The sequence below is a fragment of the Streptomyces caeruleatus genome, from assembly GCF_001514235.1.
Lineage (GTDB): Bacteria > Actinomycetota > Actinomycetes > Streptomycetales > Streptomycetaceae > Streptomyces > Streptomyces caeruleatus.
This window is the reverse complement of sequence record NZ_KQ948936.1, coordinates 1-115343: the sequence shown is the minus strand read 5'-3', so window position 1 is coordinate 115343 and position 115343 is coordinate 1. Positions and strand designations below refer to the sequence as shown.

At 70.4% G+C, this 115343-nt stretch carries 96 protein-coding genes and 2 pseudogenes (1 of these 98 running past the window's edge); 69 read left to right on the top strand and 29 right to left on the bottom strand.

The genetic code is table 11. From position 1 onward, the window contains the following. The 3 genes in view from AQJ67_RS33455 to AQJ67_RS33445 are tightly spaced (at most 25 nt apart) and all read left to right on the top strand, a layout consistent with a single transcriptional unit that may run on beyond the window. A protein-coding gene (locus AQJ67_RS33455; protein WP_079056308.1) for an ABC transporter permease crosses the window boundary here: on the top strand, positions 1–1124 show its 3' portion. 565 nt of this gene lie to the left of the window's left edge; only the last 1124 of its 1689 coding nucleotides appear in the window; the start codon falls outside the window, past its left edge; the stop codon is at positions 1122–1124. Then, positions 1125–2144 (top strand): ABC transporter ATP-binding protein, encoded by a 1020-nt coding sequence (locus AQJ67_RS33450; RefSeq protein WP_062723110.1) that lies wholly within the window; start codon positions 1125–1127, stop codon positions 2142–2144. Positions 2145–2169: 25 nt separating this feature from the next. Beyond that, positions 2170–2967 carry a maleylpyruvate isomerase family mycothiol-dependent enzyme gene (locus AQJ67_RS33445; RefSeq protein ID WP_062723109.1) on the top strand — a complete coding sequence of 266 codons (798 nt, stop codon included), beginning with the start codon at positions 2170–2172 and terminating at the stop codon, positions 2965–2967. Positions 2968–3029: 62 nt separating this feature from the next. Here the strand turns inward: AQJ67_RS33445 and AQJ67_RS33440 are convergent, their stop codons facing one another. The 7 genes from AQJ67_RS33440 to AQJ67_RS33410 all read right to left on the bottom strand — a co-directional run bounded on the left by AQJ67_RS33440 (position 3030) and on the right by AQJ67_RS33410 (position 9805). Then, positions 3030–3746 (bottom strand): LAETG motif-containing sortase-dependent surface protein, encoded by a 717-nt coding sequence (locus AQJ67_RS33440; RefSeq protein ID WP_062723108.1) that lies wholly within the window; start codon positions 3744–3746, stop codon positions 3030–3032. 126 nt (positions 3747–3872) lie between these two features. Beyond that, positions 3873–5003 carry an LOG family protein gene (locus AQJ67_RS33435; protein WP_062723107.1) on the bottom strand — a complete coding sequence of 377 codons (1131 nt, stop codon included), beginning with the start codon at positions 5001–5003 and terminating at the stop codon, positions 3873–3875. Between the two features lie 37 nt (positions 5004–5040). Next, positions 5041–5460 carry a VOC family protein gene (locus AQJ67_RS33430; RefSeq protein WP_062723106.1) on the bottom strand — a complete coding sequence of 140 codons (420 nt, stop codon included), beginning with the start codon at positions 5458–5460 and terminating at the stop codon, positions 5041–5043. A 128-nt stretch (positions 5461–5588) separates the two neighbouring features. Continuing rightward, complete coding sequence (locus AQJ67_RS33425) at positions 5589–6986, bottom strand: hypothetical protein (RefSeq protein ID WP_062723105.1); 1398 nt, start codon at positions 6984–6986, stop codon at positions 5589–5591. After that, the gene (locus tag AQJ67_RS33420) at positions 6968–7708 is read right to left on the bottom strand and encodes an ABC transporter ATP-binding protein (protein WP_062723104.1); all 741 of its coding nucleotides are present in this window, start codon (positions 7706–7708) and stop codon (positions 6968–6970) included. Before AQJ67_RS33420 ends, AQJ67_RS33425 begins: the two co-directional genes overlap by 19 nt. Positions 7709–7893: 185 nt before the next feature. Next, positions 7894–9267: an aspartate aminotransferase family protein gene (locus AQJ67_RS33415; RefSeq protein ID WP_062723103.1), complete on the bottom strand. Its 1374-nt coding sequence runs from the start codon at positions 9265–9267 to the stop codon at positions 7894–7896. A gap of 19 nt (positions 9268–9286) precedes the next feature. Beyond that, positions 9287–9805, bottom strand: coding sequence for an Lrp/AsnC family transcriptional regulator (locus AQJ67_RS33410; RefSeq protein ID WP_048580694.1), 519 nt, complete (start codon positions 9803–9805; stop codon positions 9287–9289). Between the two features lie 194 nt (positions 9806–9999). On the opposite strand from AQJ67_RS33410, the gene AQJ67_RS33405 reads away from it, so the two are divergent. Continuing rightward, positions 10000–11439 carry a gamma-aminobutyraldehyde dehydrogenase gene (locus AQJ67_RS33405; RefSeq protein WP_062723102.1) on the top strand — a complete coding sequence of 480 codons (1440 nt, stop codon included), beginning with the start codon at positions 10000–10002 and terminating at the stop codon, positions 11437–11439. Between the two features lie 169 nt (positions 11440–11608). After that, positions 11609–12409: pseudogene (locus AQJ67_RS33400) on the top strand (type 2 periplasmic-binding domain-containing protein). A gap of 33 nt (positions 12410–12442) precedes the next feature. On the opposite strand, the gene AQJ67_RS33395 reads toward AQJ67_RS33400, so the two are convergent. Then, positions 12443–13312: a PucR family transcriptional regulator gene (locus AQJ67_RS33395; RefSeq protein ID WP_062723101.1), complete on the bottom strand. Its 870-nt coding sequence runs from the start codon at positions 13310–13312 to the stop codon at positions 12443–12445. A 432-nt stretch (positions 13313–13744) separates the two neighbouring features. Further along, on the bottom strand, positions 13745–15091 hold the full coding sequence (locus AQJ67_RS33390) for a diacylglycerol/lipid kinase family protein (protein WP_062723100.1): 1347 nt from the start codon (positions 15089–15091) through the stop codon (positions 13745–13747). Between the two features lie 90 nt (positions 15092–15181). On the opposite strand from AQJ67_RS33390, the gene AQJ67_RS33385 reads away from it, so the two are divergent. Next, complete coding sequence (locus AQJ67_RS33385) at positions 15182–15715, top strand: hypothetical protein (protein ID WP_062723099.1); 534 nt, start codon at positions 15182–15184, stop codon at positions 15713–15715. On the opposite strand, the gene AQJ67_RS33380 is transcribed toward AQJ67_RS33385, so the two are convergent. Continuing rightward, the gene (locus AQJ67_RS33380; RefSeq protein WP_062723098.1) at positions 15705–16880 is read right to left on the bottom strand and encodes a serine hydrolase domain-containing protein; all 1176 of its coding nucleotides are present in this window, start codon (positions 16878–16880) and stop codon (positions 15705–15707) included. The two genes, AQJ67_RS33385 and AQJ67_RS33380, sit on opposite strands and share 11 nt — an antisense overlap. A gap of 275 nt (positions 16881–17155) precedes the next feature. On the opposite strand from AQJ67_RS33380, the gene AQJ67_RS33375 reads away from it, so the two are divergent. Next, positions 17156–18853: a sigma-70 family RNA polymerase sigma factor gene (locus AQJ67_RS33375; protein WP_062723097.1), complete on the top strand. Its 1698-nt coding sequence runs from the start codon at positions 17156–17158 to the stop codon at positions 18851–18853. Here the strand turns inward: AQJ67_RS33375 and AQJ67_RS33370 are convergent. Both AQJ67_RS33370 and AQJ67_RS33365 read right to left on the bottom strand, forming a co-directional pair. Beyond that, positions 18798–19520, bottom strand: a complete 723-nt coding sequence (locus AQJ67_RS33370; RefSeq protein WP_062723096.1) for a glycerophosphodiester phosphodiesterase — start codon at positions 19518–19520, stop codon at positions 18798–18800. The two genes, AQJ67_RS33375 and AQJ67_RS33370, sit on opposite strands and share 56 nt — an antisense overlap. Before the next feature lie 35 nt (positions 19521–19555). Beyond that, the gene (locus AQJ67_RS33365) at positions 19556–20617 is read right to left on the bottom strand and encodes an adenosine deaminase (protein ID WP_062723095.1); all 1062 of its coding nucleotides are present in this window, start codon (positions 20615–20617) and stop codon (positions 19556–19558) included. 192 nt (positions 20618–20809) lie between these two features. Between AQJ67_RS33365 and AQJ67_RS33360 the strand changes: the two genes are divergently transcribed. Both AQJ67_RS33360 and AQJ67_RS33355 read left to right on the top strand, forming a co-directional pair. Continuing rightward, positions 20810–21478, top strand: a complete 669-nt coding sequence (locus AQJ67_RS33360) for a DUF4190 domain-containing protein (protein ID WP_062723094.1) — start codon at positions 20810–20812, stop codon at positions 21476–21478. A 61-nt stretch (positions 21479–21539) separates the two neighbouring features. After that, positions 21540–22004, top strand: coding sequence for a DUF4190 domain-containing protein (locus tag AQJ67_RS33355; RefSeq protein ID WP_062723093.1), 465 nt, complete (start codon positions 21540–21542; stop codon positions 22002–22004). Between the two features lie 137 nt (positions 22005–22141). Here the strand turns inward: AQJ67_RS33355 and AQJ67_RS33350 are convergent, their stop codons facing one another. Then, a complete protein-coding gene (locus AQJ67_RS33350; RefSeq protein ID WP_062723261.1) occupies positions 22142–22711 on the bottom strand; it encodes an NADAR family protein in 570 nt (189 codons plus the stop codon). A gap of 198 nt (positions 22712–22909) precedes the next feature. Between AQJ67_RS33350 and AQJ67_RS33345 the strand changes: the two genes are divergently transcribed. From AQJ67_RS33345 to AQJ67_RS33315, 7 genes are all read left to right on the top strand, one after another. After that, entirely contained in the window at positions 22910–24445 is a 1536-nt protein-coding gene (locus AQJ67_RS33345) for a gamma-aminobutyraldehyde dehydrogenase (RefSeq protein WP_062723092.1), read from the top strand. 88 nt (positions 24446–24533) lie between these two features. Beyond that, positions 24534–25781, top strand: a complete 1248-nt coding sequence (locus AQJ67_RS33340; protein ID WP_062723091.1) for an ABC transporter substrate-binding protein — start codon at positions 24534–24536, stop codon at positions 25779–25781. Next, positions 25781–26941: an ABC transporter ATP-binding protein gene (locus AQJ67_RS33335; protein ID WP_425264198.1), complete on the top strand. Its 1161-nt coding sequence runs from the start codon at positions 25781–25783 to the stop codon at positions 26939–26941. The genes AQJ67_RS33340 and AQJ67_RS33335 overlap by 1 nt, the downstream gene beginning before the upstream one ends. Continuing rightward, positions 26941–27870: an ABC transporter permease gene (locus AQJ67_RS33330; RefSeq protein WP_062723090.1), complete on the top strand. Its 930-nt coding sequence runs from the start codon at positions 26941–26943 to the stop codon at positions 27868–27870. The genes AQJ67_RS33335 and AQJ67_RS33330 overlap by 1 nt, the downstream gene beginning before the upstream one ends. Then, the gene (locus AQJ67_RS33325) at positions 27871–28671 is read left to right on the top strand and encodes an ABC transporter permease (protein WP_062723089.1); all 801 of its coding nucleotides are present in this window, start codon (positions 27871–27873) and stop codon (positions 28669–28671) included. A 63-nt stretch (positions 28672–28734) separates the two neighbouring features. Continuing rightward, a complete protein-coding gene (locus AQJ67_RS33320; RefSeq protein WP_062723088.1) occupies positions 28735–30162 on the top strand; it encodes an NAD(P)/FAD-dependent oxidoreductase in 1428 nt (475 codons plus the stop codon). A 132-nt stretch (positions 30163–30294) separates the two neighbouring features. Continuing rightward, positions 30295–30738 carry a hypothetical protein gene (locus AQJ67_RS33315; protein ID WP_062723087.1) on the top strand — a complete coding sequence of 148 codons (444 nt, stop codon included), beginning with the start codon at positions 30295–30297 and terminating at the stop codon, positions 30736–30738. A 205-nt stretch (positions 30739–30943) separates the two neighbouring features. On the opposite strand, the gene AQJ67_RS33310 is transcribed toward AQJ67_RS33315, so the two are convergent. After that, positions 30944–32629: a PucR family transcriptional regulator gene (locus tag AQJ67_RS33310; protein ID WP_062723086.1), complete on the bottom strand. Its 1686-nt coding sequence runs from the start codon at positions 32627–32629 to the stop codon at positions 30944–30946. 119 nt (positions 32630–32748) lie between these two features. Continuing rightward, positions 32749–35157, bottom strand: coding sequence for a type IV secretory system conjugative DNA transfer family protein (locus tag AQJ67_RS33305; protein ID WP_062723085.1), 2409 nt, complete (start codon positions 35155–35157; stop codon positions 32749–32751). 273 nt (positions 35158–35430) lie between these two features. On the opposite strand from AQJ67_RS33305, the gene gabT reads away from it, so the two are divergent. From gabT to AQJ67_RS33290, 3 genes are all read left to right on the top strand, one after another. Beyond that, the gene (gabT, locus tag AQJ67_RS33300; RefSeq protein WP_062723084.1) at positions 35431–36765 is read left to right on the top strand and encodes a 4-aminobutyrate--2-oxoglutarate transaminase; all 1335 of its coding nucleotides are present in this window, start codon (positions 35431–35433) and stop codon (positions 36763–36765) included. A 222-nt stretch (positions 36766–36987) separates the two neighbouring features. Next, positions 36988–37791 (top strand): phosphatase PAP2 family protein, encoded by an 804-nt coding sequence (locus AQJ67_RS33295; protein ID WP_062723259.1) that lies wholly within the window; start codon positions 36988–36990, stop codon positions 37789–37791. A 150-nt stretch (positions 37792–37941) separates the two neighbouring features. Continuing rightward, the gene (locus AQJ67_RS33290; protein ID WP_062723083.1) at positions 37942–39387 is read left to right on the top strand and encodes an aldehyde dehydrogenase family protein; all 1446 of its coding nucleotides are present in this window, start codon (positions 37942–37944) and stop codon (positions 39385–39387) included. Between the two features lie 97 nt (positions 39388–39484). Here AQJ67_RS33290 and AQJ67_RS33285 read toward each other — a convergent pair whose 3' ends face one another. Continuing rightward, complete coding sequence (locus tag AQJ67_RS33285) at positions 39485–42325, bottom strand: glycoside hydrolase family 3 C-terminal domain-containing protein (protein ID WP_062723082.1); 2841 nt, start codon at positions 42323–42325, stop codon at positions 39485–39487. 377 nt (positions 42326–42702) lie between these two features. Here AQJ67_RS33285 and AQJ67_RS33280 point away from each other — a divergent pair, with 377 nt between their 5' ends. The 7 genes from AQJ67_RS33280 to AQJ67_RS33250 all read left to right on the top strand — a co-directional run bounded on the left by AQJ67_RS33280 (position 42703) and on the right by AQJ67_RS33250 (position 53668). After that, positions 42703–44382 (top strand): type 2 periplasmic-binding domain-containing protein, encoded by a 1680-nt coding sequence (locus tag AQJ67_RS33280; RefSeq protein ID WP_062723081.1) that lies wholly within the window; start codon positions 42703–42705, stop codon positions 44380–44382. Beyond that, positions 44382–45434, top strand: a complete 1053-nt coding sequence (locus AQJ67_RS33275; RefSeq protein WP_062723080.1) for an ABC transporter permease — start codon at positions 44382–44384, stop codon at positions 45432–45434. The genes AQJ67_RS33280 and AQJ67_RS33275 overlap by 1 nt, the downstream gene beginning before the upstream one ends. After that, positions 45431–46357, top strand: a complete 927-nt coding sequence (locus AQJ67_RS33270) for a carbohydrate ABC transporter permease (protein WP_062723079.1) — start codon at positions 45431–45433, stop codon at positions 46355–46357. The genes AQJ67_RS33275 and AQJ67_RS33270 overlap by 4 nt, the downstream gene beginning before the upstream one ends. Positions 46358–46488: 131 nt before the next feature. Continuing rightward, positions 46489–48711, top strand: a complete 2223-nt coding sequence (locus AQJ67_RS33265) for a WD40/YVTN/BNR-like repeat-containing protein (RefSeq protein ID WP_062723078.1) — start codon at positions 46489–46491, stop codon at positions 48709–48711. After that, entirely contained in the window at positions 48711–50696 is a 1986-nt protein-coding gene (locus tag AQJ67_RS33260) for a beta-galactosidase (protein WP_062723077.1), read from the top strand. The genes AQJ67_RS33265 and AQJ67_RS33260 overlap by 1 nt, the downstream gene beginning before the upstream one ends. Beyond that, on the top strand, positions 50693–52906 hold the full coding sequence (locus AQJ67_RS33255; RefSeq protein ID WP_062723076.1) for a glycosyl hydrolase family 95 catalytic domain-containing protein: 2214 nt from the start codon (positions 50693–50695) through the stop codon (positions 52904–52906). Before AQJ67_RS33260 ends, AQJ67_RS33255 begins: the two co-directional genes overlap by 4 nt. Before the next feature lie 48 nt (positions 52907–52954). After that, positions 52955–53668, top strand: a complete 714-nt coding sequence (locus AQJ67_RS33250; protein ID WP_062723075.1) for a glycoside hydrolase family 12 protein — start codon at positions 52955–52957, stop codon at positions 53666–53668. Positions 53669–53905: 237 nt separating this feature from the next. Here AQJ67_RS33250 and AQJ67_RS33245 read toward each other — a convergent pair whose 3' ends face one another. From AQJ67_RS33245 to AQJ67_RS33235, 3 genes are all read right to left on the bottom strand, one after another. Continuing rightward, entirely contained in the window at positions 53906–55093 is a 1188-nt protein-coding gene (locus AQJ67_RS33245) for a sulfotransferase family protein (protein ID WP_062723074.1), read from the bottom strand. 108 nt (positions 55094–55201) lie between these two features. Further along, complete coding sequence (locus AQJ67_RS33240; protein ID WP_062723073.1) at positions 55202–57253, bottom strand: glycoside hydrolase family 31 protein; 2052 nt, start codon at positions 57251–57253, stop codon at positions 55202–55204. Between the two features lie 90 nt (positions 57254–57343). Further along, positions 57344–58363, bottom strand: coding sequence for a LacI family DNA-binding transcriptional regulator (locus tag AQJ67_RS33235; protein WP_062723072.1), 1020 nt, complete (start codon positions 58361–58363; stop codon positions 57344–57346). 337 nt (positions 58364–58700) lie between these two features. On the opposite strand from AQJ67_RS33235, the gene AQJ67_RS33230 reads away from it, so the two are divergent. The 12 genes and pseudogenes from AQJ67_RS33230 to AQJ67_RS45905 all read left to right on the top strand — a co-directional run. Further along, positions 58701–60635, top strand: a complete 1935-nt coding sequence (locus tag AQJ67_RS33230; RefSeq protein WP_062723071.1) for an acyl-CoA dehydrogenase family protein — start codon at positions 58701–58703, stop codon at positions 60633–60635. Between the two features lie 106 nt (positions 60636–60741). After that, entirely contained in the window at positions 60742–61998 is a 1257-nt protein-coding gene (gene dxr, locus AQJ67_RS33225; RefSeq protein ID WP_062723070.1) for a 1-deoxy-D-xylulose-5-phosphate reductoisomerase, read from the top strand. An 8-nt stretch (positions 61999–62006) separates the two neighbouring features. Continuing rightward, positions 62007–63299, top strand: a complete 1293-nt coding sequence (locus AQJ67_RS33220) for a M50 family metallopeptidase (RefSeq protein ID WP_208615090.1) — start codon at positions 62007–62009, stop codon at positions 63297–63299. Positions 63300–63477: 178 nt separating this feature from the next. Next, complete coding sequence (ispG, locus tag AQJ67_RS33215; RefSeq protein WP_062723068.1) at positions 63478–64635, top strand: flavodoxin-dependent (E)-4-hydroxy-3-methylbut-2-enyl-diphosphate synthase; 1158 nt, start codon at positions 63478–63480, stop codon at positions 64633–64635. Positions 64636–65143: 508 nt separating this feature from the next. Next, positions 65144–65992 carry a GNAT family N-acetyltransferase gene (locus tag AQJ67_RS33210; protein ID WP_062723067.1) on the top strand — a complete coding sequence of 283 codons (849 nt, stop codon included), beginning with the start codon at positions 65144–65146 and terminating at the stop codon, positions 65990–65992. Between the two features lie 117 nt (positions 65993–66109). After that, complete coding sequence (locus tag AQJ67_RS33205; protein ID WP_062723066.1) at positions 66110–66640, top strand: GNAT family N-acetyltransferase; 531 nt, start codon at positions 66110–66112, stop codon at positions 66638–66640. An 88-nt stretch (positions 66641–66728) separates the two neighbouring features. After that, entirely contained in the window at positions 66729–68432 is a 1704-nt protein-coding gene (locus tag AQJ67_RS33200; RefSeq protein WP_062723065.1) for a proline--tRNA ligase, read from the top strand. 110 nt (positions 68433–68542) lie between these two features. Further along, complete coding sequence (locus AQJ67_RS33195) at positions 68543–69562, top strand: FAD:protein FMN transferase (RefSeq protein WP_244190659.1); 1020 nt, start codon at positions 68543–68545, stop codon at positions 69560–69562. Further along, the gene (locus AQJ67_RS33190) at positions 69559–70143 is read left to right on the top strand and encodes a ferric reductase (RefSeq protein WP_244190658.1); all 585 of its coding nucleotides are present in this window, start codon (positions 69559–69561) and stop codon (positions 70141–70143) included. Before AQJ67_RS33195 ends, AQJ67_RS33190 begins: the two co-directional genes overlap by 4 nt. Then, positions 70140–70748 (top strand): hypothetical protein, encoded by a 609-nt coding sequence (locus AQJ67_RS49715; protein WP_244190657.1) that lies wholly within the window; start codon positions 70140–70142, stop codon positions 70746–70748. Before AQJ67_RS33190 ends, AQJ67_RS49715 begins: the two co-directional genes overlap by 4 nt. A 99-nt stretch (positions 70749–70847) precedes the next feature. Further along, entirely contained in the window at positions 70848–71351 is a 504-nt protein-coding gene (locus tag AQJ67_RS49710; RefSeq protein ID WP_244190656.1) for an NADH-ubiquinone oxidoreductase-F iron-sulfur binding region domain-containing protein, read from the top strand. Between the two features lies 1 nt (position 71352). Next, positions 71353–71526, top strand: a pseudogene (locus AQJ67_RS45905) (ferredoxin); the annotation flags it as partial. A 100-nt stretch (positions 71527–71626) separates the two neighbouring features. On the opposite strand, the gene AQJ67_RS33180 reads toward AQJ67_RS45905, so the two are convergent. From AQJ67_RS33180 to AQJ67_RS33170, 3 genes are read right to left on the bottom strand one after another with little or no spacing between them, the layout of a single operon-like run. Further along, positions 71627–72526 (bottom strand): aminoglycoside phosphotransferase family protein, encoded by a 900-nt coding sequence (locus tag AQJ67_RS33180; protein WP_062723064.1) that lies wholly within the window; start codon positions 72524–72526, stop codon positions 71627–71629. A 44-nt stretch (positions 72527–72570) separates the two neighbouring features. Continuing rightward, the gene (locus AQJ67_RS33175) at positions 72571–73047 is read right to left on the bottom strand and encodes a ferritin-like domain-containing protein (RefSeq protein WP_062723063.1); all 477 of its coding nucleotides are present in this window, start codon (positions 73045–73047) and stop codon (positions 72571–72573) included. Beyond that, positions 73044–73595, bottom strand: a complete 552-nt coding sequence (locus AQJ67_RS33170) for a hypothetical protein (RefSeq protein WP_062723062.1) — start codon at positions 73593–73595, stop codon at positions 73044–73046. The genes AQJ67_RS33175 and AQJ67_RS33170 overlap by 4 nt, the downstream gene beginning before the upstream one ends. Before the next feature lie 210 nt (positions 73596–73805). On the opposite strand from AQJ67_RS33170, the gene rimP reads away from it, so the two are divergent. The 9 genes from rimP (at position 73806) to AQJ67_RS33125 (ending at position 86417) form a co-directional block, all read left to right on the top strand. Beyond that, positions 73806–74312: a ribosome maturation factor RimP gene (rimP, locus tag AQJ67_RS33165; protein WP_062723061.1), complete on the top strand. Its 507-nt coding sequence runs from the start codon at positions 73806–73808 to the stop codon at positions 74310–74312. Between the two features lie 2 nt (positions 74313–74314). Then, complete coding sequence (gene nusA, locus AQJ67_RS33160; protein ID WP_062723060.1) at positions 74315–75301, top strand: transcription termination factor NusA; 987 nt, start codon at positions 74315–74317, stop codon at positions 75299–75301. Positions 75302–75403: 102 nt separating this feature from the next. Then, on the top strand, positions 75404–75700 hold the full coding sequence (locus tag AQJ67_RS45900) for a YlxR family protein (RefSeq protein ID WP_079056305.1): 297 nt from the start codon (positions 75404–75406) through the stop codon (positions 75698–75700). Between the two features lie 146 nt (positions 75701–75846). Next, positions 75847–78975 carry a translation initiation factor IF-2 gene (gene infB / locus AQJ67_RS45895; RefSeq protein ID WP_079056304.1) on the top strand — a complete coding sequence of 1043 codons (3129 nt, stop codon included), beginning with the start codon at positions 75847–75849 and terminating at the stop codon, positions 78973–78975. Between the two features lie 185 nt (positions 78976–79160). Beyond that, on the top strand, positions 79161–79454 hold the full coding sequence (locus AQJ67_RS33145) for a DUF503 domain-containing protein (protein ID WP_062723057.1): 294 nt from the start codon (positions 79161–79163) through the stop codon (positions 79452–79454). 32 nt (positions 79455–79486) lie between these two features. After that, complete coding sequence (gene rbfA / locus AQJ67_RS33140; RefSeq protein WP_062723056.1) at positions 79487–79942, top strand: 30S ribosome-binding factor RbfA; 456 nt, start codon at positions 79487–79489, stop codon at positions 79940–79942. Then, positions 79939–80844 carry a tRNA pseudouridine(55) synthase TruB gene (gene truB, locus AQJ67_RS33135; RefSeq protein ID WP_062723055.1) on the top strand — a complete coding sequence of 302 codons (906 nt, stop codon included), beginning with the start codon at positions 79939–79941 and terminating at the stop codon, positions 80842–80844. The genes rbfA and truB overlap by 4 nt, the downstream gene beginning before the upstream one ends. Before the next feature lie 1050 nt (positions 80845–81894). Next, positions 81895–85311: a trypsin-like peptidase domain-containing protein gene (locus tag AQJ67_RS33130; protein ID WP_062723257.1), complete on the top strand. Its 3417-nt coding sequence runs from the start codon at positions 81895–81897 to the stop codon at positions 85309–85311. A gap of 134 nt (positions 85312–85445) precedes the next feature. Next, a complete protein-coding gene (locus AQJ67_RS33125) occupies positions 85446–86417 on the top strand; it encodes a bifunctional riboflavin kinase/FAD synthetase (RefSeq protein ID WP_062723054.1) in 972 nt (323 codons plus the stop codon). Positions 86418–86492: 75 nt separating this feature from the next. On the opposite strand, the gene AQJ67_RS33120 is transcribed toward AQJ67_RS33125, so the two are convergent. The 3 genes from AQJ67_RS33120 to eccE form a co-directional block, all read right to left on the bottom strand. Beyond that, positions 86493–89657 carry an SCO5717 family growth-regulating ATPase gene (locus AQJ67_RS33120; RefSeq protein WP_062723053.1) on the bottom strand — a complete coding sequence of 1055 codons (3165 nt, stop codon included), beginning with the start codon at positions 89655–89657 and terminating at the stop codon, positions 86493–86495. Positions 89658–89982: 325 nt separating this feature from the next. Further along, positions 89983–90825 carry a hypothetical protein gene (locus AQJ67_RS33115; protein WP_062723052.1) on the bottom strand — a complete coding sequence of 281 codons (843 nt, stop codon included), beginning with the start codon at positions 90823–90825 and terminating at the stop codon, positions 89983–89985. After that, positions 90825–92150 carry a type VII secretion protein EccE gene (gene eccE / locus AQJ67_RS33110; protein ID WP_208615086.1) on the bottom strand — a complete coding sequence of 442 codons (1326 nt, stop codon included), beginning with the start codon at positions 92148–92150 and terminating at the stop codon, positions 90825–90827. Before eccE ends, AQJ67_RS33115 begins: the two co-directional genes overlap by 1 nt. 470 nt (positions 92151–92620) lie before the next feature. Between eccE and eccB the strand changes: the two genes are divergently transcribed. From eccB to AQJ67_RS33075, 8 genes are all read left to right on the top strand, one after another. Then, a complete protein-coding gene (eccB, locus tag AQJ67_RS33105) occupies positions 92621–94216 on the top strand; it encodes a type VII secretion protein EccB (RefSeq protein ID WP_062723051.1) in 1596 nt (531 codons plus the stop codon). 219 nt (positions 94217–94435) lie between these two features. Then, positions 94436–94747 carry a WXG100 family type VII secretion target gene (locus AQJ67_RS33100; protein WP_062723050.1) on the top strand — a complete coding sequence of 104 codons (312 nt, stop codon included), beginning with the start codon at positions 94436–94438 and terminating at the stop codon, positions 94745–94747. Positions 94748–94873: 126 nt separating this feature from the next. After that, on the top strand, positions 94874–95164 hold the full coding sequence (locus tag AQJ67_RS33095) for a WXG100 family type VII secretion target (protein WP_048584644.1): 291 nt from the start codon (positions 94874–94876) through the stop codon (positions 95162–95164). Between the two features lie 243 nt (positions 95165–95407). Further along, positions 95408–96898, top strand: a complete 1491-nt coding sequence (gene mycP / locus AQJ67_RS33090; protein ID WP_167366244.1) for a type VII secretion-associated serine protease mycosin — start codon at positions 95408–95410, stop codon at positions 96896–96898. 55 nt (positions 96899–96953) lie between these two features. Then, complete coding sequence (locus AQJ67_RS33085) at positions 96954–97319, top strand: hypothetical protein (protein ID WP_062723049.1); 366 nt, start codon at positions 96954–96956, stop codon at positions 97317–97319. Positions 97320–97350: 31 nt separating this feature from the next. Continuing rightward, on the top strand, positions 97351–98925 hold the full coding sequence (locus tag AQJ67_RS47890; protein ID WP_159058875.1) for a hypothetical protein: 1575 nt from the start codon (positions 97351–97353) through the stop codon (positions 98923–98925). A gap of 86 nt (positions 98926–99011) precedes the next feature. Beyond that, positions 99012–100373, top strand: a complete 1362-nt coding sequence (mycP, locus tag AQJ67_RS45890; protein ID WP_244190655.1) for a type VII secretion-associated serine protease mycosin — start codon at positions 99012–99014, stop codon at positions 100371–100373. Positions 100374–100397: 24 nt separating this feature from the next. Then, positions 100398–100706 carry a hypothetical protein gene (locus tag AQJ67_RS33075; RefSeq protein WP_062723047.1) on the top strand — a complete coding sequence of 103 codons (309 nt, stop codon included), beginning with the start codon at positions 100398–100400 and terminating at the stop codon, positions 100704–100706. A 33-nt stretch (positions 100707–100739) separates the two neighbouring features. Here the strand turns inward: AQJ67_RS33075 and AQJ67_RS50260 are convergent, their stop codons facing one another. Then, positions 100740–100874, bottom strand: coding sequence for a hypothetical protein (locus AQJ67_RS50260; protein ID WP_279616911.1), 135 nt, complete (start codon positions 100872–100874; stop codon positions 100740–100742). A 564-nt stretch (positions 100875–101438) separates the two neighbouring features. Here AQJ67_RS50260 and AQJ67_RS33065 point away from each other — a divergent pair. The 5 genes from AQJ67_RS33065 (at position 101439) to AQJ67_RS33045 (ending at position 107097) form a co-directional block, all read left to right on the top strand. After that, the gene (locus AQJ67_RS33065; protein WP_062723045.1) at positions 101439–101774 is read left to right on the top strand and encodes a hypothetical protein; all 336 of its coding nucleotides are present in this window, start codon (positions 101439–101441) and stop codon (positions 101772–101774) included. Then, positions 101771–102934 (top strand): WXG100 family type VII secretion target, encoded by a 1164-nt coding sequence (locus tag AQJ67_RS45885; RefSeq protein WP_079056302.1) that lies wholly within the window; start codon positions 101771–101773, stop codon positions 102932–102934. The genes AQJ67_RS33065 and AQJ67_RS45885 overlap by 4 nt, the downstream gene beginning before the upstream one ends. A 29-nt stretch (positions 102935–102963) precedes the next feature. After that, positions 102964–104277, top strand: a complete 1314-nt coding sequence (locus tag AQJ67_RS33055) for a hypothetical protein (RefSeq protein WP_159058874.1) — start codon at positions 102964–102966, stop codon at positions 104275–104277. 847 nt (positions 104278–105124) lie between these two features. Next, a complete protein-coding gene (locus AQJ67_RS33050; protein ID WP_159058873.1) occupies positions 105125–105892 on the top strand; it encodes a hypothetical protein in 768 nt (255 codons plus the stop codon). A gap of 170 nt (positions 105893–106062) precedes the next feature. Then, positions 106063–107097, top strand: coding sequence for a S8 family peptidase (locus AQJ67_RS33045; protein ID WP_244190654.1), 1035 nt, complete (start codon positions 106063–106065; stop codon positions 107095–107097). 72 nt (positions 107098–107169) lie between these two features. Here the strand turns inward: AQJ67_RS33045 and AQJ67_RS33040 are convergent, their stop codons facing one another. Together AQJ67_RS33040 and AQJ67_RS47885 are read right to left on the bottom strand one after the other, a co-directional pair. Further along, the gene (locus tag AQJ67_RS33040; RefSeq protein WP_062723040.1) at positions 107170–107754 is read right to left on the bottom strand and encodes a hypothetical protein; all 585 of its coding nucleotides are present in this window, start codon (positions 107752–107754) and stop codon (positions 107170–107172) included. A 33-nt stretch (positions 107755–107787) separates the two neighbouring features. After that, positions 107788–108291, bottom strand: coding sequence for a hypothetical protein (locus AQJ67_RS47885; protein WP_159058872.1), 504 nt, complete (start codon positions 108289–108291; stop codon positions 107788–107790). 207 nt (positions 108292–108498) lie between these two features. On the opposite strand from AQJ67_RS47885, the gene AQJ67_RS33030 reads away from it, so the two are divergent. From AQJ67_RS33030 to AQJ67_RS32995, 8 genes are all read left to right on the top strand, one after another. Continuing rightward, on the top strand, positions 108499–108825 hold the full coding sequence (locus AQJ67_RS33030) for a hypothetical protein (RefSeq protein ID WP_062723038.1): 327 nt from the start codon (positions 108499–108501) through the stop codon (positions 108823–108825). A 39-nt stretch (positions 108826–108864) separates the two neighbouring features. Then, positions 108865–110016 (top strand): WXG100-like domain-containing protein, encoded by a 1152-nt coding sequence (locus AQJ67_RS33025; protein WP_063807386.1) that lies wholly within the window; start codon positions 108865–108867, stop codon positions 110014–110016. After that, complete coding sequence (locus AQJ67_RS33020) at positions 110013–110324, top strand: hypothetical protein (protein WP_062723037.1); 312 nt, start codon at positions 110013–110015, stop codon at positions 110322–110324. Before AQJ67_RS33025 ends, AQJ67_RS33020 begins: the two co-directional genes overlap by 4 nt. Before the next feature lie 86 nt (positions 110325–110410). Continuing rightward, the gene (locus AQJ67_RS33015; protein ID WP_159058871.1) at positions 110411–111109 is read left to right on the top strand and encodes a hypothetical protein; all 699 of its coding nucleotides are present in this window, start codon (positions 110411–110413) and stop codon (positions 111107–111109) included. Positions 111110–111249: 140 nt separating this feature from the next. Continuing rightward, positions 111250–111666, top strand: coding sequence for a hypothetical protein (locus AQJ67_RS33010; RefSeq protein ID WP_062723035.1), 417 nt, complete (start codon positions 111250–111252; stop codon positions 111664–111666). 56 nt (positions 111667–111722) lie between these two features. Beyond that, on the top strand, positions 111723–112841 hold the full coding sequence (locus AQJ67_RS33005) for a WXG100-like domain-containing protein (RefSeq protein ID WP_079056300.1): 1119 nt from the start codon (positions 111723–111725) through the stop codon (positions 112839–112841). Positions 112842–112862: 21 nt separating this feature from the next. Next, the gene (locus tag AQJ67_RS33000; RefSeq protein ID WP_062723033.1) at positions 112863–113147 is read left to right on the top strand and encodes a hypothetical protein; all 285 of its coding nucleotides are present in this window, start codon (positions 112863–112865) and stop codon (positions 113145–113147) included. Positions 113148–113198: 51 nt separating this feature from the next. Further along, the gene (locus AQJ67_RS32995) at positions 113199–113600 is read left to right on the top strand and encodes a hypothetical protein (RefSeq protein WP_062723032.1); all 402 of its coding nucleotides are present in this window, start codon (positions 113199–113201) and stop codon (positions 113598–113600) included. Positions 113601–113714: 114 nt separating this feature from the next. Here AQJ67_RS32995 and AQJ67_RS32990 read toward each other — a convergent pair whose 3' ends face one another. After that, a complete protein-coding gene (locus AQJ67_RS32990; protein ID WP_244190653.1) occupies positions 113715–114230 on the bottom strand; it encodes a hypothetical protein in 516 nt (171 codons plus the stop codon). 707 nt (positions 114231–114937) lie between these two features. On the opposite strand from AQJ67_RS32990, the gene AQJ67_RS32985 reads away from it, so the two are divergent. Continuing rightward, positions 114938–115343 (top strand): hypothetical protein (locus AQJ67_RS32985; protein WP_159058870.1); only part of this gene is annotated, 406 nt, incomplete at its 3' end.

The window sequence follows — 115343 nt, the reverse complement described above, 5'->3', positions numbered from 1 at the left end:
GGATGCTCGGGGCGTCCCGCCTCACCGCATGGCGGACCGTCACCCTGCCGGCCCTCGGGCCCGCCGTGGCCGCCGCCGCGCTCATGGTCTTCCTGTTCACCTTCACCTCCTTCGGTGTGGTGCAGATCCTCGGCGGCCCGACCTTCTCCACCCTCGAAGTCGAGATCTACCGGCAGACCTCGGAGATCTTCGACCTGTCCACCGCCGCCGTCCTGACGATCATCCAGTTCCTCGCGGTGGGCGCGATCCTCGCCGTGCACGCCTGGACGGTACGGCGGCGGGAGAGCGCCCTGCGTCTGGTGGACGCCTCGGTCACCGCGCGGCGGCCGCGCGGGGCGGGGCAGTGGGCGCTGCTGGCCGGCGTCCTGGTCGTCATCGTCGTACTCCTGCTGCTGCCCCTCGCCGTGCTGGTGCAGCGGTCGCTGGACGCGCCCGACTTCGGCTACTACCGGGCGCTGACCGACGCCGACGGCGGGGTCTTCCTGGTCCCGCCGATCGAGGCGATCGGCAATTCGCTCCAGTACGCCGTCGTGGCCACGCTCATCGCCGTGCTGATCGGCGGGCTGGCCGCGGCCGCGTTGACCCGCCGGGACGCGGGCCGGTTCGTACGGGGCTTCGACGCGCTGCTGATGCTGCCGCTCGGGGTGTCCGCGGTGACGGTCGGCTTCGGGTTCCTGATCGCCCTGGACGAGCCGCCGCTGGACCTGCGCAGCACCTGGATCCTGGTGCCGCTGGCGCAGGCGCTGGTCGGGGTGCCCTTCGTCGTACGGACCATGCTGCCCGTGTTGCGGGCCGTGGACCAGCGGCTGCGCGAGGCGGCCTCCGTGCTCGGGGCATCGCCCTGGCGGGTCTGGCGCGAGGTGGATCTGCCGATGGTGCGGCGGGCGCTGCTGATCGCGGCCGGGTTCGCCTTCGCGGTGTCGCTCGGGGAGTTCGGGGCGACCGTGTTCATCGCGCGGCCCGACAACCCGACGCTGCCGGTCGCCGTGGCCCGGCTGCTGGGGCGGGCCGGCGAGCTCAACTACGGCCAGGCGATGGCCCTTTCGACGGTACTGATGGTGGTGTGCGCGGTGGCGTTGCTGGTGCTGGAGCGGCTTCGTACGGATCGGACGGGGGAGTTCTAGATGCTGTTGAGCCTGGCGGGTGCGACCGTACGGTTCGACGGGCGGCCCGTGCTGGACCGCGTCGACCTCGATGTCGCCGAGCACGAGATCGTGTGTGTGCTCGGGCCGAGCGGCAGCGGCAAGTCGACGCTGCTGCGGGCGGTGGCGGGGCTGCAACCCCTCGATGCCGGGCGGGTGTCGCTCGACGGCCGGGACCAGGCGGCTGTGCCCGCGCACAAGCGGGGCGTCGGGCTGATGTTCCAGGACCATCAGCTGTTCCCGCAGCGGGACGTCGGCGGCAACGTGGCGTTCGGGGCGCGGATGCACGGTGCCTCGAAGGGGGAACAGGCCGAGCGGGTACGGGAGTTGCTCGACCTGGTCGGGCTGCCGGGCGCCGCCCGTCGTGCCGTGGCCTCACTCTCCGGCGGGGAACAGCAGCGGGTGGCGTTGGCCCGGGCGCTCGCCCCCCGGCCACGGCTGCTGATGCTGGACGAGCCGCTGGGCCAGCTCGACCGCTCGCTGCGGGAGCGGCTCGTCGTCGAACTCCGGGAGCTGTTCGGCCGGTTGGGCACCACCGTGCTGGCCGTGACGCACGACCAGGGCGAGGCCTTCGCGCTGGCCGACCGGGTCGTGGTGATGCGGGACGGGCGGATCGCCCAGAGCGGGACGCCGCTGGAGGTGTGGCAGCGGCCCGTGGACGAGTTCGTGGCACGCTTCCTCGGGTTCGACAACGTGGTCGAGGGCACCGTCGCCGGGGAGGCCGCGGACACGCCCTGGGGGAAGCTGCCGGTGGGTGAGGGCGCCGCACAGGGGTCGCGGACGCTGCTCGTCCGGCCGGCCGGCGTACGGCTCGTGGCCCCCGACGAGGGACTGCGCTGCACGGTCACGGCCCGCACCTTCAAGGGCACGCATGTCGCCGTGCACCTCCAGCCGGAGGACGCGCCGCGCCTCGAAGCGGCGTGCGCGCTGCGGAACGCGCCCGGGGTCGGGGACGAGGTCGGGGTGGAGTTCGACGCGGCCGAAATTGTCGTGCTGGGCTGATCGTCCGGCACATAGGGTGCGGGGCATGACGCCGCTCCCGCACGATCGCTACTGTGACGAAATCGCCCATCAGGTTGGCCTGTTGAGGGCCGTGGTGACCTCCGGCGCCGACCTGTCCGCCACCGTGCCGACCTGCCCGGACTGGTCACTGGAACAGCTCGTACGGCATGCCGGCGGCGCCCTGCGCTGGGCAGAGCTGCTGGTGCGGACGCGGACGCAGGAGGAGGTCGCGGAGGGGCAGGTGCCCAAGGCCGACGGCCCCGAGGGGGAGGGCGACCCCGCCGCGCTCGACGCCTGGCTCACGGAGACCGGCGAGATGGTCGTCGCCGCGCTGCGGGAGGCCGGCCCGGATGCCAATGTGTGGAGCTGGACCGGGGTGTGCAACGCCGGGTTCTGGGCCCGCCGTATGGCCCACGAGATCACGATCCACCGCGCGGACGCGACGCTCGCCGCCGGGCAGCCCTACGAGGTCGCCCCGGACATCGCCGCCGACGCGATCGACGAGTGGCTGGAGATCGTGGAGTGGGCCCAGCGGACGCTGCCGGACGATCCCTCGCGGGAGTTGCGCAGGCCGGGCGGCAGCATTCATCTGCACGCCACCGACGACACGGCTGACGTGCACGCGGAGTGGCTGATCGATCTCTCCGAGGACGTCATCGGCTGGCGGCGTGGCCACGAGAAGGCGACCGTCGCGCTCCGCGGCACGCTCACCGACGTACTCCTCGCCTTCTACCGTCGGCTGCCGCTGGACAGCCCGGAGTTGGAGGTCCTCGGCGAGCGGGAGTTGCTGGAGTTCTGGCTGGAGCGGGCGACCTTCGGCTGACAGGCGAACGGCCCGCCCCCGGGAACGGGGACGGGCCACAAGGGCGTTGCTGTGCGGGCGGGTCAGCGGTCGCTGCTCGCCCCGCGACGGCGCAGGCCGAAGAAGACCGCGCCGCCACCGACGGCGACCAGGGCGACCGCGATGCCGGCGATCAGGCCGGTGTTGGAGTTCGCGCCGGTCTCGGCGAGGTTGGAGTCGTCGCTCGCCGGGGACGGGGCGCTGCTGGCCGTGTCCGCGGGGGCGGTGCTCTCGCTCTCCGAGGGCGTCGGGGCCGGGGAGTCGGTCTCCTCGGCCGGGGTGGACGCGGAGTCCGACGGGGTCGGGGTGTCCGACGGGGCCGGCGGCTCCTCCTCGTCCTTCTTGCAGGCCGTGGACGGCGTCGTCAGGTTCGGCTCGATGTCCTCGTCGACATAGCCGCCGGCCTTGACGTGGACGCGGTACTCGGCGTCCGGCTTCCAGTCCTCGGCAAAGGTGATGGTGACACCCTCGCGCGAGCCCTTGACCACCTGCTCGCCGACCTTCTTCAGGTCGGCGCCGTTGTTCTGCAGGAAGACGCTCACGGTCGCCGGGACACCGCTGGGGTCGACGTCGGTGACCGTGATGACACCCTTGTCGCCGTCGCACTTGGCTTCGGCGGAGAATTCACTGATGTTGCACGCGAGCGCGTTGCCCGCGAAGCCGAGCGCGAGCGCGGCCGAGGCGGAGGCAACACCAAGAGCGCGCACGGAACGCGCGACAGTACGGCGGTTTATGGACACTTTTGTCCTTACGAGTTGCATCACTGAGGGGGGTTGAACGAGGCGGTGACGTGACATCACCGTCCCCAGGAGTCTCACAGGTTTATAAGCGTGGCATAAGCAGTGTCAACGCATATGCCGCCCACAGCCGTTGGCTTTGCCCTCTTATTAATCGCTGAGACGTTTCAGCGCCGCCGGAGCCTCCTCGATCCGGTCGACCAGGGCGATACGGGACTCCATCGACCGCTCCCGGGCGAGTGCCTGCAGCAGCGGCCAGGTCGGCAACTTCTCCGTCCAGTGGGCCCGGTTCACGAGCACCATCGGGGTCGGCTCGCCGCGCGACTCGTAGTAGTTCGGCGTGGCGTTGTCGAAGATCTCCTGCACGGTGCCGGCGGCCCCCGGCAGGAAGACGACGCCCGCGTTCGAACGGGCCAGGAGGCCGTCCTCGCGGGTGGCGTTGGCGAAGTACTTGGCGATGTGGGAGGCGAAGGGGTTCGGCGGCTCGTGGCCGTAGAACCAGGTCGGGATGCCGACGGAGCGGCCGCCCTTCGGCCAGCGCGCACGGACCTCGAAGGCGGCCGTCGCCCACTCGGTGATCGACGGGGTGAACAGGGGCGCCTTCGCCAGCAGCCGGAGCGCGTCGGTGAGCATCTCGTCGTCGTACGGGGCGGCGTACGCGCCGAGGTTGGCCGCCTCCATCGCGCCCGGACCGCCGCCGGTGGCGACCGTGAGTCCGGCACGGGCCAGCTCCCGGCCGAGCCGCGCGGCACCCTCGTACGCCTCCGTGCCGCGCCGCATCGCGTGGCCGCCCATGACGCCCACCACCCGTGCCCCGGCGAGGAGTTCGTCCAGCGCGTCCGACACGGAGTCGTCGTGGACCGCGCGCAGCATGGAGGCGTAGACGTCACCGTCGGCCTTGGTCCGCTGGAACCAGGCGTAGGCGACGGCGTCGGGCGTGTTCTCGTAGCCGTCCGGGCCGTCCGTCAGGGAGGCGAAGAGCTCGTCGGGGGAGTAGACCAGCCCCCGGTAAGGGTCGAAGGGCAGGCTCGGGATCGGCGGGAAGACGAGGGCGCCGTCCGTGCGGACCTTCGCCGCGGCCTCCTCGCGCATCGGGCAGCCGAGGAAGAGGGCGCCCGCGGCGCTGGTGGTGAGCAGCTCGCGCGTACGGTCCGTCAGATCGACGGCCTGGACACGGAATCCGGCGAGGGAGCCGCGCGCCGACACGGTCGCGTCGAACTCCTCGAGCGTCTCTATCTCACGGTCGTTGTGGTGGGCCGCATGGGCGGGCATCGTCTGCACCCGCCCATGCTAGGCACCGTGGATGGGACGGCCCGCGTCAGCCCTCGATGGCCGACGGGTCCATCCAGACGACCTCCCAGGTGTGGCCGTCGAGGTCGTCGAAGGCGCGGCCGTACATGAAGCCGTGGTCCTGGGTCTCGCCGGCTACGGAACCGCCCGCGGCGAGCGCCTTGTCGACCAGCTCGTCGACCTTCTCGCGGCTCTCGGCGCTCAGCGCGATCAGCACCTCGCTGCTCTTCGTGGCGTCCGCGATCGGCTTCTTCGTGAACTGGGCGTACTTGTCGTGGGTGTGCACCATCGCGACGATGGTCTCGCTGATCACGACCGAGGCCGTCGTGTCGTCGCTGAACTGCTCGTTGATCGAGTAGCCGAGCTCCGTGAAGAACTTCTTTGAGGCGCCGAGGTCGTTCACGGGCAGGTTGACGAAGATCATCTGCTGGTACGCGGGGGCGGTCATCGTGGTCTCTCCCATCGGGGTGTCTGCTGTTCGGTGGGGTAGACCGGGGGTCCGAGCGGAACTCATCGCCGTGCGGAGATTTTTTCGTACGAGTTCTCCGACGACTTTTCCGGCGCCTGTCGTCGGCTTCAGCGGGCTGCCAGAGGCAGTGCGGCCAACTCGGCCACGATCAGGGTGAGCGGGCAGAAGAAGGCGAGCAGGGCGCCGGCGCGCAAGGCCGCCGCGCTGCGCAGCAGTGTGGTCGGGGCGCCGAGACGGAGCAGCGCGGCCGTGGTGTCGGCGCGGGCCTGCTTGGCCTCCACGGCGGCCGTGAGCAGCGTGGCCACGGTGCAGCCGGTGACCAGGACGGCGCCGAGGGTGGTGAGCGGGCCGACGGCGGCGGTGGCCGCGGGGGCGGAGAGCGGGGCCATGGCGTACGCCGCGGAGGCCACGGCGCAGACGACGCCGAGGGGGCGGCCGATGCGGGTGGCCTCCTCCATCAGGACCCGGCCCGCGAGGAGACGTACGGCGCCCGGGCGTACGGACTGCAGGAGCCGGCCGCAGAAGTGGGTGAGGCCGGGGGCGGCCAGGGCCAGCCCGAGCGCGGCCAGGAGCCAGCCGGCCAGGACGCCGGCGGGGCCGGTCGGCAGGGCGGAGGGCAGCGTGAGGGCGCCGGTCGCCGCACGGGCGGCGTAGGCCTCCACGGCCAGGCCCGCGGCGAGGACGGCGATGCCCCAGGGGAGGCCTGCGGGGGGTTTGCGGGGGGCCGGGAGGTGGGCCGCTGCGTCCAGCGTTTCCGCCCTCGCCGCCGTTTCCGCCGTCTCCTCGGCCGCGGTCGCGGTCGCGGCCGGCGTGGCGGTCGGTTCGGTTTCCGGGCCTGGATCTGCCGCCGGCCCGGCGCCGCCCCTGTCCGGGGCGCCACGCCGTCGCGCCCCGAACCGCCCGTAGGCTCCGAACGTCTCCCGTGCCACCGCCCTGCCGTACGCCCCGAAGCGGCGGTACGACCTCCCTTCGGCGCCCCGTGCCCCGGCGGGTCCGGCTTCCTTCGGGCGCAGGGCGAGGGCCACCGTCGTCGACGCGGTCGCCGGGACCAGGGTCAGCAGGGTCAGGGCGGCCGGCAGGGGCAGGGGGGCGTCCGCCGCGAGGAACTGCGCGGCCGCGCCGTCGAAGGGCATGCCGGTCAGGTCGCCGCGCAGATGGAGGAAGACCAGCAGGGCGAGCATCGAGCCGAGGGTGCAGGACAGGGCGGTGGTGGTGGCCGAGACCAGCATCAGGCGGGCCGGGCCGAGGCCGATCGCCGCGAGGCCGGGGCGGGGTCTGGTGCCCGGGTCGGTGCGGGCCACGGCCACCGCGAGGTGGATCGTCGCGGCCAGCGGAGGCAGGCACCAGGCCAGACGCAGGATCGCCGCGCCGGGGTCGGCGTGGGACAGCGCGTACCCGAGGGCGCTCAGCAGCAGGAAGCCCGTGCCCGCCGAGGCCGCCGCCACGAGCAGACGGCGCAGCTGTACGGCGGGCCGGCCGGTTCGGGTCAGACGGAGAGCGAGCACGCCGCCCGGCCTTCCGTCGCGGTGACCGGCGGCAGGTGCACCGTGTTGACGCGCCGTCCGTCGAGGAGGGCGACGGTGCGGTCGGCGAAGGCCGCGTTCTCCACGTCGTACGTGGTCAGGACGACGGTGATGCCGTGCGAGCGGGCCGCTGTCGTCAGGGTGCGCAGGACGTGGGCGCGGTCGGCGCGGTGCAGCGGGGCCGTCGGTTCGTCGGCGAACAGGACCGTCGGTGAGGGGGCGAGCGCCCGGGCGATGCAGACGCGCTGCCGTTCGGCCTGGACCAGCTGGTGCGGGCGCTTGCGGGCCGACTCGCCGACGTCCAGGCGGTTCAGCCACTCCAGCGCGGCCGTCTTGGCGCGACGGCGACTGGTGCCGCGCAGCATCAGGGGGAGGGCGGCGTTCTCCCAGACGTTCAGCTCCGGGACGAGCGTCGGGGTCGGGTCGATCCAGGTGAAGCGGTCGCGGCGGAGCCGTTCGCGGGCCAGCGGGCCCATGGTGTGCACCGGGACGCTGTTGAACCAGACCTCGCCGCGCACCGGGGGGACCAGGCCGGACAGACACCGCAGGAGAGCCGTCTTGCCGCTGCCGCGCGGGCCGGTGACGGCGAGGATCTCGGCCTCGCGCACTCCGAGCGAGACCCCGCCGAGCGCGGGGGAGCCGTCGCGGTGCGTGAAGTGCAGCGCGCGTGCCCAGAGCACGTCGTTGTCCGGCGGAGCCTCCATGGGCGTACACCTCGTCAGATCCGTAGTTCCCGCGTTCGTTCCCCCGTGCGGGGGAACGAAGACAGGGCCGATCGGTTACCAGGCACGCTAAGGATCCGGGACCGGAACGAGGGACAGCACGCGGCGGGGGTGCACCCTTCTCACTCCTACGGGTGCACCCCCGCCGTCGTACGAACCTCGTGCGGCTAGAGCTTGGTCCACGCCTCCGACAGGGTCGCCCGCAGGATCTGCTCGATCTCGTCGAACGTCTCCTGGTTGGAGATCAGCGGCGGAGCGAGCTGCACGACCGGGTCACCGCGGTCGTCGGCACGGCAGTACAGGCCGTTGTCGAAGAGGGCCTTGGAGAGGAAGCCGTAGAGAACCCGCTCGGTCTCCTCCTCGTTGAAGGACTCCCTGGTGTTCTTGTCCTTCACCAGCTCGATGCCGTAGAAGAAGCCGTTGCCGCGGACGTCGCCGACGATCGGCAGGTCGTGGAGCTTCTCCAGGGTCGAGCGGAAGGCGCCCTCGTTGTCGAGGACGTGCTGGTTGAGGCCCTCGCGTTCGAACAGGTCGAGGTTGGCGAGGCCCACCGCGGCCGACACGGGGTGCCCGCCGAAGGTGTAGCCGTGCAGGAAGGTGTTGTCGCCCTTGTAGAACGGCTCGGCGAGGCGGTCGGAGACGATGCAGGCGCCGATCGGGGAGTAGCCCGAGGTCATGCCCTTGGCGCAGGTGATCATGTCCGGGACGTAGCCGAACTTGTCGCAGGCGAACGTCGTGCCGAGGCGGCCGAAGGCGCAGATGACCTCGTCCGACACGAGCAGCACGTCGTACTGGTCGCAGATCTCACGCACCCGCTGGAAGTAGCCGGGCGGGGGCGGGAAGCAGCCGCCCGCGTTCTGCACCGGCTCCAGGAAGACCGCGGCGACCGTGTCCGGGCCCTCGAAGAGGATCTGCTGCTCGATCTGGTCGGCGGCCCAGCGGCCGAAGGCCTCCGGGTCGTCGCCGTGGATCGGGGCGCGGTAGATGTTGGTGTTCGGGACCTTGTGCGCGCCCGGGACGAGGGGCTCGAACGGCGCCTTCAGACCGGGCAGGCCCGTGATGGACAGGGCGCCCTGCGGGGTGCCGTGGTAGGCCACCGCACGGGAGATCACCTTGTACTTGGTGGGCTTGCCGACCAGCTTGAAGTACTGCTTGGCGAGCTTCCAGGCGGTCTCGACCGCCTCACCGCCGCCGGTGGTGAAGAAGACCTTGTTGAGGTCGCCCGGTGCCTCGTGGGCCAGCCGCTCCGCCAGCTCCACGGCCTTCGGGTGCGCGTAGGACCACACCGGGAAGAACGCCAGCTCCTGAGCCTGCTTGAACGCGGTCTCGGCCAGCTCGACGCGGCCGTGCCCGGCCTGCACCACGAACAGGCCGGCGAGCCCGTCGAGGTAGCGCTTGCCCTTGTCGTCGTAGATGTGGGTGCCCTCGCCCCGGACGATGGTCGGGACGGGGGAGTTCTCGTACGAGGACATGCGCGTGAAGTGCATCCACAAGTGGTCGTACGCGGTCCTGCTGAGGTCCTGAGGGCTGTTGCTGCTCACGGTTATCGGGTCCTCACGGTTATCGGGTTCCCCACATGTAGGTCTGCTTCTTGAGCTTGAGGTAGACGAAGCTCTCGGTCGAGCGCACTCCGGGGACGGCCCGGATGCGGCGGTTGATGACGTCCAGGAGGTGGTCGTCGTCCTCGCAGACGATCTCCACCATCAGGTCGAAGGACCCGGCGGTCATCACCACGTACTCGCATTCGGACATGGCGGTCAGTGCGTCGGCCACCGACTCCACATCGCCCTCGACGTGGACACCGACCATCGCCTGCCTGCGGAAGCCCACGGTGAGCGGGTCCGTGACGGCGACGATCTGCATCACGCCCTGGTCGAGCAACTTCTGGACGCGCTGGCGCACGGCCGCCTCGGACAGGCCCACTGCCTTGCCGATGGCGGCGTACGGCCGGCGGCCGTCCTCCTGGAGTTGTTCGATGATGGCGAGGGAGACGGCGTCCAGCTGGGGACCGCCGCCGTTCCTGGACTCGCGGGAGTCCCTGTGCTCTGCGCTTCGACTGGCCACGACGTCACTGTGCACGACGTCTCGACTGTTCCGCAAGGCCGGAGCGATGAAATTCGTTGTTTACGCGACTGAGACTTGCGGATTTCGCAGTCTTGCCGGGATCAGGGGTGTTGAAAACGTGGCCCGGCCGACTAGGGTAGGTGTCTCAGTAACTGGACAACCAGGACTGACAGCCAACAGCAGTGAAACCACCTGACAGGAGGCCGGCAGTGAGCACCGAGCTGCGTCGTCTGCGCAACTACATCGACGGTGAGTTCCGGGACGCCGCCGACGGACGGACCACCGACGTGGTCAACCCCGCGACGGGCGAGGCGTACGCGACCGCGCCGCTGTCCGGGCAGGCGGACGTCGACGCCGCGATGGAAGCCGCCGCCCGGGCCTTCCCCGGCTGGCGTGACACGACGCCCGCGGAGCGGCAGAAGGCCCTCCTGAAGATCGCGGACGCGTTCGAGGACCGGGCCGAGGAGCTCATCGCGGCCGAGGTGGAGAACACGGGCAAGCCGATCGGGCTGACCCGCTCCGAGGAGATCCCGCCGATGGTGGACCAGATCCGCTTCTTCGCGGGCGCGGCGCGGATGCTGGAGGGCCGCTCGGCCGGTGAGTACATGGAGGGCCTCACCTCCATCGTCCGCCGTGAGCCGGTCGGGGTGTGCGCGCAGGTCGCGCCCTGGAACTACCCGATGATGATGGCCGTATGGAAGTTCGCGCCGGCCATCGCCGCGGGCAACACCGTGGTGCTGAAGCCGTCGGACACCACTCCGGCCTCGACGGTCCTGATCGCCGAGATCATCGGGGCGATCCTGCCGAAGGGCGTCTTCAACGTCGTCACGGGTGACCGTGACACCGGCCGCCTCATGGTCGAGCACCCGACGCCGGCGATGGCCTCCATCACCGGCTCCGTGCGCGCCGGCATGTCGGTCGCCGAGTCGGCCTCCAAGGACCTCAAGCGGGTCCACCTGGAGCTGGGCGGCAAGGCGCCGGTCGTCGTCTTCGACGACACCGACATCGCCAAGGCCGTCGAGGACATCTCCGTCGCGGGCTTCTTCAACGCCGGTCAGGACTGTACGGCCGCCACGCGCGTGCTCGTCCAGGAAGGCATCCACGACGAGTTCGTGCAGGCCCTCGCGAAGGCCGCCGCCGACACGAAGACGGGCCAGCCGGACGACGAGGACGTGCTGTTCGGCCCGCTCAACAACCCCAACCAGCTCAAGCAGGTCTCCGGGTTCATCGAGCGGCTGCCGGCCCACGCCAAGGTCGAGGCCGGTGGCCACCAGGTCGGTGAGAAGGGGTACTTCTACGCGCCGACCGTGGTGTCCGGGCTGAAGCAGGACGACGAGATCATCCAGAAGGAGGTCTTCGGTCCTGTCATCACCGTCCAGTCCTTCTCGGACGAGGAGCAGGCCGTCGAGTGGGCCAACGGCGTGGAGTACGCGCTGGCTTCGTCCGTGTGGACGAAGGACCACGGGCGGGCGATGCGGATGTCGAAGAAGCTGGACTTCGGGTGCGTGTGGATCAACACGCACATTCCGCTGGTCGCGGAGATGCCGCACGGTGGGTTCAAGAAGTCGGGGTATGGCAAGGACCTTTCGGGATACGGGTTCGATGACTACACGAGGATCAAGCACGTGATGACGTCTCTGGACGCGTAGTTCGTCGAGTACGGGCGCGTGGGGGCTGGTCGCGCCCCCGCGGCGGAGCCGCAATTCGATACAGCCCCGCGCCCCTTGGCGGCGTGATCGGCAGGGTGTCCGGTCGGGGCCGTCCTGCTTGACGGGGCGTCCATTGCCCGGCCGGTGGCCGCGGCGGCATGCTTCCGCAATGGCCCTCCCCTCGATGAACTCGCCGCTCGCCCGTCGGACCTTGCTGCGTGTTCTCGGTGGGGGGCGCCGCGCTCGGCGGGCTCGCAGGCTGCGGGGTGCGGCCCGCCTATGTGTCGCCCGGCGACCGGGCCGCCACCGATGTGTCCGCCACGGACAAGCGGCTGACGTGGGCGAACTGGCAGTCCCGCCCTGATGAACCACCAGCGCACCGGCCGCGATCTCGTCGTCATCAGTGACTGGATGTGCGCCCGGTTCCTACGGCTGGGCTGGGTACAGGAGATGGACCGGGCGCGGCAGCCGAACGTGACCAAGTACCTGGACCCGCTGCTGCGGCCCCCCGCCTTCGACCCCGGGCGGAAGTACACAGTGCCGTGGCAGTCCGGTATCACCGGCATCGCGTACAACCGCCGCCGGTTGGGGCGTGACATACGCGGCGTGTCCGAGCTGTGGGCGAGCGACCTCAAGGGCCGGGTGACGCTCCTCTCCGGACTCGACGAGGCCTTCGCGCTGCTCATGCAGGGCAACGGCGTCGACATCACGCGGTGTACGGCGGACGACTTCCACACCGTCTGCGACCAGGTCGAGGAACAGGTCCGCGAGGGCCAGATCCGGCGCTTCACCGGCAGCGACTACATCAAGGACCGCCGCCGCCCAGGACGAGGAGACGGCCGCGCTGGCCGAGGACCCGCTGATCTTCCTGGGCCCGGCGATGCGCCGACGGCTGGCCGTCGCGCGGGACATCACGTCGGAGGAGCGGGTGGGGTTCGGGAAGCGGTGGAACGCCATCGCGGGGTTGTAGCGGGGCCTACTGCTGCGGGGTTGTAGGCGGGGCCTACCGCTCTTCCTGGTCACGGAGGTCGAGGATCAGCAAGGCCGCCGCGAGCTGGGCCGGGTTGTCGTCGAGTTTGGTGGCTGACAGGGCGTCGGCCCGGGCGATGCGGCGTTCGACGGTGTTGCGGTGGGCGTAGAGGCGGGAGGCGCCGCGGGTCGTGTTGAAGCCGCACTGGATGTAGGTCAGGACGGTCCGGCGCAGAGTGCGGTCCGCCTGAGCCAGCTCGCCGAGGGTGCGGGTCACGAAGGTGTCCGCCACCTCGCGGTCCCGGGTCAGTACGTCCACCAGTTCGACGTCGGCGAACCGGGTGACGCGCCGCGGTGACCCCAGCCGGATCAGCACCGCCTGGGCCGCGAGCGCCTCACCGTGGCTCGTGCGGAACCCCTCGATCCCGTACGCCGTGCGCCCGATCGTGGCCTGGACGCCGTCCACCCCGCCGAGGCAGCCGAGGAGCTCGTCCTCGGACCCGGAGGGAACCCAGATCCAGCGGGCCGCGACGCTGGCGGCCGCGACCAGCAGCCCATGGCCTATTGGACTCCGGGCGATCTGTTCCACCGCCCGGTCGAGCCCCGGCCGATCCGTGGCGGTCCACAGGATCAAGGCCGTGTGCCGGCGGGCGAGCCGGTAGCCGAGCTGGGCCTCGGCCAGCTCCGGCGCGATCGGCGCTCCGCCGACGATCAGCTCGATGGCCGCCAGCGCCTGCGCGTCGGCCGTCGCCGCGTGATCCTCCAGCCCGGCCAGCCGCAGCGCCTCGACGGAGTCCGTCGCGAACTGGAAGATCGACTGCGACGCGATGTCGAGGACCTCGGTGAGCAGCGCCGGATCGTCGGTCTGGGCCAGACACGCGGAGACCCACCGCCGCCACGCCACGGCGACCGCCGCGCGCCAGGCGCCGGCGAAGTCCGGGCTGATGCCCGCCGGCGGAGATCCCGGACGTAGGTGAGCGCCTCCGGTCCGACGTAGGGCTCGACCCGGCGGCCCGGGCGGTGGATGTTGGAGGTCAGCCACTGGACCAGATCGGCCCGGTTGACCTGCCGGTCCTCCTCGGCCAGTGCGGCGCCGATGATCACGATGTCGAAGTACTCGGCGGAACCGTCCGCTTCGGCCATGCCACTACCGCCTTCGGGTCGCTGGGAAGCACGTGGAGAAGTACGTGATCCCAACGGTGCGCGCGGCGCCCCTTGGCGGACAACGCCGTCACGCCCCGTCTTCACGGCGCCTTGGTGCAAACTGCACCATCCGGCGGGTTGCACCATCCGGCGGGCTGCACCGTCCGGCGGGTGGCAAGGGCCCCGGTCGAGGTCAGGGCCGCCGGTGGTGCACCGCCGTCCGCCCCACCGTCGCCGCCAGCTTCCGCAGTCGGCGCCAGTCCAGGCGGGGCGCGGGCTGGGGGGTGCCGGGGCGTTTGCGGGGGACGCGGACGCGGAGGGCGCCGGGGGCGATGCGGCAGTGGACCGGGGTGGGGAGGACGAGGGCCTCGCCGTCGACGCCGGCCTCGATCTCCGCGCGGTCGGCCTCGACGACCACGTGGGGTGCGGTCAGGATGGTCAGGCCGCCCGGTGCCGGGTCGAGCAGCAGGCCGGCGGCCTCGGCCGCGTTGTCCACCCGGATGCCCAGGACGCCGAGGACCGCGGCGTCGAGGCGGTCGCGGCGGCCCAGGCCGAAGGGGTCGTCCGTGCGGTAGGGGTTGTTGCTGACCAGCACGGCGTGCGGGGCGTCGAGGGTCCGGTCCGCCGCGTGGGCGGTGAGCCGCGCGCCCTGCTGCCGGGTGAGCAGGTCGGGCAGCAGCTCCAGGCTGGTGCCGATCTTGTCGTCCCGGTAGCCGGGGCTCTGCACGATGGCCGCGTACGCCCCGAAGGAGGCGTTGTTGACGAAGGGCCGGCCGCCCGCGTAGCCGAGGTCGACACGCAGTTCCACGCCGTCGGTGAGCGCGTCGAGACAGCTGGAGGGATCCTCGCGGTCCAGGCCCAGGTCCATGGCGAAGTGGTTGCGGGTGCCGGCGCTGATCACCAGGAACGGGATGTCGTACGCGGCGGCGACGCCCGCCACCAGCGCCTGGGTGCCGTCGCCGCCCGCGACGCCCAGCAGGTCGGCGCCCTCGTCCACGGCCTTGCGGGCCAGGGCGGTGACGTCCTGGTGCTCGTCGGGGTCGAGCAGGATGACCCGGGCGCCGAGGCGCTCGGCCTTCTCCTGGAGCGAGTGGCGGACCACCTTGCCGCCGCCGGAGCGCGGGTTCATGATCAAATACGGCCGCCTGGGCGCCGGCGCCTTGCGCTCCCGCATCACCCGCACCCGGGAACTGCCCGTGCCCCGCAGCGCGTACCGGCCGCTCCACACGGCCACCGCCCACAGCGCCACGGATGCCAGCAGCGCCCAGAACAGGGTGGCCGCGAACAGGGCGACGAGCGCGGCGGGCAGGGCCACGGCGACGACGGCCGCCGCCCAGCGCAGCGGGCCGCGCAGGGTGAGCGTCCACCACACCGCGACCGCGCTGAGGCCCAGCCCCGCCGCGCCTGCCACCAGCAGCAGAACCCCGCCGACGCCGCCGTACGCGAGCGGCACCAGCACCGCGAGCCCCGCGGCGGCCAACGCCGTCCGCGCCGCCCACCGCTGTGCGCGGTAGGCCCGCCCGCTCAAGTCCAGGGCCATGATTCCTCCGTTCACCGCGGACATCGTAGGACCGGTCCGAGGCCGGAGGGCGTTTTTGAACACGTTCAACCATGGGCGTAGGCTGGCCCCATGAGCGACAGAGCCGCCCTGCTCAAGGGCATCCGCGTCTGGCTGGCCTTCTTCGTCGTCTGCCTGGTGCTCAGCGGCGCCACGGCCTTCCCCCTCGTCCACGAACTGCGCTGGACCGAGGACCTGTTGCGCGCCCTGTCCGTGCCGGAGCACCTGCCCGGCCTCATGGACTGGATCGAGCGGGTGCGGCGCGGCCTCGACGCCGCCGACGCCGACCACCCCTTCCTCCTCTACGGCACCGACTGGCTGGCCTTCGCGCATCTCGTCATCGCCGTCGCCTTCTACGGCCCCTACCGCGACCCGGTCCGCAACATCTGGGTCGTCGAGTTCGGGATGATCGCCTGCGTGGGCATCGTCCCGCTGGCCCTGATCTGCGGGCCGATCCGCGACATCCCCTTCTGGTGGTCGGTGATCGACATGTCGTTCGGCGTCTTCGGGATCGTCCCGCTGTACGTCGTACGCAAGAAGATCAAGCGGCTGGAGGCGCTGACGGCACCGGTGGTGCCGCCGGCCTCCGTCGCCGTCAGCGGTTGAACGCGGGGAAGGCGAAACGCTGGGCGATGGCCAGACCGTCGCCCTTCGCGTCGGTCGAGTTGACCGAGTAGACCACCGTGCGGGACAGGTCACGGGTGGCCGCGACGACGGTGTGATAGCCGGGGCGGGCGCCCGTCTTGGCCCAGATGACCTTGCCGTTCAGCTCGAAACGCTGGAGCCCGGCACTCATGGTGGCCCCGCTGACGTCCGGGACCGTGAACATCTCCGTCAGCTGCGGCTCGGGCACCACCCGGCCGCGGAACAGGGCGAACAGCAGCCGTTCCAGGTCCGCCGTCGTCGAGACCATGTCGCCGGCCGCGAACCGGTCGGACATGTTCCACTCGGTCACGTCGACGAGCCGGCCGTCGATCCAGTCGTAGCCGCGGTTGTGCGGCCCGTGCACACGGGGGTCCGGGCCGGCCGGGAACGAGGTGTGCCGCATGCCGAGCGGGCGGAAGATCCGTACGGCCGCCTGGTGGGCGTACGAGTCGCCGGTGACCTTCTCGATCAGCATGCCCAGCACGGTGTAGTGGATGTTGCCGTACCGCTGGTGCTCGCCGGGCGCGTGGTCGGGGTCGGGGCCCTTGGCGACCGACGCGGCCACCACCTCCTCGGGGGTCAGCGTCTCGAAGCGGTGCGGGTAGCCGTCGTCGACGTCCTCGCCGAGGGAGGCGCCCGGCTGGAGGCCGCTGGTGAAGTTCAGCAGCTGCCGTACGGTGATCGGCGCGAAGTCCTTCGTGAGCAGGCCCGGCAGATACCGCTGCACCGTCCCGTCGAGGGAGATCCGCCCCTCGGCCGCGAGCTGGAGCACCAGCGCCGACGTCACGATCTTCGTCGTCGAACCGGCCCGGAAGCGGGCGTTCTCCAGCGCCGGCGCCCCGGTTCTCATGTCCCGCACGCCGGCCACCCCGTGCCAGCTCCCCTTGCCGCCCACACGGATCAGCGCGGCCGTCGCGTCCTGGTCGGGCAGTCCGGCGAGCGCCGCGCACAGGGCCTTCACATCCGGGCCGTCCGGCTTGGCGGCCTCGATCGCCTGCGCGGAGCACGACGACGAGGGCGACGAGGACGACGCGGGCCGCGCGGACGCCGCACCGGCCAGCGGCAGCGCGGTCAGGGTCAGCGCGAGCGCGGCGGTGACAAGGGAGGGAAGCGGGCGTACGGGCATCTGCTGCTCCTGAGGTCGACGGGAAGTACGTGATCATCGTCGGGGCGGGACGGGCCCGGCCGAATCGTCGGCGAGGAGGGGCCCGACCCTGGGCGAGACCCGGAGCAAGTGCCGTACGGAACAAGGGTGTTGTAAGGGATCGCCCTTACGGGCCGCCGACTGCCGAAAAAGTGTTATCCCCGCTCCCTTCACCGCGTCTCCACTCCGGAAGCGGAATGTGATCTCCGATATAGCCACCGGGGCTGGTCAGGCAGGAAGGTGCGTACGGGCAGCAGATGACCTGGGAGAGGACGCACGTGGACGAGAGAGCCGGCAGGCAGTGGCGCTCCACCATCGCGGCGGCGCAGGCCGGGGACCGGCAGGCGCTGGACGAGCTGGTCGAGGGGTGGCTGCCGCTGGTCTACAACGTGGTCGGGCGCGCTCTGAACGGCCATGCCGACGTCGACGACGTCGTCCAGGAGACCATGCTGCGCGCCGTCGGCAACCTCGGCTCGCTGCGGGACCCGGACAGCTTCCGCTCCTGGCTCGTCGCCATCGCCATGCGGCAGATCCGGGACCGGGCGCGCCGCAGGCAGACCGCGCGACTGGAGGAGTCGGCGGCGCGCGAGGCCACCGACTTCGCCGAACTCACCGTGCTGCGGCTCCAGTTGGAGGGACAGCGGCGCGAGGTCGCCGAGGCCGTGCGCTGGCTGGACGACGAGGACCGGCAACTGCTGTCGCTGTGGTGGCTGGAGGTCGCGGGCGAGCTGACCCGGCGCGAACTGGCCGCCGCGGCCGGGATCAGCCGGCAGCACGCCGCCGTCCGCGTCCAGCGCGTGAAGGAACGGCTGGAGACCGCGCGCGGCATCGTGCGGGCGCTGGACGGCGCCTGCCCCGGCCTGCGTGAGGTGACCGCCCGCTTCAGCGGCCGCCCCGACTCGGTCTGGCGCAAGCGGCTGGCCCGGCACATCAGGGGCTGCGGCTACTGCGGCGACACCCCCGAGGCCGTCGTACCGGCGGAGCGCCTCCTCGTCGGCATCGCCCTCGTCCCGATCCCCGTCGGCTTCACGCTCTCCCTCGCCCTCGGCGGCAAGACGGCGGCCGCCGCCACGGTCACGGCGACCTCCGTCGGCTGGTCCGCGAAGGTGATGGCCGCGCTCACCCAACCCGCCGTGGCGGTCACGGCCGGCGCGACGCTCGTCGCGGGCGGCGCCTACGTCGTCACCCAGACCCCGGACACCCCGCCGCCCGCGGCGGCACCCACAGCCGCGAGCACGGTACGACCGCCGTCGCCCACACCGTCCCCGACCACCCCTACGGCCACGTCCTCGCCGTCACCGTCGCCCTCGCAGACCCGGAAGACCGAGCTGTACGGCACCGTCGTGGACGCCGTCGACCGGGCCCCCGACCCGAACGCCGAGCCCGCCGCCCTGCCGCACCGCCCCGAGTCGGGCATCACCAGCACCGGCGGCCCCCACGCCGTGATGAACCACCGCGGCGACACCGTCACGCTCACCGGGCAGGGCTATGTCCTCGTCCGCTGGCAGATCTCACCGCAGTACCGGGCGGGCAGCCTCGTCATGCCGACCTGGACCGGCCTCAAGGGCGAGCTGTTCCATGTGGCCTCCGGCGGCGGCCGCCGTATGGACGACCGGACCAGCGACACCGACACCTCCGCCACCGGCATGGGCAACGCGACCACCGGCTACGTCGTCCCGCCGCCCGGCACCCAGCAGATGTGGCAGAACGAGTACTTCTACCTCGACGGCAGCGTCACCCTCACCCAGAACGAACGCGGCGCCGACTACGGCCTCAACGTCTTCCCCTCGGACTGGGCCGCCGCCGACAAGGACATCAACCAGGGGCCGCCCGACGGCGCGATCCGCTACGGCCTCGTCCGCGACACCGGCGAGGACGACACACCCGTCCCGCAGTACCTCACCCGAGAGACCCCCGCGGACGCGGCGACCGTGCCTCAGCGGTCCCGCGTGTAGCGAGCAGGACGTCGATGCGGTTCGTCGTGATCGAGTCGGCGCCGAGGTCCAGCAGACGGCGCATGGAGCGCCGGGTGTCCGGGGTCCAGACGGACAGGAGGTAGCCGGCGCGGTGGACGCGTTCGGCGACGGCGCGGTCGACCAGGCTGAAGCGGTAGTTGAGCCAGCGCGGGCGTACCGCGTCGAGCAGGCCCGCGCGGGGCGGGGCCAGCGTCGTCCAGGTCAGGGCGATCTCGGCGGCCGGGTCGGCGGCGCGCACGGCGAGCATGGCCGGGGCGCCCGCGCAGTAGTAGACGCGGTCCTGCGCCCCGCACGCGCGGACGACCTCCACGACCCGGCGCGCGGCCCGGACATCGGGCGTGCCCGGCAGATCCAGCATCACCCGGCTGTCGCCGCACGCCGCCAGTGCCTCCTCCAGCGTCGGCACCCCGCCCGCCGTCAGCCCCCGCACCTCGGCCGACGACAGCGCGAGCAGCGGACGGTCCTGCTCCCACAGCCGCTTCAGGGCCTCGTCGTGCAGGAGCATCGGCACGCCGTCCTTGGTGAGACGTACGTCGATCTCCACCGCGTCCGCGCCCCGTCGCAGCGCGGAGCGCAGGGAGTCGAGGGTGTTCTCGCGGACGCGGTAGGGGTCGCCGCGGTGGGCGACGGCGGTCACGTTCTGCATGGGGCCATTGTGGTGGGGGGCGGGGGCCGGGCGGGTCAGGGGGCGAGCCAGTCCGTGGTGTACGTGTCGATCTCGGCCGCGATCCGGGCCTTGCCGGGCTCGTCGAGGAAGGAGGCGTCGACGGCGTTCTTGGCGAGGTCGGCCAGGCCGCGCTCGTCGAGGTCGAGGAGGCGGGCGGCGACGGCGTACTCGTTGTTGAGGTCGGTGCCGAACATCGGCGGGTCGTCGGAGTTGATGGTGACGGCGACGCCGGCCTTCGCGAACTCCTTGAGCGGGTGCTCGTCGATCGTGCGGACCGCGCGCGTGGCGATGTTGGAGGTCGGGCACACCTCCAGCGGGATCCGGTGCTCGGCGAGGTGCGCGAGCAGCTTCGGGTCCTGGGCGGAACTGGTGCCGTGTCCGATGCGCTCGGCGCGCAGGTGGGTCAGGGCGTCCCAGACGGTCTCGGGACCGGTGGTCTCACCGGCGTGCGGCACGGAGTGCAGTCCGGCGGCGATGGCCCGGTCGAAGTACGGCTTGAACTGGGGCCGCGGCACGCCGATCTCGGGCCCGCCGAGCCCGAACGACACCAGGCCCTCCGGGCGCAGCCGGTCGTCCGTGGCGAGCCGTACCGTCTCCTCGGCGGACTCCAGTCCGGCCTCGCCCGGGATGTCGAAGCACCAGCGCAGCACGGTCCCGAACTCGGCCTCGGCCGCCTTGCGGGCGTCCTCGATCGCCGCCATGAAGGCGCCGGCCTCGATGCCGCGGCGGGTGGAGGAGAACGGGGTGATGGTCAGCTCGGCGTAGCGCACCTGCTGACGGGCCAGGTCGCGGGCCACCTCGTAGGTGAGCAGCCGGACGTCCTCCGGGGTGCGGATCAGATCCACCACGGACAGGTACACGTCGATGAAGTGGGCGAAGTCCGTGAACGTGAAGTAGTCGACCAGGGCCTCGGGGTCCGTGGGGACCTTGGAGTCGGGGTGGCGGGCGGCCAGGGCCGACACGATCCGGGGGGAGGCGGATCCGACGTGGTGCACGTGCAGTTCGGCCTTGGGCAGTCCGGCGATGAAGGCGTGCAGGTCACGCGGGACGCCGGCGTCGACGAGATGGTCGGTCAAGGTTCCTCCCCGGGAACGGCGTCCCCGTGGCCGGCTGCGTGAGCGGCGGGGACGCGGGTGATCGGCTGATCGCATGCGCTGCCATCGTATGCAGCGGTGCCGGCAGCGGGCGCCGACGGTCGGACACCGGCCGGTGGGGCGGCGGTGGGCAGGCCGTAGCATGGCGGCACGAACCACCAGGGGGGACATGACATGACGGACGCAGCGCAGCCCGGCGGGGAGGCCGGGGAAGCCCACGACCCGTGGGCGCCGCCCGAGAACCGGCCGTCGCTGGAGAAGAACCCGGCGCCCGACGACGGGCAGCGGCCGCCGTCCGTCCACGACCAGGCCACGGTCACGTCGATGCCGTCCGAGGGTTTCGCCGCACCCGACGGCACGGCCCCGACCGGTGCCACGCCGGGTTACGCCTACCCGCCGCCCGGCGCCGCCGTCCCGCCCCCGCCCATCGCGCCCACCGGCCCCGGCGACCCGGGCGGCTACGGCTACCCCGGCTACCCCCCGGGCTACGGCTGGCCCGGCATGCCGATGCAGCCGCAGAACGGCATGGGCGTCGCGGCCCTCGTGCTCGGCATCCTGTCCTGCTGTCTCTTCTGTCTGTACGGCGTGGTCTCCATCGTCCTCGGCATCCTCGCCGTGATCTTCGGTGTCCAGGGACGCCGCAAGGCCGAGCGGGGCGAGGCCAACAACCGCGGACAGGCGCAGGCCGGTCTGATCACGGGCATCATCGGCATCGTCCTCGGCGTCCTCATGATCGTCCTGTTCATCATCGGCATCACGGCCGCCATCAACTCGGATAACTACGACGACGGCGACTACTACGGCGCCTTGCCGGCGCCGGCGTCCGTCGCGGCGGTCCGCTGAAACCCTGGCATGAACAGGGCGATTACGATGCCCCTGACTGTCAACGAGGGGAGAGCAGTTCATGTCCGACGCCAATCCCGGACCCGGTGGGTTCGGGCCGCCGCCGTCGCAGCCGCCGCAGCAGCCCGCCGGGGGATACGCCTATCCGCCGTCAGCCCCGCCGTCCGCCCCGCAGCCCGGCCCGGGGTACGGCTATCCGCCCGCCGGCCCGTCCTACCCGGCGGCCTACCCGCAGGCGCCCGGCTATGGCATGCCGATGCAGCCGAGCAACGGCATGGGCACCACGGGACTGGTCCTGGGCATCATCGGCGTGGTGTGCAGCCTGACCTTCTTCCTGTGGTTCTTCGGCGTCATCCTCGGGATCCTCGGGATCATCTTCGGCGCGATCGGCCGGGGCAAGGCGAACCGGGGCGAGGCCACCAACAAGGGCGCGGCGACCGCCGGTCTGGTCTGCGGGATCGTGGCCACCGTGATCCTGCCGGTGCTGGGCTTCCTCGTCTTCGCGAGTGTCATGGGCGCGCTGTGAGGTTCCGCGTCCGGTGAGGTTCCGGGATGCCATGAGGTTCCGGGGCCCATGAGGTTCCGGGTCCCATGAGGTTCCGGGCCCCATGAGGTTCCGGGGCCTGTGAGGTTCGAAGGGGGCCGGCCGTCGGGTCGGCCCCCTCAAGCTCGGCCCGGTTCGGCCCGCAACCGCTCCCGCGCCTCCATCAACGCGAACCCGAGCAGGTTCGGCCCCCGCCACCGCTGCGGATCCGCGGCCGCCTCGTCCCCCGCGGCCAGGCCGATCCCCCACACCCGGTCCACCGGACTGGCCTCCACCAGCACCCGGTCCCCGGTCCCCAGCAGAAACCGCCGCAGCCCGTCGTCCGCCGCGAACTTGTGGACCGACCCCTCGACGACGATCCGGAACCGCTCCCGCTCCCAGGTCGCCTCGTCGAACCCCCGCACCAGCCGCCCGGCCTTCTTCGCCTCGGACGGATGCCCGGCCTCCAGCGCCCGCCGCTCCGCCTCCGCGTCCCCGAACAGCCGTGCCTTCCCGGCCATCATCCAGTGCTCGGCGGTCGCGTACGACACGCCGTCCACCGTGAACGGCGCGGCCCACCACTGGCTCAGACAACTCGCGCTCAGCTGCCCGTCCGGTCGTGGCCGGTGCCCCCAGAAGTGCAGATACTTGACTCTCGTCCCCGCGCGGACCTCCTGGATCAGGACGTCCCAAGAATCGATCTTCGCCATGTCCCCGAGTCTGACAGGCACCACCGACAATCCGTCTTACGTTTTCCAGGCCAACTCGACACCTGGTCGACAGATTCCGTCGCGTAACCAAAAGGCAACAACGGAATCACTTGTTGGCGCTTTCCTGCTCTGTCAGGATCGGCACTCAAATCGAGCCTGAGCCACGCCGGCCCCATCTCGGGGCACGGAGGGAGCGACATGCACAACCCGGGCACCGCCACCCCGGATCGATTCCCGGCCCAGGACCGCTTCGCGGACGGCGCGCAGTACATCGCGGGCCGGCCGGCGAAGGGGACCTCGGGGCGTACCCACGCCGTCGTCGACCCCGCCACCGGCGAGGAGGTGTACACGTACGACCTGGCCGGCACCGAGGACGTCGACGCCGCGGTCGCCGCCGCGCGCGAGGCGTACCCCGGCTGGGCCGGCGCCACCCCGGGCGAGCGCTCCGACGCGATGCACCGCTTCGCCGCCGTGGTCGCCGAGCGCGCCGAGGAATTCGCCCGTGCCGAGTCCCTCCAGTGCGGGAAGCCGCTGAAGCTGACGCGTGAGTTCGACGTACCGGGGACCATCGACAACATCGCCTTCTTCGCGGGCGCCGCCCGGCATCTGCAGGGGCAGTCCGCGGGGGAGTACTCCGGCGACCACACCTCCTACGTGCGCCGCGAGCCCATCGGTGTCGTCGGCTCCATCGCCCCATGGAACTACCCCCTCCAGATGGCCGCCTGGAAGATCCTCCCGGCCATCGCCGCGGGCAACACCATCGTGCTGAAGCCGGCCGAGCTGACCCCTCTGACCTCGCTTCTGTTCGCGCAGGCCGCCACCGACGCAGGGATCCCGGACGGTGTCGTCAACATCGTCACCGGGACCGGCAAGGAAGCCGGCGAGCACCTCGTCGGGCACCCCGACGTCGCCATGACCTCCTTCACCGGCTCCACCGCCGTGGGCAGGCGCGTTGCCGAGATCGCCACCGCCACCGTCAAGCGGATCCATCTCGAACTGGGCGGCAAGGCGCCCTTCGTGGTCTTCGACGACGCCGACCTGGAGGCGGCCGCCCACGGTGCCGTCGCGGGCGCGCTCATCAACACCGGGCAGGACTGCACGGCCGCCACGCGCGCGTACGTGCAGCGACCCCTTTACGAGGCCTTCGTCGAGCGGACCGCCGCGCTCATGGAGAGCGTCCGGCTCGGTGATCCGTTCGCGCCGGGTACCGATCTCGGGCCGCTGATCTCGCACGTCCAGCGCGACCGGGTCGCCGGGTTCGTCGACCGTGCGCGTGCCTACGCGCGCGTGGTCACCGGCGGTGAGGCGCCGCAGGGCGAGCTCGGGAACGGCGCGTACTACCGGCCCACCCTCGTCGCCGACGCGGCCCAGGACAGCGAGATCGTCCAGTCCGAGATCTTCGGGCCGGTCCTGGTCGTGCTGCCCTTCGACGGCGACGACGAGGGGATCCGGCTCGCCAACGACACCCCGTACGGGCTCGCGGCCTCCGCGTGGAGCCGCGACGTCTACCGGGCGAACCGGGCCACCCGCGAGATCAAGGCCGGGTGCGTGTGGGTCAACGACCACATCCCGATCATCAGCGAGATGCCGCACGGCGGCTACAAGGCGTCCGGCTTCGGCAAGGACATGTCGGCGTACTCGTTCGAGGAGTACACCCAGATCAAGCACGTCATGTTCGACAACACCGCGGTCGCCAGAAAGGACTGGCACCGCACCGTCTTCGGGGACCGCTAGCCAGAACAGACGACAGGGGGAGGCCGCCCGCCCGACCAGCCGCCCGGCCTCCCCATCCCTCCCGATCTCCCGAAAGGTCACCACGCGCATGGAGCAGTACGAGCCCGACCGCCTCTCCCCGGCCCAAGTGGCCGCCATGCGGCGCAGCCTGCGAGGCGGCCGGGCCGCCATGACCCGCCGTTCCCTGCTGCGTGCTTCCACGGGCGGCGCGCTCGCGCTGGGCGGACTGGGCACGCTCAGCGCCTGCGGGATCCCCGCGGCCGGGAACACCCAGGGCGGTGTCTCCGCGGAGGACCACTCGGCGAAGGAGAAGGTCGTGAACTTCTCCAACTGGACCGAGTACATCGACGTGGACGACAGCGAGAAGCACCATCCCACGCTCGACCAGTTCAGGAAGCGGACCGGTATCTCGGTCAAGTACACCGAGGACATCAACGACAACGTCGAGTTCTTCGGCAAGATCAAGCCGCAGCTCGCGGCGGGGCAGGACACCGGCCGGGACATCATCGTCCTCACCGACTGGCTCGCGGCCCGCCTGATCCGCCTCGGCTGGGTCCAGAAGCTGGACGCCTCCAACCTCCCGCACGCCTACGCCAACCTCTCGGCGCAGTTCCGCGACCCGGACTGGGACCCCGGCCGTGCCTACTCCTATGTCTGGCAGGGCATCTCGACCGTCATCGCCTACAACAAGAAGGCCCTGGACGGCGTCGAGGTGAAGTCGCTCTCCGACCTGCTCGACAACCCCAGGCTCAAGGGGCGCGTCGGCTTCCTGTCGGAGATGCGGGACAGCATCGGCATGACCCTGCTCGACATGGGCAAGGACCCGGCGGACTTCACCACCGACGACTTCGACGCGGCGGTCGCCCGTATCCAGAAGGCCGTCGACAAGGGCCAGATCCGCCGCTTCACCGGCAACGACTACACCTCCGACCTGACCAGCGGCGACTTCGCGGCCTGCATAGCCTGGGCCGGTGACGTGGTCCAGCTGAAGGCGGACAGCCCGGACATCGACTTCCTGATCCCGGACAGCGGGTACATCACCTCGACCGACAACCTGCTGATCCCGAACAAGGCCCGGCACAAGACGAACGCCGAGCGGCTCATCGACTTCTACTACGAGCCGAAGCCGGCCGCCGAACTCGCCGCGTACATCAACTACGTGACGCCCGTCGACGGCGTGAAGGCCGAGCTGGCGAAGATCGACCCGGATGCGGCGAACAACCCGCTGATCATCCCCGACAAGGCGATGGCCGAGAAGTCCCACCCCTTCCGCTCGCTGAGCTCGAAGGAAGAGACCGAGTTTGAACAGAAGTTCGCGAAGCTGACAGGGGCGTGATCACCGTGACGACGAACAAGACCGACCACGGCGGCGACATCCGCCTCTCCGGCATAGCCAAGACCTACGGCTCCTTCACCGCCGTACACCCGCTCGACCTGACCGTCCCCCAGGGCTCCTTCTTCGCCCTGCTCGGCGCCTCCGGCTGCGGCAAGACCACCACCCTGCGCATGATCGCCGGCCTGGAGGAACCTTCCGCCGGCACCGTCCACCTCGGCGACCAGGACGTCACCGCGCTGCCGCCGTACAAGCGGCCGGTGAACACGGTCTTCCAGTCGTACGCCCTCTTCCCGCACCTCGACATCTTCGAGAACGTCGCCTTCGGCCTGCGCCGGCGCGGCATCAAGTCGGTGAAGAAGCAGGTCGGCGACATGCTCGACCTCGTCCAACTCGGCGAGCAGGCCCGCAAGAAGCCGCACCAGCTGTCGGGCGGCCAGCAGCAGCGCGTCGCCGTCGCCCGCGCGCTGATCAACCACCCCAAGGTGCTCCTCCTCGACGAGCCCCTCGGCGCCCTCGACCTCAAGCTGCGCCGCCAGATGCAGCTGGAGCTCAAGCGCATCCAGACCGAGGTCGGCATCACCTTCGTCCATGTCACGCACGACCAGGAGGAGGCCATGACCATGGCCGACACCGTCGCCGTGATGAACGCGGGCCGCGTCGAACAGCTCGGCTCCCCGACCGACCTGTACGAGAACCCGCGCACGACCTTCGTCGCCAACTTCCTCGGCACCTCCAACTTCATCGAGGCCGAGGTCGATTCGAAGAGCGGCGACGACATCGTCCTGAAGGCGGGCGGCGGCAAGCTCGTCCTCCCCGAGGCGAGGTGCGGCGCGGCCACGACGCCCGGCGGCAAGGTGCTGGTCGGCGTCCGCCCGGAGAAGATCTCCCTCACCCACGCCGACGACGCGGGCGAGATCCCCGAGGGCCGCAACCGCATCAACGGCAAGATCACCAACGGCAGTTTCATCGGCGTCTGCACGCAGTACGTCGTCGACAGCGCCGTCTGCCCGGACTTCGAGGTCTACGTCCAGAACGTCGACCGCGACACCCGCCTGGTCCCCGGCGCCGACGTCGTCCTGCACTGGAGCCCCGCCCACACCTTCGGCCTCGACGCCGCCCAGGACATCGACGCCGGGGTCGAGGAAGGTGCGGCCGCCTGATGTCGACGCTCACCGAGGCGCCCCCGCCTCTGACCCCGACGGCCCCCGAGAAGAAGCCCCCGCGCAAGCGCGGCCGCCTGGTCCCGTACTGGCTCCTGCTCCCCGGCATCCTCTGGCTGCTGGTCTTCTTCGCGCTGCCGATGATCTACCAGGCCTCCACGTCCGTGCAGACGGGCTCCCTGGAGGAGGGCTACAAGGTCACCTGGCACTTCGCCACCTACTGGGACGCCCTGTCCGAGTACTACCCGCAGTTCCTGCGCTCGGTGCTCTACGCCGGCTCGGCGACGATCCTGTGCCTCATCCTCGGCTACCCGCTCGCCTACCTCATCGCCTTCCGCGCGGGCCGCTGGAAGAACCTGATCATGATCCTGGTGATCGCGCCGTTCTTCACCAGCTTCCTGATCCGCACCCTCGCCTGGAAGACGATCCTCGCGGACGGCGGCCCGGTCGTCGGCGCCCTCAACACGCTGCACGTCCTGGACGTCACCAGCTGGCTCGGCATGACCTCCGGCGACCGGGTGCTGGCCACGCCGCTCGCGGTGGTGTGCGGTCTGACGTACAACTTCCTGCCGTTCATGGTGCTGCCGCTCTACACCTCGCTGGAGCGCATCGACGGCCGGCTGCACGAGGCGGCCGGCGACCTGTACGCCAAGCCGATCACCACCTTCCGCAAGGTCACCTTCCCGCTGTCGATGCCGGGCGTCGTCTCCGGCACCCTGCTGACCTTCATCCCGGCGGCCGGTGACTACGTCAACGCCGACCTGCTCGGCTCCACGGACACCCGCATGGTCGGCAACGTCATCCAGACGCAGTTCCTGCGGATCCTGGACTATCCGACGGCCGCGGCGCTCTCCTTCATCCTCATGGCCGCCATCCTCGTCATGGTGACGGTCTACATCCGTAAGTCCGGCACGGAGGATCTGGTTTAAATGACCTTCGTCAACTGGCTCAAGCGCCATCTCGTCGTCATCGCGGGACTGCTGACGCTCGCTTATCTCCTCCTGCCGAACGTCGTCGTCACGGTCTTCTCCTTCAACAAACCGAAGGGCCGCTTCAACTACGAATGGCAGGAGTTCTCCACGGCGGCCTGGCAGGACCCGTGCGGCGTGGCCGGCCTGTGCGGCTCGCTTTCCCTGAGCCTCCAGATCGCGTTCTGGGCGACGCTCGGCGCCACGCTCCTCGGCACGATGATCGCCTTCGCGCTGGTCCGCTACCGCTTCCGCGCGCGGGGCGCCGTGAACTCGCTGATCTTCCTGCCGATGGCCATGCCCGAGGTCGTCATGGCGGCCTCGCTGCTCACCCTGTTCCTCAACATGGGCGCCCAGCTCGGCTTCTGGACGATCCTCATCGCCCACATCATGTTCTGCCTGAGCTTCGTGGTGACGGCGGTCAAGGCGCGCGTGATGTCGATGGACCCGAGGCTGGAGCAGGCCGCCCAGGACCTGTACGCCGGGCCGGTCCAGACGTTCCTCCGGGTCACCCTGCCGATCGCCGCCCCCGGAATCGCGGCGGGCGCGCTGCTCGCCTTCGCGCTCTCCTTCGACGATTTCATCATCACCAATTTCAACGCGGGCTCCACCGTCACCTTCCCGATGTTCGTCTGGGGATCGGCGCAGCGCGGAACGCCCGTTCAGATCAACGTCATCGGTACGGCCATGTTCGTCGTCGCCGTACTGTTCGTCCTGGCCTCCATGGTCATCAGTAATCGCCGTACCAAGCAAAAGGCGTAAAGAAAAAAGGCGTAAAGCAAAGGGCTTGAAGCCAAAGGGAAACCCCCGTAGGGAGTTGAAATCATGGCCCCTAGCGCCATGAGTCGTGGCAACAACTGGACGAAATCCCTTTCCGACGCCCAGCCGGTCGTGTACTGGCTGGACGACCCCGGCAGGCCCCACCCCGAGCCCGCCCTCACCAGCGCCGAGACCTGCGATCTGCTCGTCGTCGGCGGTGGCTACAGCGGACTGTGGAGCGCGCTCATCGCCAAGGAGCGCGACCCGCGGCGGGATGTCGTCCTGCTCGAAGGCCGTGAGGTGGGCTGGGCCGCCTCCGGCCGCAACGGCGGCTTCTGCGCCGCCTCCCTCACCCACGGCCTGCCCAACGGGCTCGCGCGCTGGCCGGGTGAGATCCACAGGCTTCAGGAGCTGGGCACCCGCAACCTCGACGAGATCGAGAAGGCGGTCGCCCGCTACTCCCTGGACTGCGACTTCGAGCGCACCGGTGAGATCGACGTCGCCACCGAGACGTACCAGGCGTGGGAACTGCGCGACTGGTACGAGGAGTTGAGCGAGAAGGGCCTCGCCGACGGCATGGAGTTCCTGGACGCCGAGGCCGTCCGGGCCCAGGTCGACTCACCGACCTTCCAGGCCGGGCTCCACGACCGCCGGGGCGTCGCCCTGGTCAACCCGGCCAAGCTCGCCTGGGGCCTGAAGCGGGCGTGCCTCGACCTCGGCGTCCGCGTCTACGAGCACACCCCCGCCCTCACCCTGAAGCCGTACGGCGCCGGCATGGCCGTACGCACCCCCTACGGCCAGGTCCGCGCCCGCCAGGTGGCACTCGGCACCAACATCTTCCCCAGCCTGGTCAAACGCGTCCGCGCCTACACCGTCCCGGTCTACGACTACGCCCTGATGACCGAGCCGCTCAGCGCGGAGCAGCTGTCCTCGATCGGCTGGAAGAACCGCCAGGGCCTCGGCGACTCGGCGAACCAGTTCCACTACTTCCGGCTCTCCGCCGACAACCGCATCCTGTGGGGCGGCTACGACGCGATCTATCCGTACGGCGGCCGGGTCCGCGCCGAGTACGACGACCGGCCGCAGACGTACGCCAAGCTCGCCGGGCACTTCTTCACCTGCTTCCCGCAGCTGGAGGGCGTCCGCTTCACGCACGCGTGGGGCGGCGCGATCGACACCTGCTCGCGTTTCTCGGCGTTCTTCGGCACGGCCCACCAGGGCAAGGTGGCGTACGCGGCGGGCTTCACGGGCCTCGGGGTGGGCGCCACGCGCTTCGGCGCCGACGTGATGCTGGACCTCCTGGCGGGGGAGCGCACGGAGCGCACCCAGCTGGAGATGGTCCGCAAGAAGCCGCTGCCCTTCCCGCCGGAGCCGTTCGCCTGGACGGGCATCGCGCTCACCAAGTGGTCGCTGGCCCGCGCCGACGCGCACGGCGGGCGGCGCAATCTGTGGCTGAAGGCGATGGACCGGCTGGGCCTCGGCTTCGACAGCTGAAAAGGGCAGGGGTCTGCATGTGACCCAGGTCACCGTGAATTGGTGGCGAGAACCCGCGTAATGCAGGCCGGGTGACCTCCCTCTCCCTCGTGACGCGATCGGCGTCCACGAAAGAAAAGGGAGGTCACCGTTATGACAGGGGCGAAGACGGCCGTCGAGTGGCTGGCATCCGTTGCGCCGGATCCCGAGGCCTGTCGCTGGGAGTGGGAGCGCAATCCTCTCGGGGTCGCGCTGCTGCCGGCCGGCAAGGCCTGGGACGTGCTCATCCTGCCGGGCGAGCTCGGCTATCCGACCCTCGACGTCCTCACCCGCATCCTCGACCAACCCGGGCCGGTCCTGGTCGACTTCGGCGACTCACGCATGGGCTTCTTCGTGCCGCCCGGCACGGCGACCCGCTGGCTCGGCACCGGCATCCGTACGGCAGGAGCCGGCACCTGGATCGTCGTCCCGTACCCCGGCCGCTCCATCGGCGCCGTCCGCTGGCTGGTCCCCCCGGACGGCACGGGCACCCTGACCGACCCGTCCCTGCTCGAACTCGCCATGCACGAGGCTGCCGCCGGCCTGGCCGAAGGCTGAGGCAGGTGCCGCGACGGCTTGTCGGTCGGCTGCGGCGGCGTCGTGGCCGGTCGCGCGGTTCCCCGCGCCCCTGAGGGGTGTTGTCGGACCGTCGAGTACCTTCGTAGAGTCCGACGCCGAGCAACGTCTTCCCACCCCTGCGCCCCGACCAGGTGACCATCGGCATGCCCGCCTCCACCAACGCGGGCAACGGGAGCCGGGTCGGTTACTCCGGTGACGTCGCCTTCAGTGCCAGCCACAGCTCCATCCGTACATCCGCGTCATCCAGGGACCGGCCCAGGATCTCCTCGACCCGCCGCATCCGGTACCGCAGTGTGTGCCGGTGCACGCCCAGGTCGGCGGCCGCCGCGTCCCACTGGCCGTGCCGTGACAGCCACGCCCGGAGGGAGGCGACCAGGTCACCCCGACCCGTCGCGTCATGCTCGTGCAGCGCCCGCAGCAGCCCGTCCGCGAACGCCTTCACCGCGTCGTCCGCGAGCAACGGCAGCACGGACCCGGCGGCCAGCTGCTCGTGTTCCACGCACACCCGCCCGCGCCGCCGCGCCACCGACAGCGCCTGCTCGGCCTGTTTGTAGGCCGCCGCGGCGGCGATGGGTCCGGCCGGGGCCGACAGCCCGATGACCAGCTCCTCGTCGTCGGCGCCCGGCTGCTCGGGCCCGGCACCCGTCCGCGTCGCCTCCAACGCCGCCGCGTACCGCGCGCACGCCGTCACCGCCGCGCCCCCGTCCGCCGCGAGCACCACCAGCCGCGCCGTCTCCCCCTCGCCCTCCGGTACGACCAGCACCGCCTCCCCGGCCCGGGCCGCCGCGGACTCCACGAGCTCGGTGAGCGCGCCCAGCGGATCGCCGTTCGTGCCGGTGGCGGCGACCAACGCGGCGGCGGAGGCAGCGGACGCCTTGGTGAGCGACTCGCGCGCCCCGGTATCGACGACCCGCGCCGCCGACACCGACGCCGCCTCGGTGACGATGACGCGGAAGGGGGCGTCGAGGAGACCGCCGTAGAGGTCTCCGGCGACGGCGCGTGCGTGATCCGGCTCGCCGGCGAGCAGCATGCGCAGCACCGCCGCGCCGACCCGCTGCTCGGCCGCCTGCAGGGACCGGGACCGCTCGGTGGTCAGGGTCAGCAGCGCGATGGCCGAGTGGACGGCGTACCGCTCCGCCGTGCCGAGTGCCGCCGCCGTGCCCACGGCCAGCGCGGCGCGGGCCCGTCGTCCGGTGCCCAAAGTGTGCAGTTCGACCCGGTCCTCGTTCTCCGGCCCGCCGACCACGGACGACGCCGGCGCGGGCCGCTCCCGCAGCCGCTCCACGTCCGCGGTGAGCCGGGCCGCCCGCCGTCCCGCCCACTCCGGCGCGGTGGCGACCACGGCACCGGACGCGTCGTACAGCGCCGCCCAGCCGTCCACCTGCGAGGCCAGCGCGGCCAACAGCCCCTCAGGACCGTCGGTCAGCGCCTGCTTGGTCAGCTCCCGTTGCGCGGCGAACCCGGCCGTCACCGCCCGGTACTGGTCCGCCGCGATGGCCGCCGACACGGCCTTGCTGATCGCGAGGAACGGCGTACGGCGCGGCACCTCCAGCAGCGGCAGCCCCTCCGCCTCCGCCGCCTCGGCCAGCGCCTCGGGAATCTCCTCGTAGTTGACGCCGACCGCGAAACCGAGCCCGACCACACCCGCCCCGGCCAGCCGCCGCACATAGCGCCGCATCGCCTCGGGGTTCTCCGCGTCCAGCTTGAGCGCGGTGATCAGCAGCAGCTCGCCGCCCTCCATGTAGGGCACGGGGTCGGCGAGCTCGCTGACATGCGCCCAGCGCACGGGCACGTCCAGGCGGTCCGCGCCCGCCCGCACGGTCAGCTTCAGCGCGGAGTGATGGACGAGCGAGGCGAGCGTGGGTGGCATGAGGCCTTCAGGTCGGTGTGATCGTTGTGATCTTTTGGCCGCCATGTATGAACAGCCTGTGACGATTCTGCCTCACCGTACGGTCATGGGGTGACCTGAAGTCCGGACCGAGGGAGCCCCTAGCCCCGCAGATCCACCAGCAACGGAGGTGCGTGCTCACCGTCGACGCTGGTCAGCGACAGCACCGCGTGCCCGGGCGGCACCGAGTGCGCCAGCTCGGAGGCCGACCAGCGCTCGCGCTCGACCTGTCGCACGGTCACCGCGTCCGTGGTCACCGCCTTGCCGGTGACGAGCTTGCGCAGGGCGTGGATCAGGCGGGTCATCGGCTGGTCGGCGAAGACCGTGTGCTTGGCCACCTCCCGCGTCTCCACCCATTCGGTGCCCCAGGTCTGCGCGAACCGGCTGCCGTCCCAGGTCGTCACCCCGGAGAACGCCATCCGGCAGCCGATCGCCCCGTACAGCGGGCCGTGCAGGGCCTCGGGGACGTCGCCGATGGTGCGCAGGGCGAGGACGACGCCCGCGTTCTGAGAGCGCAGCCGCTGGATCCGGCGCACCGACTCGGCGGTGACCGCACCGGTGGCGTCGTCGAGGACCAGACAGGCGAAGTGACGGCGCTTCCCGCCCCGTACGACGGCGCCGAACTGGGCGAGGACGAGCCTCGTCAGCAGGCGGGCGGCCTCCTCGTGGCCCTGTTCGGGGAGGTCGATGCGGACCCGCAGCGGATGATGGGCCACAGCCCGCAGCGAGAAGGGCCTGGTGTCGCCGCTGCCGAAGAACTCGCTGAAGGCCGGCCGGTTGAGGAGCGCGAGCCGGTCGGCGAGGGCGCGGCCCACATCGGCCGGGCTGCCCATCTGCCGGATACGGGCCTCCAGTTCACGGTGCATCACGGTGTGGCCGCCGGACGCCAGCGCGTCCTTGAGCGCGGACAGTGCCGACGGCTCGCCCTCCAGGAGCTCACGCAGCACCGGCAGAGTCGGGAACCGGCCGTGCACCGCCCGGTAGGGGCCGAGCAGCTGGGCGAGCGCCGTGGCGGCGCTCTGGCTGCCCACGGTGTCGAGGTCGCCCACCAGGCCCTCGGCGAGGACGGCGGCCGCCTCGTCCGGGTCCTCCGACTCCGCGTACGGATCCAGGTCGTGGACGGAGGTGGGATCCCCGATCCGGACGACCACGTCGAACGCCGAGTCCGCGCCGAGCCGGGTGCCCGCGGCGCAGACCGCGACGACGGCGCACCGTCCGGTGAGCGCCTGGAGCGCCAGCGACTCCGTCACGGGCTCGATCAGGTGCCGCGTCTTGCCCGCCCCGGACGGCCCGATCGCGAGGAGCGACGTACCCAGCACGTCGGGGCCGAGCGCGGCGCCGACGTCGTGGTAGGCGCGCGGAGCCCGTTCCGCCGCCACCCACCGCCCGAGACGCACCTGCCCGGCGAGCAGGTCGTGGTCGGCCGCCCGGCGCGGCAGGTCCCTGGCCCCCGAGGGATGCGTCCAGGAGGCGCCGCCCTGGCGCAGCACGGTGTCGCGGAAGGTCTGGACGGAACCGTCCTGCCTGGCCACGGTCCAGGCGTGCTCCAGCCGGGCGCAGTCCACGTCGTTCATACGGTGGCCCGCCACCTCGGCGGTGAGCAGATCGGCCGCCTCGTGCTGTCCCGCCCGCCGGAGCTCGGGCCACTCCGCGCGCGGCCGGTCCGGGGCCGCCGTCGGGCCCTGCTGCGCCGTGGCGCCGCGCGCGGCGAGCCGCTCGCGCAGATATCCCCACCAGTCGCCGACCCGGGCGAACGGCCACAGGACCAGCAGGGTGACGACCGTGTACAGACCGTCGGTGAACAGCACCGAGGTGAACAGGTCGAAGCCGCCGGAGATCAGGGCGACCAGGGAGAACAGGGGCGCGACGACGGGAAGCGCGTCCCAGGAGACGCCCGGGAAGGCGCTCGGGAACACGAAGCTCAGCGTGACCAGGGCGCCCAGCGCGGCGAGCAGCGCCCGCCCGGGCTGCGGACGCCCGCCCACGAAGTGCCGGACGATGTCGGGCCAGCTGCCCAGCCGGCCCATCGCGTAGACGAGCACGGCGAAGAAGAGGCCGTTGTAGACGACCAGGGCCTCTTGGCCGTGCCAGTCCTTGGCGGACGCGAGGGTGCCGCCCCACCACCAGTCGTCCGGAGTGAACAGCCGCAGCAGCGAGAACTGGTACGGAATGGCGCCGCGCCGCCACAGCGACCACACGAGCAGCGCCACGACCAGCGGAACGAGCAGTCCGACGACCGTGACCGGCGCCAGCCGCTCCGCGCCCGACTGCGCTGCCTTCGGCAGGCGGTATCCGAACCGCCAGATACCGGGCCGGGCGGCCGACCGGGGCTCGTTGAGCCACTCGGCCACGGACCCGGACCCCGGCTGCCAGGGCCGTTCACGCCCGCCCCGGGCGTCGGGTGCCCGCGCGGGTCGCGGCGGTACCGCTGGGGCCTCCGGCGGCATCGCCGGACGCGGCACAGGCGTCGAGTGCGTGCCCCGAGCGTCCTGCGTCCCGTCGCTGTCCATCGCCCTTTCCCCCTGACCAGCCGTTCCGTCCCTGCCATCCATCATCAGCGAGTCAATCTAACGCCCTCTCCTGGGGAGTTCACCGCTTACACGGCCGACGGAACACACGGAGATGCCCCGACCGGCACGGCCGCAACCCGCTGTCGCTATGTCCACCGCGGACAACCGGCACTCCGGACAACGCCCACATGGAGCATGCCGACGCCCCGCTTGCCGCCCTAGCCTGCGAGAAAAGAGAAGACAAGCGTCCGCAACACCCCCCAGGAGCCCCTCATGAGCGCACTTCCGCAGGAGCGCCGCGTCGTCACCGCCATCCCCGGCCCGAAGTCGCAGGAGCTGCAGGCCCGCCGTACCGCCGCGGTCGCGCAGGGCGTGGGCTCCGTGCTGCCCGTGTTCACCGCGCGCGCGGGCGGCGGGATCATCGAGGACGTCGACGGCAACCGGCTCATCGACTTCGGTTCCGGTATCGCCGTGACCAGCGTGGGCGCCTCCGCCGAGGCCGTCGTACGCCGGGCCTCCGCCCAGCTCGCCGACTTCACCCACACCTGTTTCATGGTCACCCCGTACGAGGGCTACGTGGAGGTCGCCGAGGCCCTCGCCGAGCTCACCCCGGGTGACCACGCGAAGAAGTCGGCGCTGTTCAACTCCGGCGCCGAGGCCGTCGAGAACGCCGTCAAGATCGCCCGTGCGTACACCAAGCGCCAGGCCGTCGTCGTCTTCGACCACGGCTACCACGGCCGGACCAACCTCACGATGGCGCTGACGGCGAAGAACATGCCGTACAAGCACGGCTTCGGCCCGTTCGCGCCCGAGGTCTACCGCGTCCCGGTCGCCTACGGCTACCGCTGGCCGACCGGTGCCGAGAACGCCGGTCCGGAGGCCGCCGCGCAGGCCATCGACCAGATCGCCAAGCAGGTCGGCGCGGAGAACGTCGCCGCGATCATCATCGAGCCGGTCCTCGGCGAGGGCGGTTTCATCGAGCCCGCGAAGGGCTTCCTGCCGGCCGTCCGGAAGTTCGCCGCCGACAACGGCATCGTCTTCGTCGCCGACGAGATCCAGAGCGGTTTCTGCCGTACGGGTCAGTGGTTCGCGTGCGAGGACGAGGGCATCGTGCCCGACCTGATCACGACCGCGAAGGGCATCGCGGGCGGTCTGCCGCTCGCCGCCGTGACCGGTCGCGCCGAGATCATGGACGCCGCGCACGCGGGCGGCCTGGGCGGCACCTACGGCGGCAACCCGGTCGCCTGCGCCGGTGCGCTCGGCTCCATCGAGACGATGAAGGAACTCGACCTCAACGCCAAGGCGAAGGCGATCGAGGCCACGATGAAGGCCCGCCTCACCGCGATGGCCGAGAAGTTCGACATCATCGGCGACGTCCGCGGCCGCGGCGCCATGATCGCCATCGAGCTGGTCAAGGACCGTGACACCAAGGAGCCCAACCCGGAGGCGACCGCCGCCCTCGCCAAGGCCTGCCACGCCGAGGGCCTGCTGGTCCTGACCTGTGGCACCTACGGCAACGTGCTGCGCTTCCTGCCCCCGCTGGTCATCGGCGACGACCTGCTGAACGAGGGCCTCGACATCATCGAGCAGGCCTTCACCCGCATCTGAGGTCACAGCGAAGCCACTGGTGAACGCCGGGTTCCGGCTCCCGGGAACCTCATCCGCCCCAGCCCTGTCATCGCTCGCGATTCCGGGGCTGGGGCGGCTACCGTCAGAGCGTGTGAAGAAGGTGTGCGAGGTGGATGTCAGGACGCGATTCCGTCTGGCTGACGCCATCGCCCTGTCGTAGGTTCTAACCAGATGAGAGATACACCCCGCCCAGAGGGGACTCTGGGCGACATCGGGCCGAGGCCTCCCCAGCTTCGACCTGGTCGTGCCCTCGCGCACACACCCGGAGCTTCCGGCTCCGGATCTCCTCACCGATCGGACAGTCGCTCGCCCCAAACCCCCCGGGGCGTGCGACGATCCGATCCGGACGGCCGCCCCGGAACCACCCCCCCTGTTCCGGGGCGGCCGACCTCCCTCTTCCTTCTTCTCGGGCTGCCCGCCCTTCTCTTCGCGCTCATCACCTGGCAGGTGGTGAGCGCCGGCCCGTTGCTGGACGCCGACGCCGCGGCCAGCCGGGCCCTGGCCCACCCGGACCGCCTCTCCGAACTCCTCGCCGACCTGGGCAACGTGCCGGTCGCGGTGCCGGTCCTGGCCGTCGCCCTCGGCTACGCCACCTGGCGGCACCGCCGTACTGGTACACACCACTGGTGGCTGCCGGCCGCCTCCGCGGCCCTGCTCATGGCACTGGTCCCGGTTCTGGTGGTCCCGCTCAAGCTGCTGACCGACCGCCCCGGCACCCCCGTCGTGCCGCCCGCCACCGGCTACTACCCCTCCGGTCACACGGCCACGGCCGCCATCGCCTACGGCGCCGCCACCCTGCTGCTCCTGCCGTGGCTGACCTCGGTGTTCGCTCGCCGCGCACTCCTCGTCACCTGCGCCGCCCTCAATCTCGGCGTCGGCTTCGGACTGGTCCGGCGCGGCTACCACTGGCCGCTGGACGTGCTGGCCAGCTGGTGCCTCGGCACGGTGCTGCTGGTCTCGCTCTGGCTGTTCCTGAGCCGGAACACCGCCGCCCGGACGCGGTAGCCGCACGGCCCCCTCCCGCTCTCCGCCAATCCGGCGCACCCGCCCTCGGCATCACTACACCGCGGACAAACGCCGTTCCGCCCCGGCGCCCCTACCGTGGACGACGACACACCAGGACACCCCCGAAACGCGGAAGGGCCGGGAATCGACATGACTTCCAGCTACGCCTTCTGGCTCGCCGGCCGCCAGGTCAGCGGCGAGGACAGCTTTGATGTGACCTCGCCGTGGGACGGGCGGGTCGTCGGCAAGGTGAGCGTGCCGACGGACGCGCAGATCGAGGAGGCCGTGGCCGCCGCGTACGCCGTCCGCGACGACTTCGCCGCGACCCCGGCCCATACGCGTGCCGTGGCCCTCGACCACGTCAGCAGGCGGCTCGCCGAGCGGACCGAGGAGATCGCCCGGCTGATCTCCGCCGAGAACGGCAAGCCCATGAAGTGGGCCCGGGGCGAGGTCGGCCGTGCCGTGTCCGTCTTCCGCTTCGCGGCCGAGGAGGCCCGGCGGTTCAACGGCGGCGAGGCCCAGCGGCTCGACACCGACCTCGGCGGCCAGGGACGGCTCGCCCTCACCCGGCGCTTCCCCAAGGGCGTCGTCCTCGGTATCGCGCCGTTCAACTTCCCGCTCAACCTGTGCGCGCACAAGATCGCCCCGGCCATCGCCGCCGGTGTGCCGATCATCCTGAAGCCCGCCCCCGCGACCCCGCTCTCCGGGCTCGTCATCGGTGAGCTCCTCGCCGAGACCGACCTCCTGGCCGGCTCCTGGAGCATCCTGCCGGTGCCGAACGACAAGATGCCCGCCCTGGTCCAGGACGAGCGTCTGCCGGTCATCTCCTTCACCGGCTCCGAGAAGGTCGGCTACGCGATCATGGACTCGGTGCCGCGCAAGCACTGCACCCTTGAGCTGGGCGGCAACGGCGCGGCGGTCGTGCTCGCCGACTATGCCTCCGACGCGGACCTCGACTGGGCCGCGACCCGGATCGCCACCTTCTCCAACTACCAGGGCGGCCAGTCCTGCATCTCCGTGCAGCGGGTGATCGCGGACGCCTCCGTGTACGACCGGCTGCTGCCGCGTATCGTCGCCGCCGTCGAGGCCCAGGTCACCGGTGACCCGAGCGACGACGCGACCGAGGTCGGGCCGCTGGTCAGCGAGGACGCCGCCCGGCGCGTCGAGACCTGGGTCGACGAGGCCGTCGCGGCCGGGGCCGTGCTCCGCGCCGGCGGCAAGCGGGACGGCGCCTCGTACGCGCCGACCGTCCTCACCGACGTGCCCGCCGACGTCACCCTCGCCTGCGAGGAGGTCTTCGGACCCGTCCTCACCGTGCAGAAGGCCGACGGGGAGGCCGCCGCCTTCGCCGCCGTCAACGACTCCAAGTACGGCCTCCAGGCCGGGGTCTTCACGCACGACCTGCAGACCGCCTTCCGGGCGCACCGCGCGCTTGAGGTCGGCGGCGTCGTCATCGGCGACGTCCCCTCCTACCGTGCCGACCAGATGCCGTACGGCGGCGTCAAGCAGTCCGGTGTGGGCCGGGAGGGCGTGAGGTTCGCGATGGACGACTACACCTACGAGCGGGTGCTGGTCCTCACCGGTCTCACCCTCTAGTAAATGGGATCCATTTTCAGTTAGGCTCTCCGAAGAGGCCCGGCACCGATGCCTTCCGGTGCCGGGCCTCTTCCTTTGCGTCAGCTCCTTCGGACCCTCAACCGGAGAAGCCGACGTGCGCGAGCCGCACCGGGCCGCGCAGCTTGAGGTGGACGTCCCGGACGCCCTCGGCGATGATCTCGGCGCGCTTCGTCACGTAGTCGTACGGGCTCGCGTCGTCCCCCGCCTCGGACGTCAGCACGGCGAGCACCGCGCCCCCGTCCAGCGACACCTCGACCGCGCCGTCGCCGGAGAGCGCCGCCGTCACCGCGGCGACCCCGCCCTCGAAGTCGCAGTCCCGGTAGACCAGTTCACCCGACCTGCCCTGCGCCGGCGTCACCGCGTCGCCCGCCGTCCGCGTACGGTCGACGATCGCGACGCCGCTCTGCTCGTCGAAGTCGGCCGCGTCCAGCCCGCGGCGCAGCACCGGACGCGGGGCGGACGCCTCGCCGTCCAGGATCACCGTCGTCCGCAGCCGGACGTCCTCGCTGGACGCGCCGGCCAGCACCTCGTACGGGCCGGGCTCGCGGCGCCAGGCGCCCCGGGCCACGTCCCAGAAGTCGAAGGACGACAGCGGGACCTCGAAGCCCAGCTCCGTGCGCTCGCCGGGGGCCAGCCGCACCCGGCTGTGCGCCACCAGTTCGCGGCGCGGACGCGGCACTGTCGGGTCCACGGCGCGGGTGTAGAGCTGGGCCACCTCGTCGGCCGGCACGTCGCCCGTGTTGGTGACCGTGAAGGAGACGTGCAGCGAGTCGTCCGTGGTGCGGGTCGTGAGGTCGGCGTAGGAGAAGGCCGCGTACGACAGGCCGTGGCCGAACGGGAACAGCGGGGTCCCCTCGAAGTACAGATACGTCTGACGGCTGCCGATCACGTCGTAGTCGAGCAGGTCGGGCAGGTCGCTGTCGTCGGCGTACCAGGTCTGCGGGAGCCGGCCCGCGGGGGAGACGTCGCCGGCCAGGACGCGGGCCAGGGCGGTGCCGGCCGCCTGGCCGCCGTGGGACATCCACAGCAGCGCCGGAAGGGCCGCGTGATCGACGGCGTACGGGTAGGCCGAGACCAGCGCCAGCACCGTGTTCGGGTTGGCGGCGCGGGCGGCGCGCAGCAGGCGCTCCTGATGCTCGGGCAGGCGCAGCGTCGGGCGGTCCTCGGTCTCGCGGCCGTGGATGTGCGGGTCGTTGCCCGCGACGACCACGACCACGTCCGCCCGCGCAGTGACCCGGGTTACAGCGTCCTCGCCGCTTTCGACGACCATGAGCTGGAAAGTTTCCGGATCCGCTTCGGCAACCCGCGCGCCGTCGGCGGCGACTGAGACGTGGCGTCCCGTACCGATGTGCCTCAGGAGGTGCCCGTTCTCGTGCGGTTCCAGGCGGAACGTCTCCTGTACGACCCAGCCGCCCGGCTGGTCGGCGGAGGCGCGGACACGGCCGTCGTCGGCGACCGACAGATAGCGGCCGTCGGGGGCGCGCAGGGTCAGCACGCCCTCGCCCCAGTCGACGAGCGCGAACTCGGTGCCGACCGGGTCGGTGGTCAGCGGCGGCAGATCGGTGCGGCCGGCCAGCAAGGCCGGGTCGAGGGCACCCTCGGCGCCGCGCACCTCGTCGTCGGCGTTGGCCTCGGGAACGTGCAGGAAGGCTCCGGCCGAGGTCTTCAGCCGGACCCGGTCCACGCCCTCCGCGAACTCCACGCGCTCCGCGCCGAACCGCTCGTACAGGCCCTCCAGCGGGGTGGAGCGGTGGATGAGCGTGCCGCTGTACCAGTCGAGCTTGCACTCGTCGGCGAGCAGACCGACCACGGCGATCCGGGTGTCCGGGGCCAGCGGCAGCAGTCCCGCGCTGTTCTTCAGCAGCACGACCGACTGCTCGGCGGCCTCCTGGGCGAGCGCGCGGTGGGCCGGGGTGTCGAAGTCCAAGGTGTGCGCGTGCGGGTCGTACTCCGGGTCGAACTCGCCGAGCCGGAAGCGCACCGAGAGCTGACGGCGCACCGCCGTGTCGATGTCCGGCTCCGTCAGCAGCCCCGTGTCGAAGGCGCCCCGCACCCGTGCGGTGATCTTCGAGCTGTCGGTGCCGTGGTCGGTGAAGCTGTCGACGCCGGCCAGCAGCGAGGCGGCCGTGGCCTCCTCGTGGGTGTCGAAGTAGTGCTCGGAGTCGACCAGGTTGGAGGGCGCGCCCGCGTCCGAGCAGACCAGCAGCTCCTCGTCGGTCCAGGTGCGCAGGTGCTCGCGCAGATACGGCGAGACGTGGTTGGGACGGCCGTTGACCAGGTTGTACGCCGGCATCACCCCGGCCGTCGCGCCCGCCTCGACCGTCTCGCGGAAGGCGCGCAGATCGTACTCGTGCAGGACGCGCGGGCGGACGGAGGACGACGTGACGGAGCGGTCCGTCTCGTTGTTGTGGGCCAGCCAGTGCTTGAGGACGGGCGCGGTGCGCCAGTACGTCGGGTGGTCGCCGCGCAGGCCACGGGTGTAGGCGGTGGCGATGGCCGAGGTGAGCTTCGGGTCCTCCGAGTAGCCCTCCTCGTTGCGGCCCCACAGGGGGTGGCGCAGCAGGTTGACGGTGGGGGACCAGACGTTCAGACCCACGCGGTCGTCGCGGGCGCGCATCGCGCGGGTCTCCTTGGAGACGGCCTCGCCGACCTGGCGTACGAGCTCGGTGTTCCAGGTGGCGCCGAGCCCGACCGCCTGCGGGAACACGGTCGCCGGACCCATCCAGGCCACGCCGTGCAGTGCCTCCTGCCCGGTGCGGAACCCGTCGACGCCGAGGCGCTCGACGGCGGGCGCGAACTGGTGCAGGAAGGCGATCTTCTCGTCGAGCGTGAGCCGCGACAGAAGGTCGTCGATGCGCTTCGCGAACGGCAGTCGCCGATCACGGAAAGGCAGCGTAGGCGGCGTTTGTGCGGTCACGTGGCGTTCCCCTTGCGATGGAGCGGCGAGGCGCTTTCGAAGCGCTTCGATGCTGATTCGATCCGGGGGTGGGTGTCAAGACACCCCGGCGCAACAACTCCGACTCCTCACCGTTATTTCAAGCGCTGTAAGACAGCGGTCGGATCCTCCACGCCTCGGAGGAATCTTGGAATCGACCCTTGTGCGCCCCCATGCCTTCACTTAACCTCGCAGCAACATCGAAGCGCTTCGACTACTTCGACTACGAGGCTCGCCCGCTGCACGGACGCCCCTCGGCCGTGGTCGCAGGATCGCTTCAGCTCAGCCAGTTCCACTTAAGACACCGCAGCCGACGGCCCACCGCCGGGTGTCCAGGTGCGCCATGAAGGGTTGACGCAATGACGCCGAACGCCGACTCCGCCCCCTCCGGACCCAGCCGGAGAAGCTTCCTCGCCTCCACGGCGGTCGCCACCGCAGCGGTGGCCGGCGGGATGCCGCTGCTCGCCGCCTGCGGTGGTTCGGACACCGGTTCGCGTGAGGGGACCACGTCGGGCAAGGCCGCCGACAAGATGCTCCCGACGTACGTCGCCAGCACGGTCGCCCAGCCGGACCTGCCCTCGAAGAACGGTTCGGGGGCCGGCTACACCGGCAAGGTCGACCTCGCGGCCCTGAAGACCTCGGTCCCGAAGAAGCTCGGCACCGGCGCCCCCATCAAGATCATGTCCCCGTTCTGGGGCTCCCCGCCGAAGCCCGGCAACCCCTACTACACGGCGCTCGACGCCGCGGCGGGCACCAAGATCACCTGGCAGAACCAGGACGGCACCACCTACGGCGAGAAGCTCGGCGCCGTCCTCGCCTCCAGCTCCATACCCGACATGGTGGTCGTGCCCGGCTGGGAACTGGTCGGCAAGATCGCCAACGCCGTCACCGCGAAGTTCATGGACCTCGCCCCCTACCTGGCGGGCGACAAGGCCAAGAAGTACCCGAACCTGGCCGCCATCCCCTCCGACGCCTGGCGCATGGGCATCTTCGGCGGCGCCCTGCGCGGCATTCCGATGCCAGCCGCCACCGCGAACTGGATCACGCCCTTCTACCGCAAGGACATCTTCGACAAGAAGGGCTGGTCGCCCCCCAAGTCGCCGGACGAGTTCCTCAGCTGGGCCAAGGAGGCCACCAGCGCCAAGGCCAAGGTGTACGCCTGCGCCGACATGAACTGGTCCGCCTGGAGCTTCTTCGGTGTCCGCCCCTCCGGGACACTCGGCTGGAACATCGGGGACGACGGCAAGCTGACGTACCGCCACGAGGTGCCCGAGTACCTGGAAGCCCTGGAGTGGGTCCGCAAGCTGTTCGACGCGGGCGTGGTCCACCCCGACGACAAGGCGCGCTCGGGCGACCAGGGCCAGCGGTTCACCGCCGGGCAGGTCCTGGTCTACAACGACAACATCGCCAGCTGGTACGGAAAGACCGCCGAACAGGCCCAGGCCAAACCGGACTTCGAGATCGAAGGCATGGACCTCTTCGGTGCCGACGGCGGCAACCCGACGCTGTGGGCCTCTCAGCCCGCCACCATCTGGTCGCTGATCCGCAAGGGCGCCTCGAAGGCCACGGTCGAGAACGCGCTGGCCGCCGCCGACTTCGCGGCCGCGCCCTACGGCACCAAGGAGCGGATGCTCGTCGACTACGGCGTCGAGGGCACCCACTACACCGTCAAGGACGGCGTCCCGGTCAAGAACGACCTCGGCAACTCCCAGGTGCTCAACGCCTGGGTGATGCTGGCCGCGCCGGCCGCTTACTACGCCCACCCCGACTTCCCCGACGTCGCCCGCAAGCAGGTGGAGTGGCAGCAGCGGATGGGCGCCTTCATGAAGAAGACGTCCACGTTCGGCATGAACATCGTCGAGCCGACCCGCTACGCCAACCTCGGCAGCCAGTTCGAGCAGCTGGAGATCGACTACGTGCGCGGCAACCGGAAGCTGTCCGAGGTCCAGGCCGCCATCTCCACCTGGAAGTCCTCCGGCGGCGACAAGCTGCGCGACTGGTACAAGGAGCTCATCGACAAGAACGGCAGCGGCAACTGATGTCTCTCACGGCCGGGAGCAGGCCCGACGGGACTCGTCCCCCCGCGGCCGTCGAGGAACCGACGGCCGCGGTCGCCGCGGCGTCTCCCAAGGTCTCGGTGCCGGGCAAGGCGGGCAAGGCCGGCAAGGTTCCCTTCCAAGTCCGGCTGCGCCGCGACCGCGCGCTCATCCTGATGACGCTGCCCGTCATGGTCCTGCTCCTGCTCTTCAACTACGTCCCGCTGCTGGGCAACGTCGTCGCCTTCCAGGACTACGACCCCTACGTCTCCAGCAACGGCGTCACGGCGATCTTCCACAGCCCCTGGGTCGGCGTGGAGCAGTTCTCGCGGATGATCGACGACCCGTTGTTCTGGAGCGCCGCGAAGAACACCATCGTCCTGTTCCTGCTCCAACTGGCGCTGTTCTTCCCGGTTCCCATCGCCCTCGCGCTGCTCATCAACAGTGTGATCCGGCCCCGGGTGCGGGCCGTGGCACAGGCGATCATGTATCTGCCGCACTTCTTCTCGTGGGTCCTCGTCGTCACCGTCTTCCAGCAGATCTTCGGCGGCGCGGGCATCATCGCCCAGACCCTGGAGGACCACGGCTGGAGCGGCTTCGACCTGATGACCAACGCGGACCTCTTCAAGTACCTGGTCACCGCGCAGTCCGTCTGGAAGGACGCCGGCTGGGGCATCATCGTCTTCCTCGCGGCGCTGGCCGCGGTCAGCACCGACCTGTACGAGGCCGCCGCCATGGACGGCGCGGGACGCTGGCGCCGCATGTGGCACGTCACGCTGCCCGCACTGCGCCCGGTGATCGCGCTGCTGCTGGTCCTCAGGGTCGGTGACGCGCTCAGCGTCGGCTTCGAGCAGTTCCTGCTCCAGCGGTACGCGGTCGGTGCGGGGGCCAGCGAGGTCCTCGACACCTACGTGTGGAACATGGGTATCCAGAACGGCGACTTCAGCTACGCGGCCGCGGTCGGCCTCGTCAAGGGCGCCATCGGAGTCTGTCTCGTCCTGGGCGCGAACAAGTTCGCGCATCTCCTCGGCGAGCAGGGGGTGTACAAGAAGTGAGCCTCAACACGCAGCTCATCCGCAGTCTCAAGGCGCCCGCCCGCCCGGTGTGGGAGGAGCCGCCCAGCAAGGCCGGACTCACCGCGAAGGGCGGACTGCTCCTCCTGTGCTGTCTGGGCGTGCTCGGTCCGCTGTGGATCGTGATCGTCACCAGCCTCTCCCCCAAACCGGTGATCGACCGGGTCGGCGGGCTCGTCGTGATCCCCCAGGGCATCACCTTCGTCAACTACACGGAGCTGCTCAGCGGTGGTCAGGTCAGCCGGGCGATCATGGTCTCGGTCGGGGTGACGCTCGTCGGCACGCTGTTCTCCATGGCGGTGTCGGTGCTCGCGGCCTACGGGCTGTCCCGGCCGGGGAGTCTGGGGCACCGGTTCTTCCTGATGACCATGATGGCGACGATGTTCTTCGGCGCCGGGCTGATTCCCACGTATCTGCTGGTGCAGTCGCTCGGGCTGACCGACACGTATCTGTCGTTGATCCTGCCGAGTGCGGTCAGTGTCTTCAACATCCTTGTGCTGCGGGCGTTCTTCATGGGGATCTCGCCCGAGCTGACCGAGTCGGCGCGGATTGACGGGGCCGGTGATCTGCGGATTCTGTTGACCATCATCATGCCGCTGTCGCGGGCTGTGCTGGCCGTGATCTCGCTGTTCTACGCGGTCGGGTACTGGAGTGCCTGGTTCAACGCGTCCATCTACCTCACCGACCAGCAGATGATGCCGTTGCAGAACGTGCTCATTCAGCTGGTGCAGAAGAACACCGAGGCGCCGACGGGGCTTCAGCAGGCAGTGCGTACGGGGCAGTTGTCCGCGCTGGGGTTGCAGATGGCCGTCATGGTCCTCGCGCTGATTCCCGTCGCGGTTGCCTCTCCCTTCGTCCAGCGGCATTTCAAGAAGGGCATGTTGACGGGTGCGGTAAAGGGTTGATCGGCGCCCACTCAACGGGGTGCATCGGTTGTCTGGCGGCTGCGGGTTGTTCGTGGCTGGTCGCGCAGTTCCCCGCGCCCCTTTCGGGGCGCTCTCCTCCCCCTTCCTTTCAGAGCAACGAGGTATGTGTCATGCACGCGTCGCCCCCTTGCAGAAGAACCGTTCTCGCCGGCACCGCGGCCGCCGCCGCACTCACCGCCCTTCCGCCCCTCGCGGCGCGCGCTGCCGCAGCTGAGCCTGCTGCTGCCACCACCCCCGCCTACCGCTGGCGCACCGCCGTCATGGGCGGCACCGGATTCGTCACCGGTGTCCTCTTCCACCCCTCCGTCCGCGGCCTCGCCTACGCCCGTACCGACGTCGGCGGCGCCTACCGCTGGGACGACCGGACCGACCGCTGGATTCCGCTGACCGACCACATCGGCTGGGACGACTGGAACCTGCTCGGCGTCGAGGCCATCGCCGTCGACCCGGCGCACCCGAACCGGGTCTACCTCTCGCTCGGCACGTATGCCCAGTCGTGGGCCGGGAACGGAGCCGTTCTGCGCTCCGAGGACCGCGGCGCCACTTGGAAGCGCACCGATCTCACCGTGAAGCTCGGGGCCAACGAGGACGGGCGGGGTGCGGGGGAGCGGCTGCTCGTCGATCCGCGGGACAGTGACACGCTGTGGCTGGGTACCCGGCACGACGGGCTGCTCAAGTCGGCCGACCGCGGCGCCAGTTGGCAGACCGTGAGCTTCCCGGCCGCGCCCAGTGCCACCGGCCAGGGCGTCACGCTCCTCGTCGCCGCCGGCCGTACCGTCTATGCCGGCTGGGGCGACTCCGACGGCACCGCCGGGAAGGCCAACCTCTACCGCACCTCCGACGGCACGACCTGGGAGGCCGTACCCGGACAGCCCACCGGCACCGCGGCCAAGGTGCCGATCCGCGCCGCGTACGACAAGCACACGCGTGAGCTGTACGTGACGTACGGCAACGCGCCCGGTCCCAACGGACAGTCGGACGGCAGCGTGCACAAGCTGCGCACCACCGACGGGAAGTGGACCGAGGTCACGCCGGTGAAGCCCGGCGGGGCGACGAGCGACGGCGGGACCGACACCTTCGCGTACGGCGGAGTCGCCGTCGACGCCTGTCGCCCCGGCACCGTCGTCGTCTCCACCAACAACCGCTGGGCGCTGGTCGACACCCTGTACCGGAGCACCGACGGCGGCCGCAGCTGGACGTCCCTGAAGGACAAGGCCGTCCTCGACATCTCCGAGACCCCCTTCCTCGCCTTCGGTGCCGACGCGCCCAAGTTCGGCTGGTGGATCCAGGCGGTCGGCATCGACCCGTACGACTCGAAGCACATCGTCTACGGCACCGGCGCGACCCTCTACGGCACCCGCGACCTGAAGAACTGGGCCCCGCAGATCCGCGGCCTGGAGGAGACGTCCGTCCGCCAGCTGGTCTCGCCCTCGGTCGGAGCGGCACATCTGATCAGCGGCAACGGCGACGTCGGCGTGATGTACCACGACTCGCTCACGGCGTCACCCTCGCGTGGCATGGCCTCGAACCCCGTGTTCGGAACGTCCACCGGCCTGGCCCAGGCGGCGGCCAAGCCGTCGTACGTCGTCCGGGCCGGCTGGGGCGACCACGGCAACGGTGCCTACTCGAACGACGGCGGCAGGACCTGGGCGCCCTTCGCGGCACAGCCCGCCATCGCCAAGGACGCGCCGGGGCCGATCGTCACCAACGCCGACGGCAGTGCGGTGCTGTGGTCCTTCGCGCACTGGGACGGCACCGTCTACCCGGCCCAGCGTTCGGCCGACAACGGCGCCACCTGGGCCGAGGTCGCCTCCCTGCCGAAGGGCGCCGTGCCGGTCGCGGACCCCGTCGACCCGAAGCTCTTCTACGCCTTCGACACCGCCACCGGCACCCTCCACGCCAGCACCGACGGCGGCCTGACCTTCGCCGCCCGGGCCACCGGCCTGAAGTCGGGCGACACGCAGTTCCAGCTGACCGCGGCCCCGGGCCGGTCCGGTGACCTGTGGCTGAGCCTCAAGTGGAACGGGCTGTACCGCTCCACCGACGGCGGTGCGAACTTCAGCAAGGTCGGCAGCTGCTGGGCGTCGTACACCCTCGGCTTCGGCAAGGCCGCCGACGGCGCCTCCTACCCGGCCGTCTACATGGTCGGCTCGACGGAGACGATCACCGCCGTGTACCGCTCCGACGACGAGGCCACGACCTGGACGCGGATCAACGACGACCAGCACCAGTGGGGCTGGATCGGGGCCGCCATCACCGGCGACCCACGCATCCACGGCCGGGTCTACGTCGCCACCAACGGGCGGGGTGTGCAGTACGGGGAGCCCGTCTGATGCCGGAGGAGAAGGGGCGGCCCGCCCTGAGCGACGCCACCCGAGGTCGTCTCCTCTTCGGCGGCGACTACAACCCCGAGCAGTGGCCCGAGGAGACCTGGCACGAGGACGTCCGGCTGATGAAGGCCGCCGGCGTCAACTCGGTCACCCTCGGCGTCTTCTCCTGGTCGAAGCTGGAACCGGAGCCGGGCGCGCGGGAGTTCGGCTGGCTGGACACGCTGATGGACCTGATGCACGAGGGCGGCATCGGCGTCGTCCTCGCCACCCCGACCTCCTCACCGCCGCCCTGGATGGGCCGGCTGCACCCCGACACCTTGCCCGTCACCGAGGACGGCCGCACCGAGTGGTGGGGCGGCCGGCAGCACTTCTCGCACTCCAGCGCCACCTACCGGCGCTACGCCGCCGCCATCACCGAGGACCTGGCCGCCCGCTACGGCGGCCACCCCGCCCTGACGATGTGGCACATCAACAACGAGTACTGCACCTTCGACCACGGCGACGAGGCCGCGGCCGCCTTCCGACGGTGGCTGCGTGAGAAGTACGGCACCCTCGACGCCCTCAACGAGGCCTGGGGCACCGCCTTCTGGAGCCAGGGCTACGACACCTGGGACGGCGTCCTGCCCGCCCGTCAGCCGCACTACATGCGTAATCCCGCCCAGGTCCTGGACTTCCGGCGCTTCACCTCCGACATGCTCCTGGAGTGCTACGTCGCCGAGCGCGACATCGTCCGGCGCCACACCCCGCACCTGCCGGTGACCAGCAACTTCATGCCGCTGTGGTTCGGGCAGGACGCCTGGCGCTGGGCCGAGGAGGAGGACGTCGTCTCCGTCGACCTCTACCCCGACCCGCGCGACCCGCTCGGCGCCCAGCACGGCGCCCTCGTACAGGACATGACCCGCTCCCAGGCACGCGGGCCGTGGGTGCTCATGGAACAGGCGGCCGGGCCGGTCAACTGGCGGGGCGTCAACCACCCCAAGCCCCGGGGACTCAACCGCCTGTGGTCCCTCCAGGCCGTGGCCCGCGGCGCCGACGCCGTCTGCTACTTCCAGTGGCGGCAGTCCCGGCAGGGCGCGGAGAAGTTCCACTCCGGCATGGTCAGCCACGCGGGGGAGGAGGGCCGGACGTACCAGGAGGTCAAGCGGCTCGGCGCCGACCTCGCGCGGATCGCCCCGGAGGTGTCCGGCCGGCACAGCGGCGCCGACGTCGCCGTCCTGCACGACTGGCACGCCTGGTGGGCCGGCGCCCAGGACGGCCGTCTCTCCCAGCGGGTCGACCACGCGGACGTGCTCAAGACCTGGCACCGCGCCCTGTGGCAGGCCCACCTCACCACCGACTTCGCCCACCCCGAGCACGACCTCTCCGCGTACCGGCTGGTCGTCGTACCGCAGCTGTACCTCCTCACGGACGCGGCGATCGAGAACCTCCTCGCCTACGTCCGCCAGGGCGGCACCCTCGTCTGCGGGTTCCTCACCGGCGTCGCCGACGAGGACGACCGGGTGCGGCCCGGCGGCATGGACGCCCGGCTGCGCGAGCTGTTCGGCATCCGCACGCTGCACGAGTGGTGGCCGCTGGACGCCGGGGAGAGCGTCGCCTGCGAGGGCTTCGGCGGCACGCTGTGGTCCGAGGAACTGGAGGCCGACGGCACCGCCGACGAGACCCTTCCGTACAAGGGCGGTGAACTCGACGGACTGCCCGCCGTCCTGCGCAAGGACCGGGCCTGGTACGTCTCCACGCTCCCCGAGCCGGACGCGCTGCGCGACCTGCTGGCCCGGATCGCGGCCGGCACGGGCGTCCGCCCGGTGCTCGACGGCCTCCCCGAGCAGGTCGAGGCGGTACGCCGGGGCGAGGTGCTGTTCGTGCTGAACCACGGCCGGGAGCCGGTGACCGTGGAGGTGCCCGGCACCCACCGCGACCTGCTGACCGGCACGTCCGTCACGGACCGGGTCAGCCTCGGCCGCTACGACGTGGCGGTACTGCGGCCATGACCCGAACGCCGGCCCACGGAACGTGGGAACCGCAGCCCGCCGCCCGCTGGGAGGACGCCCTCCTCAGCGGCAACGGCCACCACGGCACCCTTGTGTTCGGTGACCCGAACGACGACCGCGTCATCGTCACCCATCACACCCTGGTCCGCCCGGGCGGCAGCGACACCCGCCCCCCGAAGCTCGCCGCCTACCTCCCCGCCCTCCAGGACCGCCTCCTGGCCGGCGACCACACCGCGGCGGAGGGCTTCACCGACGGCCGCCCGCTCCAGTGGGTGCAGCCCTTCCACCCCGCCTTCCAGATCCGGCTGCGCCGACCCTCCGACGAAGGGCACGGCTACCGCCGGTCCGTCGACTTCGCCACGGGTGTCGTCCGGGCGGCGTGCGGCGACTGGACCAGCGAGGTCTTCGTCTCCCGCGCGGACGACGTGATCGTCCAGCGCGTCACGGCCCCCGGCACCACCCTCGACATCTCCCTGGACCACGCCCTGCCCGGCGCCCCCGCCGCACTGGGCGTCGGCCACGGAGCCGTCCTCACCCCCGAGGGCGCCCTGCTCAGCCTGCGCGCCCGCTACCCCGACAGCGACCGCGCCTTCACCGGCGTCAGCCTGATCACCGTCACCGGCGGCACGACAACCCTCACCCCGCCCGGTGCGCACATCGAGCACGCCCGCTCCGTCCTGCTCCTCACCCGGGTCCGACGGCACACCGGCGAACTCGACGTGACCGCGGAGAGCCGCGCCCTGCGCGACCTGGCGGCCACGGAGTACGACGAACTCCTCGCCCGCCATGTCGCCCTCCACGGCACCGCCTACGAGCGCGTCACCCTCGACCTCGCCGCCGACCCGGCCGAACGCGCCCTGTCCGGCTCGGAGTTGCTGAAGCGCCCGGGTGCCGCCGCCCTGCTGGAGCGGCTCTTCGCGGCCGGCCGCTACCACCTGCTGTCCGCCAGCGGCCTCCTCCCGCCCCGGCTGACCGGCCTGTGGACCGGCGACTGGGACACCGCCTGGTCGGGCGCGTTCACCAACGACGCCAACCTCAACCTGCAGACCGCCTCCGCCGCGGCCGCCGCCCTGCCCGAGGTCACCGAGGCCCACGCCGCGCTCGTCCAACGCCAGCTGCCCGACTGGCGCGACAACGCCCGCGCTGTCTTCGGCACCCGGGGCGTGGTGGCGCCCGCCCACACCGACGGCGAGTCGGGACACTCGTACCACTTCAGCCGCGAATACCCCCTGCACCTGTGGACCGCGGGCGCCGACTGGCTGCTCAAGCCACTCGTCGACCACGACGAGACCCAGGGCACCCGCGACCCGCGCACCGCCGCCGCCCTCGCCGAAGTGGCGCTGTTCTACGAGGACTTCCTCACCCGGACCGACGACGACGGCCATGTGGTCGTCGTCCCCTCCTACTCACCCGAGAACCGACCGGCCAACGCGAGCTGGGCCACGATCAACGCCGCCATGGACCTCTCGGCGGCCCGGCACGCACTGCTCACCGCCGCCGACCATCACCCGGACACCCCGGACGCCGCCCGCTGGCGCGCCCTAGCCGACCGCCTCCCACCGCACCGGATCAACGCCGACGGCGCCCTCGCCGAATGGGCCTGGCCCGGCCTGGAGGACGCCTACGACCACCGCCACCTCAGCCACCTCTACGGCGTCTGGCCGCTCGACGAGATCACCCCGTACGACACCCCCGACCTCGCGACGGCCGCCCATCGTGCCCTCGAACTGCGCGGCGCCGAGAACGACTCCGCGCACGGCCACCTCCACCACGCCCTCATCGCGGCCCGCCTCAGGGACGCCGGCCGGGTCGCCCACGCCCTCGACCAGGTCCTGGGCGGCGACTTCTTCCACGCCTCCCTGATGAGCGCCCACTACCCGAACCGCGATGTCTACAACGCGGACGCCGCGCACACCCTGCCCGCCGTACTGATCGAGATGCTCGTGCAGTCGACCCCGGACCGACTGGTCCTGCTGCCCGCCCTTCCCCCCACCCTCCGGGAGGGCAGCCTCCTGGGCGTCCGCACCCGGTTCGGCGCGGAGGTCGACCTGACCTGGACGCGCGACGGCGCGACGGCGGTCCTGAAGCCGTCCCGCACCGTCCGCGTCGAACTCCGGACTTCTTCCGACGACGGCGACGGCGACAGCACCGCACAGCCGCTCGACCTCGTCGCCGGAGAAGACCACGTCCTCAGTCTGGGGGCGTGGTAGCTCCCCGCACATCCCCCGCATTTCCCCCCACCCATGGAAAGGGACACCATGGCAAAGAGCGCACTGCGCAAGATCACCACGGCCGCGCTGGCCCCGGCGATGGCCGTCGGCGCCGTCGTCGGACTGGCCTCCGCCCCCGCCTCGGCCGCGGTCTGGAACTCCTGCGACCAGTGGGGCAACACCAGCCTCAACGGGTACACGCTCTACAACAACATCTGGGGCTCCGGCGCCGGCAGCCAGTGCATATGGGCCAACTCCGGTACCAACTGGGGTGTCTGGGCCAACCACCCCAACACTGGCGGCATCAAGTCCTACCCCGACTCCAAGAAGGTGATCAACAAGACGATCGCCTCCCTCGGCTCGCTCACCAGCAGCTACAACGTCACCGTCCCGTCGTCCGGCGCGTACAACACGTCGTACGACATCTGGGACACCGACTACGACTACGAGATCATGCTCTGGGTCAACTACAACGGCGCCGTCGGCCCGCTCGGCACCTCCCAGGGCAACGTCACCCTCGGCGGCCACACCTGGACCGTCTACAAGGGCACCAACGGCGCCAACGAGGTCTTCTCGTTCCTGCGCACGTCCGACTCCACCTCCGGCACCGTGAACATCAAGCCGATCCTCACCTGGATCACCGGCAAGGGCTGGATGTCCAGCAACGAGACCATCGGTGACGTCCAGTTCGGCTACGAGATCACCTCGTCCTCCGGCGGCCTGGACTTCACCACCAACAACCTGACGGTCAGCAGCAGCTGACACGTCCTCGGGGCCGGGGCCGGGGCCGGTCCGTGTCTGTCGTTCCTGTCAGGCGCGGTCGGCTCCGGCCCTCGTCTGGTTGTGGTCGGTGACGGTGGATTTCCGCAGTCGGTCTCCGCGGGCGCCGGTGACCGCGTCGTCCGCACCGCCTTGGCCTTCCGCAACACCAGCGACTCGACGGCCGGTGGCAGCTGAGTGTCCTCGGGGCCGGGGACCGGTCCGTCTCTGTCGTTCTCCTCAGGCGCGGTCGACCTCGGCCCTCAGCGCGTTGTAGTCCGCGAAGGCGGATTCCACCTCGGCCCGGTCCAGGGCGTAGCGGGTCAGGTCGTAGGTGTGGCGGCGGGTGCCCTTGGGGCGGGCGACGGCGTCCGGGAGGCGGGCGGCCTCGGAGTCGGTCCAGCGGGCACCGACGGCCGCGTAGAGCTTGGGGGCGCCGGAGGCCGGGTCGGAGCCGAGCCAGGAGTACGGGGCGTCCACCAGTTGCTCCGGCGGGATGGCTGCCCGGGCGGCCAGACCGCGTGTCATGGCGCGGCTCAGCAGGTCGAGCCAGGTGGCGCCGATGCCGGCCAGGTCGAGGGGCCGGGTGCTGACGGCCATGCCGTGCTCGATCAGGCTGCAGAAGGACGCCACGGCGGTGACCGGGTCGCGGTGGCACCACACGATCGTGGCGTCGGGGAACACCGTGAGCAGCGCGTCCAGGTTCTCCAGGTGCATCGGCGACTTCAGCATCCAGCGGCGGCGCGGCCGGCCGTACTGGAGGACCTGGTAGACCTGCTTCAGGTACCGGTAGTCGGGGACGAAATCCCGCTCGCGGTGCCAGTCCCGGTACTCCGGGATCCAGGCCTGCGAGAACGGCATCAGGGCGTGCGGCAGCGCGAACGTGCACTCCTCCGGGCCCTCGGCCGCCATCGCGTGGATGTCACGGAAGCGCGGTGCGAACAGGTCGGTGCCCTGGGCCATCCGACGCCCGGCCGTGATCGCCTTCCGTCGCTGCCGGGGCGGCAACTCCAGGTCGGGCGCCAGCAGTTCCCACAGCAGCGGGCTGCGATGCTCCTCCGAGAGCGACAGGACGGCGTGGGTGACGGTGGTCGCCGTACGCGGCAGACCCACCACGAACACCGGCCTCTCGATCGGCTCCCGCTCGATCTCCGGACGCTCGGCGATCAGCCTGAGCACCCGGGCCCGGTTGGTGAGATGCCGCCGCACATGCACCTGAGCCGACTGCCAGCCGACCGGGGTCAGCCGGTCCGCCTTCGCCCACCAGCCCAGCAGCGACCGGAAGTCGTCGACGAACCGCCGGTCTCCGGGCGCCTCCCCGGCCGCCGCGGCGATCCGGTCGAAGACCCGGTCGGGATCGCGCCGCGAGCCGAAGGCCGGGCGCACCAGCAGATTGGCGAGGGCGAGGGGAAGGGGAGTCGAGGACACCCAGGGAATCTAACCCGGCGAACTCGCCGACACAGAGCGCAAGTTGGCCGAACATGCGAAGAGGATGGCCGGAAGACCTCCACCGTCCGGCCATCCCCTCCGACACGGCTACTCCGCTACGGGCAGCCGTGCCCCGTCCCGCAGAAACAGCGGGATGCGGTCCAGCGGGGCGTCGACCGTCACGGTCGCACCGCCCTCGTACGTCTCACCCGTCCACGCGTCCGTCCAGCGCGCCCCGGCCGGAAGATACGTCGTCCAGGTCGTCGCCCCGGCCGTGAGGACCGGCGCGACCAGCAGGTCCCGGCCGAACAGGTACGCGTCGTCGACCGCCCACGCCGCCTCGTCCTCGGGGAACTCCAGGAACAGCGGCCGCATCACCGGCAGCCCCTCGTCGTGGGCCTCGCGCATGACCTGAAGGACGTACGGCTTCAGGCGCTCGCGCAGCCGCAGGTACCGCTCCAGGATCGCGCCGGCCTCCTCGCCGTACGACCACACCTCGTTCGGACCGCCCGTCATGTCCGGGCCGAGCGGCATGCCCGGGTCGCGGAAGCCGTGCAGACGCATCAGCGGGGACAGGGCGCCGAACTGGAACCAGCGGACCATCACCTCGCGGTACGCCGGGTCGTCCGGGTCGCCTCCGTGGAAGCCGCCGATGTCGGTGTTCCACCAGGGGATCCCGGACAGCGCGGTGTTGAGGCCGGCCGCGATCTGGCGGCGCAGCGTCAGGAAGTCGGTGCCGATGTCGCCGGACCACAGGGCGGCGCCGTAGCGCTGGCTGCCCGCCCAGGCCGAGCGGTTGAGGGTGACGATCTCCTCCTCGCCGGACGCGCGCAGGCCCTCGTAGAAGGTGCGGGCGTTCTCCGCCGGGTAGATGTTGCCGACCTCCAGGCCCGGACCCGTCCAGTAGCGCAGGTTCTCCTGGAAGCCCGGCTTCAGCTCCGGCTCGCAGGCGTCCAGCCAGAACGCCGTGATGCCGTACTGGTCGAGGTAGTTCTGCTTGACCTTCGACCACACGAACTCACGGGCCTCGGGGTTGGTGGCGTCGTAGAACGCCACCTGGACCGTGGAGGCCACCTCCTTGTCGGGCCAGTCCGCGTGCGCCATCGGGCCGTACTGGGTGCCGATGAAGTACCCGCGCTGTTCCATGACCGGGTGGTTCTCGGAGAGCGGGGAGACCGACGGCCAGACGGACACGACCAGCTTGATGCCGAGCTCGTCCAGCTCGCGCACCATCGCCGCCGGGTCCGGCCACTCCTTCGGGTCGAACTTCCACTCGCCCAGGTGGGTCCAGTGGAAGAAGTCGCAGACGATGACGTCGATGGGCAGCCCGCGGCGCTTGTACTCCCGTGCCACTTCGAGGAGTTCGTCCTGCGTGCGGTAGCGCAGCTTGCACTGCCAGAAACCGGCGGCCCACTCCGGCAGCATCGGCGTACGGCCCGTCACCGCGCTGTAGCGGCGCTGGCCGTCGGCCGGGGTGCCCGCGGTGATCCAGTAGTCGATCTGCCGGGCGGAGTCGGCGACCCACCGGGTGCCGTTGTGCGCCAGCTCCACGCGGCCGATCGCCGGGTTGTTCCACAGCAGGGTGTAGCCGCGGCTGGAGGCCAGGACCGGGATGCCGACCTCGGCGTTGCGCTGGACCAGGTCCAGCACCAGGCCCTTCTGGTCGAACCGTCCGTGCTGGTGCTGGCCGAGGCCGTACAGCTTCTCGTCGTCGTAGGCGGCGAAGCGCTGCTCCAGACGGTGGTAGCCGTTGCCGACGGCGGTGTAGAGCCGCGGGCCCGGCCACCAGAAGTGGGCGCGCTCCTCGGCGAGCACCTCCGTGCCGTCCTCGGTGCGCAGGAACCGGATCAGGCCCTCGGCGTCGACCTGGACGGTCAGCGCGCCGACGGTCAGCACCCCCAGCCCGTCCTCGATCTTCACGGCGGACTCGGTCACCGGGGCGGACTCCAGCAGCGCGCCGGGCAGCCCGTCGAGGACCGGACCGCCGAGCCGGGCACGCACCCGGACCGCGTCCGGCCCCCACGGCTCGACACGCAGGGTCTCCTGACGGCCGCTCCACTCCAGCGCGCCGTCCCGCTCACGGAACGTGCCGACGGTCGGGGAGGACTGCGCGAGGCTGACCGTGCCTGGCTGGGGCTGGTTTTCGGCAGGCTGATTCACGTGGCGCTCCTGAAGAGGGCAGCGGGTGCAGACAGGGGAGTGCCCGGGAGGGGCACGGTGAGGTGGCGGTGCGGGGGCGTTCGCGGGACGTCAGTGGTGGGTGGTGGACGGCGCCGGGCCCGTGCTCGCCCGGATCGTCAACTCGGGTGCGATCAGCACGACTTCGTCGCTCCCGCGGCCATCGAGCTTGGCGACCAGCTGCTCCACCGCGTGCCGGCCCATCTCCTGCGCGGGAATGGAGACGGACGTCAGCCGCACCGAGGCCTGGACGGCGACCTGGTCGGGGCAGACGGCGACCACCGACACGTCCTCGGGCACGGCACGGCCCTGCTGGCGCAGCAGGGCGAGCAGCGGCTCGACCGCCGACTCGTTCTGCACGACGAACCCGGTGGTGCCCGGGCGCTCGTCGAGGACGCGGGCGAGGGTGACGGCCATCGCGTCGTACCCGCCCTCGCACGGCCGGTGCAGCAGCCGCATCCCCAGCTCCTGGGAGCGCAGCCGCAGTCCGTCGAGCGTGCGCTCGGCGAAACCGGTGTGCCGCTCGTAGACGGCGGGGGCCTCGCCTATGACGGCGATATCGCGGTGCCCCAGCATCGCCAGATGCTCCACACACAGCGCGCCGGTCGCCTTGAAGTCGAGGTCGACGCAGGTCAGCCCGGTGGTGTCGGCGGGCAGCCCGATGAGCACGGACGGTTGGTCGGTCCCGCGCAGCAGCGGCAGCCGCTCGTCGTCCAGCTGGACGTCCATGAGGATCATCGCGTCGGCCAGCCCGCTGCCGGTGACGCGGCGCACGGCGTCGGGGCCCTCCTCGCCGGTCAGCAGCAGGACGTCGTAGCCGTGCGTCCGGGCCGTGGTGGCCACGGCTATGGCGATCTCCATCATCACCGGCACGTACATGTCGGTGCGCAGCGGGATCATCAGCGCGATGATGTTCGACTTGCTGCTGGCCAGGGCGCGGGCGCCCGCGTTCGGGTGGTAGCCGAGCTCGCGGATGCTCTGCTCGACCCGCTGCCGGGTGGCCCCGGAGATGGACCGCTTGCCGCTGAGGACATAACTCACCGTGCTCGCCGAGACTCCGGCGTGCTGGGCGACCTCGGCGAGGGTGACCATCCAGCTCTCCAAGCTTTGTGAAGCGCTTCGACAGTGCGCGCTGCGTACAGGGGTGGGTGTGAGGATGGTTCGACAGTAGCTCCACCGCGGATGGGTGTCCATAGGTTGTCGAAGCGCTTCGACTCCGATTTTCGAACCGGGCCGCGGAGTACTACGTCACCGTCGTGGGCGTGAACGGTAGGCCGTGTCGGCCCACCGCGCACACCACTTTGCGCCCCATCGGCTGAACGGACGCGCGCAGGGTGGTGGGGTCGCCCGTAATCGGGTACATACGATCGGGTAGCACCCGTCGGTAACCAAACGGCCCAAGATCCCGATTCGCGACGAGGTGAGCCTCATGTCCGCAGCACCCACGAAGCCCACTGTCACTGAGCGTGAGGCGCGCCAGGTGGCGGAGGCGGCCCGGCAGCAGGAATGGCGCAAGCCCAGCTTCGCCAAGGAACTGTTCCTCGGCCGCTTCCGCCTCGACCTCATCCACCCCCACCCCATGCCCACCGACGAGGCCGCCCAGCGCGGCGAGGAGTTCCTCGCCAAACTGCGCGACTTCGTCGAGACCAAGGTCGACGGCGCCCTCATCGAGCGCGAGGCCCGCATCCCCGACGACGTGATCGACGGGCTCAAGGAGCTCGGCGCCTTCGGCATGAAGATCGACACCAAGTACGGCGGGCTCGGCCTCGGCCAGGTCTACTACAACAAGGCCCTCGCGCTGGCCGGCTCGGCGTCCCCCGCGATCGGCGTGCTGCTCTCCGCCCATCAGTCGATCGGCGTACCGCAGCCGCTGAAGTTGTTCGGCACGCAGGAGCAGAAGGAGACCTTCCTGCCGCGCTGCGCCCGCACCGACATCAGCGCCTTCCTCCTCACCGAGCCGGACGTGGGCTCCGACCCGGCCCGCCTCGCCACCTCCGCCGTACCCGACGGCGACGACTACGTCCTCGACGGGGTCAAGCTGTGGACGACCAACGGCGTGGTCGCCGACCTGCTGGTCGTCATGGCCCGGGTGCCGAAGTCCGAGGGCCACAAGGGCGGCATCACGGCCTTCGTCGTGGAGACCAACTCGCCCGGCATCACCGTCGAGAACCGCAACGCCTTCATGGGCCTGCGCGGCATCGAGAACGGCGTCACCCGCTTCCACCAGGTCCGCGTCCCGGCGGCGAACCGCATCGGCCCCGAGGGCGCGGGCCTGAAGATCGCACTGACGACGCTGAACACCGGACGGCTCTCCCTCCCCGCGTCCTGTGTGGCGGCCGGCAAGTGGTGCCTGAAGATCGCCCGCGAGTGGTCGGCGGCCCGTGAGCAGTGGGGCAAGCCGCTCGCCCACCACGAGGCGGTCGGCGCGAAGATCTCCTTCATCGCCGCCACCACCTTCGCGCTGGAGGCCGTGACCGACCTCGCCTCGCAGATGGCCGACGAGGACCGCAACGACATCCGCATCGAAGGCGCCCTCGCCAAGCTCTACGCCTCCGAGATGGCCTGGACGATCGCCGACGACCTGGTCCAGATCCGCGGCGGCCGCGGCTTCGAGACCGCCGAGTCACTACGGGCCCGCGGTGAGCGCCCGGTCGCCGCCGAACAGGTCCTGCGCGACCTGCGCATCAACCGCATCTTCGAGGGCTCGACGGAGATCATGCACCTGCTGATCGCCCGCGAGGCCGTCGACGCCCACCTCTCGGTCGCCGGCGACCTCATCGACCCCGACAAGTCCCTCCAGGACAAGGCGAAGGCGGGCGCGGGCGCCGGTGTCTTCTACGCCAAGTGGCTGCCGAAGCTCGTCGCCGGCCAGGGGCAACTGCCGTACGCGTACGGCGAGTTCAAGCAGGGCGTCGACCTCTCCCCGCACCTGCGCTACGTCGAACGCACCTCCCGCAAGCTCGCCCGCTCCACCTTCTACGCCATGTCCCGCTGGCAGGGCCGCATGGAGACCAAGCAGGGCTTCCTCGGCCGGGTCGTCGACATCGGCGCCGAGCTCTTCGCCATGAGCGCGGCCTGCGTCCGCGCCGAGCACCTGCGCACCCAGGGCGACCACGGCCGCGAGGCCTACCAGCTCGCCGACGCCTTCTGCCGCCAGTCCCGGCTGCGGATCGAGGAACTCTTCGGCCGCCTGTGGTCCAACACCGACGACCTCGACCGCAAGGTCGTCAAGGGCGTGATGTCGGGCACGTACGAGTGGCTGGAGCAGGGCATCGTCGACCCGTCGGACGACGGCGCCCCGTGGATCGCGGACGCCACCCCGGGCCCGAGCGAACGGGACAACGTGCACCGCCCGATCAGGTGACGCCCTGGTGAGGGGTCACTGCCCGCAGCGCCCCCTCACCATCCTGTTACCCGCTCGATGGGGACGCCCTGCGCTCCCCGTCAGCCGTTCCGGCCACAATGGGGGGATGAGCGACAGTCCAGCCCCACTCGCCGACCCCCACCTCGTCTACGACCCTGTAGCGGGCGACGGCCCCAAGGACGTGGTGATCCTCGGCTCCACCGGCTCGATCGGCACCCAGGCCATCGACCTAGTGCTGCGCAACCCCGACCGGTTCCGGGTCACCGCCCTGTCCGCCAACGGCGGCCGGGTCGCCCTCCTCGCCGAGCAGGCGTACCGGCTGAGGGCGCGGACCGTCGCGGTCGCCCGTGAGGACGTCGTCCCGGCACTGCGCGAGGCGCTGGCCGCCCAGTACGGCACGGGGGAGCCGCTCCCCGAGATCCTGGCCGGCCCCGAGGCCGCCACCCAGGTCGCCGCCTCCGACTGCCACACCGTCCTGAACGGCATCACCGGCTCCATCGGACTCGCGCCCACCCTCGCCGCCCTGGAGGCCGGCCGGACCCTCGCGCTCGCCAACAAGGAGTCCCTGATCGTCGGCGGCCCGCTGGTCAAGGCGCTCGCCAAGCCCGGGCAGATCATCCCGGTCGACTCCGAGCACGCCGCCCTGTTCCAGGCCCTGGCGTCCGGCACGCGCGCGGACGTCCGCAAGCTGGTGGTGACCGCCTCCGGCGGCCCTTTCCGCGGCCGTACCAAGGCGGACCTGGCCCAGGTGACCGTCGAGGACGCCCTCGCGCACCCCACCTGGGCCATGGGCCCGGTCATCACGATCAACTCCGCGACCCTGGTCAACAAGGGCCTGGAGGTCATCGAGGCGCACCTGCTCTACGACATTTCCTTCGACCGCATTGAGGTGGTCGTGCATCCCCAGTCGTATGTTCACTCGATGGTTGAGTTCACGGACGGATCCACGATCGCCCAGGCGACGCCCCCCGACATGCGCGGGCCGATCGCCATCGGCCTCGGCTGGCCCGAACGCATTCCCGACGCCGCGCCCACGTTCGACTGGAGCAAGGCGTCGACCTGGGAGTTCTTCCCCCTCGACAACGACGCGTTCCCGTCGGTCAACCTGGCGCGCCACGTGGGGCAGCTCGCGGGCACGGCCCCGGCGGTGTTCAATGCGGCCAACGAGGAGTGCGTGGAGGCCTTCCGGGCCGGCGCACTGCCGTTCAACGGGATCATGGAGACCGTCACCCGGGTGGTGGAGGAGCACGGCACCCCGGACGCGGGAACTTCTCTGACCGTCGCGGACGTCCTCGAAGCGGAGACCTGGGCCCGCAGGCGGGCACAGGAACTGGCGGCACACACGGCGGAGGCCCGTGCATGACGACCCTGATGTTCATCCTCGGCATAGTGCTGTTCGCGGTCGGGCTGCTCGCCTCGATCGCCTGGCACGAGCTGGGCCACCTGTCCACGGCCAAGCTGTTCGGCATCCGCGTGCCGCAGTACATGGTCGGCTTCGGCCCGACCATCTGGTCGCGGAAGAAGGGCGACACCGAGTACGGCATCAAGGCGATCCCGTTCGGCGGCTACATCCGCATGATCGGCATGTTCCCGCCGGGCCCCGACGGCCGCCTCGAAGCCCGCTCGACCTCACCCTGGCGCGGCATGATCGAGGACGCCCGCTCGGCGGCGTTCGAGGAGCTCAAGCCGGGTGACGAGACCCGCCTCTTCTACACGCGCAAGCCGTGGAAGCGGGTCATCGTGATGTTCGCGGGCCCCTTCATGAACCTCGTCCTCGCGGTCGGCCTGTTCCTCACCGTGCTGATGGGCTTCGGCATCCAGCAGCAGACGACCACCGTCAGCTCGGTCTCCCAGTGCGTCATCGACCAGAAGGAGAACCGCGACGACTGCAAGGCGTCCGACGCGAAGTCCCCGGCCGCGGCCGCGGGCATGAAGGCCGGCGACAAGATCGTCTCCTTCGGCGGGGTACGGACCGAGGACTGGAACTCCCTCTCCGACCTCATCCGCGCGAGCGCCGGCAAGGACGTCCCGATCGTCGTCGACCGCAAGGGCGAGGAAGTCACCCTGCACGCGAAGATCGCCACCAACTGGGTCGTGAAGAAGGACGCCAGCGGGGCGTACGTCAAGGACGACTACGTCCAGGCCGGCTTCCTCGGCTTCAGCGCCGCCACCGGCGTCGTCAAACAGGACTTCGGCGACTCGGTGACCTGGATGACCGACCGGGTCGGCGAGGCCGTCGACTCCCTCGTGGCCCTGCCCTCCAAGATCCCCGCCCTGTGGGACGCGGCCTTCGGCGACGGCCCGCGCGAGCCGGACTCCCCGATGGGCATCGTCGGCGCGGCGAGAGTCAGCGGCGAGATCGCGACACTCGACATCCCGGCGTCCCAGCAGCTGGCCACCTTCGTCTTCCTCCTGGCCGGCTTCAACCTCTCCCTGTTCCTCTTCAACATGCTCCCGCTGCTCCCGCTCGACGGCGGCCATATCGCGGGCGCGCTGTGGGAGTCGCTGCGGCGCAACATGGCGAAGGTGCTGCGCCGCCCGGACCCTGGTCCGTTCGATGTGGCGAAGCTGATGCCGGTGGCGTACGTGGTGGCGGGAATCTTCGTCTGCTTCACGCTTCTCGTACTCGTCGCGGACGTCGTCAACCCGGTCAGAATCTCCTAGACACACGGCGTTCAAGACGGCCCGGGATCATCTGTCCCGGGCCGTCTTCCATTGAGTGGGTTTACGGGCCGTGATGTGCTGGGGTGAGGCTCGGTGCCGTAATCTCGAAGCCTGGAGCCCGCTGCTGACGCCGCTGACGGGACCGGACCTTGATCCACGACTTGGGGTTGCACAGCACATGACTGCGATTTCTCTCGGCATGCCGTCCGTTCCGACCAAGCTCGCCGAGCGCCGGAAGAGCAGGCAGATCCAGGTCGGGACGGTGGCGGTGGGCGGCGACGCCCCGGTGTCGGTCCAGTCGATGACGACGACGCGTACGTCCGACATCGGCGCGACCCTCCAGCAGATCGCCGAGCTGACGGCGTCCGGCTGCCAGATCGTGCGGGTGGCCTGTCCGACGCAGGACGACGCGGACGCCCTGTCAACGATCGCCCGCAAGTCGCAGATCCCGGTGATCGCGGACATCCACTTCCAGCCGAAGTACGTGTTCGCGGCGATCGAGGCCGGCTGTGCCGCGGTGCGCGTCAATCCCGGGAACATCAAGCAGTTCGACGACAAGGTCAAGGAGATCGCGCGGGCCGCCAAGGACCACGGCACCCCGATCCGGATCGGGGTCAACGCGGGCTCGCTGGACCGGCGGCTGCTGCAGAAGTACGGCAAGGCGACGCCGGAGGCGCTCGTGGAGAGCGCGCTGTGGGAGGCGTCCCTCTTCGAGGAGCACGACTTCCGGGACATCAAGATCTCGGTCAAGCACAACGACCCGGTCATCATGATCGAGGCCTATAAGCAGCTGGCCGCCCAGTGCGACTACCCGCTCCACCTCGGCGTGACCGAGGCGGGCCCCGCCTTCCAGGGCACCATCAAGTCGGCCGTCGCCTTCGGCGCCCTCCTCTCCCAGGGCATCGGCGACACGATCCGCGTCTCCCTGTCGGCGCCCCCGGCGGAGGAGGTCAAGGTCGGAATCCAGATCCTGGAGTCCCTGAACCTCAAGCAGCGCGGCCTGGAGATCGTCTCCTGCCCCTCCTGCGGGCGCGCCCAGGTCGACGTCTACAAGCTCGCCGAAGAGGTCACCGCCGGACTCACCGGCATGGAGGTCCCCCTCCGTGTCGCCGTCATGGGCTGCGTCGTCAACGGCCCCGGCGAGGCCCGCGAGGCCGACCTCGGCGTCGCCTCCGGCAACGGCAAGGGCCAGATCTTCGTCAAGGGCGAGGTCATCAAGACCGTCCCCGAGTCCAAGATCGTCGAGACCCTCATCGAAGAGGCCATGAAGCTGGCCGAACAGATGGAGGCGGACGGCGTGGAGTCGGGCGAGCCGTCGGTGGCGGTGGCCGGCTAGGGTTCTCGCCCCCGCCGCCCCTACCCGTCCCATCCCCAGGGGCTCCGCCCCTTCGACCCCGGGGTCGTTCCTCGGGTGCGGGCCCGGTGGGGGCTGGTCGCGCAGTTCCCCGCGCCCCTCCTGGGGCTCCGCCCCAGGCATTTCCAGCCCGTCCGGCGTTCGAGGACGAGTCACCGCCGTCCTTAGCCCCCACCTACCCGCGGAGGGTTATGGCCGGCCCAGGTACCTCCCGCCCGTCCGGCGTTTGGGGACGAGTCACTGCAGTCCCTAGTAGCCCCCACCCGCCCGCAGAGGGCTACAGCCGGCCCAGGCACTTTCAGCCTGTCCGGCGTTTGAGGACGAGGCCCGGAGGGCCGACAGCGGGGGGCTGGGGGCGGCAGCCCCCAGGGGCGGCACCGTGGCCCACCGTCACCTCCTGAACACCGGCCAACCTCCACAGGGCGGCACGGCTCAGCTTCCGCAGGTACAGTGCGGGGACCAGCAGAACCCCAGCGTGAGGCCCCCGTACGTGTTGACCCAGACCACCTCCCGGGTCCTCGAACCGAGCGACCTGGACGCCGCGCTCGCCATCCTCGACAGCGAGCCGGTCGCGAACGCCTTCGTGACCTCGCGGGTCCAGATCGCCGGCCTCGACCCATGGCGCCTCGGCGGCGAGATGTGGGGCTGGTACGAGGGCGGCATGCTGACCTCCCTGTGCTACGCGGGCGCCAACCTCGTCCCGATCTGCGCGGGCCCCCGAGCCGTGCGCGCCTTCGCCGACCGCGCCCGACGGGCCGGCCGCCGCTGCTCCTCCATCGTCGGCCCCGCCGACGCCACCGCCCAGCTGTGGCGCCTGCTGGAACCCACCTGGGGCCCGGCCCGCGAGGTGCGCGCCCACCAGCCCCTCATGGTCACCGACCACATGCCGGCCGACATCTCCCCGGATCCGTACGTCCGCCGTATCCGCAAGGACGAGATGGAGACGATCATGCCGGCGTGCGTGGCGATGTTCACCGAGGAGGTCGGCGTATCGCCGCTCGCGGGGGACGGAGGCCTCCTCTACCAGGCCCGCGTCGCCGAACTCGTCGGCTCGGGCCGCTCATTCGCCCGTCTCGACCAGGACGGCAAGGTCGTCTTCAAGGCGGAGATCGGCGCCGCGACGGACAGGGCCTGCCAGATCCAGGGCGTGTGGGTGGCTCCCGAGTACCGCGGCCAGGGCCTCGCGGCCCCCGGGATGGCGGCCGTACTGCGCTACGCCCTGGCGGACGTCGCCCCGGTGGTGAGCCTGTACGTCAACGACTTCAACACGGCGGCGAGAAGGACGTATCAGAGGGTGGGCTTCCAGGAGGTCGGCGCCTTCATGAGCGTGCTGTTCTAGGCCCTGTCCTTTCAAGGGGCGTACGGGAATCGGCCCGAGGGGCGCGGGGAACTGCGCGAGCAACCACGAACAGCCGGCACCCGGCAGACAACCGAAACCCCCCTGTAGAGTCCCCGCATGGACCTCGTCATCGGCCCCCTCGATCTATCAGCCCACGTCGACGAGGCCCTCGCAGTCCAAGCCGTCGCTTTCGGCCTGGGACCGGACGAGGTGGCGGTACGGCGCCAGATCGTCCTGCGCCACATGACCTACCCGGGAGCAAGGGCCCTCGGCGCCACCACAGCGGAGCGCCTCGTCGGGTTCGTCTACGGCATGCCCAACGACCGCACCCACTGGTGGTCCACCGTCGTGGAGCCCTACCTCCGGGCCCAGGGCTACGACGACTGGCTCGACGACTCCTTCGTCATCACGGAACTCCACGTCCTCCCGCAGTACCAGAACCGCGGCGTGGGCCGTTCCCTCATCACCACGATCACGGACGGCGCCGCCGAACCCCGCTCGATCCTCTCCGCGATCGACATCGAGAGCCCGGCCCGCGGCCTCTACCGCTCCCTCGGCTACCAGGACCTCGCCCGCCAGGTCCTGTTCCCCAGCGCCCCCAAGCCCTACGCCGTGATGGGCGCCCCGCTCCCGCTCCGCCGCCGGTAGGGGCAGGCGGCCGCCAATCGATTTCCACCGCCCCGTACCCCCCGGCTAACCTCCTGCCATAACCCAAACCAGCAGGAGTACGAGAACCATGGCGAACGCACCGGTCCAGCGCATGTCCCAGTTGATGGCGAAGACGCTGCGCGACGACCCGGCGGACGCCGAGGTCCTCAGCCACAAGCTGCTCGTCCGCGCCGGCTACGTCCGCCGCACGGCGGCCGGCATCTGGTCGTGGCTGCCCCTCGGCAAGCGGGTCCTCGCCAACGTCGAGCGCATCGTCCGCGAGGAGATGGACGCCATCGGCGCCCAGGAGGTGCTGCTCCCCGCGCTGCTGCCGCGTGAGCCGTACGACGCGACGGGCCGCTGGGACGAGTACGGCCAGGAGCTGTTCCGGCTCAAGGACCGCAAGGGCGGCGACTACCTGCTCGGCCCGACCCACGAGGAGATCTTCACCCTGCTGGTGAAGGACCAGGCGTCCTCCTACAAGGACCTGCCGGTCATCCTCTACCAGATCCAGCACAAGTACCGTGACGAGGCCCGCCCCCGGGCCGGCATCCTGCGCGGCCGCGAGTTCCTGATGAAGGACTCCTACTCCTTCGACACCGAGGACGAGGGCCTCGCGAAGTCCTACGCCCTGCACCGCGAGGCGTACCAGAAGATCTTCGCGCGCCTCGGCCTCGACTACCGCATCTGCGCCGCCACCGCCGGCGCCATGGGCGGCTCCAAGTCGGAGGAGTTCCTCGCCCCGGCCGGCGCCGGCGAGGACACCTTCGCCGACTGCCCGAACTGCGACTTCGCCGCCAACACCGAGGCGATCTCCTACGAGCTGAAGCCGGTGGACGCCGACGGCGTGGCCGCCCTCGAAGAGATCCCGACGCCCGACACCCCGACCATCGAGACCCTGGCCGCGCACCTCGGCGTCCCGGCCTCCGCGACCCTCAAGAACCTCCTCGTCAAGGTCGACGGCGAGATCGTCGCCGTCGGTGTCCCGGGCGACCGCGAGGTCGACATGGACAAGGTCGAGGCGCACTTCGCCCCGGCCGTCGTCGAGATGGTCACCGAGGCGGACTTCGCGGGCCGCCCCGACCTCGTCCGCGGCTACGTCGGACCGCAGGGCCTCGGCGAGAAGGTCAAGTACATCGCCGACCCGCGCGTGGCCCCCGGCACCTCCTGGATCACCGGTGCCAACAAGGAGGGCATGCACGCCAAGCACGTCGTCGCGGGCCGTGACTTCGAGGTCGGCGAGTACGTCGACGTCGTGGTCGTCCAGGAGGGCGACCCCTGCCCGAAGTGCGGCACCGGCCTCAAGCTCGACCGTGCCATCGAGATCGGCCACATCTTCCAGCTGGGCCGCAAGTACGCCGACGCCCTCAAGCTCGACGTCCTCGGCCAGAACGGCAAGCCGGTCCGCGTCACCATGGGCTCCTACGGCGTCGGCGTCTCCCGAGCCGTCGCGGCCCTCGCCGAGCAGACCGCCGACGACAAGGGCCTGTGCTGGCCCGCCGAGGTCGCCCCGGCCGACGTCCATGTGGTCGCCGCCGGCAAGGCCCTCCAGACCGAACTCGCCCTCGACGTCTCCGAGAAGCTGTCCGCGGCCGGCCTGCGCGTCCTGTGCGACGACCGGGCGGGCGTGTCGCCGGGCGTGAAGTTCACGGACTCGGAGCTGATCGGCGTACCGAAGATCCTGGTGGCCGGGCGGCGCGCGGCCGAGGGTGTCGTCGAGCTCAAGGACCGCAGGACCGGTGAGCGCGAGGAGCTGACCGTGGACGAGGCCATCGCCCGCCTGACCGCGTAAAGGAAGTCCTCAGAAACCTCTCCGGGCGCCCAAAGGCACCTCACAGCTTTCTCTCAGGCCGTTCCCCGACCGTAGGACGTGACAGAGCGTCACTAGGGAGGGGAACGGTCTTGCGTACCAGAGAACGGGGGGCCGCGGCAGCGGTCCGCAGAGGAGCGCGGCGCACGGCGGCCGCCACGGCGGCGATCACGCTCGCGGCCGCCGCCGACTGGCGTGCCCTCGGCACGAGCGTCCGGCTCGTCGTCACCGACCCGGTCCTGCTGGAGTCCTGCAACCTGCTCCTGGCCCGGCACCTGGCCGAGGTCGACGCCGCCTGCAGCCGCTTCCGCGCCGACTCCGAACTCACCGCCCTCAACGCCGCGGCGGGCCGCCCGGTCCGGGTCAGCCCCCTGCTCGCCGAGGCCCTCGCGGTCGCCCTGCGCGCGGCCGAGGCGACGGACGGCGCCGTCGATCCCACGGTCGGCTCGGCGATGGATGCGATCGGCTACGACCGCGACTTCACGCTGGTCCGCGAGGACGACCGCCCGGTGCGGCGCGCCTCCGGTTGGCGTCAGGTGCGGCTGGACCGCGCCGGCGGCACGGTGACCGTCCCGGCCGGCGTCCGCCTGGACCTGGGTGCCACGGCCAAGGCGTGGGTGGCCGACCGGGCAGCCGCGCTGCTCGCTGACACGGCCGACTGCGGCGTGCTCGTGAGCCTCGGCGGCGACACGGCCGTCGCCGGCGAACCACCGGCAGGCGGCTGGCAGATCCGCGTCCAGGACGTCACGGGCCCGGTCGACGAGACACCCCCGCAGGGGCCGTACGCCACGGTCGGCCTGCACGGCGGAGGCCTCGCGACCTCGGGCACGTCCGCCCGCACCTGGCGCCGCGGCGGCCACGCCCTCCACCACATCGTCGACCCGCGCACCGGCCTGCCCGTCCGCTCACCCTGGCGCACGGTCACCGTCGCGGCGGCCACCTGCGCCGACGCCAACGCGGCCAGTACGGCGGCGCTGGTGAAGGGGGCGGGCTCGGCACAGTGGCTGACCATGCGCGGGCTGCCGGCGCGGTTGGTGCGTCAGGACGGCGTGGTGGTCACGACGCCGGGCTGGCCGACGCAGGCAGCTCCCGAGTTGGAGGTGGCCGCATGACCTCCGAGACCCTCTGGTACGCCAACAGAGCCACCGGCGCCGTCTGCCTGGTCCTCTTCACGGGCCGTCGAGCCTCCTCGGCATCGCCGTACGCCTGCGCGCCCGCCTCCCCGGGCTGCCCCGCTTCGGCACCGTCTCCCTCCACCGCGCCCTGTCCCTCTCGGCCACCGCGTTCCTGGCGCTGCACGTCGGGTTCGCCGTGTTCGACGGCTACGTCGACATCACCGCCGTCGACGGTCCTCGTCCCCTTCGTCTCCGACTACCAGCCCCGGTGGCTCGGCCTCGGCACGGTCGCCCTCGACCTGATGCTCGCGGTCCTGGTCACCAGCCTCCTGCGGGAACGCCTCGGCCACCGCGCCTGGCGGGCCGTGCACTGGCTGGCGTACGCCTCCTGGCCGCTCGCCCTGATCCACGGCGTCGGTATCGGCACGGACACCGGCACCGACTGGATGACCTGGCTGACCGTCGCCTGCGTGGCCGCCGTCGTCACCGCCTCCGGTCTCCGCCTCGCCCACTCCGCCCGAGCCGCCCGCCGCACCCCCGCCGCCCTGCTCCGCCCGGCCGAAGGAGCCCGACCGTGACCCTGACCGCCGGTCCACATGTCCCCGCGGCTGCTCGCCCCCGGCGGCACCCCGGCCGACCTCCGCACCCACGAGCAGCGCTACGGCCCCCTCCCGCACACCGACCCACCGCGTTCCTGCGCACCGTCGCCGAGTCCGGCCTCACCGGGCGCGGGGGAGCGGCCTTCCCGGTCCACCGCAAGCTGCTGTCGGTGGCCGAGGCGGGCCGGCGCACCGGCCGTACGCCCGTCGTCGTGGCCAACGGCGCCGAGGGCGAGCCCGCCAGCCGCAACGACCGCACGCTGCTCCGCCTGACGCCCCATCTCGTCCTGGACGGCGTGCAGTCGGCCGCCGCGGCGGCCGGCGCGGGCGAGGCCCATCTGGCGGTGGAGGACGGCGCGTCCTACCTGGAGTCGGCCCTCGCCCAACGGCAGGGCGACCCCGTCCCCGTCCGGGTCGTCCGCCTGCCCAAACGGTCCCTGTCCGGCGAGTCCTCGGCCCTTGCCCGGTACGTCTCCGGGGCCCCGCCCTCCCCACGTACCAGAACCCACCGGTCCGCGAACGCGGCGCCCACCGCGCCCCGACCCTGGTCCAGAACGTCGAGACCCTGGCCCACCTCGCCCTGATCGCCCGCTACGGCCCCGACTGGTTCCGCACCGCGGGCACCCCCGTCCCAGCCCGGCAGCGCGCTGTGCACCGTGCATGTACCGGGACGCGAACCCCGGGTGACGGAGGCCCCGTTCGGCCTCCCCCTGCACCGCCTGCTGCCCCTGGACGGCATGTCGGCCGTCCTGCTGGGCGGCTACCACGGCACCTGGGTCCCGGCGACCGAGGCGACCCAACTGACACTGGACTCGGCGTCCTTGGGAGCGGGCGTCCTCGCCGCTCTCCCTGCCGACCGCTGCGGCCTCACCGAAACCGCCCGTGTCCTGCGCTACCTGGCCCTGCAGTCGGCCGGCCAGTGCGGCCCCTGCCTCAACGGCCTGCCCCGCATCGCCGCCGCCTTCACCACCCTTGCCAACCCCGGCCCCCAGGGCTCCACCCGCACCGACGTCGCCCGCTGGGCCGGCCTCGTCGAGGGCCGCGGCGCCTGCCACCACCCCGACGGCACGGTCCGCCTGGTCCGCAGCGCGCTCACGACCTTCGCGGCCGAACTCGACGCCCACGCGAGCGGATTCTGCACCGCGCCCGACCGCACGCCCTTGCTGCCCGTACCCCAGGAGACCTGAAATGGACCAGCACATCGCCATCGACTGGACATCCTGCGAGGCTCACGGCCTGTGCGCGGAACTCCTCCCGGACCACATCACGCCGGACGAGTGGGGCTACCCGCTGACGGGCGGATCACCGATTCCCACGGGAACCGTCAAACGAGCCCGCAGAGCAGCAGCAGACTGTCCCGTCCTAGCTCTGAAACTAACGGCGAGGCGGCCTACCCAAGGGGCGCGGGGAACTGCGCGACCAGCCACAACGCACCCGCAGTCCGCAAAGCAGCCGTCACCCCTCAAAGCCACCCGGCAAACTCCAACAACAGTTCCCCGTCCTTCGGCCGCCCCACCCGGAGCGCCCGCACCCCCGACTCCACGGCCCGGAACAACGTCCACCCCCGCAACCGCTCCTGATCCACGTCCAACGACTCCGCAAGCCGCTTCACCCGCCGCCGCGTGATCGCCGCCCCCGAAGGCGAGGCGATGAGATCCTCCACCCGATCCCGCACCAACCGAGCCAGATCGAACGCACTCTCACCCACCACCGGATCCGGCCCCACCGCGAGCCACGGCATCCGCTCCCCGGCCAACACCTTGCTCTGCCGAAACGTCCCGTGCAGCAACCGCACCTCGGGCGGCGCGGCCAGCAGTTCCTCCCGGGCGGCGAGAGCGGCATCCACCAGCACCGCCACCTCGCCGAAGCCCGACGCGGTCGCCCGCATCGCCTCGGCCTGCCGCCCCGTCCGCCCGGCGACGGTCTCGAACGGATGGTCACCAGGCGGCTCCACCCACAGCCGCCGCAACGTCCCCGCCGCCTCCAGCAACGCCTTCGCCTCCGGCAACGACCGCACCGACACATCCGGATGCAGCCGCTCCAGCAACAGCACACCCTCGACCGCAGGCCCGTCGAGCAGTTGCACGGCGCCCACCCCACCCCAGTGCGCCAGCGCCGCCCGCTCACTCTCCGGACGCGCCCGGGGCGGGGCCAGCTTCAGCACGGCAGGGGTGCCGTCCGCCCGCCGTACCAGGACCACCAGGCTGCTGCGCCCGCCCGGCACCTGCACCCGCTCAACGGTCAACTCGCGTAGCGTGACGGCCTGGTGGGCCGTCTCCGGCAGCTTCTCCAACCAGTCGTCACCGTCCGGCGCCGTTTCACCGAGCGCCCTGACCAGACGCTGCGGCGGTTCGAAAGCCATGCGCGAGTCGTCCCTTCCCGTACGTGTTCGCCGGCCGGTCGGCGTCAGGCGGTGGGCGCCGGTGATGCCGACGCGGTGCCCGCCCGCTCGGCGAGCCCAGGGAAGGCTACGCTCTCGCCCCGCCAGCGCACCGCCCGCACCGCCGCCTCCCGCAGCGCCTCGGCGGCCGTACCCCGCAGCTGACCCCCGGCTGCCCGCACCAGGTCGGAGTACACCCCGGCCACCCGGTCCTCCAGGCCGGCCGCGAACCGCACGGCCGCCGCCGAGTCCGGCACCGGGAACGGCAGCGCGTACGCGGCGCTCGCGGCGACCGGTTCGGCGCCCAGGTCACGCACCTCGCGCGCCAGCGCGTCCCGCCGCGCCCGGTGCGCGTCATAGGCCGCCCGTGCCTCCGAGCGCTGCTCCGCACGGATCCGGCCGCCGACGACGCCGTACCCGTACACCGCCGCGTGCTCGGCGGCGAGCGCCGCCTGAAGGGCCTTCAGTTGCTCCTTTTCGCCGCCCTTGTCCGTCTCGCTCACTTGGCCCCCTCCGTCAGCAGATACGCGTGCGCCGCCCCGGCCGCCGCCACGGAGGCCAGCAGCCGCGCCAGTTCACCCGGCAGGTCGAGCAGCGCCTTCGCCCGGCGGTCCGCGAGCGCCCGTTCGGCGGCGGCCAGCTCGGCCAGCGCGTCCCGCTCGTCCCCGGGCACGGCGGCCGAAGGAGAGGCCGACGGCGACGCCTTTCCGGAGGGAGCGGAGGCCGAGGGTTCCGAGGACGCCGAAGGTCCCGAGGACCCCCCGCCGAATGCCTCCACATGCCGTACGGCCTCCGTCCGCAACGGCACCACCAGCGCCGCCAGCCCCGGATGGACGCCGAGCACGGCGTCGTACCGCGCGACCAGACCCTCGCTGTCCCGGGCCGCACGCGCGCGTGCCCGCTCGGCGAGTGACGGACTGCCGCTGGTGCCGCCGTCCGAGTCCTCGGACCCGGAGGAGCAGCCCACCAGCAGCGCGGCGCCCGCGGCCGAGGCGAGCAGGGTTCTTCTGCGCGGCCCCGAGGGGGAGCGCGGCGGCGAGGGGTACGGCACGGCAGACGTCCTCGGGGAACTCGTACGAAAGCGGTTACGGGAACAGCGGGTCGAACAGGCCCGTGATCACCGTACCCGCGTGAGCCGACGGCACCACTCATCGGCACCGTCCGCGCGCAGGTGGACGGCAACAGCCCTTGCGACCGGATACCCTTTGACCAGACACGCGACCCATCCCACAACAGCACACGCGGCCGAGGAGTCACCCGGATGAGCACCACCCAGAGCGAGAGGCTGCGAGAACTACTGGAGCCGCTCGTCAGCTCCCAGGGCCTGGATCTCGAAGAGCTCGCAGTGGACTCCGTCGGACGCAAGCGTGTGCTCCGCGTTGTCGTCGACTCCGACACCGGTGCCGACCTGGACCGGATCGCCGATGTCAGCCGCGCGCTCTCGGCGAAGCTCGACGAGACGGACGCGATGGGCGAGGGCGAGTACACCCTCGAAGTGGGTACCCCGGGCGCGGAGCGCGCCCTCACCGAGCACCGCCACTACGTACGTGCCGTCGACCGGCTGGTGAAGTTCCAACTCGCCGAGGGCGGGGAGCTGGTGGCGCGGATCCTGAAGGTCGACGACGACGGACTCGACCTCGAAGTGCCCGGAGTGAAGGGCCGCAAGCCCACCAGCCGCAGACTCGGTTTCCCGGAGATCGACAAGGCGCGCGTGCAGGTCGAGTTCAACCGCAAGGACAGCAAGAACGAGAAGGAAGAGGAGGCGTAGCCGTGGACATCGACATGAGTGCCCTGCGGGGCTTGGTACGGGAGAAGGAGATCTCCTTCCCCCTGCTGGTCGAGGCGATCGAGTCGGCCCTCCTCATCGCCTACCACCGCACCGAGGGAAGCCGCCGCCACGCGCGCGTGGAGCTGAACCGGGAGACCGGCCATGTGACCGTGTGGGCGAAGGAGGATCCCGAGGATCTGGAGGAGGGCCAGGAGGCCCGCGAGTTCGACGACACCCCGTCCGGCTTCGGCCGTATCGCCGCCACCACCGCCAAGCAGGTCATCCTGCAGCGGCTGCGCGACGCCGAGGACGACGCGACGCTCGGCGAGTACGCCGGCCGTGAGGGCGACATCGTCACCGGTGTGGTCCAGCAGGGCCGCGACCCGAAGAACGTGCTCGTGGACATCGGCAAGCTGGAGGCCATCCTGCCGGTGCAGGAGCAGGTGCCGGGCGAGACGTACCCGCACGGCATGCGGCTTCGCTCGTACGTCGTACGAGTGGCGAAGGGCGTCCGCGGCCCGTCCGTGACCCTCTCGCGCACGCACCCCAACCTCGTGAAGAAGCTCTTCGCGCTGGAGGTGCCGGAGATCGCCGACGGGTCCGTCGAGATCGCCGCCATCGCCCGCGAGGCCGGCCACCGCACGAAGATCGCCGTACGGTCCACCCGCAGCGGTCTGAACGCCAAGGGCGCCTGCATCGGCCCGATGGGCGGCCGCGTGCGCAATGTCATGGGCGAGCTGAACGGCGAGAAGATCGACATCGTCGACTGGTCGGACGACCCGGCCGAGATGGTGGCGAACGCGCTGTCGCCGGCCCGCGTCTCCAAGGTGGAGGTCGTGGACATGGCGGCCCGCTCCGCCCGGGTGACCGTGCCCGACTACCAGCTGTCGCTGGCCATCGGCAAGGAAGGGCAGAATGCCCGGCTTGCCGCCCGGCTCACCGGCTGGCGGATCGACATCCGCCCGGACACCGAGCAGCCCGGGGAATAGATCCAAGCCGCAGGTCGCTTAGATCACGTCAGGTTATGGCCCGGCAACTGTTCGAAGCCTGCCCCAAAGGGGTGAGGTCGGTACGGGGAGGTAGACTTAGGAGTGTCTGGCCGGACACGCGTCCGCGCATGCCCTGAACGCACCTGTGTGGGGTGCCGGGAGCGAGCGGCCAAGGCTGATCTGCTGCGGATCGTGGCGATCAAGGACGAGTGCGTCCCTGATCCTCGCGGTACGCTGCCCGGCCGGGGTGCGTATGTACACCCCGCACTGGTCTGTCTCGACCAGGCGGTGCGCCGCCGGGCGTTCACGCGGGCGTTGCGCGCCCCGGGAGCGCTCGACACAAAGGCGTTGCGCCAGTACGTCGAGCAGACAACAGTTGCCGAGCAGGCAACACCGTAAGACGCGTCGCACGGAACCCCCGTGCGGCCCTGGTACCCCGCGAGTTGGAAGTAGGTCGAGATTGCGATGAGCACTCGATGAGCACGCGATGAGTACGCCCATGAAGTAGCGACGGTCCGGACGCAACCGGACCTAAAAGGAGCGAAGTGGCTAAGGTCCGGGTATACGAACTCGCCAAGGAGTTCGGGGTTGAGAGCAAGGTCGTCATGGCCAAGCTCCAAGAACTCGGTGAATTCGTCCGTTCGGCGTCTTCGACCATCGAAGCGCCCGTCGTCCGTAAGCTGACGGACGCCCTCCAGCAGGGCAACGGAGGCGGCAAGTCCGCCCCCGCTCGCAAGGCTGCCCCGGCCAAGCCGGCAGCCCCCTCTCCGGCGCAGGCTGCCCGTCCGGCCGCCCCGCGCCCGCCGGCCCCCAAGCCGGCCGCCGCCGAGAAGCCCGCGGCTCCCGCCGCGCCGGCCGCTCCCGGCCCCCGTCCCACCCCGGGCCCGAAGCCCGCGCCGCGGCCCGCCCCGGCGTCCCCGGCTCCGACCACGCCCGAGTTCACGGCGCCCCCGGCGGCTCCCGCCGCTCCGGCCGCCTCCCAGGGCCAGGGCCAGGGCTCCGGCCCGCGTCCGGGTGCTCCGCGTCCGGGCGGCCAGGCTCCGCGTCCCGGCGCCCCGCGTCCGGGTGGTCCCGGCCAGGGCGGCCAGGGCCGTGGTGACCGCGGCGACCGTCCCGGCGCTCCGCGTCCGGGTGGCGGCGCCCAGCGTCCCGGTGCCCGTCCGGCCGGTCCCCGTCCGGGCAACAACCCGTTCACCTCTGGTGGCTCCACCGGCATGGCGCGCCCGCAGGCGCCCCGTCCGGGCGGCGCCCCGCGTCCCGGTGGCCAGGGCGGCCCCGGTGCCCCCGGCGGCGCTCCGCGTCCGCAGGGCCAGGGCGGTCCCCGTCCCCAGGGCGCCGCGGGCGGTCCTCGTCCGCAGGCTCCGGGCGGCGCGCGTCCCACCCCGGGCGGCATGCCCCGTCCGCAGGGCGGCGGCCCGCGTCCCGGTGGCGGCCCCGGTGGTCCGCGTCCGAACCCCGGCATGATGCCGCAGCGTCCTGCTGCCGGCCCGCGTCCCGGCGGCGGTGGCCCCGGTGGCCGTGGTCCCGGTGGCGGCGGTCGTCCCGGTGGCGGCGGCGGTCGTCCGGGTGGCGGCGGCGGCTTCGCCGGTCGTCCCGGTGGCGGCGGCGGTGGCGGTTTCGCCGGTCGTCCCGGTGGTCCCGGTGGCGGTGGCGGCGGTTTCGCCGGCCGTCCGGGTGGTCCCGGCGGTGGCGGCGGTGGCCGTCCCGGCTTCGGCGGTCGTCCCGGTGGTCCGGGCGGTCGTGGTGGCACGCAGGGCGCCTTCGGTCGTCCCGGCGGTCCCGCGCGTCGTGGCCGTAAGTCGAAGCGGCAGAGGCGCCAGGAGTACGAGGCCATGCAGGCCCCGTCGGTCGGCGGCGTGATGCTGCCTCGCGGCAACGGCGAGACCGTTCGCCTGTCGCGTGGTGCCTCGCTCACCGACTTCGCGGAGAAGATCAACGCCAACCCGGCGTCGCTCGTCGCGGTCATGATGAACCTCGGCGAGATGGTCACGGCCACGCAGTCCGTCTCCGACGAGACGCTCCAGCTCCTCGCCGACGAGATGAACTACACGGTTCAGATCGTCAGCCCGGAGGAGGAGGACCGCGAGCTGCTCGAGTCCTTCGACATCGAGTTCGGCGAGGACGAGGGCGACGAGGAGGACCTGGTGGTCCGCCCGCCGGTCGTCACCGTCATGGGTCACGTCGACCACGGTAAGACCCGGCTCCTCGACGCCATCCGCAAGACGAACGTCATCGCGGGCGAGGCCGGCGGCATCACCCAGCACATCGGTGCCTACCAGGTCGCGACCGAGGTCAACGAAGAAGAGCGCAAGATCACCTTCATCGACACCCCGGGTCACGAGGCGTTCACCGCCATGCGTGCCCGTGGTGCGCGGTCGACGGACATCGCGATCCTCGTCGTCGCCGCCAACGACGGCGTCATGCCGCAGACGGTCGAGGCGCTCAACCACGCCAAGGCCGCCGAGGTCCCGATCGTCGTCGCCGTCAACAAGATCGACGTCGAGGGTGCCGACCCGACCAAGGTGCGCGGTCAGCTGACCGAGTACGGCCTGGTGGCCGAGGAGTACGGCGGCGACACCATGTTCGTCGACATCTCCGCCAAGCAGGGGCTGCACATCGACTCCCTGCTGGAGGCCGTGATCCTCACGGCAGACGCCTCGCTCGACCTGCGGGCCAACCCGCACCAGGACGCGCAGGGCATCTCGATCGAGTCCCGTCTCGACCGCGGCCGCGGTGCCGTGGCGACGGTCCTCGTCCAGCGAGGCACGCTGCGGGTCGGCGACACCATGGTGGTCGGCGACGCGTACGGCCGAGTCCGGGCGATGCACGACGACAACGGCAACAGCGTGGCCGAGGCCGGCCCCTCGACGCCGGTCCAGGTCCTGGGCCTGACCAACGTCCCGGGCGCGGGCGACAACTTCCTGGTGGTCGACGAGGACCGTACGGCCCGTCAGATCGCCGAGAAGCGTGCCGCTCGCGAGCGCAACGCGGCCTTCGCGAAGCGCACGCGCCGCGTGTCGCTGGAGGACCTGGACAAGGTGCTCAAGGCCGGCGAGATCCAGCAGCTGAACCTGATCATCAAGGGTGACGCTTCCGGTTCCGTCGAGGCCCTCGAGTCCTCGCTGCTCCAGCTGGACGTCGGCGAAGAGGTCGACATCCGCGTCCTGCACCGTGGTGTCGGTGCGGTCACGGAGTCCGACATCGACCTGGCCATGGGCTCCGACGCCATCGTCATCGGCTTCAACGTCCGGGCAGCCGGCCGTGCGCAGCAGATGGCGGAGCGCGAGGGCGTGGACGTCCGGTACTACTCGGTCATCTACCAGGCGATCGAGGAGATCGAGGCGGCCCTCAAGGGCATGCTCAAGCCGGAGTACGAAGAGGTCGAGCTCGGTACGGCGGAGATCCGCGAGGTCTTCAAGTCGTCCAAGCTGGGCAACATCGCGGGTGTTCTCATCCGCTCCGGCGAGGTCAAGCGCAACACCAAGGCGCGCCTCATCCGCGACGGCAAGGTCATCGCGGAGAGCCTCAACATCGAGGGTCTGCGTCGCTTCAAGGACGACGTCACCGAGATCCGCGAAGGGTTCGAGGGCGGTATCAACCTCGGCAACTTCAACGACATCAAGGTCGACGACGTCATCGCGACCTACGAGATGCGCGAGAAGCCGCGGGCGTAACAGCCACGGTTGGTGCCGGCCGGCGGGACTTCGGTTCCGTCGGCCGGCGCGCCGTTTGGCCCTCGGTCAGCGGTGCGTAATATCCGTCGATCGGCTCACCCCCTTCGATGTACCGTTCTGATGTCCCTGCCCGATCAGCCGGCGGGGCCATCGATCCCGGGCCGGCGGGTGAACCGGTTGCATACATGTATGTGGGGACTCTGTCCTTCGACCTGCTCCTCGGTGACGTGCACTCGCTGAAGGAGAAGCGCTCTCTCGTCCGTCCCATCGTGGCCGAACTCCAGCGCAAGTACGCGGTGAGTGCGGCGGAGACGGGGCACCAGAAACTCCACCGCAGGGCCGAGATCGGGCTCGCGGTGGTCTCCGGGGACACGGGACACCTCACCGACGTACTGGACCGCTGTGAGCGGCTGGTCGCCGGGCGGCCCGAGGTGGAACTGCTCTCGGTTCGACGCAGACTCCACAGCGACGAAGACTGAAGCAACAAGTAAGTACTTAAGGAGACGGACCAGTGGCCGACAACGCGCGCGCCAAGAGGCTGGCGGACCTCATCCGAGAGGTGGTGGCCCAGAAGCTGCTGCGCGGGATCAAGGACCCGCGGCTCGGCTCACACGTCACCATCACGGACACCCGGGTCACGGGTGACCTGCGGGAGGCGACCGTCTTCTACACGGTGTACGGCGGCGACGAGGAGCGGGCGGCCGCGGCAGCCGGACTGGAGAGCGCCAAGGGCGTGCTCCGCTCCGCGGTCGGGGCGGCGGCGGGCGTGAAGTTCACCCCGACGCTGACCTTCGTGGCCGACGCGCTGCCCGACACCGCCAAGACCATCGACGACCTCCTCGACAAGGCGCGCCAGTCCGACGAGAAGGTGCGCGAGGTGTCCGCGGGTGCCAAGTACGCCGGTGAGGCGGACCCGTACCGCAAGCCGGGCGCCGAGGACGAGACGGACGGCGACACCGCGGAATGACGCAGAAGCACACCACGCCCGACGGCCTTGTCATCGTCGACAAGCCGTCGGGCTTCACTTCGCACGACGTGGTCGCCAAGATGCGCGGTATCGCGCGTACGCGGCGCGTCGGGCATGCCGGCACCCTCGACCCCATGGCGACGGGCGTCCTCGTCCTCGGCGTCGAGAAGGCGACCAAGCTCCTCGGTCATCTGGCCCTGACCGAGAAGGAGTACCTGGGCACGATCCGCCTGGGCCAGACCACCGTCACCGACGACGCCGAGGGCGAGATCACGGGGTCGGTCGACGCCTCGAAGGTCACCCGCGACGGCATCGACGCCGGGATCGCCAAGCTGTCCGGCGACATCATGCAGGTGCCGTCCAAGGTCAGCGCCATCAAGATCGACGGGGTGCGCTCCTACAAGCGGGCGCGGGAGGGCGAGGAGTTCGAGATCCCGGCGCGGCCGGTCACCGTCTCGTCGTTCTCGGTGTACGACGTCCGGGACGCCGTCGCCGACGACGGCACCGCCGTCCTCGACCTGGTCGTCTCGGTGGTCTGCTCCTCCGGCACGTACATCCGTGCCCTCGCCCGTGACCTCGGCGCCGACCTGGGCGTCGGCGGCCACCTCACGGCGCTGCGCCGCACCCGGGTCGGCCCGTACAAGCTGGACTCGGCGAGGACCCTGGAGCAGCTCCAGCAGGAGCTGACCGTCATGCCGATCGCCGAGGCCGCCGCGGCCGCGTTCCCGCGTTGGGACGTGGCCGCCAGACGTGCCCGGCTGCTGACCAACGGGGTCCGGCTCGACATGCCCGACGAGTACGCGGGCGCCGGGTCCGTCGCCGTCTTCGGCCCCGAGGGCGGCCTCCTCGCGCTCGTGGAGGAACACAAGGGCAAGGCGAAGAGCCTGGCCGTCTTCGGCTGAGGCGCCCTTTCGGTTGCCTGCCCGTGGAGCGGCGGTCACGGGGTCGTGCCCGCCGCTCCACGGTCCCCCCTCGGTTCCCCCACCCCTAGGGTGTATCCAACGACGCCCGCCTGTTCACCCGTCTGTGCAGGCGCTCGGAGTGAACCGAGGGAGCGGAAGGGGGCGCGTTCGCTGAGCGATCTGTCCCGCTGATCACATCCCGCCTACCGTCGAAAAAACAGGGCGTAGGCGTATGGGCGTGTGGGCGCACGGCGGGAAGGTTCGACGATGGCGGGACGAGGCCCGGAGGCGGCCGGCGACCGCCGGACGCCGGACGACACGTGGGCGGCGGAGACACCGGGTGAGGCCTGGGGCACGCGGGATGCCCGGCGGGGCGGCCGAGACGTGCGGGGCACGCGGGACGACGGTTGGGGCGGTCCTGGGGGGCTGAGGGGTGCGCCGGGTCCTTGGGGCGCGGTGGGCGGGCCTGGTGGGGCTGAGGCGGATGCCGATGCGTGTCCTTGGGAGTTGGGGGATGCGCCGGGTCCTTGGGGCGCGGTCGGCGGGCTTGGTGGGGGTGAGCGGGACGGCGGCACGTCAAGTCGGGGTCTGGGGGAGGCGTCTGGGGCTTGGGCTGGGGCGGATGGTCTTGGTGGGGCCGAGTGGGATGACGGTGGGCGAGGCCGTGATTTGGGGGGCGCGGGGGCGTCTTGGGGCGCGGTGGGCGGGCCTGGTGGGGCTGAGGCGGGTGGCGGTGCGTGTCCTTGGGGGTTGGGGGATGTGGCCGGTCCCTGGGCTGTGGCCGGCGGGGGCGGTGGGGCTCAGGCGGGGGTCGGTGCGAGGCTTTGGGATCTTGGGGAGGCGGCGGGGCCCTGGGCCGGCGCGGAGTTCCTCGGCGGGGGCGAGGCGGGTGGCGGTGATCCTCGCTCGTGTTGTTCTCAGTCTTACGGCGACGGCCGGGACCGGCACCGGCACCGGAGCGGTGAGCCTGTGGACGGGGGCGATGAGAGTCGCGGTGGGGATGGTCCGGGCGGTGCGGGCCTGGGTGTGCGGGTCCGTGACGAGGACCTGGTGCGTGTTCATGACCTGGCAGGTCGGCCCCGGGGGCTCGGGTTCGTGGCCGACCATCGCGGCACGGTCGTCACCGGCCAGGAGGTCGTCGACGGTCTGGACCGGGTGGTCCTGCGTGCGGCCGACGGGGAGCGTTGCTGTGTGGTGCCCGCGGCCGAGGTGACCTCGTTGCCGGAGCTGGGCCTGGCGCTCGTACGGGCTCAGGGGCTCGGCGTGGGTCCGTTGCCGGTGAGTGTGCGGGAGCGGGTCGGGGTCGGGGCGTATGTGCGGATCCCGGCCGGGGGGTGGCGGGAGGCTCGGGTGCTGGGCGCGGTGTCCGCGACCTGCTCCGTGCCGGGCCGCTCTCCTCTCCTCGACGGTGCGCTGGAGTTGGCGATCGGCACCGCCGGTCGGGATGCGCTGCGGCTGGGTGGCGGGGCGGCCGGGGGACCCGTGCTCGACGCCGGTACCGGCGCTGTCGTGGCCGTCCTCGGCACGGCCCTGCGGTCCGGCCGGCGTGACGCCGTGCTCGCCGTGCCGCTGAGCCCACGGGCCGGCGGGCCGCTGGCCGAGCTGCTCGCCGAGAACGCGGCGACGGTGCCGGCCTACGGGGCCGACCTCAACCTGGCGGGCGTACTGGAGCTGACGGCCACGTCGGTCGGGCAGGACGGTCCGCCCGCGTGCGGCGGGGGAGTGGTGGCACCGGTCGAACGGGACTGCACGGCACGGGAGTTCAGCTCCTTCACCCTGAGCGGGGCCTCCGTGCTGGGCCTCGTCGGGCGCCCCGGCAGCGGCCGTACGACGGAACTCGCGGCGCTCGCCGCCCGCCGCCACCATGGCCCGGAACCGGCTCCCACCCTGTGGCTGCGCGGCGCCGACCTGAAGGACGACGACACCTCCGTGGCCGACGCGGCGCGCCGGGCGCTGACCAGGGCGGCCCGCATCGTGGCGGCGTCGGCCTGCGTCGACCCCGCAGCCCTCGGCGACACGACCCCGGAACGCCTGGCCGACGTCTCCCGAGCCACCGGCCGCCCCCTGCTGCTCCTCCTGGACGGCCCGGAGGAGATGCCGCCCGTCCTGGCCCACCGGCTCACGGAGTGGACCGAGGGTACGGAGGAGTGGCTGCGGGTGACGGGGGCGCGGCTGGTGGTGGCGTGCCGGGCGGAGTACTGGGAGGGGGCCGGCGCCGAATTCCCGCAGGAGCTGCTGTACCGCCCCGCCGAGCCGGCCGTGGACGCGACGTCGGGCCGGTTTCCGCCCTGCGTACCGCTCGACGACCTCAGCCCCGACGAGGCACGGCAGGCACGCGCCCGCTACGGCATCCCGGAAGGGGCCCTCACCGGCCCTGATGCCAGCCACCCCCTCACCCTCCGCCTCCTGTCCGACGTACGCGCCGCCCTCCCCGACGCCCCGACCGCCCCCGTCGACCGCGACGACGTCCTCTCCGCCCACCTCGACCTGATGTGCCTGCGCATCGCCGTCCGCCTCGCCGTCCAGAACGGCCTGCGCGGCACCGCCGTGCGCCGCCTCGCGGCCAAGGTCTCCGGTCAGGTCCACGAGGCCGCGCGGCGCAGCCTCGGGCCGGGCCAGGGAGAGCTGGACCGGGCGTCGTTCGAGGCGGTGTTCCCGTGGAGCCAGGCGCCCGCGAGGCTCGGCGGCGGTTCCGGCTGGGCCTCCGCCGTCCTCGCCGAAGGCCTCCTCGTCCCCGCGGGCAACGGCTACCGCTTCGCCCACGAGGAGTTCGCCGACTGGATCCAGGGCATGCACCTCGACCTGGACGAGGCCCTGCACGCCCTGGTCCACCGCCGCCGCACCGACCCCGACGCCGCACACCCCCTCCCCGTACCGCACCACCGCATCGGACCCGTAGTCCAGGCTCTCCTGCTGCTCCCGCGCCACCAGGGGTCGCGCCAACTCACCCTGCGACTGCATGAGTTGATGGACGCTCTGGACGCCGATCGCACCTCCTGGTGGGCCGCCCGGCTCCTCGCCGAGACCCTGCTGCGCGTTCCCGACGCGACGCCGTACCTGGACGTGCTGCGCCTCCTCACCGACCGGATCGTGGTCTGGCGACGCCACGAAGGCATCGCGCCCCGCGAGTTCGACCCGGGCTTCTGGACCGCGCTGCCTTTGCCGGACGGTGAACGTCTCGAACTGCTGCGCCGCCTCCTCCTCACCGACGGCCCGCCGACCGAGACACCCGACGCCGGGGAGCCCTGTCCTTCCCGGCAGCCCCGCTACCTGGACGCCGTCGCCACGCTCCTCGCCGCCGAGCCCGCCGCCGTACAACGCCACCTCACCCGCTGGTTCGACGACGACCGCCCGCTGCCCGCCACCCCGCACGCGACCGTCGCCCGCGCCGCCCAGGCGCTGCTCCACACCCACCGCCACGGCGCCCTCGACGACCTCACCGAGACCCTCGTCGACAGCGCGCACCGCAGAGCCGACGAACTCCTCGCCGTACTGGCCGAGGAGGAGACGTCCGCGATCTGCCGGGCCGTGGACCGCTGGGCGCACGACGAACGGCCCGGGCGGCGCGTCGCGGCGGTGGCGTACGGGCTGCGCGCCGCGCCCCATGCCAGCACCGAGGCCGACCGCGAGCCGCTGCGCTACGCCGCCCTCGCCCTGCTCGCTCGCCCCGACGACTGCACCCTGCACGGCGGCGCGCTCGCCGTCCTCGTCCGGGACCCCCGTACCCGAACCTGCCATCTCCCGCAGGCCCTGGCGCACTTCGCTGCCGACGACCCCCAGTTCCCGCCGGACGCCCTGATCGTCGCCCTGGCGACCCACCCCGACCAGGTCCTCGAAGCCTTCCAGGCCCGGCTCAGCCGACCGAACGCCGCAGAGGCGCTGCGCACCCTCGCCGACGGCACCACGCCCGGCCTCGCGCGCAGGGTCGCCGGTGTCGTCGCGGAGGCGGTGCGGCGGCGCCCCGAGAACGCCGCGGACGTCGCCGCGTACGTCGGCCGGCGCCTGGAGCAGGGCCCGAGCGTCCGTGCCGTCCTCCTGCCGCTGGTCACCGGCCTGCTGGGCAGGGGCACGGAACCGGTGCGGGCCGCCCTCGCCGTCGTACTCGCCGCCCCCGGCACTCCCGACTCCCACGCCCTGCGCCGTGAGCTGCTGGACTTCCTGCTCGCCCACGAACGCGCGCCCGCCGTGCTCGACGCCTTCCTGCACGCCACCGTGCGGCGGCGCGGCGACGGGTCGGACGACGGCCTGCGCGAGCTCGTCCACCACACCGGCCTGCTGCTCGTCCGCACACCGGACGGCGCGGCCCGCTTCGACCGCGGCCTGGTCGACCTGGGCCGCCACGTCCCGGGCTTCGCCGCACGGGTCGCCGGTTGGCTGACCGAGACCCCGCACGAGTGGACGGCGGTGGTGGGCCCGAGCACCCGCAGGATGATCGAGAACCTGTCCGGCGTCCGAGTCCCCGCATGAGCGGCGCGTCCGTACGTGCACCCGGTCACAGCACCCATGCCGATGCGGGCCGTGACCGCCCGGCATGGCACCCTTAGACCTGCGTAAGAGCGTACGGGCAAACACGGACACGGGTTCGACGAGGAGCGGTCACAGTGCAGCGCTGGCGTGGCTTGGAGGACATCCCCCAGGACTGGGGGCGCAGCGTCGTCACCATCGGTTCCTACGACGGAGTCCACCGCGGGCACCAGCTGATCATCCGGCATGCCGTCGACCGCGCCCGGCAGCTGGGCGTCCCCGCCGTCGTCGTCACCTTCGACCCGCACCCCAGCGAGGTCGTCCGCCCCGGCAGCCACCCGCCGCTGCTCGCCCCGCACCACCGCCGCGCCGACCTCATGGCCGAGCTGGGCGTGGACGCGGTGCTGATCCTCCCCTTCACGACCGAGTTCTCGAAGCTGTCGCCGGCCGACTTCGTCGTCAAGGTCCTGGTCGACAAGCTGCACGCCAAGGCGGTCGTCGAGGGCCCGAACTTCCGCTTCGGCCACCGGGCCGCGGGGAACGTCGAGTTCCTCGCCGAACAGGGCAAGACCTACGACTACGAGGTCGAGGTCGTCGACCTGTACGTCACCGGCGACGCGGGCGGCGGCGAGCCCTTCTCCTCCACTCTCACCCGCCGCCTGGTCGCCGAGGGCGACGTCGAGGGCGCCGCCGAGATCCTGGGCCGCCCGCACCGCGTCGAGGGCGTCGTCGTACGCGGAGCCCAGCGGGGCCGGGAGCTCGGCTTCCCCACCGCCAACGTCGAGACGCTCCCGCACACCGCCATCCCCGCCGACGGCGTCTACGCCGGCTGGCTGCACGCGCAGGGCGAGACGATGCCGGCCGCGATCTCCGTCGGCACCAACCCGCAGTTCGACGGCACGGAGCGCACGGTCGAGGCGTACGCGATCGACCGGGTGGGCCTGGACCTGTACGGCCTGCATGTCGCCGTCGACTTCCTCGCCTTCGTCCGCGGCCAGGCGAAGTTCGAGTCCCTGGACGCCCTGCTGGAGCAGATGGCCGAGGACGTCAAGCGCTGCCGGGAGCTGATCGCGGCAGCCGAGACGCCCGAGACGCCCGAGAAGCAGTAGCCGGTCCTACGACCACGAAGGGCGGCCGGTGCCTCCAAGGCACCGGCCGCCCTTCGTGGTTCACGCGCTCACGCGCTACTGCTGCGTCCAGCCGGGAGGTACGGAACCCTGCTGGGGCTGCTGACCCTGCTGCGGGTCCTGGGGCGGCGGCGCCTGCTGCTGCCAGCCCTGGCCCGGCGCGGGCTGCTGCGGGGCCTGCCCCCAGCCCTGACCCGGCTGCGGGGCGCCGCCCTGCTGGGGGTAGGGCTGCTGGGGCTGCTGCTGCGGGGCCGGGTAGCCCTGCTGCTCCGGGTACCCCTGCTGCTCCGGGTAGCCCTGCTGCGGCTGCTGGTACTGCATGTTCGGGTTGCCGAAGCCCTGCTGGGTGCGCGCGATGTCCTCGGCGATCACCGAGGCGAGGTCGAAGTAGGCCTCGCGCGTCTTCGGACGCATCATGTCGAGGTCCACCTCGGCACCCGCCGCGAGGTGCTCGTCGAACGGGATCACGACGACACCGCGGCAACGGGTCTCGAAGTGCGCGACGATGTCCTCCACCTTGATCATCTTGCCCGTCTCACGGACACCCGAGATCACGGTGATCGACCGCTGGACCAGATCGGCGAAGCCGTTCGCCGACAGCCAGTCGAGCGTCGTCGAGGCGCTGCTCGCACCGTCGACCGAGGGCGTGGAGATGATGATCAACTGGTGGGCGAGGTCCAGCACTCCGCGCATCGCGCTGTAGAGCAGACCGGTACCCGAGTCCGTGAGGATGATCGGGTACTGCTTGCCGAGCACGTCGAGCGCGCTGCGGTAGTCCTCGTCGTTGAAGGTGGTGGAGACCGCCGGGTCCACGTCGTTGGCGATGATCTCGAGACCCGAGGGTGCCTGCGAGGTGAAGCGGCGGATGTCCATGTAGCTGTGCAGCTGCGGGATCGCCTGCACCAGGTCACGGATGGTGGCACCCGTCTCGCGCCGCACCCGTCGGCCGAGCGTGCCGGCGTCCGGGTTGGCGTCGATCGCCAGGATCTTGTCCTGGCGCTCGCTGGCGAGCGTGGCGCCGAGCGCCATCGTCGTCGTGGTCTTGCCGACGCCGCCCTTGAGGCTGATGACCGCGATCCGGTAGCAGGACATCACCGGCGTACGGATCAGACCCAGCTTCCGCTCCCGCTCCGCCGCCTCCTTCTTGGCGCCGAGCTTGAACCGGGACGGGGCCTGGTTGTTCTTGCGGGCCTTGGGCTGGTTGCGCAGCAGCCGGTCGGACGACAGCTCCACGGCGGCGTTGTAACCGAGCGGAGTTCCCGGCGCGGCTTGCTGCTGCTGGGGTGCACCGGGGCCGGCCTGGGGGCCGGGCGGGGCGCTCCAGCCCTGGTTGCCCTGGCCCTGGTTGCCGTAGGCGGCGGGCGGGACAGCCGGGTTCTGCGGGGGTGCGGGTTGCTGCTGCGGCGCCTGCGGCTGGGGCTGGGCCGGCGGCTGCTGTTGAGGGGCGGGCTGCTGCTGAGCCTGCTGCTGGGGGTAGCCGTAGCCGCCCTGCTGGGGCGGGTAGCCGTAACCGGGCTGCGCGGGCTGCTGCGGCGGCTGCGGGTAGCCGTAGCCCTCGGCCTGGGGCTGGCCCTGCTGGGGCTGGCCGGGGTGCGGCTGGGGCTGCGGCTGCTGCTGAGCGGGCTGCGGCTGGCCGGGGTGCGGTGCCTGGGGCGGGTAGCCGTACCCGTCGGCCTGGGGCTGCGGCTGGGGCTGGCCCGGGTGGGGTGCCTGCTGCGGGTAGCCGTACCCGGCCGCCTGCGGCCCGCCGGGCTGGTGCGCCTGGCGCGGGTCGGCGGGCGCGGGCTGTCCGCCCTGCGCCGGGTAGCCGGGCTGCGGCTGGGCAAGGCCGAACGCGCCCTGCGCCGGGGCCTGTTGCGCGGGCTGACCGGGGTACGGCTGCGCCGGAGCCTGGTGGGGGTAGCCGTAACCGGGGACCTGGCCGGCGGCCGCGGCGGCCAGCGGGTCGGGCTGCCCGGCCTGCTGCGGCGCTCCCTGGGCGGGGTGGGCCGGTGCGAAGCCCTGAGGCAGCGGAGGGAGACCCTGCTGGGGCTGGGGCTGGGGCTGGGGCTGGGGCTGGGGCGGCACGGGGGGCTGCACCTGCGGCTGCTCCGGTGCCGGTGGGGCGGGCTGCGCCTGCGGCGGCAGCGGGACCTGTCCGGTCGACTGGGGCTGCGGCTGCTGTCCCTCGGGCGCGGGCGGCTGGGCGGGAGCGGTGGGGGCAGCGGGTACGGGCGCGGACTGCGCGTCCGCGGCTCCTTCCGGCTCCGGCTCCGGCGTCACCGCGGCGGCCGGGGGCTGGGGCTGGGCGGCGGAGGCCGACTCGCCGCCTTCCGCGCCTGCCATGCCTGCCGTGCCGTCCGTCACGGCGACGGATCCGGTGGAGTCGGCCGACTCCGCCTCGTCGTTGCGCTCCTCCTCCGGCTCCACGTCCTCGTCGTCGTCGCCGAACAGGCGGGCGGCCTCGGCGTCGGCGGCGGCGTGGTTGAGCTCCGGCTCAGGCTCCGCCACCGGCTGTGCGGGGGCGGGCGGTTCGGGCGCGGGCGGCGCCGGGACCCCGGCCGCCGGGGTGGCGGTGGGGGCCGGGGCCGCCTGGGCGTCCGGGTCCACGGGGCGCAGCACGGGGAAGCCGGGGGCGCCCGGCGCACCGGGTGCCTGGGCGGGAGCGTGCTGTTGGGGGGTGGCGGCCGGCGGCTGGGCAGGAGAGTGCTGCTGCGGGACGCCGAAGCCGCCCGAGGTGTTCTGGCCCTGCTGGGGATAGCCGTACCCGCCGGACGTGTCCTGGCCCTGCTGGGGCGCCGGCTGCTGGGGATAGCCGTACCCACCGGCCGCGGGCGCGCCCGGCGCGGACTGCTGCTGCGGGAAGCCGTAGCCACCCGTGCCGGGGTTCTGCTGGCCGGCGTTCGGCGTGCCCTGGGGCGGGGTGGCCTGCGCGGGCGGTGCCGGCTGCTGCTGAGGCACCCCCTGGGCGGGCGGCTGCGCCGGGGGAGTGTGCGGTCCCGGGCCCTGGGGCGCGGCGCCTGGCGGCCCGGTGGGCGACCCGACGGGCGAACCGGTCGGTGGGGGCGGCGTGGGCCGGCCGCCGTCCTGCTGTTCACCGGACGAGGAACCACTTTGCGTACTTTGGGCGTACCAGGCGGGAGGTGTGTAGACGATTTCGAACTCGCCGGTGAGATCCACCTCGTGATCGTCCCCGTCCGAGGAAGGGCTCCCGCCGTTGTACTCGGACCGATCCCTGTTCACTGCTTGCCTCCTGGTCAGCCACTGCTGCTGAGCTGGTCGTCGTCGCGGCCGGGCGGACCGAGTGGCTAGTCCCACGCGACTGCGATCGTCACCGCACCACCAGAAGCCTAATCACTCGCATGGCGGGACGGAAAAGCCCCCATGGGGGCGGACGCTATAGCCCCGGGTGTGTGGACGGAAGGGCCTCATGGTGCGTACGGAGCGCCCTGCGGCCCAGCCTTCGCAACACCCTGTGACCGAGGCCTCGTCACCCCACGTGGCCGAAATCTCGTAACACCACGTGGCCGAGGCCCCGTTCGCGCCCCGCTCCCGGGACGACGACCTCTCAGTCCATACGACGGGCCACGCCGAGCAGCCCCGTCTCCGCATCGGTGGGTTCGGTCATGACGAACTTCTGATGCTTGCGAGTGCACCACAGGGCGACGCCGTCGTGAAGGGTCGGCAGGTGCTGGAGTTGCTCCTCCGGGATCCCCAGCGTGTCGCGCACGGCCTCGGTCTCGTAGGGCGAGATGCGCTGAATCCCCACCAGATGGGCCTGGGACAACCAGCGCGGCGCGTGCTCACTGACGAACGGCAGCACCGTCACCACGGCCTGCCACGGCACCGAGGTCACCCGGCCGCGCGGCGGGCGGATGCCGCAGTCCCGGATCAGCACGACCGGGCTCGACACCGACGGCCCCTGCGCGGGGACCCGGCCCACCGGATAGACCGTGACGCACTGCTGGCCGCCGCCCGCCGCCTGGGCCAACTGCTGCCAGGCCTGCGGACGGCCGGTCTCGACACCCACGCGCGCACCCGTCGCGGCCGCCCGCAACGCCAGCACCTGGGCGAGCCACAGACCACCCACGAGCACGACGTCGAACGGGGTCGGCCGGGAAAGGCCGAGCACCGCGGGCTGCGACTCAGGGTCGGTGCCGATCAGTACGCCGTCGTCACCGATCGGCATGCTGATCGCCGCGAGCTCGTCGACGGTGACGACATGGCGGTTGCGGCGCGGTCCGCGCAGCCCGAACCCCGGGCTGAAGATGCGCCGTTGCTGCTGCGGTGCCTCCGGCTGCCGGATGATCGGGATCATGCCGGTGTCGGTGGGCGAGGCCACGTGAGCCGGAGTGCGCCCGGGGGCCCGGCCCTGCTGCCCCGGGGGCATGGTCGAGGCGGGGTGGGACATCAGTGCGTACCTCCGAGCGGCAGAGTGGCGAGGGCTCCGGGGACCTGTTCCCGGTCGAGACGGACCAGGCCGACCTTCGCGGCACTCGCGGCCCGCTCCAACTCACGCCCCACCTGGCCGAGTTCGCTGTCACCGCGAGCGGTGACCCGGACGTGCCCGGTGAGGGCGACACCCCGGTTGCCGGCCTTGCTCAGGGTCATGCTGAACGTCGTCGCGAGCACGGGCAGCGAGGTGAACCGCGTCACCAGCTCGGGCAGCGCCACACCGCCACTGCCCAACTGCGGCCAGCGGGACACCCAGTACGTCGTGTGCCACCGGTCGTCGACCCGCCAGGTGCGGACCGCCTCGACCGTACGGCGCTGCGGCGTCCGCCCGTCCTGCGAGTGCTGCGCGTTGGCGCGCGGGTTCAGACAGCTGGACGTCGCCAGCGCCTGCACCAGCTCGGTCTCGTCCAGGATGGTCGCCTTGAAGCCGGCCCCGGCCAGTCGGCTGGCCAGCTGGTCCGCCACCCGCAGCAGCGCGCGCTGCGCACCGGGAACGCCGTCCCCGCGCGCCTTGACCGCCTCCGGGCACAGCTCCGGGTCGAGCTTGAGGGCGACCCAGGTGAGGCGGAGCGCGGGCGAACCGGCCTGCGCCTGCAGGGGGCCGTACGACCGCGCGGCCAGCGACTGCTGCGGCAGATGCGGCGCCGGCGCGGGCTGCGTGTGCTGCACGACCTGGACGGAGGCGAGACGGATCCCGTCGACCTCCAGGGCGTCCTGGATCAGCCGCAGCGGCAGCTGCCGGTCGGCGGCCGCGGGACGCAGTGGCTGGTCCCCCGGCTGGACGAAGAGGACGGCGGTCAGGAAGGAGCCGTCGCCGATCATGCCGATCGAGCGGTCGTCACGGGAGACGAAGGAGTACGTCCGCAGAGCCGGGTCGCACTCCACGACCGGCGCCAGCATCGCGTCCGTCCCCGGCGGCACGGGCTGCTTCGCGTCGCGGCGGCGCTGCCTCAGCGCGCGCGAGGTCTCGTACCACTCGGGCAGCGGACGGCGGCCCCGGCGCAGAACCGCCAGGAGCAGCAGCAGGGCTGCCACGATGCCGGCCGGGACCAGCAGCCAGGACTGGTCGGCGGCCCAGGCGGCCAGCATGACCGCCGCCGCCAGTTCCACCAGGATGAGCTGCTGGAGCCGTACCGGGCCCAGACCGCCCGGGCGGGGCAGCGTGCGCGGCGACGCGGCGGTGGGCGCGGCCGGAGTGGCCGACGCACGTCTGCCGCCGCCCGGACCTCCCTGTTGCTGCTGTGCGCGGCGTCCGCGCCGAGTGCTCGTAGCGCTGGTCATCCCCCGGGACATCCCTTTCGCGAAGTAGTGGCCGTGGGCCGGACCGGATCCTCTGCGTCCGAGAGGTCCGAGATCCCGGCGACGGGCCAGGGGCACCGATGGCCCTCAACATCCATACGGGTGGCTCACGGTACCCGCTGCGGAACACCGGGCGACACAGGGGACACCCAAAACCCAGGTGGTCAGCCTGTCATGGACCGACCCCGCGTGGTGGAGCGCTGTGGTGAAGCTCTGTGAAGATGCGGGGGCGGCCGCACACCTGATGGATCGTCGCCCGGCGGCGCAAGGCATAGTAGGGGCCTGCGCGGCCCAGTCGGCCTGACGCGTCGGCCTGCCGGTACGGCGGGCCCGGACAATGCCGGACGTCACGGTCGCAGTCGGACATCGCGGTCGCGGTCGCGGTCGGACATCACGGTCGCGGTCGGACACCGCAACACGATCGAGCATCACAAACGGGAGACACGGGGACCATGGCAAAGCGTCGGGATGAGCTCGCCGCCTACACGTTCGCTCGCAAGCGCACCGTCGCGGCGTTCCTGGCGCCGTCGCCGGGCGGCTCGGAGGAAGGCGCTCCGCGTCCCATCCGTACGGTGATGCCCAGCCTCGGTGTGGGCCTGGTGCTGGTCATCGGCTTCATCGCCTGGGGCGTGATCAAGCCCACGGCGCCCAAGGGCTGGGACACCCCGGGCGAGTACATCATCGTCGACAGCGACTCGACGACGCGGTACGTGGTCCTCGACCCGGACCCCAAGGACGGCAAGGTGGAGAAGGTCCTCCACCCGGTCCTCAACTACGCCTCCGCCAAGCTGCTGCTCGACAAGGGCAAGGGCAGCGTGCTGGAGGTCCCCGGCAAGGAGATCGACAAGAGCGGGATCCGGCATGGGGCGACCATCGGCATTCCGTACGCCCCCGACCGGCTGCCGTCCAAGGACGACGCGGCGAAGGCGAAGACCTGGGCGGTGTGCGAGCGCCCCGTCGAGGGTTCGGCCAACGCTATCGACCGTGCCGTCTTCGTCTTCGACTCCGACGACGCCAAGTCGGTCAAGAACGCGGGCAAGGTCGACCACCGTGAGGCCCTGTACGTGATCGACAGCCAGACCAGGCGGGAATTCCTGGTCGACGGCAACGGCAACCTGTTCCTGCTGGGCGACAAGGCGGGTCTCGACCCGGCCACCATGGTGCAACTGCGGTCTGCCGTCTTCGGCCGGGACGCCAAGCCGCAGCCGGTGAGCCGTGAGTGGCTGCACACCTTCAACGAAGGCGGCGTCATCGACTTCCCGAAGGTGCCGTCCGTCGGCGAGGCCACCTCGCTCCAGGGGCTCCCCCCGGAGGCGAGCACGGTGGGACGGGTGCTCAAGGCGCCGGACGCGCAGGGTGAGCAGTACTACGTGGTCCTCAAGGACCAGATCGCCGCCATCTCGCCCTTCGTCGCCGCCCTGCTCAAGGCATCGCCCTCCGCCCAGACGGCGTACGGCACCAACCCGATCGACGACATCAAGGTCGACACCCAGACCATCACCACAGCCAACCGCGGCGAGGCGAACCGCTTCTACCAGGCCCAGGGCTGGCCCCAGACCGTCCCGCAGCAGGCCAACCCCGCAGCCACGGCGAGCAGCGAGGCCCGTACCACCTCGTGCAGCGTCTACAACGGCACCATCGGCCAGGACAACAAGCCGCAACTCGCCGCCTGGGCCGGGACGGCGTACCCGAAGAGGGTCATCGCCGACTCGCTCAGCGCCTATGTCTCCTCCGGCTCGGGCCTCCTCTTTACGGAGATCACCGGTGCGGCGGCCGGCGGCGGCGGGCAGTACCTGCTGACGGACACGGGCCTGCGCTACTCGCTGCCGAAGAGCAACGACAGCGCGGCGAAGGGATCGGGCAGCGACTCGTCCTCGGGCGCTTCGGACTCCTCCGGCGGCGACGCCAGCGAAACGGACAAGGCGCGTACGCGACTTGGCTACGAGGACGTGTCGAGGCCCGCGATCGTGCCGCAGACGTGGGCGGCATTCATCCCGAAGGGGCCCACTCTGGACACCGGCAGCGCCGCGCAGGAACAGAGTCAGTGAGCCGCCAACAGACGTACGGGCGCACGCACTTGAGAGCAAGACGGCGCGAGAGTCACAGGATGATCGCTCAAGTGTGTGAGCCGTGTAACTGATTGGTCTTGCCTGTGGTTGAGTGACAGGCTGACGATAGAGTGTTTGCAGCGCTCAAGCGTGCGAAGCACTCGTCCGGGTACCGGTACAGGTTTCCCGGATCAACGACGACATGGGGGAAGGTTCATCATGGCCGGCCAGTTCCGGGTAACAGAGGACGAACTCACCAAGCTCTCGGGCGACATCAACACCGCGAACGGTCAGCTGCAGGGCGAGATCCGCCGTCTCAACGGCGTGATCGACCAGATCGCCGGCGGCTGGAAGGGCCAGGCGGCCCAGTCCTACCGCCAGCTGCAGGATCGTTGGAACCAGGACGCGAAGAGGATGAGCGACATCCTCAACGACATCAAGGAAGCCGTGGACTCCACGCGGAGCAACTACTCCGCGTCGGAAGAGCAGCAGAACGCCGAGATCAGCAAGATCATGTCGGACTTCGGCTGATCGAGCCGTACCGGCCCGAAGAGCTCCGGGAGAGTTCCGGGAGAGCTTCAGCCCTCGCTGGATGCTCCTGAGTCCTTCGGATCGTCCTGATCCCCCAGACTTCCTTCGATTCCATCCTGAAAGGGAATGACGATGTCGATCCTCGTCAATTACGCAACGATCACCAACGCGTCCACGGACGTGAAGTCCACCGCCGGCCGCATCAAGCAGCAGCTCGACGACCTCGAGGCCGCGGTCAAGCGCGTCGCCAGCACCTGGGAGGGTGAGGCGCAGGAGGGCTACCAGCGCAAGCAGCGCGAGTGGGACAAGACCGCTGCCGACCTGCACGCCACCCTGCTGAAGATCTCGACGGCGCTGCAGAGCGCTGCCGAGAACTACCAGGCCACGGAGAAGAGCAACGCCGGTACGTGGAGCTGAGCCCGTCGGGGGCCCAAGGGGCATGAGATGAAGAGATTCGGCCCAGCCGACGCCACAGCGTCCGCTGGGCCGTCCTCTGCTTCGGGGGCCTCCACAGCTTCTGCGGAACCGCGGGAATCCCCTACGGGGTTCTACGGGGATGCACACAGCAAATTCCGCAAACATTCACACACGTCGCAACACCCGCGACACACACATGACCCAGCTTCGAAGGAAGCAAGGAAGCCCTGGGGGCCTGAAGAGATGAGGGGCCTGAACGTGGTGGGCCTGAACGTGGTGGGCAGCACGGCCCGCTCGCGTAGCCGCGCCGGCCGCAACGGTGGAACCCGCGCACTGCAGCGGGCTTTCGGCGTGCTCGCGGCGACGGGGATCTGCCTCGCGTCGGCGCCGCCGGCCGTGGCGGAACCGACGCTACCTGTGGTTCCGGCGTCCCCGGCGTTTCCGGCGTCCCGGGCTGACTCGGCGGTTCCCACCCGCCTCGCGGACTCGGCCAACTCCGCCTCCGGCCGCTCCGACTCGGGTGACTCCGACAGCGGCCACGCCCGCTTCGGCCTGGCCGACAGCTCGGAATGCGTCTTCGGCGGCGACGTCATCAAGTCCACGCCCTGGTCGCTGCAGCGGATCCTCCTGAACCAGCTGTGGGAACAGGCGACGGGTAAGGACGTCAAGGTCGCGGTGATCGACACGGGTGTCGACAAGTCCAACAAGCAGCTGACCGATGCGGTGTCCGGCGGCAGGTCCTACGTCCCGGGGGGCTCCGGCACCCAGGACATCGAGGGGCACGGCACCCGGGTGGCGGGCATCATCGCCGCCCGGCCGGTCAAGGGCACGGGCTTCGTCGGCATCGCCAAGGAAGCGGACATCCTGTCCTACCGCTACACGGGTGGGGAGGGAGAGAAGGGCCAGGGCGACGCGGGAACCATGGCCGACGCGATCGGGGACGCGGTCGCCGACGGCGCGAAGATCATCAACATCTCGTCGGACACCCAGAACAAGCAGGACGACGACACGCTGCGGGCGGCCGTGGAGAGCGCCGTGCGCAAGGGCGCCCTCATTATCGCCGCCGCGGGCAACGACGGAGCCGACGGCAAGTTCGCGAAGACCTACCCCGCCGCCTACGACGGCGTTCTGGCCGTGGCAGCTTCCGACCGCAACGACGAACGCGCCCCCTTCTCACAGGCCGGCGACTTCGTCGACGTCGCCGCACCCGGCGTCAGCATGGTCTCCACGGTCCCCCGCGGCGGACAGTGCACCGCCGACGGCACGAGCTTCGCGGCGCCGTACGTCGCCGGGGTCGCGGCCCTGCTGAAGCAGAAGTACCCGGAGTGGGACGCCGCCCAGATCGCCACCCGCATCGAGGAAACCGCCCAACGCCCCGGCCGCGAGGCCAACCCCTTCATCGGCTGGGGCGTCGTCGACCCGGTCGCCGCGCTGTCGGAGGAATCGACACCGGGCGAGACCCCGAAGCCGGATCCGCTCGTCGCGGCCGGCGGGGGAAGCGCGGTCATCCCGATGGCGGTGACCATGGGCGAGAGCGAGGCGGAGCGCGAACGCCGGGTGGCTATTTATGTGCTGGGTACGGGACTTGCTCTGGCGCTTGTGGTTGCGGGGAGCGGGGTTGCTGTGCGGGACTGGCGTAGTCGGCGGGGTGGTTCGGCCGGGCGAGGTGCATCGACCGGACGGTCGCGACGGTCTACGGGATCCGGGCAGTCCGTCAGCGGGCTTGGGCGATGATTGGGCACCGAGTGGGTGCTGACAACTTGAGGAACAGGGGAGAGGACAACGGGGTATGAGTAACGGCATGCGGGTTGATCTGAGCGAGCTGGATGAGGTCATCCGGAAGCTCTGGCGGTTGTTGGACGACATGGACAAGGCCGGCAACACGTCGAAGTACGACACGGCAATTCCGGAACACGCCTTCGGTCAGACTGGTGGCGAAGTTATGTTCCAGGAGGCCAAGAATCTCCACGGTGCTGCGACCGAAATGAAGACCAAGATCGAGGGCATCATCAAGAGCCTCCACGAGTTGATCGACGACTTCAGCACGAAAACCTCGAAGGTCCGGGACAGGTACAACAACGAGGAACATGAGATCAAGAAGGGCGTCGGGGGCGACTCGGGCGGCTCTACCAAGGGTCGGCTGGCGCAGAGCTAGTTCCGGAAAGCACTGACGAGGGGAGCCGGGAATGTCCGAGGCATCTGTCACCTATCACTACGCACAAGAGCAGGACAAAAGGCAGAAGGCGGAACAGGCGGCCGAGCAGAAGAACGACCATGACCGCCTCGTTGAGTCCGACAAGGTCGCACGCAAAAACGTGCCCTACAACCGCGCGACCGAGAACGGGGAGACGCCGTTCGTTGAGTACTCGGTCAACGGTCTGCGCAAGATGATCATGGATTCCCAGCCCGGAAAGATTTCGGAGGTTGGAACCCACTGGAAAATGGTCCACAACATCCTGTCCGGTGGCGACGGTGACGGCGCGACCGGTGGTGTGGACCAGGTTTCCGCGAACGACAGCGTCGCCGGGATGCTCAAGAAAGCTGTCGAAGAAGTCCGCAAACACTGGGAAGGCTCAGCAGCCGAAGCATTTGAGCGTCGGGCGGGCGAAATCGACGTCGAGATTCGGAACGGGGCGGCACACGCCAACTTCACGGCGGAGCAACTCTTTGCGATCAGCAAGGACCTCGACGCCGCTAAGACCAAGATGGCAGACATTCATGAACCGTCCAAGCTGGAGAGCGCGGGCGACAAAATGAATGACAACGACAACCGCGATGACACCCAGGCGCACAAGGACCTGGCTGCGGGCGTCAGCGCTAGCACCGTTGCCGAGGCGAACGAGAAGAACCTGTCGCTGGGCATGGAGCGTCGTCTGCAGGCCATGGCGGTGATGGAGCAGCTGGCGGCCAACTACAGGGTCTATGGGAAGAACCTAAGGCAGGAACCTCCCGGCGGCGGCGGGAGCGGACGCGACGGCGAAAAGGGCATCCAGCCCCCCAACAGCGATGTGACGATGCCTCCGCCGATCACAATGCCGAGCCCTTCGACAGGAGGGCCGGGCACGGCTCGCGCGGCCAACAAGCCTTGGAGCGCCGGTCCCACCACCAACATCAAGCCTGCTCCTGCGGTGCCCCGAGATGCCGGCATTACGGGAGGTTCTCAGCTCCCGGCAGCCCGAACGAAGGTGGACAGCATCTCTCCAGGCCTGACTGGAACTGGCCCCGGCACGGGCCCTGTCGGCGTCAGTGGCGGAGGCCTCGGGACCGGCGCAACTCAGGGGCCAGGCGGCTTGGCCCCTGGCGGAGTTTCCGGTCTCGGAGGTGGCGCTGCCGCACGCGGCGGTGTCGGAGCCGCTGGAACTCGGGGCGGCCTGGCTGGTGGTGCTGCTGCAGCAGGTCGCGGTGCCGGAGGTCGAGCCGGTATGGGTGGGATGGGCGGCGCCGGATCTGGCGCCGCCGGTCGAGGCGGCGCTGGTGCCAGCGGTCGTGGAGCGCTCGCGAAGTCCCGTGGTGGTGTGGTCGGTGCGGCCAAGGGTGTTACCGGCAAGGGCGCTGGTGGCGGCGCAGGCTTGCACGGTAGCCGCGGTGGAACCCAGCGCGGCGCCATGGCAGGCGGAGCCGGCGGCATGGCAGGTCGAAACGGTCGACGGCCCGAGGACGAGAACAGCCGGGGTGACCGTCCCGACTACCTGGTCGAGGATGAAGAGACCTGGATCTCGGAAGAGGACCGCAACCGCAACGTACCGCGGACAATCGAGTAAGCATGTAAGCGGGCCGGACGAAACTCGTCGACTGCCCATGTAAGACGGCTGGCGGATCCAGCCAAGGCTGAGTGAGGAGCAAGGAATTGGGTTTCAAGCGAGTCTGGTCCACGACAGGCGTCGTGGCGTTGACGGGGGCCTTGCTCCTCACTTCGGCTCCCAGTGCTTCAGCGGATTACATCCGCGACAGGCAGTGGGTTATCGACGTCATCGACTTCAAGAAGGTCTGGACAGAATCACAGGGGCAAGGTGTCACAGTCGCAGTCGTCGATACAGGAGTGGACGGCAATCACCCTGACCTGACTGGCCAGGTACTGAAGGGCAAGAACTTCACGGCGAACGGCGAAGGCCCTCAGGATGACCCTGATGGTCATGGCACCGGCATGGCGAGTATCATCGCCGGCCACGGGCATGGCGCGAACGGTTCAGCAGGCGTCATGGGACTGGCGCCGAAGGCCCAGATCCTTCCAATCAAGGTCGCTGATTCCGTTAGTGAGAACTACGTTAACGAGGAATGGGCGGCTGGAGTCCGATACGCGGTTGATCAAGGTGCAGATGTGATCAATCTGTCCTTTGCTGACGCCACCGCCTTGCCAGGCTCTAAGGGGGCCGAGGCAATTGCGTATGCACTGCAACATGATGTCGTTGTTGTGTCAGGAACAGGAAATGATGGAATCGAAGGTCTGGAGTATCCGGCCAAACTTCCCGGCGTAGTAGCAGTAGGTGCTATTGATGAGTCGTTGAACGTTTGGAAGGATTCGAATTACGGTCCCGGAGTGACGCTTGCTGCTCCCGGTGCAAATATTGCCAGAGCAGATACCAGCCATTCCAACGGTTACGCTGAGGGTAGCGGAGTATCCGACGCAACCGCCTATGTCTCTGCAACTGCCGCCTTGGTCCGAGCTAAGTATCCGAACCTCACCGCAGGCCAGGTCGTCAACCGCCTGATCAAATCAGCCACGTTCCTCGACGAAGACGTCAAGAAAGTACCGGACGAAAAGTATGGCTACGGCATCATCCGCCCGTACGCGGCGCTGACCAAGGACATCCCCAAGGGCTCCAAGCAGGGCCCCCTAGCCCAGTCCTCGCCGTCCACGTCCACGAACTCAGGCGCCGCCTCCGACGACAACGACAGCAAGAGCCAGGCCGCCAAGAAAAAGAAGAAGTCCTCCTCGGGCAGCATCCTTCTCATCGCCGGCATCGCAGGCGCCGTGGTCGTCATCGGCATCCTCTTCGCTGTCATCCGCAGCCGCCGAAACGGCGGTAACGGTGGCCCCGGCTCCGGCGGCGGAACTCCTCCCCACGGCACGGGATACCCGCCTCAGCCCCCGACGGGCTATCAGCGGTACCCCAACACAGCTCCCAATCAGGGCTACCCCACACCTCCGGGACAGTCTCCGCAGCACCCCAACCCCTACACCCAACAGCCTCCGCGCCAAGGGCAGTAGAGGTAACTCCCCCTTGGAGAACCTGTGGACTCAGAACTGCCAGAACTGCATTCCCAATCCGCTGCCGATGAGATGACAGCGCGCACAGCGAGCCACTTCACCACCATCTTGCTGGGCCTTGCAGTCCTCACCCCTTGGCTGTTCTTTGTTGCGTCGGTCATGTCGGGCTCGCTTTTGTGGCTGGCAGCGCTCAATTTGATCGGCACGCATGTGGGTCTCTTGGTCATGCTGCGTGGATACCGCAATGACAGTCGAGCTCTGAAAAGGTGGGGTGCGGCAACTCATGCCGCGACCCTGCTGCTCTTTTTCGTCGCAGCCGCGATCTTGCAGTGACCTAGAAGCCAAGAACGAGAAGGGAGCGCCTGCCTAATGGGCGCCATTGTCCTTGTGGTTGGCGTCGTCGGCCTCGGCGCCGTAATTGGTGCCGTCGTCGTCTTCGCTGTGCTGCGAAGCCGCCGTAACCCGAGTGTCGGCCCGAACAATCCTGGTGTTGGAACTCACCCGCAAAACATGGGCTACCCACCCCAGCAGCAGTATCTGGCGACCCCCCATCAGGGATACGTAACACCCCCGGGTCAGTCTCCGCAGCAGCCCAACCCCTACGCTCAGCAGACGCCTCCGTACCAAGGGCAGTAGAGACTCGTCACATTTGCGCCAGGTCAGGTGGGTAAGTAGGTCAGCGGACAGGGGCAGGGACGGTTCGCTAGGCGACCGGTGGATCTGCCCTACATCATCATGGCCGCATCTGCTGCCCTCTCGAGACCTGCGCGGCGAGCGGGGAGATGCGCCACCTGACGTGCTGACAGGACCTACTGCGATTGCGTAAAGCTCCTGCCAAGAACCTACTGGTGTTAAGGGGGCGAAGTGTTGCTGAAAGAGGGCGCGCAGGAGGTCAGGTCACGGGGGAGTATTTGGGGAATCCGATTGAAGGGCAAGTGAGAGACAGGACAAAACTCACTTCAGGATCAGCAAAGGCACGCCAGGCTCGGGAGACGGCCACCCTGGTAATAGGTGACTTACGCCAACCAGTCGATGCTCACGAGTCGTTCATGAACGGGGAAGCAAATGGCTGACGACGAGGCGTACTACGCAGATGGGGCCGGCAGGAGTCTTGCCAAGAACTTTGAACTCCAGGCATATGATCTGCGCGCCTATCTCAAGAAGTTCGAGAACGAGACCGGCGAGGAAGCAATTTCCGATGGCTTCGGGCTTCTCACGGAATCGGATGAGGTTAGAAACGCTTACATCGAGTACTCGACGTCTGCAGCTTCTGCGATGAAGGCAGTTCACGAACATCTGGACGCTATTGCTGACGCCCTCAGGAAGGTCAACAAGAGCACCGAAGTGAATGATGACGAGACTGCTGTCCTCTTCGGCAAGGCCTCTGGGGGTGACAAGTGAGTGGCAAGGAGTCGGGCGCAGAGGAGCTCGTCGAACTTGGCCTCGAGATCGTTAACCCCGGTGGTCGGCCGGATGAGTTGAGGCAGGCGGCCAAGGCCTGGCGGCAGCTCAAGAACGACGTGGCGGGCCCGGGTGGGCTACTCAAGGCGCTCGACAAGAACGTCGAGGACACAGTCGGTCACACTTGGCGCGGGGAAGCTGCGGAAGCCTTCAGGGAGCATTGGCGTAAGGTCAAGGTTGCGGTCGAGCAGGGGGTCGAAGAGTACGACGACATCGCCAAGCAGCTCGATGCGGTGGCCGATGAGATCGAGACCGTCAACGACGAGATCCACGCAATCTACACCGAAATTGGTGTCTCCATCGGTGTTGGCGTGGCTTTGTCCTTCGTGAGCTTTGGTGTTGCTGGTGGTGCCGCGGCCGCGAATGTCACCCGACTCGCTGCTCAAGCGATCCGAATTTCGGCCCGCCTCGGTACCCTACTTCGGCGCATAGCGGCGGCAATCCGTGCGTACCAACAGGCCGGGAAGATGACCAAGCTGGCTGCCAGCTTCTTCGTCAACTGGGCTGGAAACACGGGCGGAACGCTGCTCGGTGCCGGTCTCTCCGGCCAGGAGGTCGATGGAGCCAAGGTCTGGGAAGCAACCTGGCAGGGAGGACTTGCCGCAGCCGTTGGCACGCCTGCGGGCGCGGCGGCAGCGGGCAAGGCCGGAAAGATCATGGATGACATGGCCAGCCCGCCGAGTGATCTTGCCAAGGGCCTCACTGAGAACATCACCGGTGGGGTTGTCGGCAATGTGGCCGGCGGACTTGCTGTGGATGGCCATACCGCGCTCACGACAGACGAGGACCCCGAGTGGGGTAAGAATGCCCTGATCAATGCGGCAGGTGGGGCACTTGGCGGAGCGACAGTGGGCGGTGCCGGACACTACAGGGACACCATTCCTGTTGCTGAAGGTTGGGATGCGTCACGATACGGGCAGCGAGGCCAGAACCCCGACTTCGCCATCGAAGTGCCTGCTGGCGGTGTGGGCGCCGGGGCGGCAGGCGCAGGCGGAGAACTAGCTGCCAGTGACGACGAGGGTGGTAAGCAAAAGAATGCAGACGAGCCGAAGACGTCATTCGGCCGTCAGCAACGCAGTCTTGAGGAAGATTTCGGATGATGACTAGGTCCAGCACACTGGTCCGTTGGTTGGCTGTGCTGGGCCTCAGCATGGTGGCCGCGGTCACCACTGTTCTGATTCAGCCCTCCACTCGGCCACCCAGGTGGGACATCCTCGTCTGCCTCGCGGTGGCGGCCGTAGCCGCTGGCGGCGGAGTCCTCTGGCTCCGCCGCCGCCCCACCGATGACCTGGCCACGGGGGGCAAGCACTGGTGGGTGGAGCAACGTAATGGGTGGGTAGGATTCGCGGCCTGGTCCTGGGTGGTGCCCGCGTTTCTGGTGGCTTATGCAGCGTTGTCCCCAACGCCTGCAGCCTGGGAGATCGTTGACGCGGGTTCCGCGATGCGTACGACCGAGATCGAGAAGGTCCTCTCCTCGAAGTACGTAAGCAGTCAGCGCACTGGGCACTACACCTCCACAGTGCTGGTACCTGTACCTTTCAACCAGGGGCCTCGAACTACCGAGCTGGAATTGACTTCTAGCGACAAACCGAAGGCAGGGGAAGAGATCTGGGTCCTCTTCGCTCCTTCGTCGCCTGACCTGGAGGTATTTGTCGGGGATCGTCAGTCGCTCGAGGAGAAGATTGGCGGGCGGGTAGACTTCTGGACGATCTTTTTGACTCTGGGCTTCCTTGCTTTCTGCTGGTTCATGAATCTGTTCGGCCGCTGGCGTTCGGATCCCGTGGCCGGCCTTCACCGTTCGCGACAGAAGGGCATTCTCCACGCACTGCCCGTCTCTGTCGCGGGAGTGGGAGTGGCCCTCGATGAGAGGCCGGCGTCTGCATCGGTGACCAAGCATCTTAAGCCCCGCATTCGCTTGACGAGTGCAGAGTTCGGTGAGCTGCATCTTTATCTGGATGACATCGTCGACCCCCTGCCCCTGGCGCAGCGACTCATGGGCGTCCGTGGCCACGTCTACTGGAGACGGCCCGCTCGGCAGCTGCCGTACGCGAATTCGGTCGGCTATGCCGTACTGATTCTGGACGGACAACGTTACGTCGCCGGGTGGCTAGAGTCTCTGGACGCTTCAGTTGCCCTTCCGGTGAGCGCACTTGTTCCAGCGGACCAGGAACTCCCTGCAGCGGGGGAAGCCCGTGCTCTTCGCCCTCTCACTCCCGTGGAGGCAAGCGCCAATTCCACTGTTCTGAAGGCGCTCCTACTCGGAATCGTTGCCCTGGGCCTTATCACCTTTGGCGTTGGGGACATCGCGACCGCTGCTCTCGCTGCCGCGTCCGTACTTGCAGTTCTGATGGGGCGGAAACGTGCGGGACTTCAGATGAAGCGGCACGTGGAAAGCCTCACACCCGGGAGCGACTTGCCCACGGGCACGATTCGCGAAGCTTGAATCTCGTGCCGTATAGCCACCTTGGAGATGGCTGCCGAGCACCCGCCTCGTCCTTGTGGGCGCCATCTCGTCGGACCAGCCGAGTCGGCAACGATTGGGGCCACGGCCCCGTAGTCGTTGTCGAATTCGTTGCTCTGGGTGGTCTTAGGGCGTTTCCGTAGTTCAAGGCCGGTCGCATCTCGTCTGGCTTCGGTGGAGTTCCCTGGTTGCGACTTCTAACTCCCGTGCCTCTCCCTTGAAGCCCGCCTGCATGGCACCGACACCCCTCTGTCACGCAGAAGTGCAGCTCCAGCTACCGACGCCACAAGTTGTCCAATCAGACCTCGGACTCTTCGCCGAGGCGTTCGCAAAACATTCACGACTTCGTGCGAGGTAGGTACGGCGCTCGTGCAGAGCAGAATCTGCTCCCACAGGGCATCAGCCTTCAGTGAGATCGTTATGCGAGCGCCACGGAAGGGACCCGCATTGCGTCTGCGAAGGTCATAAGCTGTCGTCAGACTAGCGGGGGCGCCGAAAGGTGCGCGAGTGGCTGTAGTTGAGCCTCACGGCAACCTGGGTTGCGAGTCAGTCGAGAGGCGGGCTCTGTCACGAGAGGCCGGACCACCCATCGTGCTCCCTCGCAGATAGCTGTGAGAGGGAAGAACCGATGTCTTATCCCACGCCGCCGGGAAGCGGTGGTCCGTATGGGCAGCCGTCCCCGCAGAGTGGTTGGCAACCGCAATGGCAGGGGGCAGGCCATGTACAGCCGCCCGTCCCGGCGGTGCCTCCGGGGCCGCCGCCGGCTCAACCGGGGCCGTCTCAGTACGGCGCGTACGCCGCACCCGGGAGCCATGTCCCAGGGAACCCCATGCCGGGGGCGCCTGTGCCCCCGTCGGGCGGGGGCAGCACTGCGCGGAAGGTCATCGGAGGGCTGCTCACTGTGTTCGGCGTGCTCGGCATGCTCGGTGGCGGCGCGCTGGCGGCTCATGCGTACAGCAACAGCCAGCAGTCCATACCCAACTCCGCCTATGGGCCGACGCTGTGGCGCAACGAGTCCACGGACCGGCTCTTCCCGGCGACCGTCGGTGAACCGCCCAACTACAAGTACGACGCGGCAGACAAGCAGGTCGCACAGTGGAGCCGTATGGGCATCTCCCAGGACACCTCGTGCTCCGAGGGCCTGAGCGGGGAGACCAAGGAGACCGCGGAGCGGCTCGGCTGTACGGCCGTTCTGCGTGCCACATATGTGGATCTCACCGGTGAGATGGTCGCCACCGTCGCGATCATCGTGCTGCCCGAGGGCGCCGCTGGCCAGGAGATGGGCGCCTACTTCGACGACCAGGAACACGCGGACGTCCCTGATGCCGCCGTGGTGCCGTTCGCGGTGCCGGGCACGCTCGCGGCGAAGTGGCAGGGGAACAGGCGCAACGGCATGGGCGGAGAGGCCCTGGGAGGCGACTCGTTCCCCTACGCCATCGCTGTCACGACCGGCGCGGTCAACGGCCGGACGTCGGGCAACCTGCCCGGCGAGTTCGGCGACTACGGCGCGAACGAGGAAGACAGGAAGCCCTGGATGGACGCGGCGAACGCCCTCAGCGAGACCTTCCACACCCATCTCGGGAACCTTGAAAGGTGAGCCCCGCAGTGAAGTTCCGGACCATACGCGCGACCTCTACCGCGGTCGCACTCACGGGTCTGCTGTGCACACTGGCCACCGCGCCGGCGCGCGCAGCCACCACGCCGGTCGGATGGGAGGGGGCGGCACTCAGCCTGTCCGCGGCCCAGCAGCTGAGTCAGGGCGACGGAGTGACGGTCGCGGTCCTCGACAGCGGTGTGTACGCGGATCATCCCGCCCTCAAGGGCAAGGTCACCACCGGGCCCGACTACTTCAAGGACGGGTTGAAGGCAGGCGACTCGGAGTGGGGGCAGCACGGGACCGCCATGGCCTCGGACGTCCTCAAGGTGGCCCCGAGGGCAAAAATCCTCTCGGTTCGTGTCATCGATGACAAGCACGAGGAAGAGCGCACCCAGGAGGATCTTGAGGAGTCCTTCAGGAAGGGCAACAACCCGATCGCGGACGGCATCAACTACGCGGTCGAGCATGGCGCCGACGTGATCACGATGTCGCTTGGCAGCGACAACCTGTTCAGCTCCTATGCCGAAGACGAGGCCGCCGCCTTGGCCTATGCCGCCCGCCAGGGCGTGCCTGTGCTCGCATCTGCCGGTAACGCGGGCGACGTGCTCAACGGCGCCTCGTACCCGGCCGGTTACGCGGGCGTGATCGCTGTCGCCGCCACCCAACAGAATGGCACGCGCGCCGAATTCTCCACCGTGCACACCTACAACGACGTGGCTGCACCCGGCGTCGACATCATCAGCGCGACCAACACCGGCGGTTACAAGCAGGGCAACGGCACCTCACCGGCGTGCGCGCTGGCCGCTGGTGTCGTGGCACTCATGAAGGCCAAGAACCCGAAGCTCACCCCCGCCCAGGTTAACGATGTCCTCATCGCCACCACCCACCGTCCGGCGGGCGGCGGAAGTGCCTTGCTCGGCTACGGCAGGATCAACGCGGAGGCGGCGGTGAAGGCTGCCGTCTCCCCGCCCAAGGACGAGACCGGACCGGTGGCGTACAAGGGCAAGGAGCACCTGGCTACGCCTGACGGCACTCCGAAGACGACACATCCCGAGATGGAGCAGGAGGTGTGGCTGACGGGCCTGGTCGCCGCCGGTGTGGGCTTGCTGTCCCTGGCAGGAGGTGTGCTGCTGGCCTGGTCCGGTCGGCGCAAGCCACCAGAGCGGACGCCCGTGATGCAGTCTCAGGGACCCTTCCCCGCCTGACCCCGCACGTCAAAAGAGGCGCCGCGTTTACGCGGCGCCTCTTGTTCCCGGCGGACAAGCCAGGACTCCCCGTCACACGAAGAACACCACCAGCAAACTCACAACAAGCCCAACCACCCCCACCCCCACCAGCACCAGGCAGGTCCGGAACAACCCCTGCGCAGAAGCCCCGCCGCCAACGAAGCCCGTCACGGCGCCGAAGGTGCCGATGGCGAGGGCGATCAGCGCGCCGAAGAACCATGCGCAGCCCACCGCGATGGCGCCGACCCAGCCATGGTCCAGCTGGTAGGAGGTGTCGCCGGTCTTGATGGCCTCGATGACGTAGCCGCGCTGGTGCAGGGCATCGCTCTTGAGCTCGGCGTTGAGGTCCTTGACGGAGCCGTCGGCGGACGTGAAGGTGCCGTAGCACCAACGGGTCTTCGTCTTCTTCCGTGAGCTGCTCGACGTGCTGGAGCGGTACTTGTAGTCGACCGTGCAGGTGTCGACGGTGAGCTTGCCCGGCGTGGCCGTGGCGTAGGTGTAGGGGCCGAGGTAGGCGCCGAGGGCCAGGAGGACGAGGCCTACGAGGATCAGGCCGGCGCCGATGAGGCGGCCGAGGCCGGTGCGGTCGCCGGGGCCGGCGGCGTTGGGCGCGGGGTTCCCGTGTACTTGTGTCATGGAGAGTTCCTCAGGAAAAGGGGGACGGAGCGGTCAGAGGACGAGTGCGCAGACCAGTGCTGCCAGGGCGCCCAGCGTGAAGAGGCCACCGAGGAGCGGACCGGTGACGGTCCGGGCCGGGAGGCGCTGCCAGGAGGCCGTGAGGCCGGGGCCGCCCCGGCCGCCGAAGCCGGTCAGGAGGCAGAAGATGCCGACGGCCAGCACGGAGAGGCAGAACGCGAGGATCGCGGCGTCGTCGCCGGGGGCGCGGTCCTGCGGCAGCTCGAAGGTGTCGTCCACTTGCACCACGGGGATTTTCGCCCCGGCTTCGAAACGCGATGACGTTTCCACCACCACGTCTTCATAGGTGCCTTTACCGTCCTGCGCGCTCCAGGTTCCGGTGCAGCTGAACCTGAGTTCCGTAGAACGCCTGTGCGTGCCGTAGTGGGTCTTCGTGTGTGTTTCGCATGAAGAAACCGTGAGGGTTCCTTCGGTGCCGTCACCCGCGAGTTCACTGCGCAGTTCCGGAATGGTCACCGCGGCGACGAGCGCGGCCACGAGGAGCAGCCCCAATCCGAGGAGTCGGCCCATCCACGGACTCCCCGTGCTGCCGTAACGCGGCTGTGTAGTCACCACTTTTGGTGTCCCCTTGAATAACTTGACGATCTCTTGACTGGCGGGTTTGGCAGGGCTGTGCGCGAGGAGTCTAAGGTATCGGTCTGTCGTCCAATATGAACTACGGCAAGGGGAGTTCGGGGGAGAGCCATGGAGTTCGACACCTTTAACGTGGACACGGATGTACTCCGGCGGCAGGGCGGGAAGTTCACCGATCTCGGGGGTGATTTCTCGACCGCGTCCAAGCGGCTCCAGGACGCTCTCGAAGCGCTGGGGGAGCCCTGGGCGGACGCGGACTTCGGGGAGGTCTTCGGGCAGGTCTACACGCCGATTCGTGACGGGATGTTCACATCGATGGACAGTCTCGCGGAACGAGTTAAGAAGATCGGGGGCAACCTCGAGGGCATGGCGCGCACTTACGACGCCTCGGATACGGCGAACAGCGGGCTGATGGACAAGGTCTCCGGCCAATTCTGATCGACCCGCCAACTCCAATTAAATTCGGGGGCTATTCGCATGTCGCTCACACTTCCCGGTGAGCTTGTCTGGGTACTGGACCTCCTCGGCTATACCTGGCCGGAGGTCGACGAGGAGGCGCTGCACAAGGTCGCCGAGACCTGGCGGGCTTTCGGTGACGAACTCGAAGAGATCCAGCGGGAGGGCGAGGGTCTCGCCCGCACCGTTGTCGCCCATAACTTCGGCACGGCGATCGACGGATTCAGCAAGGACTGGGGTGCCTATACGGGCGCCAACGGCGAGGACCGTTATCTGCCGGACGCGAAAACCGCCTGCGAAGTCATCGCCTTCGCCTTCGACGCGGCCGCGGTGGCGGTACTCACGGCGAAACTGGCCGTGATCGCCCAACTCGTCGCCCTGGCCATCGAGATCATCGCGGCCCAGGCGGCGGCTCCGTTCACCTTCGGACTGTCCGAGCTCGGTGCGCTCGGTGCGACACAGGCCACCCGGCTGATCGTCCGGGAGCTGCTGGACCGGCTCAAGCGCGAGGTCATGGAGGCGGTCACCAAGGCCATGGAGCACGCCACCATGGACGCCGTCAAGAAGATGGCCAAAGAGCAGCTCGAGAAGATCACCAAGGAGAAGGTCAAGCAGTTCGCGAAGGACCAACTCAAGGAGCAGGGCAAGCAGTTCGTCCAGGAGAAGGTGGTCGACGCGGCCAAGGAGAAGGCCACGGAAGCCGCCGTCGGAATGGCGCAGAACCTCGGCCAGCAGAGCATCGAGACCTACTTCGACGCACGGTCCGGCATCGACCTCGGCGAGACGGCGGACGTAGCCAAGACCGCGGCCGGCGAGTACGTGGACGGCCTCAAGAACGAGGTCACCGGCGGGGAGGGATCGACGCTCGCCGACTACGTGGATCCGGCGACGCACATGAACAACGCCGTGGACGCCGCGACGGAGCGGGCCACCACGGCGGCCGGGGACCGCGTACAGCACGGCGTCGACGCGCTGTCCGGACAGGGCGCCCAGAGCACGCCTGCGTCCGACGGGGCCGCGGCCACCGCGTCGGGGGCGGGTTCCGGCTCCTCGGGCACCACGCAGTCGCCCAGCAGGCCGACGGCTGCCGCCTCCGCGGCGAGCTCGGGTTCCTCCCGTTCCGCGGGTTCCTCCGGGGGCGCGGACGACTGGGCCCGAAACGAGTTCGGATGACCCCGGCGGTGCTTCACCTGTCACCGACCGCCAGCAGGAAGGATGTGCTGAGCGGGAACGTCGGCATCAAGGACGCCCTCCAGGAGCCGCGTTACACCGAGGCCGTGTTCCAGCGGATCCACGAGATCCGCCGGGCGGCCGACGACCAGACGTACGCCGAACGCCGGCAGTCCGAGGCCAAGTTCGCTGAGTGGGACGTGCGGCAGCAGGCGGAACTGGACTCGACAGCGACCCGCTGCCGGCGCGCCGAGCGGGATGCCCCGGTGCGCGGCACCGGTCGAAGTACGTTCAACAGGCCGTCGTCGTAGGGGCGTTCACGACCCGGCACGCCCCGCCACCCTTCCCCCGGCACGCGCCCAACGAGCAAAGCCCCACACGCCGACAGCAACACCCCGTGCGCTACATTCACGGCGATGATCAAGTGCAGCGTGAGGGGCCTCTTCCGGTGAGCAGGACCGGCCGCGATCAGGAGACGCCGGCGGACAGGGCGAGAGCGATGGTGCCGCCGGGGGACGTGCTGGTTGGTCAGCACGCGGTCTCCTTGGCCGGCAGGGCGCCGAGGCCCGGCTACTTCCGTCGCCCTCTCGTTCTGCGATCCGAGCGCCGCACGCTCGGCAGCTGGCTGATGATCCCCGTGAACGGGATCGCGGGACTGTGCTCCATGAACTGCAATCCGTTCGAGGCCTTCTTCGAAGCGGTCATGTGGCGTGAGCCGAAGAAGCCGAGCAGACCGGGCGAGCCCTTCCACGGCGGCTGGGAGAGCATGGCCGGCCACTTGGCCCGCGCGGTCGTCCCCCGGACCAGGAACAGCACGGCCGTGATGCTTCAGCTCACCGACCGCCGCCTCCAGCTGGTGTACGTCTCCCGCGCCCGCTCCTTCACCGGCGTGCGTGGCCCGGTCGAGGTGGGATGGGCCACGGAACTTCGCAATGTGACATACATCCGAGACCGGAGCGATGTGGCGGGCGGTGACCACGAGATCGGTTTTGCTGACGGTTCGTGGTGTTCAGTCCACTTCTGGGGTCAGGGCTGGAGCCGGATGGCGTCGGTGTTTCCGGTCAGATTGAGTCACCTTGATCCGATTCCTCGTTGAACGGGCAGGAATTCAGCGAATTACCGAATTACGGGCATAGGTGACTCGGTTCGCGCCCCGGCCGAGTGTTGAAGCGTTCGCAAGTGCGTTGGTAGGTTCACGCCGGTCGAGACACGCCGACCCTCCCGATGAGGTATCCCTTGGACAGCGCCCGTGACAGTTCCGACAAGCGCGTAGACGACTCCGAATTCCTGGAGATGACCCAGCAGGACCCCGCACAGGCAAAGATCCTGCGGCAGTCCCTGGAGCATCTCGCGTCAGGGCTGGGCGGCAATGCGCTCAAGGAGATGGCCCAGGAGGTCCTCTCCGGGCGCATGGGGCTGCGCGAGGCGGCCAATGTGTCGGCGTACGCCGAGGAGGCCGTGCAGCAGTCGGCTCCGCTGGCCGAGAAGTGGGCCGCCATGTCCGACCGTGAGCGGGACGAGCTCGCCGCGGACGGCGAGCACCGGCTCGAGGAGCAGCGGCGACAGCTCGAGGAAGAGCGGCGGCGCGCGGAGTCCGAGAACCGGTCCGACACGAAGTCGCGTCACGACGGGCGTGGCTGGTCCTTGTACTGAGCGAACGCCGCTCACGAGTGGTCGTGGCAGGTGATGGGGGAACTGTGGACTTTGATGTGAATCCCGACGCACTCGACGGCTTCTCGAAGCTGGTGGGACGTGCGGCGGAGAGCGGTGAGAAGGCCGTTGAGTACGTCGGCCAGCACGCGCAGATCGAGAAGGGCGGCGGGGACCTCTACGACCTTGTCGCGGGCGATCACGACCAGTATGTGAGCGAGGCCAAGAAGGCCCTGGGCAAAGTCCGGGGCGTGCTGGACTCCTCCGCGAAGGAACTGGCCGGCTCGGCCAAGTACTACCGGGCGACGGACCACGACGAGGCGGCCAAGCTCGACGCCACCTATCCGGGTTCCAAGGCGCCGGGCGGTGCTTCCGGGGGAGACCCGCAGGACTTCAAGGACGCCAGCGACGCGGGCGAGACGCTGAAGCCGCCGGACGGGGACAGCAACAACCCCATCGTCAAGTACGCGTCCGGTCATGTGGACGAGTTCAAGATGAGCCCGGTCCAGAAGACGCTCGGCACCGCGCTCGACATTGGCAGCCCCTCGGCCATGGCCGTGGAGGCGTCCAAGCTGCTCTTCGACTTCGACCCCTTCGCCGTCTGCACGAACTGGGTCTTCGGGGACTGGAACAAGTACAACGACTGCGCCGACGTATGGGCCAATCTCGCGTCCTTCTGTGACGCGGTGGCCACCAATGTGCGCAAGGGCAACCAGACCGTCGGTCTCAGCTGGAACGGCAACGCGGCCGACGCCGCCACCGTGTACTTCGACGAGTTCAGCAAGAAGCTGGACGAGATCAAGGAGACCTTCGAATCCCTGCGCCAGTGTTACGCACAGGCCGCGCAGTTGGCTTTTCAGCTTGCTGAATTCCTCAAGTCGTTCCTGGTGTCGTTCTGCGACCTGCTCGTCATCTGGATGGTCAATCTCGCCGCGGCGTGGGCTGTCAACGCGATCCCGGTCGGTGGACAGGTCGCCTCGGCGGGCATGTTCGCGCTGGCCGCGGCACAGGCCATCCGGCTCATGCAGATGTGGTCGGAGGCAGCCATGATGTTCGACAAGTTCGCGATGGCGCTGAGCGCGATTGCTCTGGCCGCGTCGGCGGCCATCAACGGGTTCTCGGCGGCGGACGGATTTCCCGAGGTGGGCACGAGTGGCTACGACCACCGGGCCGTTTAGCGGACAAAGGGGTAAGGATCGATGAGTTTCTTTGGCGGGACCGATGACCTGGAGCGCTTCCTCACCCGGTCGTGCTATTTGAGCGTCGCGTCCGTGCCGGCCTCCTGGGGACTCATGATCTTCCTTGTCGGGGATGGTGGCTGGCGTTTCAGCTTCCTGTTGAGTGCCGTCCTCCCGCTGATCGCCGCTTACCTTGGGATTCGCGCCAAGCGGGAAATCCGTACGGCCATGTCGGCAACCGCGTTCGGACTCGCCCTCGTCTCCCTGCCGTTGATGCTGGGACTGGCGCATCTCGAGGGCTCGTAGGAGATCGGCCCGCCGCCCGCTGGTGGTCGTCGAACGATAGGCTCCGCTGCCATGACGACGCATGGCGGTAACGCGGCGAACAGGTCGGGCGGGTTGAGCGGCTCGGGCGGGCACCCTCTCTCCTCCGGTGCGAGCACGGACGAGTTGCGGGCGGGGTTCCAGGATCAGGGCCGGTCGGAGCTCGTGGAGGAGGGGCGGCGGGAGGCGCGGCAGGCGCGCGGGATGTACGCGGGGTTCGCCGGGCTGGTCGCCGTCACCTGCCTGGTGCTGATCGTCGTACGCCTCGGGCAGGGCGACGCGCTCGGTGTCTGGGTGGCGACGTATGCCGTGGGCGTGGCGCTCGGCGGTTGGGGCTTTGTGCTGGCCCGGATCGGTCACACGCGGTGGGCGATGATGGTCACCTGCATCGGGGTGGCGCTGGCGGGGGTCGGCGACAGTCCTGTCTTCCGCTGAGGCGGGTCGGCCGGCCTCAGGCCCCGGGATCCAGCTCAGCTACCGACCGGGGACCCGGCGGTGGTCGCCCGGACCGGCACCTGAACAGACGTCAAAGGGACGTAGGCGTAGACGTCATGCCTGGCGGCGCCTGCTGCCGATGAGATAGGCGAGTCCCCAGGCGGCGGCCGCGGCGAGTACGAGGCCGAGCGGGGAGAACCAGTCCACCTTGTCCGTGGTTCCGTCGGTCCACCAGAGTTTGGCCGGCCAGAAGGGCTCGTACCTCACCAGGTCCCACACAGCACCACCTCCATCGCTGTCGGCGAAGACGAGCACGATGGAATTGGTGTAGCCGAAGAACGTGCCGAGCGCGGCTATGACGGCCCCCCAGATGTGGGCGCCAGTGCTCCGGTGGCCCACCAGGCCGACCAGCCAGCCGACAATCGCTCCGTTGAGCAGCGCGTGGCCCAAGTAGAGGGTGTTGGCCATGGTGACCGACTGGTCCTTCCACGTGGCCAGGATGAGACCGCTGTAGAGCAGCGAGACGATGACCGAGGCGAAGAACCCGAGGAAGACCGCCCCGACCGGATGACCGCTCGCGTTCGGCCGCTGCCCGAAGGGGGGCGCCTGGAACGGCGGCGTCGGCTGCATGGGATACATCGGCTGCATCGGTGACTGTCCCGGCACCGGCGGCGCTCCGTGGTGCATCGGCGGTTGGCCGGGGGCCTGCATCGGGGGCTGTCCCGGAGCCTGCATCGGCGGCTGCATCGGGGGCTGCGGAGGGCCGAATCCCGGCGCCTGCTGTGGCGGAGAGGGCTGGTTGTACGGGTTGTCGGGGGCCTGTGGTGGCTGTGAAGGCGGCGGGGGCGGTTGGAACGGCGGCTGAGTCATCGGATTCCCACGGGGTGAACTGACTGGAACAGCAAGCTATCAGTGAGATCAGGAGGGGGCCGTCGGAGCCGGAGCGGGCTGCGTGAAGGGCGGTTTCCGGGGTGGGGAACGTGGCGGACGTGTAGAGGTGTCGGAGGTGTGCCGTGAACGGCGACGCCCTTGCCCGCGAGGGGCCCGCTGGACCACGTCGACCGGCTTGACCTGCATGAACCGGCCTCGCCAAGATCTCCTGAGTCAGGCGGGGCGGTGCGCGCACCACGTGGGAGAACGGGACGGCGTTGAAGACGGATGCGAGCGGTGGGCGGAACCTGCGGAAGGCCGGAACGGGAGGGGCCGGCTTCCCCGGCTTCGCTGCGGCGAGACATCGGGGCGCGGGCAGCCGTATCGGCTCCGGAGCACTGGGAGTTCTGGCCCTGCTTTTCGGCCTGATTCTCGTCGGGGTGGGTTACGAGGAAGGTCCGCGGAAGGTGTCCGGCGGTACGCAAGGGACGATCACCGTCGAGCGTTGCGGCAAGGACGTCATCGGGGACGACGTGGAATGCTCGGGCACTTTCCGCTCCGACGACGGCAGGGTTCGCTCCGACGTGGAGGACTTCGAGCCCGGTGAGGACGCCGTGCGGGGTGAGGAGTTCCAGGTGGTGGGCGACGACACGGGGTATTTCAGGCACGGCAGCGTCACCTCGTTCTACGTCGAGGCCGTCAAGGTCTGGTTCGTCGCCGTCACCATGTTCGGAGTGGCCCTCTTCCCGCTGAGCGCAGCCTTCCGCCGCTCGGGTCGCCCCATGCGGCGCGGGACGTTCATCACCGGCCTCGGCTTGCTGTTCGGGGGGTTGCTGGGCTGTGGGGTTTGTGTGCTGGTGAATGCCGTGCTCA

What these genes read in the sequence shown, in the direction of transcription:
- AQJ67_RS33000 (WP_062723033.1), top strand. Translation starts at nt 112,863, where the DNA reads ATGAGTTTCTTTGGCGGGACCGATGACCTGGAGCGCTTCCTCACCCGG.
- mycP (WP_167366244.1), top strand. Translation starts at nt 95,408, where the DNA reads ATGAGGGGCCTGAACGTGGTGGGCCTGAACGTGGTGGGCAGCACGGCC.
- AQJ67_RS33310 (WP_062723086.1), bottom strand. Translation starts at nt 32,629, where the DNA reads ATGCCACCCACGCTCGCCTCGCTCGTCCATCACTCCGCGCTGAAGCTG.
- AQJ67_RS33115 (WP_062723052.1), bottom strand. Translation starts at nt 90,825, where the DNA reads ATGTCCCACCCCGCCTCGACCATGCCCCCGGGGCAGCAGGGCCGGGCC.
- AQJ67_RS33050 (WP_159058873.1), top strand. Translation starts at nt 105,125, where the DNA reads ATGCCGGGGGCGCCTGTGCCCCCGTCGGGCGGGGGCAGCACTGCGCGG.
- AQJ67_RS33345 (WP_062723092.1), top strand. Translation starts at nt 22,910, where the DNA reads ATGCACAACCCGGGCACCGCCACCCCGGATCGATTCCCGGCCCAGGAC.
- AQJ67_RS33030 (WP_062723038.1), top strand. Translation starts at nt 108,499, where the DNA reads ATGGAGTTCGACACCTTTAACGTGGACACGGATGTACTCCGGCGGCAG.
- AQJ67_RS33255 (WP_062723076.1), top strand. Translation starts at nt 50,693, where the DNA reads ATGACCCGAACGCCGGCCCACGGAACGTGGGAACCGCAGCCCGCCGCC.
- AQJ67_RS33340 (WP_062723091.1), top strand. Translation starts at nt 24,534, where the DNA reads ATGGAGCAGTACGAGCCCGACCGCCTCTCCCCGGCCCAAGTGGCCGCC.
- ispG (WP_062723068.1), top strand. Translation starts at nt 63,478, where the DNA reads ATGACTGCGATTTCTCTCGGCATGCCGTCCGTTCCGACCAAGCTCGCC.
- AQJ67_RS33190 (WP_244190658.1), top strand. Translation starts at nt 69,559, where the DNA reads ATGACCTCCGAGACCCTCTGGTACGCCAACAGAGCCACCGGCGCCGTC.
- AQJ67_RS33250 (WP_062723075.1), top strand. Translation starts at nt 52,955, where the DNA reads ATGGCAAAGAGCGCACTGCGCAAGATCACCACGGCCGCGCTGGCCCCG.
- AQJ67_RS33350 (WP_062723261.1), bottom strand. Translation starts at nt 22,711, where the DNA reads ATGGCGAAGATCGATTCTTGGGACGTCCTGATCCAGGAGGTCCGCGCG.
- AQJ67_RS33420 (WP_062723104.1), bottom strand. Translation starts at nt 7,708, where the DNA reads ATGGAGGCTCCGCCGGACAACGACGTGCTCTGGGCACGCGCGCTGCAC.
- AQJ67_RS33100 (WP_062723050.1), top strand. Translation starts at nt 94,436, where the DNA reads ATGGCCGGCCAGTTCCGGGTAACAGAGGACGAACTCACCAAGCTCTCG.
- AQJ67_RS33430 (WP_062723106.1), bottom strand. Translation starts at nt 5,460, where the DNA reads ATGACCGCCCCCGCGTACCAGCAGATGATCTTCGTCAACCTGCCCGTG.
- rimP (WP_062723061.1), top strand. Translation starts at nt 73,806, where the DNA reads ATGAGCACCACCCAGAGCGAGAGGCTGCGAGAACTACTGGAGCCGCTC.
- truB (WP_062723055.1), top strand. Translation starts at nt 79,939, where the DNA reads ATGACGCAGAAGCACACCACGCCCGACGGCCTTGTCATCGTCGACAAG.
- AQJ67_RS47890 (WP_159058875.1), top strand. Translation starts at nt 97,351, where the DNA reads ATGTCCGAGGCATCTGTCACCTATCACTACGCACAAGAGCAGGACAAA.
- AQJ67_RS33290 (WP_062723083.1), top strand. Translation starts at nt 37,942, where the DNA reads ATGACTTCCAGCTACGCCTTCTGGCTCGCCGGCCGCCAGGTCAGCGGC.
- AQJ67_RS33095 (WP_048584644.1), top strand. Translation starts at nt 94,874, where the DNA reads ATGACGATGTCGATCCTCGTCAATTACGCAACGATCACCAACGCGTCC.
- AQJ67_RS33260 (WP_062723077.1), top strand. Translation starts at nt 48,711, where the DNA reads ATGCCGGAGGAGAAGGGGCGGCCCGCCCTGAGCGACGCCACCCGAGGT.
- AQJ67_RS33235 (WP_062723072.1), bottom strand. Translation starts at nt 58,363, where the DNA reads ATGGTCACCCTCGCCGAGGTCGCCCAGCACGCCGGAGTCTCGGCGAGC.
- AQJ67_RS33330 (WP_062723090.1), top strand. Translation starts at nt 26,941, where the DNA reads ATGTCGACGCTCACCGAGGCGCCCCCGCCTCTGACCCCGACGGCCCCC.
- AQJ67_RS33040 (WP_062723040.1), bottom strand. Translation starts at nt 107,754, where the DNA reads ATGACACAAGTACACGGGAACCCCGCGCCCAACGCCGCCGGCCCCGGC.
- AQJ67_RS33320 (WP_062723088.1), top strand. Translation starts at nt 28,735, where the DNA reads ATGGCCCCTAGCGCCATGAGTCGTGGCAACAACTGGACGAAATCCCTT.
- AQJ67_RS33380 (WP_062723098.1), bottom strand. Translation starts at nt 16,880, where the DNA reads ATGCCCGTACGCCCGCTTCCCTCCCTTGTCACCGCCGCGCTCGCGCTG.
- AQJ67_RS33325 (WP_062723089.1), top strand. Translation starts at nt 27,871, where the DNA reads ATGACCTTCGTCAACTGGCTCAAGCGCCATCTCGTCGTCATCGCGGGA.
- AQJ67_RS33355 (WP_062723093.1), top strand. Translation starts at nt 21,540, where the DNA reads ATGTCCGACGCCAATCCCGGACCCGGTGGGTTCGGGCCGCCGCCGTCG.
- eccB (WP_062723051.1), top strand. Translation starts at nt 92,621, where the DNA reads ATGGCAAAGCGTCGGGATGAGCTCGCCGCCTACACGTTCGCTCGCAAG.
- AQJ67_RS33145 (WP_062723057.1), top strand. Translation starts at nt 79,161, where the DNA reads ATGTATGTGGGGACTCTGTCCTTCGACCTGCTCCTCGGTGACGTGCAC.
- AQJ67_RS33445 (WP_062723109.1), top strand. Translation starts at nt 2,170, where the DNA reads ATGACGCCGCTCCCGCACGATCGCTACTGTGACGAAATCGCCCATCAG.
- AQJ67_RS33220 (WP_208615090.1), top strand. Translation starts at nt 62,007, where the DNA reads ATGTTCATCCTCGGCATAGTGCTGTTCGCGGTCGGGCTGCTCGCCTCG.
- eccE (WP_208615086.1), bottom strand. Translation starts at nt 92,150, where the DNA reads ATGACCAGCGCTACGAGCACTCGGCGCGGACGCCGCGCACAGCAGCAA.
- gabT (WP_062723084.1), top strand. Translation starts at nt 35,431, where the DNA reads ATGAGCGCACTTCCGCAGGAGCGCCGCGTCGTCACCGCCATCCCCGGC.
- AQJ67_RS33450 (WP_062723110.1), top strand. Translation starts at nt 1,125, where the DNA reads ATGCTGTTGAGCCTGGCGGGTGCGACCGTACGGTTCGACGGGCGGCCC.
- AQJ67_RS33180 (WP_062723064.1), bottom strand. Translation starts at nt 72,526, where the DNA reads ATGGCTTTCGAACCGCCGCAGCGTCTGGTCAGGGCGCTCGGTGAAACG.
- AQJ67_RS33440 (WP_062723108.1), bottom strand. Translation starts at nt 3,746, where the DNA reads ATGCAACTCGTAAGGACAAAAGTGTCCATAAACCGCCGTACTGTCGCG.
- AQJ67_RS33265 (WP_062723078.1), top strand. Translation starts at nt 46,489, where the DNA reads ATGCACGCGTCGCCCCCTTGCAGAAGAACCGTTCTCGCCGGCACCGCG.
- AQJ67_RS33065 (WP_062723045.1), top strand. Translation starts at nt 101,439, where the DNA reads ATGGCTGACGACGAGGCGTACTACGCAGATGGGGCCGGCAGGAGTCTT.
- AQJ67_RS33375 (WP_062723097.1), top strand. Translation starts at nt 17,156, where the DNA reads ATGACCTGGGAGAGGACGCACGTGGACGAGAGAGCCGGCAGGCAGTGG.
- AQJ67_RS32995 (WP_062723032.1), top strand. Translation starts at nt 113,199, where the DNA reads ATGACGACGCATGGCGGTAACGCGGCGAACAGGTCGGGCGGGTTGAGC.
- AQJ67_RS33020 (WP_062723037.1), top strand. Translation starts at nt 110,013, where the DNA reads ATGACCCCGGCGGTGCTTCACCTGTCACCGACCGCCAGCAGGAAGGAT.
- AQJ67_RS33205 (WP_062723066.1), top strand. Translation starts at nt 66,110, where the DNA reads ATGGACCTCGTCATCGGCCCCCTCGATCTATCAGCCCACGTCGACGAG.
- AQJ67_RS33275 (WP_062723080.1), top strand. Translation starts at nt 44,382, where the DNA reads ATGTCTCTCACGGCCGGGAGCAGGCCCGACGGGACTCGTCCCCCCGCG.
- AQJ67_RS33370 (WP_062723096.1), bottom strand. Translation starts at nt 19,520, where the DNA reads ATGCAGAACGTGACCGCCGTCGCCCACCGCGGCGACCCCTACCGCGTC.
- AQJ67_RS33385 (WP_062723099.1), top strand. Translation starts at nt 15,182, where the DNA reads ATGAGCGACAGAGCCGCCCTGCTCAAGGGCATCCGCGTCTGGCTGGCC.
- dxr (WP_062723070.1), top strand. Translation starts at nt 60,742, where the DNA reads ATGAGCGACAGTCCAGCCCCACTCGCCGACCCCCACCTCGTCTACGAC.
- AQJ67_RS32990 (WP_244190653.1), bottom strand. Translation starts at nt 114,230, where the DNA reads ATGCAGCCGACGCCGCCGTTCCAGGCGCCCCCCTTCGGGCAGCGGCCG.
- AQJ67_RS33360 (WP_062723094.1), top strand. Translation starts at nt 20,810, where the DNA reads ATGACGGACGCAGCGCAGCCCGGCGGGGAGGCCGGGGAAGCCCACGAC.
- AQJ67_RS33200 (WP_062723065.1), top strand. Translation starts at nt 66,729, where the DNA reads ATGGCGAACGCACCGGTCCAGCGCATGTCCCAGTTGATGGCGAAGACG.
- AQJ67_RS33280 (WP_062723081.1), top strand. Translation starts at nt 42,703, where the DNA reads ATGACGCCGAACGCCGACTCCGCCCCCTCCGGACCCAGCCGGAGAAGC.
- AQJ67_RS33305 (WP_062723085.1), bottom strand. Translation starts at nt 35,157, where the DNA reads ATGGACAGCGACGGGACGCAGGACGCTCGGGGCACGCACTCGACGCCT.
- AQJ67_RS33315 (WP_062723087.1), top strand. Translation starts at nt 30,295, where the DNA reads ATGACAGGGGCGAAGACGGCCGTCGAGTGGCTGGCATCCGTTGCGCCG.
- AQJ67_RS33025 (WP_063807386.1), top strand. Translation starts at nt 108,865, where the DNA reads ATGTCGCTCACACTTCCCGGTGAGCTTGTCTGGGTACTGGACCTCCTC.
- AQJ67_RS33085 (WP_062723049.1), top strand. Translation starts at nt 96,954, where the DNA reads ATGAGTAACGGCATGCGGGTTGATCTGAGCGAGCTGGATGAGGTCATC.
- AQJ67_RS33390 (WP_062723100.1), bottom strand. Translation starts at nt 15,091, where the DNA reads ATGGCCCTGGACTTGAGCGGGCGGGCCTACCGCGCACAGCGGTGGGCG.
- AQJ67_RS33230 (WP_062723071.1), top strand. Translation starts at nt 58,701, where the DNA reads ATGTCCGCAGCACCCACGAAGCCCACTGTCACTGAGCGTGAGGCGCGC.